The 110126-nt window shown below is 70.4% G+C and carries 128 protein-coding genes, 2 pseudogenes and 1 riboswitch (2 of these 131 cut by a window edge); of the genes and pseudogenes, 79 read left to right on the top strand and 51 right to left on the bottom strand.

Annotated elements, in window-relative coordinates; all coding sequences use genetic code 11:
- Positions 1-1261, top strand: the 3' portion of a protein-coding gene (locus JYK18_RS21395; RefSeq protein WP_206804394.1) for an FtsX-like permease family protein. Its footprint begins 623 nt before the window's first position; 1261 of the gene's 1884 nt are visible here — the last part of the coding sequence; its start codon lies off the left edge, out of view; its stop codon occupies positions 1259-1261.
- Positions 1262-1270: 9 nt separating this feature from the next.
- On the opposite strand, the gene JYK18_RS21400 is transcribed toward JYK18_RS21395, so the two are convergent.
- Together JYK18_RS21400 and JYK18_RS21405 are read right to left on the bottom strand one after the other, a co-directional pair.
- A complete protein-coding gene (locus JYK18_RS21400) occupies positions 1271-2545 on the bottom strand; it encodes an MFS transporter (protein WP_206803700.1) in 1275 nt (424 codons plus the stop codon).
- A gap of 86 nt (positions 2546-2631) precedes the next feature.
- Positions 2632-4758, bottom strand: coding sequence for a RecQ family ATP-dependent DNA helicase (locus JYK18_RS21405; protein WP_206803701.1), 2127 nt, complete (start codon positions 4756-4758; stop codon positions 2632-2634).
- Between the two features lie 262 nt (positions 4759-5020).
- Between JYK18_RS21405 and nadD the strand changes: the two genes are divergently transcribed.
- The 8 genes from nadD to JYK18_RS21445 all read left to right on the top strand — a co-directional run bounded on the left by nadD (position 5021) and on the right by JYK18_RS21445 (position 10727).
- Positions 5021-5614 (top strand): nicotinate-nucleotide adenylyltransferase, encoded by a 594-nt coding sequence (gene nadD, locus JYK18_RS21410; protein ID WP_206803702.1) that lies wholly within the window; start codon positions 5021-5023, stop codon positions 5612-5614.
- A gap of 5 nt (positions 5615-5619) precedes the next feature.
- Positions 5620-6228 (top strand): serine/threonine-protein kinase, encoded by a 609-nt coding sequence (locus tag JYK18_RS21415; protein WP_206803703.1) that lies wholly within the window; start codon positions 5620-5622, stop codon positions 6226-6228.
- Complete coding sequence (locus JYK18_RS21420) at positions 6186-7481, top strand: hypothetical protein (RefSeq protein WP_206803704.1); 1296 nt, start codon at positions 6186-6188, stop codon at positions 7479-7481. The genes JYK18_RS21415 and JYK18_RS21420 overlap by 43 nt, the downstream gene beginning before the upstream one ends.
- Positions 7482-7565: 84 nt before the next feature.
- The gene (rsfS, locus tag JYK18_RS21425; RefSeq protein ID WP_206803705.1) at positions 7566-7967 is read left to right on the top strand and encodes a ribosome silencing factor; all 402 of its coding nucleotides are present in this window, start codon (positions 7566-7568) and stop codon (positions 7965-7967) included.
- A complete protein-coding gene (locus JYK18_RS21430) occupies positions 7964-8569 on the top strand; it encodes a histidine phosphatase family protein (protein WP_206803706.1) in 606 nt (201 codons plus the stop codon). The genes rsfS and JYK18_RS21430 overlap by 4 nt, the downstream gene beginning before the upstream one ends.
- Complete coding sequence (gene octT / locus JYK18_RS21435) at positions 8566-9303, top strand: diglucosylglycerate octanoyltransferase (RefSeq protein WP_206803707.1); 738 nt, start codon at positions 8566-8568, stop codon at positions 9301-9303. Before JYK18_RS21430 ends, octT begins: the two co-directional genes overlap by 4 nt.
- A gap of 9 nt (positions 9304-9312) precedes the next feature.
- Entirely contained in the window at positions 9313-10155 is an 843-nt protein-coding gene (locus JYK18_RS21440) for a DegV family protein (protein ID WP_206803708.1), read from the top strand.
- Positions 10156-10334: 179 nt separating this feature from the next.
- Positions 10335-10727: a DUF6221 family protein gene (locus JYK18_RS21445; RefSeq protein WP_206803709.1), complete on the top strand. Its 393-nt coding sequence runs from the start codon at positions 10335-10337 to the stop codon at positions 10725-10727.
- A gap of 304 nt (positions 10728-11031) precedes the next feature.
- On the opposite strand, the gene JYK18_RS21450 is transcribed toward JYK18_RS21445, so the two are convergent.
- The 3 genes and pseudogenes from JYK18_RS21450 to JYK18_RS21460 form a co-directional block, all read right to left on the bottom strand.
- Positions 11032-11442 (bottom strand): SRPBCC domain-containing protein, encoded by a 411-nt coding sequence (locus JYK18_RS21450; protein ID WP_206803710.1) that lies wholly within the window; start codon positions 11440-11442, stop codon positions 11032-11034.
- On the bottom strand, positions 11439-11750 hold the full coding sequence (locus JYK18_RS21455; protein ID WP_307795982.1) for a metalloregulator ArsR/SmtB family transcription factor: 312 nt from the start codon (positions 11748-11750) through the stop codon (positions 11439-11441). Before JYK18_RS21455 ends, JYK18_RS21450 begins: the two co-directional genes overlap by 4 nt.
- A 221-nt stretch (positions 11751-11971) precedes the next feature.
- Positions 11972-13558, bottom strand: a pseudogene (locus tag JYK18_RS21460) (ComEC/Rec2 family competence protein); the annotation flags it as partial.
- Positions 13559-13579: 21 nt separating this feature from the next.
- Between JYK18_RS21460 and JYK18_RS21465 the strand changes: the two are divergent.
- The 8 genes from JYK18_RS21465 (at position 13580) to JYK18_RS21500 (ending at position 18271) form a co-directional block, all read left to right on the top strand.
- Positions 13580-15070: a recombinase family protein gene (locus JYK18_RS21465; RefSeq protein ID WP_242579314.1), complete on the top strand. Its 1491-nt coding sequence runs from the start codon at positions 13580-13582 to the stop codon at positions 15068-15070.
- Between the two features lie 239 nt (positions 15071-15309).
- Positions 15310-15585, top strand: coding sequence for a hypothetical protein (locus JYK18_RS21470; protein WP_206803713.1), 276 nt, complete (start codon positions 15310-15312; stop codon positions 15583-15585).
- 176 nt (positions 15586-15761) lie between these two features.
- Positions 15762-16286, top strand: coding sequence for an NUMOD4 motif-containing HNH endonuclease (locus JYK18_RS21475; protein WP_206803714.1), 525 nt, complete (start codon positions 15762-15764; stop codon positions 16284-16286).
- A complete protein-coding gene (locus JYK18_RS21480) occupies positions 16279-17331 on the top strand; it encodes a hypothetical protein (RefSeq protein WP_206803715.1) in 1053 nt (350 codons plus the stop codon). Before JYK18_RS21475 ends, JYK18_RS21480 begins: the two co-directional genes overlap by 8 nt.
- The gene (locus JYK18_RS21485) at positions 17328-17492 is read left to right on the top strand and encodes a hypothetical protein (RefSeq protein ID WP_206803716.1); all 165 of its coding nucleotides are present in this window, start codon (positions 17328-17330) and stop codon (positions 17490-17492) included. Before JYK18_RS21480 ends, JYK18_RS21485 begins: the two co-directional genes overlap by 4 nt.
- A complete protein-coding gene (locus tag JYK18_RS21490) occupies positions 17482-17625 on the top strand; it encodes a hypothetical protein (RefSeq protein WP_206803717.1) in 144 nt (47 codons plus the stop codon). The genes JYK18_RS21485 and JYK18_RS21490 overlap by 11 nt, the downstream gene beginning before the upstream one ends.
- Entirely contained in the window at positions 17622-17849 is a 228-nt protein-coding gene (locus JYK18_RS21495; protein WP_206803718.1) for a hypothetical protein, read from the top strand. Before JYK18_RS21490 ends, JYK18_RS21495 begins: the two co-directional genes overlap by 4 nt.
- On the top strand, positions 17846-18271 hold the full coding sequence (locus JYK18_RS21500; protein ID WP_206803719.1) for a hypothetical protein: 426 nt from the start codon (positions 17846-17848) through the stop codon (positions 18269-18271). Before JYK18_RS21495 ends, JYK18_RS21500 begins: the two co-directional genes overlap by 4 nt.
- Here the strand turns inward: JYK18_RS21500 and JYK18_RS21505 are convergent.
- The 4 genes from JYK18_RS21505 to JYK18_RS21520 form a co-directional block, all read right to left on the bottom strand.
- Positions 18248-18730: a hypothetical protein gene (locus JYK18_RS21505; protein ID WP_206803720.1), complete on the bottom strand. Its 483-nt coding sequence runs from the start codon at positions 18728-18730 to the stop codon at positions 18248-18250. The two genes, JYK18_RS21500 and JYK18_RS21505, sit on opposite strands and share 24 nt — an antisense overlap.
- Positions 18731-18765: 35 nt before the next feature.
- The gene (locus JYK18_RS21510) at positions 18766-18966 is read right to left on the bottom strand and encodes a hypothetical protein (protein ID WP_206803721.1); all 201 of its coding nucleotides are present in this window, start codon (positions 18964-18966) and stop codon (positions 18766-18768) included.
- Positions 18967-18972: 6 nt separating this feature from the next.
- Positions 18973-19164, bottom strand: a complete 192-nt coding sequence (locus JYK18_RS21515) for a hypothetical protein (RefSeq protein WP_206803722.1) — start codon at positions 19162-19164, stop codon at positions 18973-18975.
- A 100-nt stretch (positions 19165-19264) separates the two neighbouring features.
- Complete coding sequence (locus JYK18_RS21520) at positions 19265-20038, bottom strand: hypothetical protein (protein WP_206803723.1); 774 nt, start codon at positions 20036-20038, stop codon at positions 19265-19267.
- Between JYK18_RS21520 and JYK18_RS21525 the strand changes: the two genes are divergently transcribed.
- Positions 20025-20207 carry a hypothetical protein gene (locus JYK18_RS21525; RefSeq protein ID WP_206803724.1) on the top strand — a complete coding sequence of 61 codons (183 nt, stop codon included), beginning with the start codon at positions 20025-20027 and terminating at the stop codon, positions 20205-20207. The genes JYK18_RS21520 and JYK18_RS21525 overlap by 14 nt on opposite strands.
- Here JYK18_RS21525 and JYK18_RS21530 read toward each other — a convergent pair.
- Positions 20191-20634: a hypothetical protein gene (locus tag JYK18_RS21530; protein WP_206803725.1), complete on the bottom strand. Its 444-nt coding sequence runs from the start codon at positions 20632-20634 to the stop codon at positions 20191-20193. The genes JYK18_RS21525 and JYK18_RS21530 overlap by 17 nt on opposite strands.
- Before the next feature lie 173 nt (positions 20635-20807).
- Here JYK18_RS21530 and JYK18_RS21535 point away from each other — a divergent pair, with 173 nt between their 5' ends.
- The 24 genes from JYK18_RS21535 (at position 20808) to JYK18_RS21650 (ending at position 37172) form a co-directional block, all read left to right on the top strand.
- Positions 20808-21083 carry an HNH endonuclease gene (locus JYK18_RS21535; RefSeq protein WP_206803726.1) on the top strand — a complete coding sequence of 92 codons (276 nt, stop codon included), beginning with the start codon at positions 20808-20810 and terminating at the stop codon, positions 21081-21083.
- Between the two features lie 151 nt (positions 21084-21234).
- On the top strand, positions 21235-21588 hold the full coding sequence (locus JYK18_RS21540; protein ID WP_206803727.1) for a hypothetical protein: 354 nt from the start codon (positions 21235-21237) through the stop codon (positions 21586-21588).
- On the top strand, positions 21494-23014 hold the full coding sequence (locus JYK18_RS21545) for a terminase large subunit (RefSeq protein ID WP_206803728.1): 1521 nt from the start codon (positions 21494-21496) through the stop codon (positions 23012-23014). Before JYK18_RS21540 ends, JYK18_RS21545 begins: the two co-directional genes overlap by 95 nt.
- 12 nt (positions 23015-23026) lie before the next feature.
- Positions 23027-23224, top strand: a complete 198-nt coding sequence (locus tag JYK18_RS21550; RefSeq protein ID WP_206803729.1) for a hypothetical protein — start codon at positions 23027-23029, stop codon at positions 23222-23224.
- On the top strand, positions 23225-24490 hold the full coding sequence (locus tag JYK18_RS21555; RefSeq protein WP_206803730.1) for a phage portal protein: 1266 nt from the start codon (positions 23225-23227) through the stop codon (positions 24488-24490).
- The gene (locus JYK18_RS21560; protein WP_206803731.1) at positions 24487-24693 is read left to right on the top strand and encodes a hypothetical protein; all 207 of its coding nucleotides are present in this window, start codon (positions 24487-24489) and stop codon (positions 24691-24693) included. The genes JYK18_RS21555 and JYK18_RS21560 overlap by 4 nt, the downstream gene beginning before the upstream one ends.
- On the top strand, positions 24686-25492 hold the full coding sequence (locus tag JYK18_RS21565) for an HK97 family phage prohead protease (protein ID WP_206803732.1): 807 nt from the start codon (positions 24686-24688) through the stop codon (positions 25490-25492). Before JYK18_RS21560 ends, JYK18_RS21565 begins: the two co-directional genes overlap by 8 nt.
- 128 nt (positions 25493-25620) lie before the next feature.
- Entirely contained in the window at positions 25621-26946 is a 1326-nt protein-coding gene (locus JYK18_RS21570; protein ID WP_206803733.1) for a phage major capsid protein, read from the top strand.
- 2 nt (positions 26947-26948) lie between these two features.
- Positions 26949-27302: a hypothetical protein gene (locus tag JYK18_RS21575; protein ID WP_206803734.1), complete on the top strand. Its 354-nt coding sequence runs from the start codon at positions 26949-26951 to the stop codon at positions 27300-27302.
- The gene (locus JYK18_RS21580; protein ID WP_206803735.1) at positions 27299-27670 is read left to right on the top strand and encodes a hypothetical protein; all 372 of its coding nucleotides are present in this window, start codon (positions 27299-27301) and stop codon (positions 27668-27670) included. Before JYK18_RS21575 ends, JYK18_RS21580 begins: the two co-directional genes overlap by 4 nt.
- Before the next feature lie 3 nt (positions 27671-27673).
- Positions 27674-28087 carry a hypothetical protein gene (locus JYK18_RS21585; RefSeq protein WP_206803736.1) on the top strand — a complete coding sequence of 138 codons (414 nt, stop codon included), beginning with the start codon at positions 27674-27676 and terminating at the stop codon, positions 28085-28087.
- A 1-nt stretch (position 28088) separates the two neighbouring features.
- Entirely contained in the window at positions 28089-28433 is a 345-nt protein-coding gene (locus JYK18_RS21590; protein ID WP_206803737.1) for a hypothetical protein, read from the top strand.
- Complete coding sequence (locus tag JYK18_RS21595; RefSeq protein WP_206803738.1) at positions 28430-28699, top strand: hypothetical protein; 270 nt, start codon at positions 28430-28432, stop codon at positions 28697-28699. The genes JYK18_RS21590 and JYK18_RS21595 overlap by 4 nt, the downstream gene beginning before the upstream one ends.
- A 41-nt stretch (positions 28700-28740) precedes the next feature.
- The gene (locus JYK18_RS21600) at positions 28741-28881 is read left to right on the top strand and encodes a hypothetical protein (protein ID WP_206803739.1); all 141 of its coding nucleotides are present in this window, start codon (positions 28741-28743) and stop codon (positions 28879-28881) included.
- Positions 28882-28908: 27 nt separating this feature from the next.
- Positions 28909-29364, top strand: a complete 456-nt coding sequence (locus JYK18_RS21605) for a hypothetical protein (protein ID WP_206803740.1) — start codon at positions 28909-28911, stop codon at positions 29362-29364.
- Between the two features lies 1 nt (position 29365).
- Positions 29366-31459: a hypothetical protein gene (locus tag JYK18_RS21610; RefSeq protein ID WP_206803741.1), complete on the top strand. Its 2094-nt coding sequence runs from the start codon at positions 29366-29368 to the stop codon at positions 31457-31459.
- Positions 31456-32862, top strand: a complete 1407-nt coding sequence (locus tag JYK18_RS21615) for a hypothetical protein (RefSeq protein ID WP_206803742.1) — start codon at positions 31456-31458, stop codon at positions 32860-32862. Before JYK18_RS21610 ends, JYK18_RS21615 begins: the two co-directional genes overlap by 4 nt.
- A 92-nt stretch (positions 32863-32954) precedes the next feature.
- Positions 32955-33974: a DUF5047 domain-containing protein gene (locus tag JYK18_RS21620; RefSeq protein WP_206803743.1), complete on the top strand. Its 1020-nt coding sequence runs from the start codon at positions 32955-32957 to the stop codon at positions 33972-33974.
- Entirely contained in the window at positions 33971-34687 is a 717-nt protein-coding gene (locus tag JYK18_RS21625; RefSeq protein ID WP_206803744.1) for a hypothetical protein, read from the top strand. Before JYK18_RS21620 ends, JYK18_RS21625 begins: the two co-directional genes overlap by 4 nt.
- A gap of 13 nt (positions 34688-34700) precedes the next feature.
- On the top strand, positions 34701-35219 hold the full coding sequence (locus tag JYK18_RS21630) for a hypothetical protein (protein ID WP_206803745.1): 519 nt from the start codon (positions 34701-34703) through the stop codon (positions 35217-35219).
- A 21-nt stretch (positions 35220-35240) separates the two neighbouring features.
- Positions 35241-35687 (top strand): hypothetical protein, encoded by a 447-nt coding sequence (locus tag JYK18_RS21635; RefSeq protein WP_206803746.1) that lies wholly within the window; start codon positions 35241-35243, stop codon positions 35685-35687.
- Complete coding sequence (locus JYK18_RS21640) at positions 35687-36025, top strand: hypothetical protein (RefSeq protein WP_206803747.1); 339 nt, start codon at positions 35687-35689, stop codon at positions 36023-36025. Before JYK18_RS21635 ends, JYK18_RS21640 begins: the two co-directional genes overlap by 1 nt.
- Positions 36025-36981, top strand: a complete 957-nt coding sequence (locus tag JYK18_RS21645) for a glycoside hydrolase family 25 protein (RefSeq protein ID WP_206803748.1) — start codon at positions 36025-36027, stop codon at positions 36979-36981. The genes JYK18_RS21640 and JYK18_RS21645 overlap by 1 nt, the downstream gene beginning before the upstream one ends.
- A complete protein-coding gene (locus JYK18_RS21650) occupies positions 36978-37172 on the top strand; it encodes a hypothetical protein (protein ID WP_206803749.1) in 195 nt (64 codons plus the stop codon). Before JYK18_RS21645 ends, JYK18_RS21650 begins: the two co-directional genes overlap by 4 nt.
- Positions 37173-37269: 97 nt before the next feature.
- On the opposite strand, the gene JYK18_RS47555 is transcribed toward JYK18_RS21650, so the two are convergent.
- The 10 genes from JYK18_RS47555 to thrC all read right to left on the bottom strand — a co-directional run bounded on the left by JYK18_RS47555 (position 37270) and on the right by thrC (position 46623).
- Positions 37270-37392 (bottom strand): hypothetical protein, encoded by a 123-nt coding sequence (locus tag JYK18_RS47555; RefSeq protein WP_277992178.1) that lies wholly within the window; start codon positions 37390-37392, stop codon positions 37270-37272.
- Between the two features lie 268 nt (positions 37393-37660).
- On the bottom strand, positions 37661-38086 hold the full coding sequence (locus tag JYK18_RS21655) for a helix-turn-helix transcriptional regulator (protein WP_206803750.1): 426 nt from the start codon (positions 38084-38086) through the stop codon (positions 37661-37663).
- Positions 38083-38373, bottom strand: a complete 291-nt coding sequence (locus JYK18_RS21660) for a hypothetical protein (protein WP_206803751.1) — start codon at positions 38371-38373, stop codon at positions 38083-38085. Before JYK18_RS21660 ends, JYK18_RS21655 begins: the two co-directional genes overlap by 4 nt.
- A complete protein-coding gene (locus tag JYK18_RS21665) occupies positions 38370-38621 on the bottom strand; it encodes a hypothetical protein (protein ID WP_206803752.1) in 252 nt (83 codons plus the stop codon). Before JYK18_RS21665 ends, JYK18_RS21660 begins: the two co-directional genes overlap by 4 nt.
- 84 nt (positions 38622-38705) lie before the next feature.
- The gene (locus JYK18_RS21670) at positions 38706-39914 is read right to left on the bottom strand and encodes a helix-turn-helix domain-containing protein (protein WP_206803753.1); all 1209 of its coding nucleotides are present in this window, start codon (positions 39912-39914) and stop codon (positions 38706-38708) included.
- Positions 39915-40004: 90 nt separating this feature from the next.
- Positions 40005-40268 carry a hypothetical protein gene (locus JYK18_RS21675; RefSeq protein ID WP_206803754.1) on the bottom strand — a complete coding sequence of 88 codons (264 nt, stop codon included), beginning with the start codon at positions 40266-40268 and terminating at the stop codon, positions 40005-40007.
- Positions 40269-40501: 233 nt separating this feature from the next.
- The gene (locus JYK18_RS48035) at positions 40502-42421 is read right to left on the bottom strand and encodes a winged helix-turn-helix domain-containing protein (protein WP_206803755.1); all 1920 of its coding nucleotides are present in this window, start codon (positions 42419-42421) and stop codon (positions 40502-40504) included.
- Entirely contained in the window at positions 42414-43166 is a 753-nt protein-coding gene (locus tag JYK18_RS21685; RefSeq protein WP_206803756.1) for a DUF2637 domain-containing protein, read from the bottom strand. The genes JYK18_RS48035 and JYK18_RS21685 overlap by 8 nt, the downstream gene beginning before the upstream one ends.
- Positions 43167-44389: 1223 nt before the next feature.
- On the bottom strand, positions 44390-45127 hold the full coding sequence (locus tag JYK18_RS21690) for a ComEA family DNA-binding protein (RefSeq protein ID WP_206803757.1): 738 nt from the start codon (positions 45125-45127) through the stop codon (positions 44390-44392).
- A 236-nt stretch (positions 45128-45363) separates the two neighbouring features.
- Positions 45364-46623 (bottom strand): threonine synthase, encoded by a 1260-nt coding sequence (gene thrC, locus JYK18_RS21695; protein ID WP_206803758.1) that lies wholly within the window; start codon positions 46621-46623, stop codon positions 45364-45366.
- An 11-nt stretch (positions 46624-46634) separates the two neighbouring features.
- A riboswitch (SAM riboswitch) is annotated at positions 46635-46768 on the bottom strand.
- Positions 46769-46891: 123 nt separating this feature from the next.
- On the opposite strand from thrC, the gene holA reads away from it, so the two are divergent.
- Positions 46892-47860: a DNA polymerase III subunit delta gene (gene holA, locus JYK18_RS21700; protein WP_206803759.1), complete on the top strand. Its 969-nt coding sequence runs from the start codon at positions 46892-46894 to the stop codon at positions 47858-47860.
- Between the two features lie 447 nt (positions 47861-48307).
- On the opposite strand, the gene sthA is transcribed toward holA, so the two are convergent.
- Both sthA and rpsT read right to left on the bottom strand, forming a co-directional pair.
- A complete protein-coding gene (gene sthA / locus JYK18_RS21705; RefSeq protein ID WP_206803760.1) occupies positions 48308-49723 on the bottom strand; it encodes a Si-specific NAD(P)(+) transhydrogenase in 1416 nt (471 codons plus the stop codon).
- An 80-nt stretch (positions 49724-49803) separates the two neighbouring features.
- Positions 49804-50064, bottom strand: coding sequence for a 30S ribosomal protein S20 (gene rpsT / locus JYK18_RS21710; protein WP_206803761.1), 261 nt, complete (start codon positions 50062-50064; stop codon positions 49804-49806).
- 158 nt (positions 50065-50222) lie between these two features.
- On the opposite strand from rpsT, the gene JYK18_RS21715 reads away from it, so the two are divergent.
- Genes JYK18_RS21715 through JYK18_RS21740 form a run of 6 tightly spaced genes read left to right on the top strand, consistent with a single transcriptional unit; the run spans position 50223 to position 54426 of the window.
- The gene (locus JYK18_RS21715; RefSeq protein WP_206803762.1) at positions 50223-51083 is read left to right on the top strand and encodes an EamA family transporter; all 861 of its coding nucleotides are present in this window, start codon (positions 50223-50225) and stop codon (positions 51081-51083) included.
- A 22-nt stretch (positions 51084-51105) separates the two neighbouring features.
- On the top strand, positions 51106-51495 hold the full coding sequence (locus JYK18_RS21720) for a VOC family protein (protein WP_206803763.1): 390 nt from the start codon (positions 51106-51108) through the stop codon (positions 51493-51495).
- Positions 51496-51509: 14 nt separating this feature from the next.
- Positions 51510-52595 carry a DUF6346 domain-containing protein gene (locus JYK18_RS21725; protein WP_206803764.1) on the top strand — a complete coding sequence of 362 codons (1086 nt, stop codon included), beginning with the start codon at positions 51510-51512 and terminating at the stop codon, positions 52593-52595.
- A 21-nt stretch (positions 52596-52616) separates the two neighbouring features.
- Positions 52617-53096, top strand: coding sequence for a YbaB/EbfC family nucleoid-associated protein (locus tag JYK18_RS21730; RefSeq protein ID WP_307795983.1), 480 nt, complete (start codon positions 52617-52619; stop codon positions 53094-53096).
- Positions 53096-53410, top strand: coding sequence for a hypothetical protein (locus tag JYK18_RS21735; RefSeq protein WP_206803765.1), 315 nt, complete (start codon positions 53096-53098; stop codon positions 53408-53410). The genes JYK18_RS21730 and JYK18_RS21735 overlap by 1 nt, the downstream gene beginning before the upstream one ends.
- Positions 53410-54426 (top strand): WXG100 family type VII secretion target, encoded by a 1017-nt coding sequence (locus tag JYK18_RS21740; protein WP_206803766.1) that lies wholly within the window; start codon positions 53410-53412, stop codon positions 54424-54426. Before JYK18_RS21735 ends, JYK18_RS21740 begins: the two co-directional genes overlap by 1 nt.
- Positions 54427-54447: 21 nt before the next feature.
- On the opposite strand, the gene JYK18_RS21745 is transcribed toward JYK18_RS21740, so the two are convergent.
- Positions 54448-55038, bottom strand: a complete 591-nt coding sequence (locus JYK18_RS21745; protein WP_206803767.1) for a class I SAM-dependent methyltransferase — start codon at positions 55036-55038, stop codon at positions 54448-54450.
- Positions 55039-55131: 93 nt separating this feature from the next.
- Between JYK18_RS21745 and lepA the strand changes: the two genes are divergently transcribed.
- Both lepA and JYK18_RS21755 read left to right on the top strand, forming a co-directional pair.
- Entirely contained in the window at positions 55132-57021 is a 1890-nt protein-coding gene (lepA, locus tag JYK18_RS21750; protein ID WP_206803768.1) for a translation elongation factor 4, read from the top strand.
- A gap of 4 nt (positions 57022-57025) precedes the next feature.
- Complete coding sequence (locus JYK18_RS21755; protein WP_206803769.1) at positions 57026-58237, top strand: amidase; 1212 nt, start codon at positions 57026-57028, stop codon at positions 58235-58237.
- Positions 58238-58270: 33 nt separating this feature from the next.
- Here JYK18_RS21755 and JYK18_RS21760 read toward each other — a convergent pair whose 3' ends face one another.
- Positions 58271-60034 carry a family 20 glycosylhydrolase gene (locus JYK18_RS21760; protein ID WP_206803770.1) on the bottom strand — a complete coding sequence of 588 codons (1764 nt, stop codon included), beginning with the start codon at positions 60032-60034 and terminating at the stop codon, positions 58271-58273.
- 141 nt (positions 60035-60175) lie between these two features.
- On the opposite strand from JYK18_RS21760, the gene JYK18_RS21765 reads away from it, so the two are divergent.
- Genes JYK18_RS21765 through JYK18_RS21775 form a run of 3 tightly spaced genes read left to right on the top strand, consistent with a single transcriptional unit; the run spans position 60176 to position 62807 of the window.
- Complete coding sequence (locus JYK18_RS21765; RefSeq protein WP_206803771.1) at positions 60176-60781, top strand: TetR/AcrR family transcriptional regulator; 606 nt, start codon at positions 60176-60178, stop codon at positions 60779-60781.
- Entirely contained in the window at positions 60778-61746 is a 969-nt protein-coding gene (locus JYK18_RS21770; RefSeq protein ID WP_206803772.1) for an alpha/beta fold hydrolase, read from the top strand. The genes JYK18_RS21765 and JYK18_RS21770 overlap by 4 nt, the downstream gene beginning before the upstream one ends.
- Positions 61743-62807, top strand: a complete 1065-nt coding sequence (locus JYK18_RS21775; protein WP_206803773.1) for a nitronate monooxygenase family protein — start codon at positions 61743-61745, stop codon at positions 62805-62807. The genes JYK18_RS21770 and JYK18_RS21775 overlap by 4 nt, the downstream gene beginning before the upstream one ends.
- A gap of 1 nt (position 62808) precedes the next feature.
- Here JYK18_RS21775 and JYK18_RS21780 read toward each other — a convergent pair whose 3' ends face one another.
- From JYK18_RS21780 to JYK18_RS21790, 3 genes are all read right to left on the bottom strand, one after another.
- The gene (locus tag JYK18_RS21780) at positions 62809-64251 is read right to left on the bottom strand and encodes an amino acid permease (RefSeq protein WP_206803774.1); all 1443 of its coding nucleotides are present in this window, start codon (positions 64249-64251) and stop codon (positions 62809-62811) included.
- A gap of 196 nt (positions 64252-64447) precedes the next feature.
- Positions 64448-65458, bottom strand: coding sequence for an alpha/beta fold hydrolase (locus JYK18_RS21785; RefSeq protein ID WP_206803775.1), 1011 nt, complete (start codon positions 65456-65458; stop codon positions 64448-64450).
- A gap of 110 nt (positions 65459-65568) precedes the next feature.
- Complete coding sequence (locus JYK18_RS21790; RefSeq protein ID WP_206803776.1) at positions 65569-66534, bottom strand: zinc-binding dehydrogenase; 966 nt, start codon at positions 66532-66534, stop codon at positions 65569-65571.
- Between the two features lie 56 nt (positions 66535-66590).
- On the opposite strand from JYK18_RS21790, the gene JYK18_RS21795 reads away from it, so the two are divergent.
- Genes JYK18_RS21795 through JYK18_RS21805 form a run of 3 tightly spaced genes read left to right on the top strand, consistent with a single transcriptional unit; the run spans position 66591 to position 67580 of the window.
- The gene (locus JYK18_RS21795; protein ID WP_206803777.1) at positions 66591-66791 is read left to right on the top strand and encodes a hypothetical protein; all 201 of its coding nucleotides are present in this window, start codon (positions 66591-66593) and stop codon (positions 66789-66791) included.
- Positions 66792-66801: 10 nt separating this feature from the next.
- A complete protein-coding gene (locus JYK18_RS21800; protein ID WP_206803778.1) occupies positions 66802-67209 on the top strand; it encodes a ribonuclease domain-containing protein in 408 nt (135 codons plus the stop codon).
- On the top strand, positions 67206-67580 hold the full coding sequence (locus JYK18_RS21805; protein ID WP_206803779.1) for a barstar family protein: 375 nt from the start codon (positions 67206-67208) through the stop codon (positions 67578-67580). Before JYK18_RS21800 ends, JYK18_RS21805 begins: the two co-directional genes overlap by 4 nt.
- Positions 67581-67595: 15 nt before the next feature.
- On the opposite strand, the gene JYK18_RS21810 is transcribed toward JYK18_RS21805, so the two are convergent.
- The 9 genes from JYK18_RS21810 to JYK18_RS48305 form a co-directional block, all read right to left on the bottom strand.
- Complete coding sequence (locus JYK18_RS21810) at positions 67596-68369, bottom strand: enoyl-CoA hydratase family protein (RefSeq protein WP_206803780.1); 774 nt, start codon at positions 68367-68369, stop codon at positions 67596-67598.
- A gap of 55 nt (positions 68370-68424) precedes the next feature.
- A complete protein-coding gene (locus JYK18_RS21815) occupies positions 68425-69054 on the bottom strand; it encodes a cyclase (RefSeq protein WP_206803781.1) in 630 nt (209 codons plus the stop codon).
- Between the two features lie 162 nt (positions 69055-69216).
- Positions 69217-69948, bottom strand: a complete 732-nt coding sequence (locus tag JYK18_RS21820) for a sirohydrochlorin chelatase (RefSeq protein ID WP_206803782.1) — start codon at positions 69946-69948, stop codon at positions 69217-69219.
- Complete coding sequence (locus tag JYK18_RS21825) at positions 69945-71207, bottom strand: sulfate adenylyltransferase subunit 1 (RefSeq protein ID WP_206803783.1); 1263 nt, start codon at positions 71205-71207, stop codon at positions 69945-69947. Before JYK18_RS21825 ends, JYK18_RS21820 begins: the two co-directional genes overlap by 4 nt.
- Positions 71207-72127 (bottom strand): sulfate adenylyltransferase subunit CysD, encoded by a 921-nt coding sequence (gene cysD / locus JYK18_RS21830; RefSeq protein ID WP_206803784.1) that lies wholly within the window; start codon positions 72125-72127, stop codon positions 71207-71209. The genes JYK18_RS21825 and cysD overlap by 1 nt, the downstream gene beginning before the upstream one ends.
- An 11-nt stretch (positions 72128-72138) precedes the next feature.
- On the bottom strand, positions 72139-72834 hold the full coding sequence (locus JYK18_RS21835; RefSeq protein ID WP_206803785.1) for a phosphoadenylyl-sulfate reductase: 696 nt from the start codon (positions 72832-72834) through the stop codon (positions 72139-72141).
- Positions 72831-72983 (bottom strand): Insertion element protein, encoded by a 153-nt coding sequence (locus tag JYK18_RS46805; RefSeq protein WP_307795985.1) that lies wholly within the window; start codon positions 72981-72983, stop codon positions 72831-72833. The genes JYK18_RS21835 and JYK18_RS46805 overlap by 4 nt, the downstream gene beginning before the upstream one ends.
- Positions 72980-74668: a nitrite/sulfite reductase gene (locus JYK18_RS21840; protein ID WP_206803786.1), complete on the bottom strand. Its 1689-nt coding sequence runs from the start codon at positions 74666-74668 to the stop codon at positions 72980-72982. The genes JYK18_RS46805 and JYK18_RS21840 overlap by 4 nt, the downstream gene beginning before the upstream one ends.
- A gap of 118 nt (positions 74669-74786) precedes the next feature.
- Positions 74787-74945, bottom strand: a complete 159-nt coding sequence (locus JYK18_RS48305) for a putative leader peptide (RefSeq protein WP_374195039.1) — start codon at positions 74943-74945, stop codon at positions 74787-74789.
- Between the two features lie 26 nt (positions 74946-74971).
- Here JYK18_RS48305 and hemW point away from each other — a divergent pair, with 26 nt between their 5' ends.
- On the top strand, positions 74972-76183 hold the full coding sequence (hemW, locus tag JYK18_RS21845; RefSeq protein ID WP_206803787.1) for a radical SAM family heme chaperone HemW: 1212 nt from the start codon (positions 74972-74974) through the stop codon (positions 76181-76183).
- 39 nt (positions 76184-76222) lie between these two features.
- Here hemW and JYK18_RS21850 read toward each other — a convergent pair whose 3' ends face one another.
- The 6 genes from JYK18_RS21850 to JYK18_RS21875 form a co-directional block, all read right to left on the bottom strand.
- Complete coding sequence (locus tag JYK18_RS21850; protein ID WP_206803788.1) at positions 76223-77305, bottom strand: IS110 family transposase; 1083 nt, start codon at positions 77303-77305, stop codon at positions 76223-76225.
- Positions 77306-77609: 304 nt separating this feature from the next.
- Positions 77610-78263 (bottom strand): response regulator transcription factor, encoded by a 654-nt coding sequence (locus JYK18_RS21855; RefSeq protein WP_206803789.1) that lies wholly within the window; start codon positions 78261-78263, stop codon positions 77610-77612.
- Entirely contained in the window at positions 78260-79396 is a 1137-nt protein-coding gene (locus tag JYK18_RS21860; RefSeq protein WP_206803790.1) for a sensor histidine kinase, read from the bottom strand. Before JYK18_RS21860 ends, JYK18_RS21855 begins: the two co-directional genes overlap by 4 nt.
- Entirely contained in the window at positions 79393-81411 is a 2019-nt protein-coding gene (locus JYK18_RS21865; protein ID WP_206803791.1) for an MMPL family transporter, read from the bottom strand. The genes JYK18_RS21860 and JYK18_RS21865 overlap by 4 nt, the downstream gene beginning before the upstream one ends.
- 100 nt (positions 81412-81511) lie before the next feature.
- Positions 81512-81697: a hypothetical protein gene (locus JYK18_RS21870; protein ID WP_206803792.1), complete on the bottom strand. Its 186-nt coding sequence runs from the start codon at positions 81695-81697 to the stop codon at positions 81512-81514.
- Between the two features lie 83 nt (positions 81698-81780).
- Positions 81781-82179 (bottom strand): MerR family transcriptional regulator, encoded by a 399-nt coding sequence (locus JYK18_RS21875; protein ID WP_206803793.1) that lies wholly within the window; start codon positions 82177-82179, stop codon positions 81781-81783.
- Between the two features lie 56 nt (positions 82180-82235).
- On the opposite strand from JYK18_RS21875, the gene JYK18_RS21880 reads away from it, so the two are divergent.
- A complete protein-coding gene (locus tag JYK18_RS21880; protein ID WP_206803794.1) occupies positions 82236-82982 on the top strand; it encodes a methyltransferase domain-containing protein in 747 nt (248 codons plus the stop codon).
- Here the strand turns inward: JYK18_RS21880 and JYK18_RS21885 are convergent.
- Complete coding sequence (locus JYK18_RS21885; protein ID WP_206803795.1) at positions 82951-83508, bottom strand: SDR family oxidoreductase; 558 nt, start codon at positions 83506-83508, stop codon at positions 82951-82953. The genes JYK18_RS21880 and JYK18_RS21885 overlap by 32 nt on opposite strands.
- Before the next feature lie 66 nt (positions 83509-83574).
- Between JYK18_RS21885 and JYK18_RS21890 the strand changes: the two genes are divergently transcribed.
- Positions 83575-84378: a helix-turn-helix transcriptional regulator gene (locus tag JYK18_RS21890; protein WP_206803796.1), complete on the top strand. Its 804-nt coding sequence runs from the start codon at positions 83575-83577 to the stop codon at positions 84376-84378.
- On the opposite strand, the gene JYK18_RS21895 is transcribed toward JYK18_RS21890, so the two are convergent.
- Entirely contained in the window at positions 84309-84665 is a 357-nt protein-coding gene (locus tag JYK18_RS21895; protein WP_206803797.1) for a helix-turn-helix transcriptional regulator, read from the bottom strand. The genes JYK18_RS21890 and JYK18_RS21895 overlap by 70 nt on opposite strands.
- Positions 84666-84727: 62 nt before the next feature.
- A complete protein-coding gene (locus tag JYK18_RS21900) occupies positions 84728-85411 on the bottom strand; it encodes a TetR/AcrR family transcriptional regulator (protein WP_206803798.1) in 684 nt (227 codons plus the stop codon).
- Positions 85412-85494: 83 nt separating this feature from the next.
- Here JYK18_RS21900 and JYK18_RS21905 point away from each other — a divergent pair, with 83 nt between their 5' ends.
- The 5 genes from JYK18_RS21905 to JYK18_RS21925 all read left to right on the top strand — a co-directional run bounded on the left by JYK18_RS21905 (position 85495) and on the right by JYK18_RS21925 (position 87969).
- Entirely contained in the window at positions 85495-85875 is a 381-nt protein-coding gene (locus JYK18_RS21905) for an SgcJ/EcaC family oxidoreductase (protein WP_206803799.1), read from the top strand.
- Positions 85872-86210, top strand: a complete 339-nt coding sequence (locus JYK18_RS21910) for a hypothetical protein (protein ID WP_206803800.1) — start codon at positions 85872-85874, stop codon at positions 86208-86210. Before JYK18_RS21905 ends, JYK18_RS21910 begins: the two co-directional genes overlap by 4 nt.
- A 152-nt stretch (positions 86211-86362) precedes the next feature.
- On the top strand, positions 86363-87190 hold the full coding sequence (locus tag JYK18_RS21915; RefSeq protein WP_206803801.1) for a siderophore-interacting protein: 828 nt from the start codon (positions 86363-86365) through the stop codon (positions 87188-87190).
- 32 nt (positions 87191-87222) lie between these two features.
- Positions 87223-87504, top strand: a complete 282-nt coding sequence (locus JYK18_RS21920) for a hypothetical protein (protein WP_206803802.1) — start codon at positions 87223-87225, stop codon at positions 87502-87504.
- 42 nt (positions 87505-87546) lie between these two features.
- Complete coding sequence (locus JYK18_RS21925) at positions 87547-87969, top strand: PIN domain-containing protein (RefSeq protein WP_307796015.1); 423 nt, start codon at positions 87547-87549, stop codon at positions 87967-87969.
- A 1-nt stretch (position 87970) separates the two neighbouring features.
- Here JYK18_RS21925 and JYK18_RS21930 read toward each other — a convergent pair whose 3' ends face one another.
- From JYK18_RS21930 to JYK18_RS21955, 6 genes and pseudogenes are all read right to left on the bottom strand, one after another.
- Positions 87971-88969: a TIGR03842 family LLM class F420-dependent oxidoreductase gene (locus JYK18_RS21930; protein WP_206803804.1), complete on the bottom strand. Its 999-nt coding sequence runs from the start codon at positions 88967-88969 to the stop codon at positions 87971-87973.
- Positions 88970-88990: 21 nt separating this feature from the next.
- Positions 88991-90376, bottom strand: a complete 1386-nt coding sequence (gene hydA, locus JYK18_RS21935) for a dihydropyrimidinase (protein WP_206803805.1) — start codon at positions 90374-90376, stop codon at positions 88991-88993.
- 13 nt (positions 90377-90389) lie between these two features.
- Entirely contained in the window at positions 90390-91232 is an 843-nt protein-coding gene (locus JYK18_RS21940) for a nitrilase-related carbon-nitrogen hydrolase (protein WP_206803806.1), read from the bottom strand.
- A pseudogene (locus tag JYK18_RS21945) lies at positions 91186-92797 on the bottom strand (NCS1 family nucleobase:cation symporter-1); the annotation flags it as partial. The gene JYK18_RS21940 and the pseudogene JYK18_RS21945, both read right to left, overlap by 47 nt.
- Before the next feature lie 228 nt (positions 92798-93025).
- On the bottom strand, positions 93026-93400 hold the full coding sequence (locus tag JYK18_RS21950; RefSeq protein WP_206803808.1) for an SSI family serine proteinase inhibitor: 375 nt from the start codon (positions 93398-93400) through the stop codon (positions 93026-93028).
- 60 nt (positions 93401-93460) lie between these two features.
- A complete protein-coding gene (locus tag JYK18_RS21955) occupies positions 93461-95074 on the bottom strand; it encodes a PucR family transcriptional regulator (protein WP_206803809.1) in 1614 nt (537 codons plus the stop codon).
- Positions 95075-95156: 82 nt separating this feature from the next.
- Here JYK18_RS21955 and JYK18_RS21960 point away from each other — a divergent pair, with 82 nt between their 5' ends.
- The 14 genes from JYK18_RS21960 to JYK18_RS22025 form a co-directional block, all read left to right on the top strand.
- Positions 95157-96455: an aspartate aminotransferase family protein gene (locus JYK18_RS21960; protein ID WP_206803810.1), complete on the top strand. Its 1299-nt coding sequence runs from the start codon at positions 95157-95159 to the stop codon at positions 96453-96455.
- Positions 96452-97948 (top strand): CoA-acylating methylmalonate-semialdehyde dehydrogenase, encoded by a 1497-nt coding sequence (locus tag JYK18_RS21965; protein ID WP_206803811.1) that lies wholly within the window; start codon positions 96452-96454, stop codon positions 97946-97948. The genes JYK18_RS21960 and JYK18_RS21965 overlap by 4 nt, the downstream gene beginning before the upstream one ends.
- 64 nt (positions 97949-98012) lie before the next feature.
- The gene (hrcA, locus tag JYK18_RS21970) at positions 98013-99035 is read left to right on the top strand and encodes a heat-inducible transcriptional repressor HrcA (protein ID WP_206803812.1); all 1023 of its coding nucleotides are present in this window, start codon (positions 98013-98015) and stop codon (positions 99033-99035) included.
- 40 nt (positions 99036-99075) lie between these two features.
- Positions 99076-100239: a molecular chaperone DnaJ gene (dnaJ, locus tag JYK18_RS21975; protein ID WP_206803813.1), complete on the top strand. Its 1164-nt coding sequence runs from the start codon at positions 99076-99078 to the stop codon at positions 100237-100239.
- Complete coding sequence (locus tag JYK18_RS21980) at positions 100239-100979, top strand: 16S rRNA (uracil(1498)-N(3))-methyltransferase (RefSeq protein WP_206803814.1); 741 nt, start codon at positions 100239-100241, stop codon at positions 100977-100979. The genes dnaJ and JYK18_RS21980 overlap by 1 nt, the downstream gene beginning before the upstream one ends.
- A 657-nt stretch (positions 100980-101636) precedes the next feature.
- Positions 101637-101993: a histidine triad nucleotide-binding protein gene (locus tag JYK18_RS21985; RefSeq protein ID WP_206803815.1), complete on the top strand. Its 357-nt coding sequence runs from the start codon at positions 101637-101639 to the stop codon at positions 101991-101993.
- 106 nt (positions 101994-102099) lie between these two features.
- Positions 102100-103176: a PhoH family protein gene (locus JYK18_RS21990; protein ID WP_206803816.1), complete on the top strand. Its 1077-nt coding sequence runs from the start codon at positions 102100-102102 to the stop codon at positions 103174-103176.
- A complete protein-coding gene (gene ybeY, locus JYK18_RS21995; RefSeq protein ID WP_206803817.1) occupies positions 103173-103730 on the top strand; it encodes an rRNA maturation RNase YbeY in 558 nt (185 codons plus the stop codon). Before JYK18_RS21990 ends, ybeY begins: the two co-directional genes overlap by 4 nt.
- Positions 103731-103734: 4 nt before the next feature.
- Complete coding sequence (locus tag JYK18_RS22000) at positions 103735-105084, top strand: hemolysin family protein (protein ID WP_206803818.1); 1350 nt, start codon at positions 103735-103737, stop codon at positions 105082-105084.
- Positions 105077-105415, top strand: coding sequence for a cytidine deaminase (locus JYK18_RS22005; protein ID WP_206803819.1), 339 nt, complete (start codon positions 105077-105079; stop codon positions 105413-105415). Before JYK18_RS22000 ends, JYK18_RS22005 begins: the two co-directional genes overlap by 8 nt.
- Positions 105416-105467: 52 nt before the next feature.
- A complete protein-coding gene (locus JYK18_RS22010) occupies positions 105468-108467 on the top strand; it encodes an AfsR/SARP family transcriptional regulator (RefSeq protein ID WP_206803820.1) in 3000 nt (999 codons plus the stop codon).
- 21 nt (positions 108468-108488) lie between these two features.
- Complete coding sequence (gene era / locus JYK18_RS22015; protein ID WP_206803821.1) at positions 108489-109391, top strand: GTPase Era; 903 nt, start codon at positions 108489-108491, stop codon at positions 109389-109391.
- 28 nt (positions 109392-109419) lie between these two features.
- Positions 109420-109773: a CD225/dispanin family protein gene (locus JYK18_RS22020; protein WP_206803822.1), complete on the top strand. Its 354-nt coding sequence runs from the start codon at positions 109420-109422 to the stop codon at positions 109771-109773.
- On the top strand, positions 109770-110126 hold the 5' portion of the coding sequence (locus JYK18_RS22025) for a DUF2752 domain-containing protein (protein WP_374195040.1). The gene runs 114 nt beyond the window's last position; 357 of the gene's 471 nt are visible here — the first part of the coding sequence; the start codon lies at positions 109770-109772; its stop codon lies off the right edge, out of view. The genes JYK18_RS22020 and JYK18_RS22025 overlap by 4 nt, the downstream gene beginning before the upstream one ends.

Consider the following 110126-nt stretch of genomic DNA (forward strand, 5'->3'; position numbering starts at 1 on the left):
CCGCTGGTTCACCGGACTGTCCATGGTGGCCTTCTGCGCCGGGCTGGTGGTGCTGGCGCAGCGCGTCGAACTGGCCGGCGCGCTGGCGATGTCGATGATGGTGGCGATCGTCGGCGCGGCCGGGCTGAGCGTGCTGAGCCCGCTGGTGGTGCCGCTGGCCGGGCGGCTGCTCGGCTTGCTGCTGCGCCGGACCGTGGTGGGGGAGATCGCCGAGGCGAACCTGCGGGACGGCGTGCGCCGCAGCGCTTCCACGGCCGCGCCGCTGATCGTGCTCACCGGGCTGGTGCTCGGGCTGGCGGGGACCATGGCCTCGCTGGCCGAACTGAGCGAGCAGGAGCAGCGGCGCACCACGGTGGGCGATCTGGTGGTCGAGTCGACCGGCGCGGAGGCCGACCGGATCGCCTCGATCCCCGGTGTGGACGGGGTTTCGGTGGAGGTATCGGTGCCCATCCGCATCCAGGCCGACCTGCGGGAGGAGGGCTGGACGCGCACCGAGAACTACTACGACGGCCTGATCGTGATCGACCCGGCGGCCTACCAGGAAGCCCACCTGATCCGGCCGAAGGCGGGGGATTTGGCCGAACTGCGCGGGGACACCGTCGCGGTGGGTCCGGCGCTGGTCGGGGAGGGCATCCGGATCGGGGATTCGATGCGCGCGGTCTTCCCGGACGGCGAGCGGCAACTGCGAGTGGTGGCGGTGATGCCGGAGACCGTCGCCGAGGGCGCGACCTTCCTGCTGCCCAGGGATGCCGTGCCCGCTTCGGTCGTCGCCGAGGCACCCGCCGTCTCGTTGGTGCGACTGGCTCCCGGGGCCGCGCCGGTGAACGTCGGCACCGTGTCCACAATGGACGACTGGATCGCGGCCGACGTGGAGAAGCAGAACCAGGACAACACCGCGTTCCTCGCCGCGCTGATGGGCCTGTCCGGGTTGTACACGGCGGTCGCCGTGGTCAACGCGGTGGTGATGGCCGGGGCCGAGCGCGGCGTGGAGTTCGCCGCCGCGCGGGTCACCGGGCTGACCCGGCGGCAGGTGGTGTGGATGGCGCTGGTCGAGGCGTGGATGGTCACCGCGATCGGGCTGGGCCTCGGCTGCCTCACCCTGGCCGGGGTGCTGGTCGGCATGCCGGTGGTCGCGGTGCCGTGGCGGCTGCTGGGTTTCCTCGCCGCCGGTGCGTTCGCCGCGGTCGGCGTGACCAGCGTGTGGACCACGTGGCTGGCGACGCGGCCGTCCCCGGTCTCGCTGGTGGCCGCGCGCGAGTGACGTGCCCGGTCAGCGCAGTTCGCTGCCCTTCGTCTCCGGCAGCTTCAGGATCACCAGGAAGGCGACCGCGGCGCCGACGGCGACGTAGATGAAGAACAGGTTCGGCTGGCCGATCGTGGCCAGCCAGCTGATCAGCAGCGGTGCCGTGCCGCCGAAGACCGCGACGGTCAGGTTGTACCAGGCACCGATGCCCAGCGCGCGCAGCTCGGTCGGGAACAGCTCCGACATGATCGCCGGCGCGATCGAGGTCATCGCGGTGTACAGGCCGAGCCCGACGCAGAACACCACCAGCAGGTTGCCGAACCCGGGTTTCACCAGCGAGGACAACGGGATGATCAGGATCGCGGTGGCTGCCGACCACACCATCAGCTGCGGTTTGCGGCCGTACCGGTCGGCCAGCACGCCCATCGGGTACTGCAGCGCGACGAACAACGCGGTGGCGATCGACAGCGCCAGGAACACCTCGGTGTCGTCGGCCTTGCGCGTCTTCACCGCGAACGGGGTCAGCGCGCTGAAGAAGGTGTAGTAGCAGAGCGTGGACAGCATGGTGAAGCCGATCAGCCTGCCGACCGACTTCGGGTGCTCGCGCAGCGTGGTCAGCAGCGGCCGCTCCACCCGGCGCGCGGTGCCCTTGTTCTCCTCGAACTGCTCGGTCTCGGCCAGGCTGCGCCGCAGCCACAGCCCGATCAGCCCCATCACGCCACCGAGCAGAAACGGGATGCGCCAGCCCCAGGAGTTGAGGTCCTCCTTGGTCAGCGTTTCGGCGAGCACGTACCCGAGCACCGACGCGATCAGCACCGCGGTGCCGGTGGAGATGTAGAAGAACGAGGAGTACCGGCCACGGCGCGGGGCCGGGGCGATCTCGCCGAGGTAGGCCGAGGCGTTCGACACCTCGCCGCCGAGCGAGAGGCCCTGCGCGATCCTCGCCACCAGCAGCAGGATCGGCGCCAGCCAGCCCACCTGCTCGTAGGTGGGCAGCACGCCGATCATCACCGAGCCGCCCGCCATCAGCACGATGGTCAGGATCATCGCCGGTTTGCGGCCGCGGAGGTCGGCGAACCGGCCGAGCAGGTAACCGCCGAGCGGGCGGAAGAAGAACGCCAGCGCGTAGGTGGCGAAGGTGTTCACCTGGGACAGTTCGCCGGGGAAGAAGGCGGCGGCGAAGTAGATGCTGAAGGTCGCGTAGATGGTCCAGTCGAACCACTCCAGCGCGTTGCCGACGCTGGCCGCGAACAGCTTCTTGACCGGCAGGCGGTGCTGTACCTGAGGACTCGACTCGACCATGGCTGATCCTCCGTGCTCGGTCCGGTTGACGTGGGACCCTGCCACACGAATGGGTGAGTTGGAAGATCCCCGTTCCAGTCCGCGGCTCAGGAAGTGCTGGCGAGCGCGAACGGCAGCACCGCCGGTGCCCCCGCCTGGCGCAGCAGCCGGGCGGCGATGGCCATCGTCCAGCCGGTGTCGGCCACGTCGTCGATCAGCAGCACCGGGCCGTTGAGTTCCGCCACGGCCTCGGCCAGTTCCGGCGGCAGGGACAGCCGGTTCCACAGGTCGGCCACGCGTTGCGCGCTGTTCGCCCGGCGCGGCCGTTCGCCGTCGGCGGCGAGCGAGCCGAGGTAGTCCAGCCTGCCGATCTCGGCGATCCGCTGGGCGAAGTCGCGCACCAGGGTGGGGCGCGTGCTCGACGGCAGCGAGACCACCGCGACCGGGCGTTCGGCCCAGTCCCACGCGGCGAGCACCTGCACGCACGCCTGGAACACCGCGTCGGGCACCGCACCGTCGGCCGCCGAGTCTCCGACCAGCTCGCGCAAACGATTGCCCCAGCCGATGTCGGTCAACCGGCCGAGCGCGCGGCCGGGTTCGGTCTGCTCGCCGGCGGCGATCTTGCCCGAGGCCTTAATGCCCAATCCGGCCATGCCGGTCGGCCACTGCCGCCGCGAGGCCAGTTCGACGCCCGGCCGGCGCAGATCCTGGGCCGTTTTGTCGACAATGGACTCGGAGACCGCGGCCGAGAGGTGGTTGCCGGTGCAGTTGTCGCAACGGCCGCACGGTGCGGCGTGCGGGTCGTCGAGCTGGGTGAGCAGGAACTGCATGCGGCAGCCGGTGGTGTTCTGGTAGTCGAGCATGGCCTGCTGCTCGGCGTTGCGCGCCTCGCTGACCCGTTCGTAGCGCCGCGCGTCGTACTCCCACGGCTGCCCGGTGCTCTCCCAGCCCCCGCGCACCCGGCGCACGGCACCGTCCACATCGAGCACCTTGAGCACCATTTCCAGGCGGGTGCGCGAAAGCTCCACCTTCGGCTCCAGCGCGGCCGTCGACAGTGGACGGTCGGCCACGGCCAGCGCGTCCAGCAGCTGGTCGACCACCCGCTTGCCGGGGAAGGCCAGCGAGCCGAAGTAGCGCCAGATCTCCACGTCCTCGTGACCGGGCAGCAGCACCACTTCGGCGCGGTGCACACCACGCCCGGCGCGGCCGACCTGCTGGTAGTAGGCGATCGGCGAGGACGGCGCGCCGACGTGCACCACAAAACCGAGGTCCGGCTTGTCGAAGCCCATGCCCAGCGCGGAGGTGGCGACCAGCGCCTTGACCCGGTTGGCCAGCAGGTCGTCCTCGGCGGCCTGGCGGTCGGCGGGTTCGGTCTTGCCGGTGTAGGCGGTGACCGGGTAACCGTGCTCGTTGAGCAGCCTGGCCACGTCGTAGGCGCCGGCGACGGTGAGCGTGTAGATGATCCCGGAGCCGGGCAGCTCGCCGAGCCGTTCGGCCAGCCAGGCCAGCCGGGCCTCGGCGGTCGGCACCCGGACCACCTGGAGGTGCAGGCTCTCGCGGTCGAGCGGTCCGCGCAGCACCAGCGCGTCGCCGGAACTGTGCGCGCCGACGCCCAGCTGCTCGGCCACGTCGGTGACCACCCGGTTGTTCGCCGTCGCCGTGGTCGCCAGCACGGGTACGCCGTCGGGGAGTTCACCCAGAAGGGTGCGCAGGCGCCGGTAGTCGGGGCGGAAGTCGTGGCCCCAGTCGGAGATGCAGTGCGCCTCGTCGACCACCAGCAGCCCGGCGGTGGCGGTCAGCTTCGGCAGCACGTTGTCGCGGAAGTCCGGGTTGTTCAGCCGTTCGGGGCTGACCAGCAGCACGTCGGTGCGCCCGGCGGCGATGTCGGCCTGCACCTCGTCCCAGTCCTGCTGGTTGGCGGAGTTCATCGTGGCCGCGTGGATCCCGGCCCGCGCCGCCGCGGCGATCTGGTTGCGCATCAGCGCCAGCAGCGGCGAGATGATCACCGTCGGGCCCGCGCCCTGCTCCCGCAGCAACGCGGTGGCCAGGAAGTACACCGCCGACTTGCCCCAGCCGGTGCGCTGCACGACCAGCGCGCGCCGCCGGTGGGCGACCAGCGCCTCGATCGCGGTCCACTGGTCCTCGCGCAGGACGGCGGCGTCCCCGGCGAGGGCGCGGAGCAGTTCGTCGGAGCGCTGGCGGAGCCCCGTGGTGTCTGCGGTGTCGGTGTGCACGCCACCACCTCTACCCCATGGGTCCGACAGGTTCGCGCGCAGTGTATGTGACGCAGGTCACTGGCCCGATGGCGCCCCGGCCGTCATTCCGCTCCGGCGCCCGCCTCTGTCATGGGTGTACCGCCTCCGCTCCGCGGGGACGCCGGTACCCGGCGGTTCCCCCAGGCCGCCGGTGCGCGGTGCGCGGGTGTCCGGTGCGGACAGACCCGCGCACCGCGCCCTCTTCGTTCCGGTCCGGGGACGCCACGTACGCTGCTTGTTCATGCCAGAACGGCGTCGAATCGGGGTCATGGGCGGAACCTTCGATCCCGTCCACCACGGGCACCTCGTCGCGGCCAGCGAGGTGCAGTCGCGCTTCGCCCTCGACGAGGTCATCTTCGTGCCGACGGGCCAGCCGTGGCAGAAGTCGGACCGGGTGGTCACCCGCGCCGAGGACCGGTACCTGATGACGGTGATCGCCACCGCCTCCAACCCGGTGTTCTCGGTCAGCCGGGTGGACATCGAGCGCGGCGGGCAGACCTACACCGTGGACACGCTGCGTGATCTCCGCGCCGAGTACCCGGACACCGAACTGCACTTCATCACCGGCGCCGACGCCCTCGAGCAGATCCTCACCTGGCGCAACGCCGACGAGCTGTTCGACCTGGCCCACTTCATCGGCGTGACCCGGCCCGGGTACCACCTCAACGACCACCACCTGCCCAGCGGCAAGGTGAGCCTGGTCGAGGTGACCGCGATGGCGATCTCCTCCACCGGCTGCCGCGAACGCGTCGAGCGCGGTGAGCCGGTCTGGTACCTGGTGCCCGACGGCGTGGTCCGGTACATCGACAAACGCGGGCTGTACCGGCAAGACTGAGCCCCGTGCGCGAGGGGGAGCTGGTCGCGGGCCGGTACCGGTTGCCGGAGCGGGTCGGGGCCGACCAGGAGTTCGCGACCGGTCTGCGGCACCCGAACGTGGTCGCCCAGTACGAGTCGGTCACCGAGCACGGGGACCGCTGGCTGGTGATGGAGTACGTGCCGTCGCGCAACCTCGCCGAGGTGCTGCGGGAGGACGGCCCGCTCCCGCCACGCGACGCCGCGCGCATCGGCGCCCACCTCACCGACGCGCTGGACGCCGTGCACCGCGCCGGCGTGGTCCACCGCGATGTCACGCCGGGCAACACCCTCATCGCGGACGACGGCACGGTGAAGCTGACCGACTTCGGCATCTCCCGTCCACTGTGGAACGAAGTCACCATGACCCAGGGTTCGCTGGTCCCCGGTACCCGGGTTATCTCGCGCCGGAGGTCGCCAACGGTGCCGACCCGACGCGGGCTTCGGACCTGTTTTCCTTGGGGGTGTTGCTTTTCCGCGCGGTGGAAGGGCGTTCGGCGTTCGGTGACGCCGAACACCCGCTGGTCCTCCTCCGCCGCTCGGCGGCCGGGGAGGTGGGACGGCCGGAACACGCCGGTGCGCTCACGCCGGTGCTGACCGCGCTGCTGGCCGTCGACCCCTCCGCCCGGCCCGACGCCTCGCGGGCCAAGGCGCTGCTGGAACTGGTGTCGTCGGGCGCGGACGAGAAAACGATCCGCGCCGCAGTCGGCCGTCGCCGTCCGTTCCGGACTGCGGTCGGCCGCCGCCGCTCGATGCGCTCCGCGGTCGGCCGCGGCGCTGCAGTCGGTCGCCTTCGGGCTGGAGTTGGCCACCGCGACCCGCTCGGGTCTGCGGTTGGCCACCGCGATCAGCTCGAATCCGCGGTTGGCTTCCGCGGTCGGCTCGGGGCTGCGGCCGGTCGCCGCGCTCGGCTTCGGTTGGCGGGTCGCCGTCGTGGCTGGCGGATCGCGGTCGCTTCCGCGGTCGTGGTCGCCGCAGCGGCGGCCGTGCTGGTGACCGTCCTGCCCGAGGACGCGCCACCACCCGCCGCCGCACCGCCGTTCGACGCGCGTTCGGCGGACCTCTGCGCGCTGCTGATCCCACCGGCGCTGGCCGAGTTCGGCGAGGTCGTCCCGGAGCCGGATCGCGGTGAGTTCAGCCAATGTGGCCTGCTGGTCCGCACGCCTTCCGGCGCGAGCGTCGACGTGACCGCGGAGCTGGAACCGCTGTCGATCACCGGCGCCCCGGGCGAGGACCGGCCAGGCGGATTCCAGCTCACCCGATTCGCCGGCGAAGAGACCGGGTGTGAGCGCCATCTCCTCCCAGCGACGCACGAGTACACCGTGGCCATCTCGGTCACCCGGCGGGACGGCGTCGGCGGCCCGGTGGAGTTCTGCGCGATCGCCGACGTCGCCACGGACGGCGCGCTGGCCGTGCTCGCCTCCGGCCGCCTACCCCGCCGCTCCGTTGCGCCCGATCCCGCGTCGCTCGCCTGGCAGAACGCCTGCAGCCTGCTCGCCGAGGCCGCGCCCGGCCGCGATCCCGTCGAACTGGACCACGGCGTCGGCGACTGGTCGTGCGCCCACGACAGCCCGATCGGACCGGACACCGTCCAGATCCGCTTCACCCGTGACGCGCCGCCGTCCGCCGGGCAGAAGCTGGTCTTCGGCGGCCGGGAGACTTGGCTGGAAGCCAGCACGGCCGATCCGGACAGCTGCGTGGCCCGCATCGGCTACCGCACATATCCCGGTCCGCTTGGGCAGCCTGTCGCCGAGCTGATCGAGGTCCTCGCCGACGGGGTGGCCGACGACGGCGCGTGCTCGGTCGTCGTCGGCACCGCGCAGCCGCTGGCCTACGCGCTCGCCGACTGACCCCCTGGACGGACACCGTCACCGGCTCCCGTGATTGATCCGGGTACCCTCATCGGGCGCATCCGTTTACCCGAAGGAGCCCTGTTGACCGCCACGTCCGAAGCCCGGGAACTGGCCGTCACCGCCGCACACGCGGCGGCGGACAAGAAGGCGTCGAACGTGGTCGTGCTGGACGTCTCCGACCAGCTCGTGATCACCGACGCCTTCGTGATCGCCTCGGCCCCCAACGAACGGCAGGTCGGCGCCATCGTCGACAACGTCGAGGAGAAGCTCCGCGAAGCCGGGCACAAGCCGGTCCGCCGCGAGGGCGCGCGCGAAGGCCGCTGGGTGCTGCTCGACTTCGTCGACGTCGTGGTGCACGTCCAGCACGACGAGGAGCGCTCGTTCTACGGCCTCGAACGGCTGTGGAAGGACTGCCCGCGCATCGAGGTCGACGGCCTGGCCGTGGGTGCCGACGAGGAGGAACCAGCCGAGGAGCGCCCGTGACGCAGCGGCTGGTGCTGTGGCGGCACGGTGAGACCGACTACAATGCCGCCGGCCGCATGCAGGGGCACCTCGACTCCGCGCTGACGCAGGTGGGCTGGAACCAGGCGCGGTTCGCCGCGCCCGCGCTCGCCCGCTTCTCGCCGGAGCTGGTGATCGCCTCCGACCTCCACCGCGCCACCGACACCGCCACCGTGCTCACCGAGGCCATCGGCGTGCCGCTGCGCATCGACAAGCGCCTGCGCGAGACGCACCTCGGCGAGTGGCAGGGCCTGACCGGCGCCGAGGTCGACGCCAAGTACCCCGGCGAGCGGGACCTCTGGCGCACCGACGCCACCTGGGCCCCGCCCGGCGGTGAGTCACGCGTGGACGTGGCCGATCGCGCGTACGAGGTGGTCGCGGACCTGATGGCCGCCGACGCCGGGCACACCGTGCTGCTGGCCGCGCACGGCGGGCTGATCACCGCGCTGACCGCGCGCCTGCTCGGCCTGCCGGTCGAGACCTGGCCCACGCTCGGGGGCATCGCCAACTGCCACTGGGTCGAGCTGGGGCGCCGCAACGAGATGTGGCGGTTGATCGCGTACAACGCGGGCATCACCGGGTGAGCCCGCGGCTGCTGGTTTTCGGGGACTCGCTGAGCTTCCACGGCCCCGATCACGAGTACGCGGCCGACGAACCCCGGCTCTGGCCGAACCTCACCGCCGACGCGCTCGGCGGCACCGCCGACTTGGTCGCCGGCTTCGGCTGGAACGCGCGCGACCTGTGGTGGTCGCTGACCGGCGACCCGCGCGTGTGGGCCGAACTGCACCGGGCCGACGTGGTGCTGCTCGCCATCGGCAGCATGGACACGCTGCCGTCGCCGCTGCCGACGTACCTGCGCACCGGGCTGCGCTACCTGCGCCCGGACGGCCTGCGCCGGGTCGCCCGGCGCGCCTACCTCGCCGCCCAGCCGCGGCTGGCGGTGGCCCTGCGCGGGCGGCCCGCCGTGCTGCCCGCCGCGTTGACCGTGCGGTACCTGGACATGTCGGTCGAGGCGCTGCGGACGCTGCGCCCGGACCTGCCGATCGTCGGCATGCTGCCGTCGGTGCACCGCGCCGCGTCCTACGGCGGCGTGCACACCGCCCGCCCCGGCGCGGCGGCGGCGATGGCCGACTGGGCCCGGCGGCGCGACGTGCCGATGCTCGACCTCGCCGAGGTCGTCGGCCCGCACGTGCTCGGTGGCCACGGCAATCCCGACGGCATGCACTGGGGCTGGGCGGGACACGCCGCGGTGGGCGCCGAAATGGCAAAACTAGTCGCCCCGTTGCTGTTCACCGAAGAACCACGCGAGGCACCGTAGGCTGGGGCGGTGCCGGTAGCCGTAGTCACGGATTCGACCGCCCACCTGCCGGAGGGCTTCGCCGACCGGCATGCGATCCGGGTGGTGCCCCTGCACGTGCTCATCGACGGGGTGTCCGCACTGGACGGCACCGATGTGGGGCCCGCCGCGCTCGCCGAAGCACTCGGCCAGCGCCGCATCGTCACCACCTCCCGGCCGACGCCCTCGGAGTTCGCCACGCAGTTCCGCGCCGCACTGGCCGACGGCGCGGAGGCGGTGGTCTCGGTGCACCTGTCCCGTGAGCTGTCGGGCACCTGGGAGGCGGCGGTGCTGGCCGCGCAGGAGGTCGGCCCGGACAAGGTCCGCATCGTCGACTCGCGCACCACCGCGATGGGGCTCGGCTTCGCCGCGCTGCACGCGTCGTCCGCCGCCGCCTCGGGCGCCTCACCCGCCGAGGTGGAGAAGGCCGCCGTGGAGGCGGCTCGCCGCTCGGAGACGCTGTTCGTGGTGGAGACCCTGGAACACCTCCGCCGCGGCGGCCGGATCGGCTCGGCCGCCGCGCTGCTGGGGACCGCGCTGGCGGTGAAACCGGTGCTGCACATGGCCGAAGGCCGCATCCTGCCGCTGGAGAAGGTGCGCACGATGAACCGCGCCATGGCGCGCATGGTGGATTTGGCGGTCCGCGCCGCCGGGGACGACCCGGTGGAGCTCGCCGTGCACCACCTGGCCTCGCCGGAGCGCGCGGTCGAGCTGGCGAACCGGCTGGAGGACCAGCTGCCGCACTCGTCGGGCTGCGTGGTGTCCGAACTCGGCGCGGTGATCGGCGCGCACACCGGCCCCGGCGTGCTCGGGGTCGTGGTCCAGCGCCCCTGAGCGTCGCAGCCTGTGCACGCTCGGTGAGCATCGAGCAGGTAGTGACCTCCTTGTTATGTCTGATTCGTAACGCTCGGTGAGATACTTCCGACGAGCAATTAAGCGCGGTGGGCCCCGTACGCGGGCCTGATCCGGGGATCGCGCGGGGTTTCGGCTGGCCCGAGAAAGGACGATCCCCGTTGACCGACCTGGTGGCGTTCCTGACCGCGAGGGTGAACGAACGCCAGAGCCTGATCATGCGGACGGTGCAGAAGGGCAAGGCGGGCGATCAGCTCGATCGTGCCGACCTCGCCACCCAGACCGAGATGCGCATCCGCGGCCTCGGCACGGTGGAGCTCGAATCGATCAACCGGATGATCCGCGAGGTCGAGGCGACCCGGTTGATCGTCGAGGCCCACGAGACCACGGTGACCGACCGCGTCGCCGGCTTCCCCCTGTACGGCGGGGACTATTGGTGCGAGATCTGCCACGTCCCCGGCGGGGAGCCGGGGCAGACTTGGTGCCGGACGCTGCGCCTGCTCGCGCTGCCCTACGCCGACCATCCTGACTACCGCCGCGAATGGCGCCCTTGACAACTGGCCGCCGAACGGGCGAACTAGGTACGAGAAGGCTCTTGTTCCGCCCGGTGGCTCAGCCCTGGACGCGGCCTCACCGGTAGCAGCCCGTGAGGCCGCGTCCACGGCGTTCCGGCTCCGCTCGCGATGGTCGGCGTCCCGCTGTTCGCGGGCAGTGTCTGGCTGTCCGCAGTGCTCACCTCCCGCCCATCCAGCGGTTCGTGACCGCCCTGTGCGGCTGTTTGTGGTGGTCACCGCAGGCTACGAGCTGCTCGCAGTGGTCGGCTGCCGCCTGCCGCGCCCGCCCGGTGGCTCGCGGCGGTCAGCCCAGGTCCGGCAGGAGTTTCGCCAATCGCGGCAGCACCTCGTCTCGCCAGCCGGGGCCCATGCGCTCGCAGGCGTCGCGCTGCCGCTTGTCGTCGAGGTCGAACCCGGAGTGCGTGAGCAGGAGCCGGGTGCCGTGACCCTCTTCGACGAGGTCCCAGGTCAGCGTCCAGTCGCCGTTGAAGGTGTAGACGAGCCGCCGCGGCGGGTCGGCTTCGATGATCTTGCACGGGATCTCCCCGAAGCCCGGCATCCGCAGGTGGAACTCGTGGCCGGGCTGGTCGCTGATGTCGCCGGGCGCCCACCACTTCGCGTGCACTTCGGGATCGGTGAGCGCCCGCCACACCTTCGCGGCCGGTGCGTTCATGAACTGATCGACGTGGATGACGCCGGTACGGGAGTAGGTCATTCGTCCTCGTTTTCCAGGAGTTCCGCCATGGTGCGCAAACGCTCGCGCCAGAACCGCTCGAACGGGTGCAGCCAGTCGCCGACCTGTTCCAGTGGTGCGGGCTCGAGGTGGTAGAACCGCTGCCTCCCCACCGGTTCGTCGCGGACGAGCGCCGCGTTGCGCAGGATCTTCAGGTGTTCCGCCACCGACGGCCGGCTCATGTCGAACTGCGCCGCCAGGTCGCCCGCCGTCCAGGGCCCGTCCGCCAGCAGCTCCAACAGTCGCCGCCGGGCCGGACTGGCCAACGCCACAAACACTTCGTCGGACATGCGAGGCAGCTTATGTAGGCAATCGCCTACATGTCAACTCCTCCCTACGCTTCCGCGTCGATCCCCGATCCCGCCCGAGGCGCCCACCCGCCCTGGCCGGAAGTCAAACCCGCTAGCGGAAGCTGGAATCTGGCTGCCCATAGGGAATCTCGGCGCGTGAAGTGGCGGCCGCTCGCGTATCAGGCGGCGACCGAGCGTTGGCGACCGTCGACGAGATGAGGTCACCGGCCTCGGCGAAGGATCGCAAGGGTGTCATCCCGAAGCAGGATGGCCGTGTCGCCATCGGTGTCGGTTCGAGTCAGCAGGGCGCCTCCGGTGGTCAAGGTGTCTATTGTGGACGGGTGTGGGTGGCCGTAGGAGTTACCGGCGCCCACACTGATCATCGCGATTCGCGGGCCGACCGCGGCCAGGAAGGCGGGCAGCGAGTATCGCGAGCCGTGGTGCGGCACCTTCAGTATTTCGGCGTGCAGGTCCTCCTTCGTCGCCAGCAAATCGGCTTGTGCGGCCAGTTCGACGTCCCCGGTGAGCAATATCCGTCCCGCGCTGGTGTGGCCCCTGAGCACCAGCGAACTGTTGTTGATCAGCGTGCCGTCCTTCTCCGCCGTGGCGCGGGTCGTGACGTACCGCGGCCCCAGCACGTCGAGGCCGAGCCCCGGCCAGTCGAGCCGTTGCCCGACCGGCATCTCCACCACCGGCACCCCATGCGCCCCGGCCACCTCGGTGACCTTGTCCCAGGCCCACCGCGGCGCCCGGCCCGCGCCCACCGCCACCGCGCCCACCGCCCGGCCTTCGAACACCGACTCCAGCCCGCCGACGTGATCCGCGTGCAGATGGCTCAGCACCAGCAACGGCACCCGGTCCACGCCCAGCCGGTCGAGGCAGCGATCCACCGGCCCTGGCTCCGGGCCGGTGTCCACCACCACAGCTCGTCCCGGTTCGGCCGTGGCCAGCACGAGGGCGTCGCCCTGACCGACGTCGCAGGCCACCACCGCCCACCCCGGCGGCGGCCAAGGCGGCGCGATCACCCGCACCGGTACCGTCACCAGCAGGCCGAGCACCAGCAGCGCCGCGATCATCAGCCGTACCCGGCCGAACCGAAACGCCACCACGAGCGAACCGGCCACCATTGCCGCCAGCAGCCCACCCCACCAGCCCGACGGCCAGTCCAGCACCGCGCCCGGTACCGCCGAAGCCTCCCGGGCCACCAGGATCAGCCAGCTCGCCTCCGGCCCGGCCAACTGCACCAGGAACTCCGCCCCGGCCTGCCACACCGTGCCGAGCACGGTCGCCAGCACGCCGAGAATGGTCGCGGGCGCGACCACCGGTGCGGCCAGCAGGTTCGCGGCCACCGCCACCAAACTCAGCTCACCCGCCATGCCCGCCACGATCGGCACGGTCACGACGAACGCCGCGAGCGGCACCGCGAGCCATTCCGCCAACCCAGCCGGCACACCTCGCCGGGTGAGCGCCGCAGCCCAGCGCGGGGCGAGCAGCACCAGCCCTGCCGTCGCCACCACGGACAGCGCGAAGCCGAAGCTGGCCGCCATCGCCGGGTCGTACAGCACCAGGCCCGCCACGGCCGCCGCCAGCGCCGGAAGCGCGCTACCGCGGCGTCCCAACGCCAACGCGAGCAATCCGACGGCTCCCATCACTCCCGCCCGCAACACGCTGGGTTCCGGTCCGGTGATGATCAGATAGCCCGCGAGCGCCACGCCCGCTCCCATCGCCGATGTCACCGGCCCGAGCCGCAGAAGCCGGAACAAGAGCAGTACCGCGCCACACACGATCGTCACGTTGGTGCCGGACAATGTTCGTGCTACACAGTTTCTATGTCAAGCGCTCTGTTGCCGCCGGTAGTGCGAGCTGGCTCGTACGGCCGCGCCAGTGCTTTGAACGAGCGGTCGGTGGACGACCAGCTCGCGGAGAACGACGCCTGGGTCGAGCGCGAGCCGACATGGACCATGATCTTCGTGCGGCGCGACGATGGCATTAGCGCCAGCAAGTACGCCAAGAAAAAGAAGCGCCCCGATTGGGAACTGGTGATGGCCTCGATCGAGGCGGGCGAAATCGACATCCTTCTGATCTGGGAGCTTTCCCGGGCATCGCGCGACCGCATGGTGTTCGCGGCCCTGTTCGCCGCCTGTGAAGAGAACGACGTAAAAATCGGTATCGGCGGCCGGGTTTATGATCTTGCCAACGAGGAGGATGCCTTCCTTTTGGATCTTCTGGCCGCGCTCGCGGTGCGCGAGAGCGGCTTGACCGCCAAGAGGATTCGGCGGAGCACCCGCTCGGGTCTCGCCAGCGGCCGTCCCCACGGCAAGGCGCCCTTTGGGTACGCCAGGGAGTACGACCCGACGACCGGGAAAATGGTCCGCCAGATCGAGGACCCGGACAATGGGCCGATCGTCCGCGAGATGGCCCGCCGAGTCCTCGCAGGGGAACCGCTGAACGCGATTGCCGTCGACCTGAACGCGCGCGGCATCTTCACCAAGCCGACGAAGAAGCACCCCGAGGGCGCGCCGTGGTCTCTAGTCTCGGTCCGTCGCACGGTCATGAATCCGACCTATGTCGGCAAGCGGGTACACCACGGCAAGATCGTTGATGGCCCAGCGGAGTGGCCGCCGATCCTCGACGAGGACGAGCACGCCCAGGTGGTGGCGAGGTTGTCGGACCCCGGTCGCAAGACGTGGGTGGACGGCGGCGTCAAGCACCTCCTCGTGGGTATCGGGCTCTGCGGCAAGGTGATCACCGACGAGGACGGCACTGAGCGGATGTGCGGGGCCAAGGTTCGGCTGATCAACAACCGAGGGACCCCGAGCTACGCCTGCTCGCGCAAGTTCTGCGTTGCCCGCACGAAGTGGCTGGTCGACGAGTTCGTCACCGACGTGGTCATCGGCCGCCTGGAGCGCCCGGACGCGGCCGAACTCCTGGCGCAGCCGGAGGACAAGTCTGAGGTCGAGGAACTTCGGCAGAAGGCGGCCGGACTACGCGCACGGCTGGCCGGTTTCGTGGACGCGGCGGCCGAGGGCGAGGTGTCCCCGGTCGCCCTCGCGAAGATCGAGGCGAAGCTGCTGCCGCAGATCGAGGAGGCCGACCGCCGCGTTCAGGCCCTCGTCGCCGCGCACAGTCCGCTGGTGGCCGAACTCGTCGGCGATCAGGCTAGGGCGCGGTGGGAGGCGCTGACGATCCCTCAGCAGCGCGAAGTGATCCGCGCGTTGGGCGCGCCGATCATCTGGCCCACGGGCCGGGGAAGGTGGCGGGACCCGAACGCGCTGGGCTTCTGGTGGCATGGCACCGAGGCTCCCGTGGCGCCGAGCTGATTGAGACCTAGCCGTTACCGAGAAGCCCCAGGTTGCCCCTGACCTGGGGCTTTCTTCGTGTGCGAATTCGATTTAAAGGGTCGGAATTCCGATACGGAGCGCTCCATTCCTTACCTAAATAGGTAGGTTGCCCGGCTACTGGTCTTTGCGTCATTGTCGCCACGCGCATATCTTTGTGACAAGCGAACGCGTCCGCACCGGAGGATTCGAAAGCGCGTTCCACGTGAAATGGAGGAAGCGTGGAGAACACGGTGCGGGTGCTGGCGGACGTCCTTGTCGGCACGAAGTTGAGCGGGGCCGCCCTGCGGCTGGTCCTTCTCGGTCTGGCGGCGAACAGGCCGATGCTGGCCACCGAGATGGCCGCCGAGTTGGATGTGAACGCGATGACTGTCCGGAACCTGTGTCGGCAGCTTCAGGCCGAAGGCTTGGCATTCCAGGATTTCCGCCGCGACGAGCGGACCGGCCGCGCGGCGAGCATCTGGACGTTCAAGGTCCCCGAGCGGGTGGCCTCGTGACCACCCCTGAGGTCACCCGGGCGGAGGCAGTCCGGCGCATCGTCGCCTGCGCACCCCCGTTGACGGCCGAACAGCGTGATCGCCTGGCGCGCCTTCTGCGTCCGGCCCCCGAAAAGAAAACCGCCCCGGCGCGCTAACGCCGAGGCGATCGAAAACCTACCCGAAAAGGGAACCAAATGAATTCTATCAATGGGCGAGTTCTGCCTGAAACCTGGCGGTCGGTCCCCGGCTTCGAGGGCCGATACAGCGTCAGCGACTGGGGCCGCGTGCTTTCGCATCTGCCCCGGCACAAGAACGGGTCCGGCCTGCTCCGGCCCTCTCGGGACCGCAAGGGCTACTTGCGCGTCGGGCTCTTCAAGGACGGCCGGAACCACACGGTCACCGTGCACAAGCTCGTGCTGACCGCGTTCGTGGGGCCGAGGCCGGAAGGGCTCGAAGCTCGGCACCTCGACGGGAACCCGGCCCACAACGCGCTGGTCAACCTCTGCTGGGGGTCCTCGAAGGAGAACGCCCAGGACACGGTCCGCCTGGGGCGGCACGCTTCCTCGCGGCGCACGGCCTGTCCGAGCGGCCACCGGTACGCCGAGGAGGGCTACGTAGATCGTGGCCGCAAGCGCCGGTGCCGTTCCTGCGAGGCCACCCGGCGGCGGGCGCGTACCGAGGCTGAGCGTGCCCAGCGGGAAGGTGCCCGCCGTGGCTGACTTCGACGAGATCCAGAGTGAGGACCTGACGGCTCTGCACTGGGCGCACCGACTTCCGCCCATCCGCGACCGTCGCGGAGCACGTGACCGTGCGGCGCATGAGCTGCTGCACGTCCTGGCCACCTTCGCCAACCTCGATGACGGCCGAGGCGCGTTCCCCTCGATCCAGTCGATGGCTGAGGCGATCGGCTCGGACCGCGTGTTCGTCCGCCGCAAGCTCTCGCTGCTGGAAGAACTGGGGCTCATCAGGCGGATGGAGACCGAGGAGATCGCCGAGCTGCTGGAGGAGCGCAAGGTCGCGCGGGGCAAGGCCGTGGTGACCGACTGGGCGGGCATGGCCGGGGGCACGCGGGCGTACTACGAAGCGCGGTTCAACTCCGAGGAGGGTGGCCAGACGGCGTGGGCGCTCGCGGTGGACGACGAGGCGTTGTGGGAGTCCCTGGAGAAGATCGAGCGCGAGCGCCAGCAGATCGCCCGGGACAAGACCCTGACCCGGCACCGGCGGCACAACTCCAAGCGGTACAACACCCCGTTCCCCGAGGAGGATTGCGACGGTCCAAACACCGTCGCAAAGGGACGGAGCGTTGCGACGGTCCGATCTCCGTCGCACGACGGTGCGAACGGCGCCGTGCGACGGTCTGATCACCGTCGTGCGACGGTCGATTCCGCGTCGCACGACGGTCAGAAAGGCGTCGTACGACGCCGAGCAGACCCCCTACCACCATTAGACCCCCAGGTGACCGCCAAGGTGACCGCCCAGGACCGCCCAGGGACCACTCCATCACCGGCTGCGCCGGATGATGGTCGGTTGTGCTCCGCCACGGGGGAGGTGGCCAGGGTGCACGCCGACGGCCGTCCGCTCTGCTGCCTGGCTGATCAGCTCGGATGGCTCACCGAACGGAGCACCCTGGCCCAGGTGGACCAGCTCATCCCGGACGAGGTCGCCGCACTGATGCCCGCGCCGAAGCCGCTGGCCTATCGCCCCCACTTCAACCGGGGCGCCGCACACCTTCCGGCCGACGACGAATCGGAGACAGTCGCATGAGCGCCCCTGAGTCCTGGTCCGACACCACCCGCCACCAACTGCCGGACGGCCGCGAGCTGATCGAGACCGTCACCGTCACGCCGCTGGAGTTCCCCGAGGCACCAGACACCGTGGCCGAACTGCTCGGCCTGATCAAGGGAGACAAGACCGATGTGGACTGAAACCTTCTGGGCCGCCGCGCTCGGCGGCGCACTCGGCGCGGGCTGGGTCTACCTGATGATCTGGCTGCGCGGGGTGCTCCGGCGCCAGCGCCGCCGTACGCGGGTCATCGGCTGGACGGGGGTGCGGCGATGAACCCGGAGCTGGAGGAGCTGCTGCACCGGGTCGAGGCCAACCCGCTTGGCCGCGTGTGGCCGGAGAGCCCCCGGGAGGCGTTGGAACGGCGGATCACCTGGCTGGGTGCCATCTTCCCGGGATCGACCCGCAGCGAGCGCCTGGGGGCCGCGCTCGATGACCTCACCGACGAGCAGCGCGCCGAGCTGGCAGAGGGCATCACCGGCGAGGAGGCGGACGAGTGAACCCGTTGGGGCCGCAGGCCAAGGAGCTGGAGGCCATGGCCGCCCGTGCGGCGAAGCTGACGGCCGAGGAGGTCGCGGTGCTGCGCGACACCTCCAAGAGCCTGTGGTTGTGCGACGAGAGCGGGTTCGGCCATGCGATGGAGTCCGTGGGCAACGCCCTGGCGGTGAAGAGCTGCCAGGGCATACGGGAGGCCGTTCTCGCGCTGCTGGCGGAAGCGAACCAGAGTGCCCTCTGGGCGACCATCGAGCCGGCCAAGGCGCTCGCCGCCCGGCACCGCATCGGCAAGCAGTTCACGACCGAGCACTACCGCCTCCTCACGCACCCGTGGCGCGCGCTGGTCGGGCCGCTCCACCCGGCTGACGCGGTGGTGTCCGGGTTGGCTAGCGCGCCGACCTGGTCAACGTCCACGCCGAAGTCGTAGGAGCTGCCGCCGGAGTCGAGCGATCTCCTTGTCCGTCTCCCGATGGTGTATCAGCGCCTTCTCGTCGTAGAGCGGCTTGCCTTTCTTGTTGGCCTGGTAGCCGACGAACACGAGCTGCCCGAACGCCTTGGATGGGTCGGTGATCGGGTGGAGTTCGGCGGCCTCGGTCATCGACCGTCCGAAGATCTTGCGGCACCGCAGACGGATGGCTTTCCGGCGCAGCCACGGGAGCGGTTCCGAAGCCTCGATCACCCGCGAGATGACCGCCATGTCCACCACGTTCACGGTCGGACCGTCGTTCATGCCGAAGTTGACCCCTTGGCGTTCCTTGTCGAACGCCATGGGCACGTAGTCGGAGACCGTCTTCTGGATGAGCTTCCGGGCGGCGTACGCCTGCTTGCCGCGTTCCTGTCTCCCGGCTACGGCCGACGCTGTGCCGAACGAGATGGCGGCGGACACCACAGCGGAGACCAGCAGCGTTACTGGGTCCACGACTACGACGTCTCCACGATCGCGAGAGATGCTCCTTGCGAGATCAAAAGCGTGGCGGAGTAACGCTCGCCCTCTTGGATCGGCTCCACCGGTAGCCAGAACGGGCCGGTCTTCAGCTTCTCGATCACGTGCGTCCGCAGGATCTCAGCGCTGTGGAAGCTGGGTGCACGGTAGGTCTGCCCGTCGTAGATCAGCATGTACATGCGCCCTCACTCCTGGCTGCGGTCGGTGTCCAGGGACATGCCCTCGTCGGCGATCAACTGCTTGATCTCCTCGGGCGACAGGTCCCCGTCGATCCTGATCTGCCCGCCGTTCTCCGGGTTCGCGCGGAGGGCGGTGCCATCGGGTCGCAGGTGCAGTTCCGAGTAGTCGCCCTGGCCGTTGATCCAGACCTGTGTCATGTCCGGGGAGTCGTGTTGCGCTGTTGATCCGTTCGCCTGCTGAGGGCACGAACCAGTGACGATCAAGTCAAGGCGCTGAGACCTGGCTGTCGGCGGGGGGCTACTGCTTGCCCTGGGGAGTCTCCTTGGTCCGCTTGCGATCGCGGCGCTTCTCGCGCTTGGACTTCTGGGCGAGGGTGGTGGCGAGGTCTCCGGCCTTCTCCAGTTGAGTCAGCGTGCCGTCGTGGCTCCGGTGCCAGTGGAGGCCGTTTCCGTCGGTGAAGAACAGACCTATCCGCGACTGCCTGGACAGGTATTCCATTCCTGATTTGATGTCACCCTGGATCAGCCTGCGAAGGTTTCTCATTTCGATGGTCAATTCGTCTTTGCTGGCGAACCGGTACCTTTCTCGAAAAGCTACTACTTCGTAGACCATGGCCTTGTTTAGTCGGTCGTTATCGTCAAGCTGTGACCTTGTTGGTGTCGGAGCGATAGTGGCGAAGCTCCAACGGAGGCGTTCCTGGCGGGTAGTGGGGTGAATTAGGTGGGGTAGATCGCAGTAGACAACGAGGTTGTAGATCGGCAGGAACCCGCTATTTTGAAACTCAAAGTAGAATTGGGTGGACGAGCCAACGTGGTCTCCGCTGTCCGGCTCGTATTCTTCTGCTGGTTTGCTGGAAATCCATACGCCGAACTTTGATGCCAGTTCGCTGGCCTGAGTCGCCTCCAGGCGTCGAAGCTGCTCCGACTGGTTCCGGTTGGTCCGGATGGTCGCCCATGCGGCCACGGACGCGATGAGAAGTGCTGCTGCCGCGACGGCGAAACTGCCGATGTCGGTCCACTTCGGGGTCTCGGTCGAGAGGGTGATCAGGTCTGCTCCGGTGCGCACGATCAAGCAGTCGTCGCCCGACGCGACCTCGTTACCGCGAGAGGAGGTCGCGACCGTGGCTGATGACGTCCTGGTGACCACGCTTCTGCTCGCCGTGCCGATGTGGGTCGAGAGGCTGTACGGGTGCATCCCGGAGCAGCGGCAGGCCGAGGTTGACCTCAGTGGGGAATCGTGACGATCTGGCCCCTCGGCGGGTCGGAGCAGTCCGACGTCATGTGCCAGGTGATCTCGATCGTGTCGCCGGTGGTTTGGTCCATCCGCATCACTACGAAGGACTTCGCATCCCCTCGTACGATCTTCGCGTAGGGGGATTCGTTTCCGGCCAGAGCCAGCGAACTCGAAAACTCGACGCCGTAAGCGGATTCGGTGCCCTCGTTGATCAGCAGCCACGCGGAACCTCGCTGATGCTGGGCGCGCCACCGGACACGGTTGGCGTCGGCCTCAGCCTCCGCGCGCCGATCCGCGTTGGCAGCAGCGTTCGCGCTGATCGCCGAGTTGTCCGCCGACCTGCGAGCAGCGTTCGACGAGCGCACCGAGGCGTAGGCCGAGACCCCGGCAACTATGAGGGCCAGGATCGAGATGATCAGCGCTGTGACAGCCATCACGAGACCCTACCTCGCGTAGGCCGCAAATCAGGCCGCGTGCCTGGTCGACGGCTGCCTACCCGCCCGCTTCCCCGACATCTCTGATTGTCAGAACTGATCGATACTCGTTGCTTCGATAGGCGTCTACTATCGAGGCAACGACAGAACTAACCGGACACAGGGGGTATCAGGTGAGCAAGGCATGGGCAGGAGGATCGACGCGCCGCTGGCGCAAGACTCGCCTGCACGTGCTCAATCGCGACCGGTGGACCTGCCAGCTCTGCGGCCAGGTGATCAGCCCAGGCCTGCGCCCACCACACCCGCGTAGCGCCAGCGTGCACCACACCCGGGGCAAGCGGTATGGCGATGACCCGCGCTACCTGCAAGCAGCGCACCGCCAGTGCAACCAGCAGGTCGGCGACCCCACCCGGCACGACCCCGAGCCCAAGGCGATGACCGCATGGTGACCCGCGCGCGCTCGAACCCGTCGGTGAGCACCGACACGCACGGCCTGTTCAGGGCCTCGGTGCCGTTTTTTCCTGACCGAGGTGTAGATGGACATCCCGTCCCCTGTGTCCTCTCTCTCCCTGGGCTCTCAGGACCACGAGGTGGTGCCCGATGAATGAGGAGCAGGAGCCCGAGGACACCCGCTCGACGCCGGTCGCGGACGCGGTGGGCGTGACGCTGGACGTGCTCGATCTCGCCGACGAGGACCAGGCCGCCGCCGCGCTGGCGCGGAACCTCGCAGAACGGCTCGATACGGAGAAGTCGGCGCGGACAGCCGCAGAACTCGCCGGAAAGCTGCTCGCGGTGCTGGAGAGCCTGGGAGCCACGCCCGCCGCCCGCAAGGCGATCTTGCCGAAGGGGGGTGAGGTCGGTGACAGCCCTGCTCGAACCGCCCGCGACGAGCTACGCGCCCGCCGCGCTGCTCGGGCGTACGGAGCCCCGGATCTGGACTCCGCCCCTTCGTGAGCTGACCTCGGACACCTCGTACGGCTACGACGTCTGCACCTTCGCCCGCGACGTGATGGCCCGGCCGCTGGACCCGTGGCAGGAGTTCGCGGTGATCCACGGTGGCGAGCTGTTGCCGGACGGCCGCCCGCGCTTCCGCACCGTGCTGATGCTCGTTGCCCGGCAGAACGGCAAGACCGACCTGCTGGTGACGTTGTCGTTGTTCTGGCTGTACGTCGAGCAGGTGCGCCTTGTGCTGGGCATGTCGACCAATTTGGACTACGCCAAGGAGAGTTGGGAAAAGGCCGTCGACCTGGCCGAGTCCATTCCGGAACTGGCCGAGGAGATACAGCAGATTCGCCGGGCCAACGGCGAGCAGTTCCTCCGCACCGTCCACAAGAGCAGGTACAAGATCGCCGCGAGCAACCGGAAGGGCGGCCGGTCGCTGACCATCAACCGGTTGATCGCCGACGAACTGCGTGAACATCACGACTGGTCGGCCTACAACGCGGCCATGCCCGCCATGAACGCCGTGGCGGACGCACAAGCCTGGCTGATCTCGAACCAGGGCGATGACCGCGCGGTGGTGCTGGACTCGCTGCGCAAGGCCGCCTTGCAAGCGATCGCGGATGGCACCGTGGACTCCTCGGAGGAACGCCTCGGCCTGTTCGAGTGGTCCGCCCCGGACGGCTCCCGGGCCACCGACGTGGACGCGCTCGCGCAGGCGAATCCCAACCTCGGCCGCCGGATCGACCTCGCCGGACTGCTCGGCGACGCCCGGCGGGCGGAAGGAGCCGGCGGGGAGGAGCTGGCCGGATTCAAGACCGAGATTTTGTGCATGCGGGTGCCGATGCTCGATCCGGCCATCGACAGCGAGAAGTGGGCCGCTTGCCTGGACCCCGGCGCCATGCCGGAGCCACGCTCGCAGGTGGCGCTGTGCTTCGACGTGTCCATCGACGGCCGTCACGCCACGCTGGCCGCCGCCGCTGTCCTCCCGGATGGCCGCGTGCGGGTCGAGATCGTGGCCGCCTGGACGGACATGGGCGAGATGCGCCGGGACCTGCGGGGCTGGGTGCGCCGGGTCGGTCCCGGTGTGATCGGCTGGTTCCCGTCCGGCCCGGCCGCTGCTTACGCCGCCGTGCTCACCGAGGACGAGCGTGGCGACTGGCCGCCCAAGGACGTGGTGATCGAGGGCATCCGGGCCGACGTGCCTGCTGTTTGCATGGGTTTTGCCGACTTGGTGTCCAACGGCGGCATTGCGCAGTCCGGTGACCCCCTGCTGGACGCGCAGGCGGCGGGCACGGAGAAGCTTCGCCAGGGCGACACCTGGCGGTTCACCCGGCGCGGTGCCGGGCATTGCGACGCCACGTACTCCGTGGCCGGTGCGACGCACCTTGCTCGCACGCTGCCCGAGGACAAGCCTGCCGCCTGGTTCGGCGTGGTGTGAATGGAGCCTGACGTGAACGAAACGCTGAAGCGGATGTGGGCGCTGTGGCCACCGGCCGCACAGATCGCCGGGGTGCTCATGATCCTGGCAGGTCTGGTGCTGTTGGTGGCGTTGCTGGCCGGACCGGTGTACGGCGCGGTGGCCGCGCTGGTGCTCGGCGGTGTGGTGCTGGTCGCGCTCGGCGTGCTGCGTGAAGCCGGGAGGCTGTAAATGGGACTCGGGAAGACGTTCATGCGGGCGGACACCGCAGCGCAACACCTGCGGATGATCGTTTCGGACGGGTGGCGCATCGCGCCCGCCGCCGACTTGGTCGGCGACCAGGGGTGGGGCCACTACGGCCTGGTGCGTGCGCTCGGGGTGCCTGGTGTGGGTCGGGCGGTGACGCTGATCTCGGACCTGATCGGCGGGCTGCCGTGGGACGCCTACACGACACACGGCCGGGAGATTCCCGAGAAGATCAGCCCGCGTCCGATGCTGTTGGAGCAGCCGAACCCCGAAGAGATCCGCATGGTGACCTTCGCGGCCTGGGCGGTGGACTACCTGTTGCACGGCAACGCCATCGGGGTGATCGCCGAGCGAAATGCGCTCGGCGTGCCGACCGCTGTGGTGCCCGTGCCCGCCTGCCGGGTTGGTGTGCGTCGAGCTGGTGGCCAGACATATGCCGTGCTGCCCGAGGGGGCGATCGAGTACTCCATCGGCTCGCGCACTTTCTCGTCCCATGAGGTGATCCACGTGAAGGCACTGGCTGAACCGGGTGCGCTGCGCGGTGTCGGCGTGCTGGAGGCTCACCTCAACGGCGCCGGTGCGCTGGACCTTGCCGGCGAGTTGGCCCGGCAGGCACGCAACATCGACGGCAACGGTGTCCCGACCGGTGTGCTGAAGGCGATGAGCCCGGACGTGACCGAGGACCAGCTGCGCGCGGCCAAGCTCGCGTGGATGACCTCGCAGCGGGACCGCACGGTGGCCGCGCTCGGTCCCGGCACCGAATTCGAGGCGCTGGCGTGGAATCCCGAGGAGCTGCAACTCATCGAGGCGCGGAAGTTCAGCTTGCTGGAGGTGGCCAACATCTTCGGCCTGCCGCCGCGATACCTCGGTGCGTCATCCGGCGACTCGATGACCTACTCGACCTCCGAGACCGAGGCCATCGAGCTGCTCAAGCTCAGCATCGGCGGCCACCTGACGCGGTTCGAGCAGACACTGTCCCTCGCCTTCCCGCGTGGCACGCAGGTTCGGGCGGATCTCAGCGTTCTGCTGCGCTCGGACACGACCGCCCGCTACAACGCCTACAAAACCGGGATCGACGCTGGGTTCCTGCTTCCGTCGGAGGCTCGCGCCAAGGAAGACGACCTCCCGCCAGTCGAAGGCATCGACCATCGCCCGCGTCCGCAGCAGTCGCCACCTGAGCAGCCGCCGGGCGCCGTCGTACCGCTGTCGAAGAGCAAGACCACCCCGGCCAGCAAGGAGATCGCCTCATGACCGCGCGCAAGAACAGCCCCCGCAAGCCCGCCGTGAAGCCGACCCCGGACTCCACTCCGGAACCGGCTCGGTGCCGCGTCGGCCGAGACCTTGAACCCGACGCCCCGGAGTGCCCGCGCTCGGAGTTCGAGTCCGGCACCGGCTTGTGCAACCTGCACTTCGTGACCCGCCTGGACCTGCGAGAGGTGGCCCGCCATGACTGAAGTGATGACCCGGCAGTGGATGCCGGAGCTGGAGGTCCGGTCTGCCGGGGACGGCCGCACCATCTGCGGGATCGCCGTCCCGTACGGGCGCCCGCAGCCGATCGACTCGCGGCTGACCGAGCAGTTTGCCCGGGGCGCGTTCAACGCCCAGCTTCGGGCCGCGCACCGGGTGCCGTTCATGCGCGACCACGGTCCGCACGGCGGGAAGCTCATCGGTGTGGCAACCGAACTGCGCGACGACGCCGCCGGGCTGTATGGGGAGTGGCGGGTGTCCAGGACCGAAGTCGGTGACGAGACGCTGGAACTGGTCAAGGACGGCGCCCTCTCGGAGCTGAGCATCGGGTTCCGGGAGGGGCAGAATCGAACGCTGCCCGGCGGGGTGATCGAGCGCGCCACCGCGACGCTGACCGAAGTCGCCATCGTCATGGCGGGCGCCTACGGACAATCTGCGGCTGTTGCGTCGGTGCGAGCCCAGTCCATAGTGGACCGCCGCACGGAGCTGGCGCAGATCGTGGCCGGGCTGCCCGTGCTCTCCGCGCAAGCCGAGGAGCTGACCCGCTCGGCGGGCGGCTCCAATCTCAAGCACGGGCCGGGGTCGCCGCTGTGGACGTACTGGACCGGTCCGGAAGGTCTGGCCCGCTACGCCAATGCCGTACACCCCTGGACGACGCTGCGCAACGCGTTGCTGTCCGAGGGCATTCCGGCGTCGATGGCCGACGGACTGGCCACGAACATCATGCAGGCCACCCCGGCCGGGCGGGCGCTGTTCGCGGCGCATCACGGCTCGAAGGCGAACTAACCACTGTAGTCCGATGATCGGTTACACTGAAGTCTGACGCGGACGCCGACACCTCAGCCCCTCACCGAAGCTGACACCCCGGCCTCTCGGGCGGAACCCATTCGTTCCGACACCGGGAGGACGGCGTCATGCCGAACCCGTACCTGGTCCGGTTGCGTGAGCAGCATGACGCGCTGCGGTCCTCGATTGAGGGCTTGCAGACGCGCGCCGCCGAGGGCAACCGCGACCTGTCCGAAGAGGAGCTTCGCTCGGTCACCGAGCAGGCCACCCAGCTCAAGGCCCTGACCGATCAGATCGAGTCGCTGACCGAGGTCGAAACCCGCTCGCGCCGCGTCGGCGAACTCGCCGCCTCGCTGAACGAGGACAGCGACGAGGACAAGAACGTCCCGCTGAGCCTCGGCGGTGAGCAGAGCAGGTCCCGCACCACCACCCGCGACCGCGACCCCGGCCACTACCGTTCGGTGGCCGCTGGTGGCCAGCACTCGTTCTTCGGGGACCACTTCCGCGCCGTCAAGCACGGCGACGTCGAGGCCAAGAAGCGTCTCGACGAGCACATGCGCGCGGTTACGCAGGCTTCGGGCGGAGTGGGCATCGTTCCGCCGAAATGGCTGCTCGACGAGCATCAGACGCTCGCGCGGCAGAACCGCGTCGTGGCGGATCTGGTTCGTCACATCGATCTCGGGCAGGACCCGCGCCCGCTGGTGCTGTCGAAGCAGACCGGCGGCACGGACGCCAACATCACCACGCAGAGCGCCGAGGGCGCCAACAACGCCGGGTGGGGCACCGACCGCTACACCAGTGACGTCGACACCCTCACGCCGGTGTTCAAGGCCGCGTGGCAGGACGTGTCCCGCCAACTGCTGGACGCGTCCACCCCTGCCGTCGATGCCCTGATCTTCGGTGACCTGCGCTCGGCGTGGGATGCCGTGGTCGAGGGGCTGACCTGTGCGGCCATCCTCGGCGCCTCCGGCACCGCCGCAGGGACCACCTTTGCCACCGAGGCCGCGTTCAAGGCCAGCGCCGCCGCGATCGACGCAGTGGTGGATGCCCAGACTGCGGTGGCCGGTGACCAGCGTGGCCCGGCAGATCTCGCGGTGATGAACTTCCGTCGCTTCGGCGCGTTCCGCAAGCTCAAGGACAACAACAACCGGCCCCTCATGCCGGTCTCGCGCTACGGTCCGCAGAACGCCAACGGCGCGCTGGACAACCGCCTCATCGGTGACATCGAGGGTGTGGACGCGGTGGCCAGCGCCGGTGTCCCGACCGCCTACGCCGAGAAGTACGCCGTGCTGCGCCGCAACGCGGTGCTCCTGGCGGAGTCCGGTGTGCAGGACTTCACCTACGAGCAGGCCGGTGGCCCGGCGTTCGTGCGGATGGGCCTGTGGGGCTACGTCGGGACGCTGGTCCGCAACCCGGGCAGCATCTCGATCCAGACCGTGACCGCCGCGAGCTGACGATGAGCACCTGGCCGCCCACGCTGGCGCAGTACAAGGCCGATCAGAAGGTCGGCGAGTCCGACACGCGCGACGACGAGCGGTACCGGTCCAACTTGGACGCGGCGGTGGCGTTCGTCGAGCGTGTGCGGCCAGGGTTCAACTACACCGACCACCCGGGCAGCGAGCTTCCCGCGCCGACGGCCGATCTGGCGCTGGGCACCATCCGGCTTGCCGCGCGCTGGGTGGCACGGGCGAAGTCCCCGGACGCCATGGTGAACATGGGCGAGATGGGAACGGGCAGGGTGTCCTCGTTCGACGCGGACATCGATCGCCTGCTCGGGATCGGGCGGCACCAGGGGCCGGTGTTCGCATGAGCGCCATCCGTGCCGCCGCCGACGAGCTGACTACCGCGCTGTCCACGGTGGACGGTGTGCGACTGCACGAGCTGGGCGAGGCCATCGACCCGCCCGGCTTGGTGCTCGGCGCTCCCCGGCTGGCGTGGCAGGCGTACTCGACCGGCCTGCCCACCTCGGCGACGTTCCCGGTGTTCCTGGTCGTCGGGTTCTCCGATCGGGCGCTGACCGAGTTGTGGGACCTGATTCCCGTTGTGGCCGAGGTGATCGAGAACGAGACCGACGGCACGATCTCGGGCGCGAACCCGGGCACTTACGTCGGCTCGAACACCGAATTGCCTTGCTACACGTTCGACGTCGATTTCCCGCTGACACAAGAAAGGCCCTGAGCGATGGGCATTCACCAGAAGCGGTTGAAGGTCATCGAGTTCACCATCGACGGCACCTCGTTCGAGTGCCAGGTGAACACGTGGAACCTCGACCCCGGCATCGAAGACGGTGACCGGCTCTACAGTTTCTGCCCGGACGGGGAAGCGGTGGAGGAGACCGACCCGGAGCCCACGCTGGAGATCAAGTTCTTCTCCGACTGGCGGAGTAACGGGATCTCGGCCTACCTGTGGGAGCACAACGGCGAGACCGCCGAGTTCGAGCTGAACCACCACCCGAACGTCCCCGGCGAGCACGTGAAGTGGACCGGCGAGTTGATCATCAAGCCCGGCCCCGCCGGTGGCGAGGTGCGGGAAACCGAGTTCACCGAGGTCACGTTCCAGTGCGTCGGCCTCCCCGTCTTCGAGAGGGTGTCCTGACATGGCGCGCTTGTCTCCGGCCACGCAGGCGATCGTCCGAACCGGACTCGCCCCGGCGCTGACCGCCCCCAACGGGGACGGCGACATCATCGACACCGGCAGGGTCTTCCTCGAAGTCGCCAACGGTGGCGGCTCACCGATCACCGTGACCGTGGTGTCCACCGCCGAGGTGGACGGCCTGCCGGTCGAGGACCTGGAGGTCTCGGTTCCCGCCGCCGGGCGGCGCCTCATCGGCCCGTTCGCCAAGACCACGTTCGGCCAGCCCGCCGGCGACGCCAACGTGGGCAAGGCGTTCGTCAACTACTCCGGCACCACGAGTGTCACGAGGGGAGTGTTCGCGCTGTGATCACGTTCAAGCTCAAGGACGACAGCGGCGAGGTCGAGGAGGTCACCGCGACCACGCGGGACATCCTGAACTGGGAGCGCACGTCGAAGAACAAGAGCTTCGGCGGCCTGGTGGACAACCAGGAGATCGGCGACTTCTACAAGATTGCGTTCTTCGCCGCCAAGCGCACGGTCGGTTTCGTGGGTACGCAGCAGGACTTCGAGCAGAGGTACGACCTGGAGTTCGAAGTGGACGACGAGGTGGACCCTACGAACGCGGCTCCCTGAGTCGCCAGATCATCGCCCTGGCCCTCTCGACGTCCATCCCGATGGATTACTGGGCCGAGCAAGACGAGAAGACCCTGAACACCGCGTGGGCACTGCTCAAGGAGCAGGAAGGCCACGCCGAGAAACCCGCCGCCCGGGGGAAACGGGCGCCCGGGGCCGGTGGCCCGCAGTACAGCGGATGACCGACTGGACCCGGGGAGGTGGGCACGGTGGCGAAGGACTCGCTCACCATCCGCGTGAACGTGGACGGCCTGCGCCCCACGCTGCGCGCCCTGGCCAAGCTGCCCAAGGACGCCAGCAACGAACTGCGTGACGCCTCCCTGCGCCTGTCCCAGGTGCTCGCCGCGCGCGCGAAGGCCGACGGCATGGGCGACCCGGCGCCGCAGTCCCCGCTCGTGGCCAGCACGGTGAAGGCGCAGCGGGACCGGGTCCCGGTGATCTCCGCCGGGGGAACCCGGCGCCTGGGCCGGAACAAGGCTCCGGCCTACAAGTTGCTCTTCGGCTCGGTGTTCGGGTCCAACTCCTACGCCCAGTTCCACCGACCGCACGGCGGCAACTCCGCCTACTGGTTCTTCCCGGTGGTCGAGGAGTCGGCCGCCGAGATCTCCGCCGCCTGGAACCGGGCCGCCGACGCGGTGATCCGCAAGTTCAGCGAGGGCGGCTGAGATGGCCTCCGGTGAGCGCACGGTCCGCATCAAGTTCGACGGGAACTCCTTCGGGCTGACCAAGGCCGTGCTCAAGACCCGCGCCGACCTGGAGGCGCTGGAGAAGAAGATCGAGGCCAACCGCAGCGAGTGGTCCAAGGTGACCGCCGCCGCGTCGAAGCTCCGCGCCGAGCTGAAGGCCCAGGAGGCGCAGGTAGCCCGCAACAAGCAGGGCCTGGTGACCTTCGCGGGCAGCATCATGGGCACGGCCGCGCGCCTCGGCCAGTTCGCCGGCATGCTCGGCACGCTCGGGTCCGGGGTTGGCGTGATCATGGCGGTGGTCGCCGCGCTCGGCGCGATGTCGGGCGCGGCCGGGCTCGCTGTGCCGGTCATGTTCGGCCTCGTCGGCGTGATGGCCGCGATCAAGCTCGGCGGCGAGGGAGCGAAGAAGGCGTTCGACGGGCTCAAGCCCACGCTGGACACGCTCAAGTCGCAGGTCTCCTCCAGCTTCGAGCAGTCGCTGACCCCGGCGGTGAACAACCTCAAGGCCGTGCTGCCGCAGCTCACCACCGGGCTGAAGTCCATCGCCACCGCGATGGGCGGCGTGGCCACGAAGTTCACCGCCATGCTCGCCAACACCAACGCGGCGAGTCAGCTCAACACGATCTTCGTCCAGTTCTCGAAGGTGATCCAGAACATCGGCGCCTTCCTCGCACCGGTCGGCCAGGCGTTCATCACCATCGGCGCGGTGGCCGCCCCGATGCTGGCCCAGCTCACGGCCGGGCTCGGCGGAGTCGGGGAACGGTTCAACGCCTTCATCCAGCAGGCCGCCGCCGACGGCTCGCTGACCGCGTGGATCCAGCGCGGGATCGATGCCTTCTCCGGGCTGTTCACCTTCCTCGGTCAGCTCGGGTCCATCATCAGCTCCGTCTTCACCGCAGCCTCGGCGGCCGGGCTCGGGTTCGGCGGCACAATCGGCACGCTGATTGGCACGGTCGCGCAGTTCCTCGCCTCGTTCGAGGGACAGCAGGCGCTGACGGCCTTCTTCACGGCGGTGCAACAGGTCGGCACCGCCGTGAGCGGAGTGCTCGCCGCCGCGCTGGTGGCCATCGCCCCGGTCGTCCCGCCCCTGGCCGCAGCCTTCGGGCAACTCGCCGGCCAAGTGGCCGCCGTGCTGATCCCCGCGATCAACCTGCTGGCGCCGATCCTCCAGGGGCTGGCGACGTTCTTCGCGGCCAACATGGTGTGGATCGGCCCGCTGGCGATCGCCATCGGCGGCATCGCCCTGGCAATCCAGGCCGTCACCCTCGCGGTGAACCTGTGGAAGGCCGCCGTGATGGCCTACACGATCGCGCAGTGGGCGCTGAACGTGGCGATGTCGGCGAACCCCATCGGTCTGGTCATCGCCGCGATCGTCGCCCTGATCGCGATCATCGTGCTGATCGTGTCCAACCTGGACTTCTTCCGGGGCATCTGGGACTCGGTCTGGAAGTGGTGCTCGGACCGGATCACCGACGTGGTGAACTTCTTCCGGTCCATCTGGCAGGGCGCGTTCTCCTGGATTCAGGGCGCGGTCTCGGCCGTTGGCAACTTCTTCGGCAACGTGTGGCAGGGCGCCCAGAACATCGTCTCGGGCATCGTGAACTGGTTCCGCAACGCCTGGTCCTCCGCCGTCGACGCCGTCTCCGGCTTCTTCTCCGGGCTGGCAGGCAAGGTGCAAGGCGCGTTCTCCAGCGTGGCGGGCGCGGTGAAGTCCGCCATCAACGGTGTGATCGGCTTCGTCAACGGCGCGATCCGGGGCATCAACAACGTCACCGGCGTGGTCGGTATCCCGGCCATCCCGCAGATCCCGATGCTGGCCAAGGGCGGCACCGCCCGCTCCGGCCGCACCTACCTCGTGGGCGAACAGGGACCGGAGCTGTTCACCCCGGGGCGCACCGGTCGCGTCACGAACGCGGGCACCACCGCTGAAGCGATGGGCACCAGCTCGGCCCCGCCGATCGTCCACGTCTACATCGGAGACACCGAGCTGACCGACATCGTGGACGTGCGCATCGAGGAGAACACCCGGGAAGCGGCGCGCAGCATCCGCGCCGGAGCGGGAGGCTTCCGATGAGCATCAGCGCGACCTACCTCGGCGACCTCGGGCGCGTCCGCATCGAGCTGGCCAGCGCTCCGGCCGTGGCGGATCACGTGGTGGTGGAGCGGTCCACCGACGGCGTCACCTGGACACCGGTTCGTGGTGGGCTGACGGTCGGTCTGTCCGGCGGTGCCGGGGTGGTCGACGACTACGAGTACGAGCCCGGCGTGGTCAACGAGTACCGCGCGTCCTACGTGGACGGCGCGCAGATCTCCTACGGCGGCACCGGTGCGGCCGTGCACGCCGACAACGCGGCGGTGACCCCTACGATCGCCCCGGGGCTTCAGGTCGAGGGAATGCTGCTCAACCTCGTGGTGGCCTGCCGCAACACCGCGCAGACCGTAGCCACTCCGGCGGGCTGGACCAAGGCCATCGAGTTCGGCACCGTGCGGGTCTTCCAGAAGCGCTGGGTTGCGGGCACCACGAACCCGACGGTCACGCCGTCCGGCGGCGCGGCCGGGGACACCGTGTCCGCCTACGTCTGCGGGTTCCAGAACGCCGAGCCGGGCTACACCACCCTCAACACGCAGCTCAACGCTTCTGCCCAGAACGTCGCCGTCCCGGCCCTCACGGTGCCTCACCCGTTCTCGGCCGTGGCGATGGTGGCGCACAAGCTCGCCGAGGTCACCACCGCGTCGATGCTGAACCTGTTCGACGTCGCCAGCGCGGCGGTCAACTCGACAGCCGTCGGCCTGGACCAGGCGACCCCGTGGCAGCGCGCATCCGCCGCCGCGAACCTGGCCAGCATCGCCGCACAGACCCTGACCATCACCGGGGGAGTCGCGGCCGTGTCCCGCTCGGTGATCTGGGCGATGCGCCAGGCCCCATGGATCCGCCAGGAGACCACCAGCATCACCCCGATCAACACCGGGTTCTGGGTGAAGAACCTGCGGCGCCCCAACAACAACGTCCAGGTGACCGTCACCGGGTACTCGGACATCACCCGCGACGCACGCACCGGCGTCTTCGACGTGGTGGGCCGCACCCTGCCGGTCGCCGTGACCGACGTGCACTCCGGTCGCAAGCTCGCCCTGACCGTCACGACCGAAACGCCGGCTGTTGCGGCGGACCTGGACACGCGGTTCTCCGCCGGTGAGGTCTTCCTGTTCCAGTCGCTCGGCGAGGGCTGCCCGATTCCGAGCTTGTACGCCGTGATCGGCACGGTCACGCAGTCCCGCCGGTCTCAGCGCGCGCAACGGCGGCACATCACCTTGCCGCTGACCGAGGTCGCAGCCCCCGACCCGTCGGTCTTCTCCACCACGGTCACCTACGCCGACCTGCTGACCCTGTTCACCACCTACGCCGACATCCCGGCCGCCGAGCCCACCTACTCCGATGTGCTCGACATCGTGGCCGAGTCCGATGTGGTGGTGCCCTGATGCGCCCGGTCAGTCAGCGGTTTCTCAGCACCGTGCGGGGCTCGCACAAGATGATTGCCCGCGTTCGGGCGGTTGACCCCGGCCAGAACGGGGTGAGCCCCGTCGGTACCGAGCTGGCGCTGGTGGCCGGTGACGTGAAGCTGGACTCCACCGCCGCTGTGCGGGGCACCACGTCGTTGACGGTGCTCGGCGACTTCCCGGCCACGCCGAGCGGTCTGCTCACCCCGTACGGTCGTGAGGTCTACGTGGAACGGGGCATCGACTACGGCGACGGAACCCGCGAGTTCGTGGGACAGGGGTACTTCCGGCTGACCGAGGTGGACCAGGCCGACGCTCCGCGCGGGGAGATCCGGCTGAGCGGGGCGGACCGGATGTCCGCCGTGGTCGAGGCCGATGTGCTCGCGCCCTTTCAGTTCGGCACCGGCGCGAGCGTGGGCGCGGTCTTCGATCTGCTCGTGGGCGAGGTGCTGCCCGGCGTGCTGATCGACTACGACTTTCCCGCCGCCACCACGTTCTTCAACGCCCCGCACGTCGTGGAGAAGTCGCGCTTCGACTTCTTGCAGGACATCTGCGACAGCCTGGGCAAGGTCATGTACTTCGACTACCGGGGACGCCTTCAGGTACGGACCGCGCCCGACCCGGCCGAGCCGGTGTTCCTGGTCAACCACGGCGAGCGCGGGGTGCTTACCTCGTTGTCCCGCAGGCTGTCCCGTACCGGCGTCTACAACGCCGTGGTGGCCACGGGCGAGCAGGCCGGGGAGATGCCGCCGGTGCGCGGCGTCGCGGTCGACGAGAACCCGTTCAGCCCCACCTACTGGAACGGCCCGTTCGGGAAGGTCCCGAGGTTCTACAGCAGCTCGTTCCTGACCACCACCGAACAGTGCACCAGCGCGGCCAAGGCGATGCTCGAACGCGCGTCGGGCCTGCCGTACAACGTGGACTTCTCGATGGTGCCCAACCCGGCCTTGGAGCCGCTGGACCCGGTGCAGGTCACCCACGCCGACACCGACAACGCCGAGCTGCACGTGCTCGAAACCCTGACCATCCCGCTGACCGCTGGTGGAGCGATGACCGCGACCACCCGGGAGAAGCTGATCGGAGCACCCGCATGAAGGCGGACATCCTCGCTGACCTCGTTGCGGCGCAACAGCAGGCACCGCAGCACTCGTCCGAACTCGGCTTCCACCAAGGCATCGTGCTCACCTGGGACAACCTGTCCGGCGCCAACACCGTGAACGTCCAGGGCTCGACCTTCACCAATCTGAAGGTGCTCACCTCGGGCTCCGGCGTGCTGTTCACCCCCGGCGACACCGTGGCGCTACTGCGGTTCCAGACCACCTACTTCATCCTCGGCCGTGTCGCCGCCCCCGGCGCTGGGGCCACGCTCGCCACCCGCACCGGCTTCGCCGCCAACACGGGCACCTTGAGCGCTGGAGGCGACAACGTGTGGCGCGACCTGGCCACCGGCGAGACGACCGGGCCGGTGCTGCCGAGCGTCTACATCAGCAACGCCAAGCGTGCGCTGGTGATCCTGAGCGCCTACATCGAAGTGTCCGGCGACACCGGCGGGATGATGAGCTTCGAGATCAGCGGAGCGTCAACGATTCCCGCCAATTTCTACCGTGCGATCCACCTGCACCACTTCACGTTCGATCCCGACTACGACAACACCATCGGTGCGTCGGTGTCCTCCACGTTTGTGCTCGATTCGAGCATCGTGCCGCTGAACGCCGGAATGCACACGTTCACCGCCAAGTACACCCGCCATTACGGCAGCGGTGACATCACCTTCAGCCGTCGGCACATCACCGTCATTCCCTACTGAGAAAGGAGCCGTGATGCCCAGCACCCCGACCTACAGTTTCCCGTACCCGGCGCTGTCCGACGCGCCCAACGTTCCCGCCGGTCTCAAGGCTCTGGCCGAGGCGGTGGAGGCGGTCCTGCCCACCCTGGGCAAGAAGCCCATCGTCTACACGGGAACCGCCGCAGGATGGACCGGAAACGTGGCCGTACAGCAGAACATCCTCTCCGTGGCGATCCCGGACCCGGGCTGGGCCTACAAGCTCACCTGCTGGGCCAGCATCGGCCTGCTCGTCGGCCCCTCGGTGAAGGTCGAGGTCAGCTTCCGCGACAACACCGCCGCCGGACCGCTGATCGGCCCGATCACCACGTGGGACCGCGCGGGCGCCGACACGCTCTCCACCTACTACTACAAGACCGTGATCGGCTCGACCGGTTCGCTCACGGGCGGGCGCACGGTCCACTTGACCGGCGGCAAGACCGGCCCAGGTGGCAACGGCACTGACTTGCTGGGGTCGGCCTACAGCGCCGCCATCGTCACGGTCAATCCGGTCTGAGCGTCCCGAAAGGACAGAATTATGACCCTCACGCTGCGCCGCTCGCGGTCGCCGTTCGAGGTCGGGGTACTGCTCGCACTCGGCGTGCTCTCGATCGTCTCGGCGGTGTTCTTCGACCAGGCGGCCACCTTCACCGCGCGCCAGCTTCCCGAGCCGCTGGGCCACATCATGTACGCCGGAACGGCGGTCGCCGCAGGCGTTGCGCTGACGGGCGTGTGGTGGCGGCACGACATCGCCGGGCTGCTCATCGAACGGATCGGCCTGATCTCGTTGGCCAGCTGGACGCTCGGCTACGGCCTGGCGGTGCTCGCCGTCTCCGGTGCACGCGGAATCCAGTTCGGCGGCTACATGGGCGCGGTGGCGGCCATGGCACTGGTACGGGCCTGGCAGATCGGCCGGGAAGCCCGGGAACTGTCGCTCGTTGCTGGCGCAGCGCAGCGGCTCAAGGACGAAAGCGAGGGCGCGTGATGCCCTGGTGGGTAACGATTCTGGTCGCCGTGCTGAGCGTCTTCGGCGGCGGCACGCTCGGCTCCCTGCTGTCCGTCCGGCGCGTCGGCCGGAAGATCGCGGCCGAGACCGAGCAGTCCCGCGCTGACGCCGTAACGGTGATCGCCGAGGCGGCCAAGGGGATGGTCGAGCCGCTGGCCAAGTCGCTGAAGGTCGCCGAGGAACGCGCGGACCGGCTGAACAACAAGCTGATGCTCGCGGAGGCTGAGGTCCAGGAGCTTCGGGGGCAGGTCGAGCGGCTGACCAAGGACGTGCAGGCCAAGCAGGCCGAACTCGACGAGCTGAAGGGCGCACGCTGATGGTGTTGTACGGGCTCGACATCAGCCACCACCAGGGCACCAACCCGGCGATGGGCGAGGCCGCCGCGCAGGGCGTGGCCTTCTGCATCGCCAAGGCGACGCAAGGCAAGTCGCACCAGGACACCCGGTTCGCATGGAACATCGGCCGCGCCAAGGCCGCCGGGCTGATCGTCGGCGCCTACCACTATCAGCAGGGGTCGCACTCCGCCGAGTCGCAGGTGGACAACGTGAAGCGCACGGTGCCCGCCGGGATGCCGGTCATCCCCGACGTGGAGAAGGACTCCGGCGGCGTGGGCCTGACCCGCGAGATCGTGGCGCGTCTGCGAGAGGCCGGCTACCCGGTGCCGCTGCTCTACCTCCCTCGCTGGTACCACCAGCAGCTCGGCTCGCCCTCGCTGAAGGGCCTGCCGCCGCTGTGGTCCAGCCGCTACCCGAACTACACGCCCGGCTCGCTGGCCGGGATCTACAGCACCATCCCGGCGTCCTACTGGACCGGCTACGGCGGCCTGGAGGTCGCCCTGCTCCAGTTCACCAGCTCGGCCCGCGTCGCGAACTACGGCCCGCTGGACGGCAACGCCTTCAAGGGCACCAGACAGGAGTTCGCCGCGCTGCTCGGCGGGCAGACCGCGCCCGGCCCCGTCCCATCACCCGACACCGAGGAGAACGACATGGAACTGGACCCGGGCATCGAGAAGTCGAAGACCCTGGTGGTTCGCGAAGGCGCCAAGAAGCTCGTGATCTCGCGCGGCTTCGAGGGGTTCCTGCTGCACCACGTCAAGTGGTTCGGCGAGACCAAGGACACCGGCGCGAACGAGGTGGGCAAGGCCCAGGGCGAACTCTGGATCGACCCCGCCCGCCCCTGGCAGGGCAGCGTCCCGTCCGACGCCGTCACCGCCGAGGTCTTCTACACGCTCGACGACGACACGCAGCACGCGGCCGTGGCGGCGTTCCGGTGAGCGCCCCGTGGTACCGCCGGTACGCCAAGGCCCTGCTGGGCGGACTGGCCAGCCTGACCCCGGGCGCCGTGGCCGGACTGCTCGCCCTGTTCGGCGTGGACATCGACGAAGCCACCGCGCTGGCGGTGTGCACCGTGCTCGGCGCACTGGCCGGTGGCGCGACCGTGGCCCGGGTGGAGAACGCGAAGTAGACGACACAGCAACGAAAAAGCCCCCGCACTGCCGGTTTTGCCGGGTCGGTGCGGGGGCTTTTTCATGTCCGGGTTCGGGCGGTGCCCGCCTCCCCGGTTACGCGCCGGATGTGTCCTGCGCGTCGTCTGTGGACTCGCCCTCGGCGTCGTCGGCCGTGTCGTCCGCGTCCTCCTCCGCGCTGCCCTGGCTCCGGTCGTTGGCCCATGGGTACCTGCCCACCTGGTGCTCCCTTCCTGTTGCTCCATCGGAAAACTGGCGCACCGGGGGCGGCCTGGAGCTGAAGCAGGCCGCCCCCGGCCGGTCCCCGGCCGCGCTGCGGGAAACATGCGCGTTCTCGGGGACCGCTGCCGGGGATGAACGACCCGGCAGGGGGCTGGTGCGGACCCAACCGGCGCCCCGGTCGAGGGGGGTGACAGAACACCGGCCGGTCCGCGAGTCCGGAACGCCCGCGCGAGGGGGTGCGCAGGCCCACCGGACCGTCTGGGGGTCAAAACCGCTGGAGCTTGAGGAGGCGCCGTTGCAACCAGTCGGGCGCCACATCGCACAGGACAGCCGCCGCTTCGATGGCGTCGGGGGTGAGCCGGATCAGCTCGTTGCCGTACGCCTCGGCCCACACCGCGAGCGGCCGTAGTCTCAGGTCTTTCACGCTGCGCAGGCGCGGCGCGTGGATCACCTGCACCCGTCCGCCCTCCATCGGCCACACCGACGCCACCGGCTGACCGACGACCCGGCAGTAGTCGAGCAGGCGGTCTATCGGGATCTGCCGGATCCCGGTCTCCCAGGTCCCGATCGCCTGCACGGTGACCTCGGCGAGCATCCGGGCGGCTACGTCCTCGCGGGTGAGGTTCAGCAGCGCGCGGGCGATGCGCAGGTTCCGGCCGAGTTCGACCTGGAAGGTCAGCTGGAAGGTCACCGTGGGCCTCGGCTCTCCCAATCGGCGCGCGCGGCCTGCCGGTTCTCCTCCGCAACACGCGCGTTCTGCCGCCTCGCCCACGCGGCCCGCTCGGTCGAGGTCGTCGAGCGCGGCCCGCGCCAGGTGCTGCTTGACTCGGCGGCCAGCAGCTCGTCCCGCAACACCCTGTTCGTGCGCTTCAAGCCCTCGATGTACTCATTCCACGACAAGTCGGAGGACGGCTTGTAGTTGGCGTCACCGGCGCCGGTGTTGCCGCCCCGGATGCCGAGATCCCAGTCCCGGCTCACGGGGTGCTGTCCTCGTCCTCGGTCGGCCAGTTCGGGTCGCAGTTGCACTGCCGCTGATGCATCAGCGCATCGAAGATCGACGCGCGCGGGGCAGAGCACCGACGGCACGACCGCCACCAGCGCAGCGCGTCGGCGGCGCTCTCGGGTTCTTCCCAGCGGGGCACCGGCAGCTCACCGACCGTCGGCAGCTCCCCGGACGCGGGCCGCAGCAGCGCCTCGACCTCGCCGAACTGCACTCTCGCGCTCACCGTCGCGCACCTCCCTGTGATCGGGAGGTGACGTTAAGAGCACTCAGAGCGAACTTGTGTCACCCAATGACACAAGACCCGGTTTCACCCAGTCGGTGCAACGCCCATCCGCCAGGCGAGGCCGCGCAGCTCTCGCCCGACGGCATCCCGCCGGGCGTTGTGGAGCAGACCGGCGACGGCTTCACGCGCGAACAGGTTGTTCCTGATCCGCTGCGGCGCCACCTCCTCGGCCTTGATCAAGGCCGCCACGCCCTCGTCACGAGTCCGGCGGTCCGCGATCAGTGCCCGGCCGACGTCCGCGAGGTACATCCCCTGCCTCGCTTTCGCGGGTACGGCATCCGGCCGAACCCCGCGCGACAGCTCGACCGCGCGGCCCGGCTCGCCCATCTCGACGCCGATGGACACCCGCCACATGCGCACGTTGTCGGCGCCGAAGTGCAGCATCGCGAACACCGGAGAGCCTTCCGGCAGGCGGGCAGCGAGGGCTTCGGCCTCGTCGAGGTGCGTGCTCGCCATGTCCGCGTCCCGCTTCGCCGCCGAGGCAAGGGCGGCGTTCAGGTGCAGCATTCCGGCAGCTTGAAGGACGTCCGGGCTGTCGAGCCCGCCCGCGATCTCGTCGACCGTACGCACGCTGAGCGCGTACTGCGCGGCGCGTCCGGTACTGCCGAGGGCATGGCCGCGCAGCCACGCCGCGAAGCCGATCCAGTCACTCTCGCCCAACTCGCCGGCCACGTGCTCGGCCGCTCGGGCGGCCATGACCGGGTAGCCCTTCGAGCCGAGGCCCTTCGTGATCACCGTGGCCGAGTGGAAGAGGTGCAGCAGACCGATGAGGATCGCGCGCCTGTGCTTCGGCTTCTGGACGTACGCCGCGTGCAGTTGCTCCAGCAGATCCGGCACGACCTTGCCCTGTTCCGCGTAGTCCGCTGCCGGTCGCAGCACGGTGTTGAGGTGGTCGATGCGGGCGGCCAGTTGCGGCCACGGCTGTGCCTGGACGCCAGGGTCCACACCGAGGTCATAGCTCGACAGGGCCACCTCGACATCCCGCAGCGCGGCGTGAGCTTCAGCCCCGACGGGATCGCTTGGCGCATAAGGGGCGCCGGTGATGTCGGTCGGCGCGACGCCGAGCGCACGGCACAGGTTTTCGAGCACGTGGCGACTGTTCAGGGGCTCTTCGCCGCGCTCGATCTTCCCCAGGTAGCCGTGGGTGATACCGGCAAGGGGACCAGCCTCTCGGAGGGTGAGCTGTCGCCATGAACGAATTTCACGGATGCGACGGCCGATGTCAGAGTCCATGAGGGCACTCCTTCGCAGGTGTGACCTCCTCGCATACCCCCGGCCCGTCGGCCGGGGGCGATACCTCCTGCGAAGAGGTGCACCACCAGGCTACCCAACGGTCACGCTGACGACGATGGCCACGGCCGCGAGGGCAGCGGAGATGATGGCGACCCACAAGGCCGTATGTGTGAGGGTCGTCTGCCTGCGCGACAGTTCGAGAGCTTGGGAAGCCGTCTTGTTCGCCTGCTCGGCCAGCCTGAGCGCTTCGCGCTCGCGTTCGACCTGCTCGGCTTCCTTCTTCTTCTGCTCGGCTTCTCGCCTCTGCCGCTCGATCTCGTGTTCGGTCCCTTCGCGATCACGCTTCTCGCTCATCTCGCGGTCCCAACCGATGTACCACGGCTCCTGGTACTGGGGCGGTTCGTGTGGACTCACCGTGGACGCGTCCTCTCGTCAGTACGTGCTCGGTAGTCGGATGATCCGTGCGCACCGTTACCTCACCCAACGTGACTGTTTAGAGAACGTCGGAACGCTCGCCGAGCGCTCAAACCTCGCGTACGCCTGCGCGTATGGGCGTGGGTGAGCGTTGAGCGCTCGGTGGAGCGGAGTCACACGGAGTGAACGTGATGCCGAGTCCACTTACCCCGGCCCTCGCGCTTGACCAGGCCGTCCTTCTCCAGTTCGGCGAGCACGCGGCGCAGCGTGGACTCCGCGATGTCGAGCTGCGCGCGGATCTGGGCCGGGCTCACCGGCTCGTCGCCGAGCAGGGCGAGCACCTGGCCGCGCCGGTCCTGCGTGCGCTGGTGCGGCACGGCCGGAGTCGGGTTCTGCCATCGTGGCGTTTCGCCATCGTGGGAAAACCCGACTTTGGGCGTGACCTGGGGTTCTTCCGCCACCTCGGCGACCTCGGCCAGCAGCAGGGCCTTGGTGCCCTCGTCGAGCGGGTGCGGCTCGGTGCGCGCGATGAAGGCGTTGCGCTCGGCGACCGAGGCGAAGTAGCCCTTGGTCTGCCTGGGGACCTGGTGCTCGGCGTCCTTGACGATGAACACGCCGGTGCCCAGGCCCTCCGAGCGCCAGCCCAGGTCCCGCGATCCGCCCCACATCGTCTTGGACTGCTGCTCGTCGAGGGCGAGGGAGATCTTGGTGAACTGCGCCCGCATCTCGGTGGAGCCCACGTCGGACTTGGTGGGGTTCTGCGTGGCCAAGATCAGCCGGACGCCCACCTTGCGGGCGCGCTTCGCTAGGCGGCCGGTCAGCTTCTTCACCCGCTCGCCGCCCGCCTCCACCAGGTCGGGGAACTCGTCGAAGATCGCCACCAACCACGGCATCTCCGGCGAGGGAGCGAAGGAGTCCGGCCCGCCCTCGGCCTTCTCGGCCGCCAGCTTCCGCTCCCGGTAGGAGACGATCTCCAGCAGGCGCTCCAGCAGGGTGATCGACTCGTCCTCGTCGGTGGCCAGGGGAGCGGCCAGCAGGGACTCCCACGGCCCGAGGGTGGCCCCGGCCGCCATGTCCGAGCCGACCACCGCCACGTCCCCGGCCTGGAACAGCCACAGCAGGATGGACTCCACCAGGACGCTCTTGCCGCCGCCGGTCTGGCCGACGATCAGCAGGTGCCGCAGGTCCACCAGGTTGGGCGTGCCGTCGTCGAGCAGGCCGAGATCCAGGCGGCAGCCCAGGTGCGCCAGGGACTGGCTGGTCTCCAGCCCGAGCACCGGGTGCGGGAGCTTCGCCTTCCACGGGTCCTTGGGCAGGATGCGGACCTTCACCCGGCGGCCGTTGGTGGGGTCCTCGGTGATCTGGACCGCGCCGGTGCGCAGGTTGAACAGCGAGACCAGGCGCCGGGCGGCGCCCGCCGCTTCGTAGATGGTCTCGGCGGGCTTGAGCGAGATGGTCAGCAACACCCCGGAGTTCTGGAGGCGTTCCGAGCGCACCACCTTGGAGCCCACCAGCCCGCGCATGCCGTGCTCGTCGTCGGCCACCCGCTTGGGCCAGGCCCGGGTGAACCGGTTGGCAGGTCCCTTGGAGCGGATGCGCCGATGCCAGGACCACGGGCCGCCGAAGACCGCCAGCGACGCCAGGCCGGTCCACCAGGTCGCCTGGTTCCAGCCCCACAGGCTGGTGGCCGACATCCACGCGCCAGCCACCACCAGGAGACCGAAGGCGTACACCCGCTCCACCGGGCGGTCCAGGACTCCGCGTTCGCCCGCGTCGGCATCGCCAGGCACCAGCTTGGTCACCAGCCACACCAGGGCGGTCGCCAGGCGCTCGTTCACCAGGGTGGCCACCAGGCTGGCGATCACCAGGACCGCCAGCGCACCAGGCAGTGCCCACCAGGTGGGCCACCAGGCGTGGATCACCAGGCTGGTGAAGCCCGCCAGGATGAACACCCAGACCGGCACCAGACCCCGCCGCCAGCGCCACGCCAGGCGCGCCAACCAGCCCGCCAGCACGAGGAAGCCGCCCAGCAGGAACGGCACGTCGAAGGCGTACCAGGACCGGCCGATGGTCAGGTGCCGCTTCCTACCCACCGTCGGCGCCCTTCACCAGCGCCAGCGGGGTCTTGCGCGCCTCGGCGAGGACCTGGCGGGCCTGGTGGTCGGAGATCCCCAACTCCTTCGCCAGACGCCCACGGCCCACCTGTTCGCCAGCCGCCTCGGCCTGGCGCACCAGCTCCCGGGCGCGCTCCACCAGGTCACCCGCCACCGGGCGCGGCTGGCGCTTGGCGGCAGGGGCGGGCTTCGGGCGCTTGGCGGGCGCGGGCTCGGGGTCCTCCACCGGGCTGGCGGGCGGGATCGTGGGCGCCTGGTCCTCGGTGGTGGCTCCCGAGGTCTGGTCCTGGTGGTTGGCGATCTCCTGGCGGTGCCGGGAGACCGCCAGCAGCCCGATCCCGGCGGCCGTCATCAGGCCGTCAATCACCAGGGGACCGACCGAGGCCGACAAGGTGGGGTAGTGCCAGTGCAGGAGCAGGTCCCGGATGTGCTGGTAGGAGATGACGGCGGAGAACAGGGCCACCGCCCCCACGCCGAGGTAGATGGCCACCTTCCAGGTCCAGCGGTCCGGCCACGGCACCCGCGACAGCACCTCGACCGAGATCAGCAGTGCGAGCGGCCACACGGCGGCGCCGATCTGCGCCGCGAGCGTCGGGCTCCAGCCGGCGTCTGCCCCCTCGGGCGGAATGCGGGTCGCCAAGACGTTGGCGGCCACGCTGACCACCGAGCCGAAGAGGAAGCCGCTCCAGGTCGAGAGGTGCCCCGGGGTTGTGTTCGCGCGCATCACGCGTCCTCCCCGGAGTTCCAGGCGTGCCACACCGGGTGGTGCTGCCACGTCGGGCAGTCGCGGAGGTTGCCAGGGCACACCGGGCTGTTCCCGGAGCCATCGCACCTCTGGATCCGAGGCATGGCGTTCGGGTCGTTGTGGCGGCGAAGGGTGCCGTCCTTCGTGAGCCCGTGCTGGTGCTTGCACTCGGGGCACAGCCCGCGCGCGGCCATCAGCCGAGCCCGATCAGCGGGGCGCCGATGCCGCGCACCCACGGCAGCACGATGACGAGGGCCGACACCACGGCCACCCGGTAGATCCACACACGCATGCGAGCGCTCCTCGGAGGTCAGGAGCGGGCGGGCCGTCTGCCTCCCGGCGATGGTGCCCACTGGACTCGCTCGTCCTAGCCGCATGTGTAGGACGAGCATTGTTCCCGCTGACCGCCGTCAGGTGTGACAGGCCCGCATCACGGAACTCGTCCTCCACCCGACGTGACATGCCGGTGGTGTCACCGACCGCCAGCCCCGGCACCAGCCCAGCGGGTTCCTCGCTGAGCACGCCGGATGCCTTCCGGAGTCCTGCTCGCATTGATGCGGCTGCCCGCTGCCACCACGGCGCCTCGGTGACCGCTAGAGGTGGCCCTCGTACTTGGAGGGCCGCCACGGTCAGCTCGGCCTGACGCCCCGGGGCCAGGGAACCCGAGGCCGTCACCTGCTGCCCTGGCAACAGATCCGACCAGCCTTCCAACGCGGCCAGCAACACCACTCGACCGTCGGAGACCACTGCCCGCCGGTCGACCGTGGCTTCGGCGACCTCAGCCGGGATCAGCACCGCACTCGTACCACCTGCCCTTCCCGCGTAGCCGGCCGAACGGATCGGCCGGGGCCGTTCGGTGACCGTCACCCGGAACACCGCGTGTACTCCTCGATCCGCCGCCGGACGGATCGGATCCTGTTGCGCGGCCTGCAACCGTGGCGTCACCACCACCGCGAGCAGCGCGCCGAAACCCAGTAGTGCCAACAGAAGCGCTCGAAACCGCTCGTCGCCCGCTGCGCGGCGGCGGGCGACGACCAGTCCGGCAACCGCCATCGCTGCGACACCCGCGCCGACCGCGAGAGCCACCCACCAGCCGAACAGCAGGCCGCCGAGCGTGCCGAGCCACACGGTGAGCGCGGCCGGTACCAGCCGCATGTCGTGCCCGGCCGGTTCCGGGGTGACCGCCGAATCGGCGGCCTGGGTCATTGCACGGTCACCTGATCACGCAAGCGCGTGAACCGGGTTTCGCCGATTCCTTCCACTTCACGGAGTTGCTCGACCGCGGTGAAACGGCCGTGTTGATTGCGCCAGTCGAGAATGCGTTGCGCGGTCACTTCTCCGACACCGGGTAAATCGTCGAGCTGAGCCAGGCTCGCGGTGTTGAGGTCGACCTTGACCTCGGGTCCGGCGCCGGGGGAAGTCGGCGCCGGACCTTGGGCCTGTGGTGGTGCTCCCACATCGAGTTGCTCCCCGTCGCTGAGACGGCGAGCCAGGTTCACGGTGGCAAGATCGGTGCCGGGTAAGGCGCCACCGGCCGCACGCACCGCGTCGGCGACCCGCGCTCCGGCGGGAAGCGTGACCAGGCCCGGCCGGATGACCTTGCCGATCACGCTCACCACCAACTCGGCGGACGCGCTCGGTGGTGGTGCGCTGGAAACCGGTGCCGCACGGGCGATCGGCAATGGCGGGGCGCGCTCCGGCTCCGGCCCGCCGCCGAACAGCAGCAGGGCCGTGAGCACGATCGAGAGCACACCGGCGATGGCGAACACGATCGCGGTGCGGCGTTTTACCGGACTGCCACGGGCTTTGGGGAGCCAACGCGTGACCAGCCTGCGCGTGCGGTCGCGTTCGACCCGGGCCGCCAGTTCGGCGAGATCCGGTTTCGGTTCCTCGGAGGATGGTGCTCCGGGATGGGCGAGTGATTGAAGACGTTCGAACACGCCTTCGACGCTATGGGGATGGGGCGGGGGAGGCCAGGGGGCGGGGCGGGGGCTGTGGATAAGTGGGTGGTTGTGGACAACTCAGCGGGCGGCGTGGACGAATTCGGCGTTCGGGTGTTTGATGGCCGAAGAGCCGTTGTTTCCCAGCGCCGAGTCCGTTGTTCTACCGCGAAAGACAAATGTGGCTCCCGGACGGGCCAGCGTCCGGAAGCCACATTCGTGTTCAGGAAAGGAGATTATTTGGCGAGAGCTTCGCGAACCGCGTCGGCGGAGGCGGGCACGGTGGCGCGCGGGCCGATCTTGCCCTCGACGGCATCGAGCGTCTTGAGGCCGTCACCGGTGATCAGGAGAACGGTTTCCTCGTCCGGGTTCAGCTTCCCGGCCTCGACGAGCTTCTTCGCGGTCGCCACGGTCACGCCGCCGGCGGTTTCGGTGAAGATGCCTTCGGTGCGCGCCAGGAGGCGGATGCCCTCGACCACCTCTTCGTCGCTGACGTCCTCGATCGAGCCGCCGGTGCGGTTGACCACGTCCAGCACGTAGGGGCCGTCCGCCGGGTTGCCGATGGCCAGCGAGCGGGCGATGGTGTCCGGCTTGACCGGCTGCACCACGTCGTGCCCGGCGCGGAAGGCGGCCGAGACCGGCGAGCAGCCGGTGGCCTGGGCGCCGAAGATCTTGTACGGCGACTGCTCGACGAGACCGAGTTCACCCAGCTCGCGGAAACCCTTGTCCACCTTGGTCAACTGAGAACCGGAGGCGATCGGCACGACAATCTGCTGCGGGCGGCGCCAGCCCAGCTGCTCGGCCACCTCGAAGGCCAGCGTCTTCGAGCCCTCGGAGTAGTACGGCCGCACGTTGACGTTGACGAACGCCCAGTTCTCGTTCTCCGCGGCGAGCTGGGTGGCCAGGCGGTTGACGTCGTCGTAGTTGCCGTCGACGGCGATGAGCGCGCCGTCGTAGACCGCGGTGGTGAGGATCTTGGCCCGCTCCAGGGTCTTCGGGATCAGCACCACGGATTCCCAGCCCGCGCGGGCCGCGGCCGCGGCCACGGCGTTGGCCAGGTTGCCGGTGGAGGGGCAGGCCAGCACCTCGAAGCCGAACTCGCGGGCGGCGGCCAGTGCCACCGCGACCACGCGGTCCTTGAACGAGTGGGTGGGGTTGCCGGTGTCGTCCTTGACCCAGACTCGCTTGAGCCCCAAGGCTTTCGCGAGCCGGTCGGCACGCACCAGCCGGGTACAGCCGGGCTCGGTGTTCGGGATCTCCTCGACGTTCGACGGCACCGGAAGGAGGCTCTTGTAGCGCCAGATGTTGCGCGGGCCCTTCTCGATGTCCTCGCGGCGCACGCGGCCGAAGTCGTAGGCGACCTCGAGCGGGGAGAAGTCCTCGGCGGAGACGAACTCGGGCGCCAGCGGCTGGCGGTGGCCCTCTTCCTTCGACACCAGCTCGACGGCCGGGCCGAGGTCCAGGGTGCGCTTGGTCGTGCGGAGGGTGGCAGTCATCGCGAGGTCCTTCCTCATCTGCCCCACGGGTGTGGGCCGGAATTGGCACCGTGATCGTCAGCTACCTCGCGGAATCGAGATGACAGGCTGACGCCGGTTGCCGGGGCTTCTTCGGGCCGTATCCCTCTGCCCCTCTGGATGAGCGGTATTCGGTTGTCGGGCCGCGCTGGGCGCGGCGCCTCGCCAACACCGTACGGCATCACGCCGTGCCCACGCGAGGACCTCACCGTGCCGGGCTAGCCGTAGCCGGGCGTGGCAGGATCGTGCCGTGACCGACGCAGCCGCGCTCCACCTCGTGCTCGGCGAGGAAGAACTGCTCATCGAGCGGGCGATTCGAGCCGCTCTCGAGGCCGCCCGTAGGGCCGATCCGGCGGCGGACCTCACCCGGATGAAGGTGTCCGAACTCACAGCCCCGGTGCTGGCCGAGCTGGTCAGTCCGTCACTGTTCAGCGAGGGCCGGGTGATCGCGATCGATGGGGCGCAGGACGCCTCGCAGGAGATCGGCGACGCGATCCTGGCCTACGTCAAGGACCCCGCCGATGGGGTGGTGCTCGTGATCGTGCACACCGGCGGCGGCCGGACGAAGGCGGGCAAGGCGCTGCCTGCTGCCCTGCGCAAGGCCGGGGCGGAGGTGGTCGAATGCCCGAAGATCACCAAGCCCGCCGAGCGGGAAGCCTTTGTGCGCAACGAGGTCCGGCAGGCGGGCGGCAAGATCGACGCCGCCGGGGTGATGGCGCTGATCGACTCGGTGGGGTCGGATCTGCGGGAGCTCTCGTCGGCCGCGACGCAGCTGGTGGCCGACTCCGGTGGGAAGGTCGACGAGCACGCCGTTCGGCAGTACCACCGGGGCCGGGCGGACGTGACCGGGTTCGCGGTGGCGGAGAAGGCGGTGTCCGGGGATCGGGCGGCGGCGCTGGAGTCGGTGCGCTGGGCGATGCAGATCGGTGTGCCGCACGTGCTGGTCGCCGACGCGCTGGCGGACGCGGTACGGACGATCGCAAGGGTGGCCGGGGCCGGGCGCGGGAACCCGAACGCGATGGCGGGGGAGCTGGGGATGCCGCCGTGGAAGATCCGGAAGGCGCAGGGGCAGGTGCGCGGGTGGGGGCCGGACGGGCTGGCGGACGCGATGCGCGTCGTGGCGAAGCTCAACGCGGACGTGAAGGGGGCGGCGGCGGATCCGGACTACGCCCTGGAGCGGGCGGTGCTGGCGATCGCGGCGGCTAAGGAACGGCGCTGAGGTCAGCAGCTTCGGGGGACTGGTTCGGGAACTGGCGTGTTGGCACGGAGCTGAGGCGCTGACACGCGGGGCGCTGGCGTGGGGCTGAGGCGCCGACGCGAACTGGCGCGCCGACGCGAACTGGGTGCCGACGCGAACTGGCGCGCCGACATGATCTGGGCGCCGACATGGAGCTGAGGTGCCCGCGCGAATCTGGGGCACCGGCACGGATGTGCGGCACTAGCACGGAGCTGGGGCACCGGCACGGATGTGCGGCACCAGCACGGAGCTGGGGCACCGGCATGGTGGTGTGGCACCAGCACGGAGCTGGGGCACCGTGACGGATGTGGGGTCGGCACGAGCCGCCAGCTGGGTACTGGCGGGTTTGGCGCGGGCCGGGTGGCTTCAGTCGCTGGCGCTGGATCGGGGCTTCGAGCGTCGCTGGGTGTTGGGCTGGGGTGGCAAAGCTCAGGTGGTGGTGAAGCGGGCCAGGGCGCGGATCTTGTTCGTGGCGTCCAGGGCGGCGACCTTGTAGGCCTCCGACAGGGTCGGGTAGTTGAAGACGGCGTCCACCAGGTAGTCGACGGTGCCGCCGCAGCCCATTACGGCTTGGCCGATGTGGACCAGGTCGGTGGCGCCGGTGCCGAAGACGTGGACGCCGAGCAGCTTCCTGTCCTCTGTGGACACCAACAGCTTCAGCATCCCGTACGAGTCGCCGGCTATTTGGCCTCGGGCTAGTTCGCGGTACCGGGCGGTGCCGGTTTCGTAGGGGATCGACGACGAAGTCAGCTCAGCCTCCGTCGCGCCGCAGTAGGAGATTTCCGGGATGGTGTAGATGCCGATCGGCTGGAGGGCGGCCAGTTCGTTCGCCGGCTCACCAAATGCGTGGTAGGCGGCCAGCCTGCCCTGGTCCATCGAGGTCGCGGCCAGCGCGGGGAAACCGATCACGTCACCGACGGCGTAGATGTGCGGCACCTCGGTGCGGTAGTGGCCGTCCACGCTGAGCCGTCCGCGCTTGTCGGCCGTCAAGCCCGCGTGCTCCAGGCCGAGCGCGTCGGTCATGCCCTGGCGCCCCGCCGAGTACATCACCGCTTCGGCCGGGATGCGCTTTCCGCTGGCCAGCGACGTCACCGTGGCGTGCTCGCCGACCGCCACGTCGACCACCTTCTCGCCGAACCGGAAGGTCACCGCCAGGTCCCGCAGGTGGAACTTCAGCGACTCGACGATCTCCGGGTCGCAGAACTCCAGCATCCGCTCGCGCTGCTCGACCACGGTCACCCGGCAGCCGAGCGCGGCGAACATCGACGCGTACTCGATGCCGATCACCCCGGCCCCCACCACGACCAGCGAGGACGGGATGCGGTCGAGGCTCAGGATCTCGTCCGAATCGAGCACCCGCGCCTCGTCGAAGTCGACCTCCGGGGGTCGCGCCGGCCGCGTGCCGGTGCCGATCACGACGAACTCGCCGGTCAGCGCCGTCCGCTCACCGCGCGGACCGCCTTCGACCGCGACCGTGTGCGGATCGGTGAACCGGCCGAGGCCGCTGACCAGGTGCACCCCGTTGCGCAGCAGCTGCGCGCGCACCACCTCGACCTCACGCCCGATCACGTGCTGCGTGCGCGCCATCAGATCCGAGATGGTGATGTCCTGCTTGACCCGGTAACTCGCCCCGTACAGCTCGCGCTGGCTCATCCCGGTCAGGTAGTGCACGGCCTCGCGCAGCGTCTTCGACGGAATGGTGCCGGTGTTGACGCACACCCCGCCGACCATGTCGTGGCGGTCGACCACCGCCACGCGCTTGCCGAGCTTGGCCGCGGCGATCGCGGCCTTCTGCCCGCCGGGGCCGGAGCCGATCACGATCAGGTCGTAGTCATAGGCGCTCACGCGCCATAGCCTGCCCTATCGAGACGCCGAACACACGAAAAAGCCCCCGGTTGATCACCGGGGGCCCTTCGGGAAGCGGCTCAGAGCGCGTTGACGCGCTTGGCCATCGCCGACTTCTTGTTCGCGGCCTGGTTGGCGTGCAGCACGCCCTTGGTGGCGGCCTTGTCCAGCTTGCGGGCGGCCTCCTGCTGGGCCTCGGTGGCCTTGGCCTTGTCGCCGGAGTCGGCGGCCTCGCGGAACTTGCGGATCGCGGTCTTCACCGAGGACCGGATCGCCTGGTTGCGCTGACGCGCCTTCTCGTTGGTCTTGATGCGCTTCATCTGCGACTTGATGTTGGCCATACCGGCGCTCCCTCTGGTTTCCTCGGGTGGTCGCCGCCGCGTCTGTCAAGTGGCCCCGCGACTGCGGGTTTCCTCCATGGCGGAATGCCACGCGGCAACGAGTGAAAAGCCTAACATCCTGCTCAGCGGCCTCGCGGGCGGGCGTAGGTTGATCTCCGGTGAACGTGACGGCCCTGCTCCTCGTGCTCGGTGCGGCCGTGGTGCACGCCGGGTGGAACCTCGCCGCGAAGCGGGTCGCCGGCGGCGGGGCGCGGTTCGTCTTCCTCTACTACACCGTGACCGCGGTGGTCTTCGCGCCGGTGGCGGCGATCTCCCTGCTGTTCGCCGACGAACGTCCACAGTGGACCTGGCTGCTGGCGGCGGCCGGGACCGCGGTGCTCCACGTCGCCTACGGGATCGTGCTGCAGCGCGGGTACGCGGTCGGCGACCTGTCCGTGGTCTACCCGCTGGCCAGGGGCAGCGGGCCGCTGCTGTCGGTGCTGGCCGCGGTGCTGGTCCTCGGCGAACGGCCGGGCTGGCTCGGCCTGCTGGGCGCCTTCCTGGTGGTCGCCGGTGTGCTGGTGATCGGCAGCGGAGGCGCGGGCACCGACCCGAAGCAACGCCGCGCGGGCATCTTCTACGGCCTGCTCACCGGCGCCGCGATCGCCGGGTACACGCTGTGGGACGCCCATTCGGTGACCAGCCTGGCCGTGCCGCCGCTGGTCTACTTCAGCCTCGGCGCGGTGCTGCAGAGCGCGCTGCTCGCGCCGTACGCCCTGCGTGGCGCGGCCACCGGCAGGCTGTGGCGCGAGTACCGCCGCGAGGTGCTGCTGGTCGGCGTGTTCTCCCCGGTGGCCTACCTGCTGGTGCTGTTCGCCATGCGGATGGCGCCGGTGAGCTTGGTCGCACCGGCGCGGGAGCTCAGCATCGTGCTCGGCGGCCTGGCCGGGTGGCTGGTACTGGGTGAAGCCGACCCGCTGCGCCGCGTGCTCGGTTCCTGTGTCGTGCTGGCCGGGATCACCGCCATTGCGGTGGCGTGAACGCGCCGGTAGGGAAGTAGGCATGGAAGTTCTGAACAGCCGAGTGCTGCTGATGCCGAAGGACCTGGAGGTCTCCACGGCCTTCTACCGGGACACCCTGGGCCTGGCGATCTACCGCGAGATCCCGGTCGGCACCATCTTCTTCCTCGGCGGCGGCTTCCTGGAACTCGTCGGCCGCGGGGAGACCGGGCCGACCCCGGACATCGCCTTCTGGCTGCAGGTCCGCGACCTGGAAGCCGCGCTGGCCGAACTGGCGGCCAAGGGCGTCGAGCCGGTGCGCGAGGCCCGCCGCGAACCGTGGGGCCTGGACGAGGCCTGGATCGCCGATCCCGACGGCACCCGGATCGTGCTGGTCGAGGTGCCCGCGGGCCACCCGCTGCGCACCGACGTCCGGGACCACTCGAAGAGCTGAGTTACCTTCGGCGCGTGACGAACCCCACGCGCCGACTGGTCAAGGCGCTCGCCTGGTGTCTCGCGCTGGTACTCGGCCTGCTGGCCTGGAGCACGGTCGCGCGGGTGACCTACGGCGGTGATCCGGTGGCCGACCGGCTCGGCGTGGCCACCGTCACCGGCTGCGCCGAGCACGGTCCGATCGGGCCGCACGGCTTCGGCACCAGCTACACCTGCCAGGCCGACGTCCGCTGGTCGGACGGCGAAACCGAGCACGCCGAGTTCCCGGCGGGCCAGCTCGAGCCGGGCGAGCGGGACGTGCCGGTCTACCTCGACACGTCCGAATCCGGCCGCGCCGACACCACGCTCGGCCGCAACGACACGGCGAAGTACTCGGCCGTGCGGTTACCGGCGGTGATCGGGTTCGGCTTCCTGGCCGTGGTGCTCGCGCTCGCCGCCGCGGTCTCGGTGTACCGGGTCTTCCGCCCGGAGGAGCGGGCCGAGGCCAAGGAGTGGCCGGTCACGCGGGCCGAGCGGAAGGCGATCCGGATCCCGCGGCTGCAGCTGCTCGTGGCCTGGCTGGTGGCCGCCGTGGCCTACACCGTGCTGGCCACCATCCCGCGATACGACGCGCCCCGGGGCGAGGGCAGCTTCACCTCGCCGTGGCCGCAGATCGAACAAACGCTGCTGGTGGACCCGCCCGCGACCGGCGTGGTGATCATCGGCCTCATCCTCGCCGTGCTGGTCTGGGTGATCTTCTCGTCCGTGCGCACCGACGCCGCGCGGGTGCGCCGGTACGGGGCCGAATTTCTGGCGCGTGACCAGCGGAAGAAGCCCGTTGCGGCCGAACGGCCCAAGCGCGGTGCGGCCGGACTGGTCATCGGGTTGCTCTTGCTGGCGGTCGCCGCGTGGGGCACCATCCGCGTCATCTCGACCGGGACGGCCGCGCCGTTCCCGGTCTGGCTGGCTTCGGCTCGGGACGCCGTGCTGTTCGCCTGCCTGGGCGCGCTCTGGCTGGCTACGGCCGAGACCTCGCACCAGCGGATCGCGCGCCTGCTCGCCGAGCACGCCGGACCGCGATCCGGATCGGGTGGAACCGGGGGCGGTACCGCTACGTCGTAGCCGCTGAATGGAAGGACAGCTGTGGCAACTGAGGGAATGGCCGGTGGCGAGCAGTGGCTCGCCGACTACACCCGGCGCGTCGGGGACATCCAGCGCAAGGCGCAGGAAACCCAGGACCAGATCAAGAACATGCGTGCGCGGGCGAGCAGCCCCGACGGCGCGGTGACCGTGGTCCTCGCGCCGGGAGGCAGACTCGAGAGCCTCACCCTCAGCCCCGCCTCGGTCCAGCTCGGGCACCAGCGGCTGGCCGCGTCCATCACGCAGACCATCCAGGCCGCGCACGCCGACGCCGCCGCGCAGACGCAGGCCGCGCTCCAGCCGCTGGTCGGCGAGTCCGACGCGATGGAGTTCCTGAAGGACCAGGTCGGCGCCGCGATCGCCGAGGACCCGGCCGCGCCGCAGGCCGAGGACCAGCCGCCGGCGCCGCAGCAGCCGCGCCGCGACACCGGTCCGGACGATGACGACGAAGACTTCGGCGGCTCGATCATGAGGAGGGTCTGATGCCCGACGGTGGGTTCAAGGCGAAGCCCGACGAACTGCTCACGCACGCCGGCACCGTGCTCAAGCTGGGTGACCGGCTCAACCGGGCCGGGTCGAAGGGCGCCGGGGTCGATCTCGGCATGGAGACCTACGGGATCATCGGCCAGGCCTTCAGCGGCGGCGTGCGCGACCAGATCTCCGAGACCGCGACCGCGCTGAACGAACTGGGTGAGGGCCTCACCGACTTCAGCGAGGGCATCAAGGAGGCCGGTGGCGCCTACGAGCGCTTCGAGAAGGAAGTCCAGGAGCTGCTCGAACTGTTCAAGGAGGACTGATGGGGGCCACCGACGGCGCGGGGATCGTCGACACCGTCTACCAGGCGGCGAACGATTTCAACAATCCCGAGGACTGGGCGATGGACGGGCTGGCGCTCGGCCTCGACGCTCTCGGCCTGATCGCCAACCCGCTGGGCGGCCTGCTCAGCGCCGGGATCGGCTGGCTGATCGAGCACCTGGACTTCCTCAAGGAACCGCTCGACGACCTGGCCGGCGACCCGGGCAAGATCAACGAGATCGCCGCGGTCTGGGGTGAGCAGATCCGCAAGGAGGTCGGCCAGATCGCCGACGACTACGGCAAGGCGATCGAGACCGAGACCGCGGGCTGGGAGGGCCAGGCCTCGGTCAAGTACCGCGAGACCGGCCAGCAGATCGTCGAGCAGATCAAGTCGCTCGACGCCGCTTCGGCCGCGGTGTCCGAGGGCCTGCGCGGCTCCGGGCAGCTGGTCGCCACCGTGCGCGGCATCATCCGCGACATCATCGCCGAGGTGGTCGCCGAGATCGTGCTGGCGGCCGCGGCCGCGCTGGCCACCAGCTGGTGCACGCTCGGTGGCTCGATCGCCGCGTTCACCGGCTGGGCCGTGGCGCGGGGTGCGGCCACCGCGGGCAAGATCGCGGGCAAGATCTCCAAGCTGCTGATGAAGCTGGCGAACATCCTCAGCAAGTTCAGCAAGCTCCGCGGCGCGGTGCAGGCGCTGGGCAAGCTGGCCAAGCGGTTCGGCGACACGGCCAAGACCCTCGGCAAGACCGCCGCGCGCAACGGCAAGTCCCTGCGCCAGGTCGAAGGCGCGGTGGACGGCTGGAAGGACGCGGTCACCAGCAAGCTGCCCGGCGGGCTCAAGCACGCCGCCGACAGCGTGGACGGGCTGATGGGCAAGCGGGTCCGCGACGGGTTCGCCGACACCATGAGCCCCGGCAACCTCGGCCGCGTCGGCCTGTACGAGGCCGCCAAGGAAGAGGCGAACGCGGACGAGAACTACGAGGAAGCCAAGCAGAACGTCGCGAAGGGCTCCTAGCCCGCTCTCGGCGGAGCGAGTTCAGTCCGAGCTGATTGCCCGCAGCTGCGCCGCTCGCGCGGCCATCGGGCCCGGCGGGTCCCAGACCCACGTCTGCAGGTCGGTGAAACCGGCTTCGGTCACTTCGGCGGCGAGTTCGTGCCTGCTCACGGGAAGCCACTTCTCGTGGGCGGACAGCACGAGCTTGCCGCCGGGCCGGAGCACCCGGCGCAGTTCGGCGAGCGCGGCCGCGCGATCGGGCCACAGCTGCACGTTGTTCACCGAGATCACCACGTCGGCCGAGTTGTCGTCCAACCCGGTCTCCGCGGCGGAGCCGAGGTGCAGTTCCACGTTCTCCGCGCCTTCACAGCGTTCGGCGCACAACTCCAGCATTTCGGCGGACGGGTCCACGCCGATCACCCGGCCGGCCCGGCCCGCCGCGGCGAGCACGCCGACGCCCGGTCCCGGCCCGACGACCAGCACGGTCTCACCCTGGGTGAGCCGGGCCACGTCGACCACGTGGCGTTCGGTGGCCGCGTTGCCCGCCGCCATCACCCAGCCGCCGAGGCGCCCGAGCAGCCCGCGCGGGTGGCCGAAGGCCCGGTCCAGCACTTGTTCGAGGGAAGTACTCATACCTTCGATGTCAACACGGAGCGCAGCCGGTCGCATCGGGGATCGCCCGGAGATGAGCACTGGTCAACCGGGTCGGTGACCCTTCATGGGACGATGGAGCTGCCGAATCCCGACTTTCGCCGAGGACCAGTCACTGTGACGTTCGCCGACACCACCTTCACGCCGCCGGAGTTGATCCGCAACTTCTGCATCATCGCGCACATCGACCACGGGAAGTCCACCCTGGCCGACCGGATGCTGCAGCTCACCGGGGTGGTCGAGGAGCGGGCGATGCGCGCGCAGTACCTCGACCGGATGGACATCGAGCGCGAGCGGGGGATCACCATCAAGGCGCAGAACGTGCGCCTGCCGTGGCAGGTCGACGGGCAGGACCACGTGCTGCACCTGATCGACACCCCCGGCCACGTGGACTTCACCTACGAGGTCTCGCGCGCGCTGGAGGCGTGTGAGGGCGCCATCCTGCTGGTCGACGCCGCGCAGGGGATCGAGGCGCAGACGCTGGCCAACCTGTACCTGGCGCTGGAGAAGAACCTCCACATCATCCCGGTGCTGAACAAGATCGACCTGCCCGCCGCCGAGCCGGACAAGTACGCCGCCGAGCTGGCGCACATCATCGGCTGCGAGCCGTCGGACGTGCTGCGGGTCTCGGCGAAGACCGGGCAGGGCGTGACCGAACTGCTCGACGAGGCGGTCCGGCAGGTGCCGCCGCCGGTCGGCGAGGCCGACGCCCCGCCGCGCGCGATGATCTTCGACTCGGTCTACGACACCTACCGCGGCGTGGTCACCTACATCCGCGTGGTCGACGGCAAGATCACCCCGCGCCAGAAGATCAAGATGATGTCCACCGGCGCCACCCACGAACTGCTCGAGGTCGGCATCATCTCGCCGGAGCCGAAGGCCAGCGCCGGGCTCGGCGTCGGCGAGGTGGGCTACCTGATCACCGGCGTGAAGGACGTCCGCCAGTCCAAGGTCGGGGACACCGTGACCTCGGAGCGCAAGGGCGCCGAGGAGCCGCTGGCCGGGTACCGCGAGCCGAAGCCGATGGTCTACTCCGGGCTGTACCCGGTGGACGGTTCGGACTACCCGGTGCTGCGCGAGGCGCTGGAGAAGCTCCAGCTCAACGACGCCGCGCTGACCTACGTGCCGGAGACCTCGGTGGCGCTGGGCTTCGGCTTCCGCTGCGGGTTCCTCGGCCTGCTGCACCTGGAGATCACCCGCGACCGGCTGGAGCGCGAGTTCGGCCTCGACCTGATCTCCACCGCGCCGAACGTGGTCTACCAGGTCTATCTGGAGGACGGCAGCGAGGTGACGGTGACCAACCCGTCGGACTGGCCGACCGGGATGAAGATCGCCGAGGTGCACGAGCCGCTGAGCAAGGTCACGGTGATCGCGCCGTCGGAGTTCATCGGCGCGATCATGGAGCTGTGCCAGGGCAAGCGCGGCCAGCTGCTGGGCATGGACTACCTGTCCGAGGAACGCGTGGAGCTGCGGTACAACCTGCCGCTGGCGGAGATCATCTTCGACTTCTTCGACTCGCTGAAGTCGCGCACCCGCGGCTACGCCTCGCTCGACTACGAGGAGGCCGGCGAGCAGGCGTCCGAGCTGGTCAAGGTCGACATCATGCTGCAGGGCGAGACGGTCGACGCGTTCTCCGCGATCGTGCACAAGGACGCCGCGTACTCCTACGGCAACCGGATGGCCACGCGGCTGCGCGAGCTGATCCCGCGCCAGCAGTTCGAGGTGCCGATCCAGGCGGCCATCGGCTCGCGGATCATCGCCCGCGAGACCATTCGCGCGATCCGCAAGGACGTGCTGGCCAAGTGCTACGGCGGGGACATCTCGCGGAAGCGGAAGCTGCTGGAGAAGCAGAAGGAAGGCAAGAAGCGGATGAAGACGGTCGGCCGGGTGGAGGTCCCGCAGGAGGCCTTCGTCGCCGCACTGTCCACTGAGGACGCTTCGGACAAGGGCAAGGGCAAGAAGTAGCGCTGTGCGCCTGGCGGCGGTGGCGCGGGCGGTCCGGGACGGCGAGTTGGATCCGGCCGAGCTGCTCGACGGCGCACTGGCGCGGGCGACGGATCAGGGTTCGCTGAACGCGGTCGTGCACCTCGACCGCTCGGCGGCGGTTCGCGCGGACGGTCCGCTCGCCGGGATCCCGGTGCTGGTCAAGGAGATCATCGAGGTCGAGGGGCTGCCGTTCCGCTGCGGCTCGGAGGTGTTCGCCGACCGGGTCGGGGCCGCGGACGCAGAGGTCGTGGCCAGGGTCCGGGCGGCGGGCGGGGTGGTCTTCGGGCTGACGCACAGCCACGAGTTCGCCTACGGCTGCACGGGCTCGGCCAACCGGGCCGGGCCGTGCCGGAATCCGCATGACCCTTCGCGCATCACGGGCGGTTCGAGCTCGGGCTCGGCGGCGGCGGTGGCCGCCGGGATCGCCGGGCTGGCGCTGGGTACGGACACGGCGGGCTCGGTGCGGGTCCCGGCCTCGTTGTGCGGCGTGGTCGGGGCGAAACCGAGTCGTGGCCTGCTGCCGGTGGACGGGGTGTTCCCGCTCTCGCGGTCGCTGGATCACGTCGGCGTGTTCACCGGTTCGGTGGCGGACGCGCGGTATGCCGTCGAGGTGCTGGGACGGATTTCGTTGCCCGCCTTGGATTCTCGGCCTCGGCTCGGGGTGGTCGACGTGGAAGCTTCGCCCGAGGTGGCGGCGGCCTTCGACGACAGCCTCCGTGCGCTGGAAGCCGCGGGGGCGCGGCTGACCCAGGTGGGCTTCGACTGGGACGAGCTGAACCGGACCGCGGTCGAGCTGCAAGGGCCGGAGGCCGCGGCGGTGCACGCGGAGTTGCTTTCCGAGGAGTACCAGCCGGATGTGCGAGACCGGCTACGGGCGGCGGCGGAAGTGCCGGGGTGGCGGTACGTCCTGGCGCGGGAGCGGGTTCAACCGCTGACCGCGGCGGTGGAGCGGGTGCTGTCCGAAGTGGACGCTGTGGTGCTGCCGACGGTGCCGATGCGGGCCACGCCGATCGGGGACGAGTCGGTGCGCGAACCCTTGCTGCGGCACAACCGGCTGGCGAACCTGACCGGGTTCCCGGCGCTGAGCGTGCCGATGCCGATCGCGGGACTGCCCGCCGGGATGCAGGTGCTGGCGCTGGACGACGCCCGTGCGTTCGGGGCGGCGGAGTGGGTGGAGGCCGCCCTGGTGCCGTGAATGTGACTTTCACGGCACCAGAACGGCTCGGCGTCAGCAGGGGCCGTCGTCGCGCCAGACGCCCCATTCGCCGGTGGTGCCGGGCTCCTCACCCTTCGTCCACCACTTGGCGGTCCACTTGGTGCCGTTGTGCGACACCACGTTCCCGCCGGTGTACACGGCCGCCGCGTCCCACGCGGGCTGGCTGCACACGCCCGGGTTGCCGCCGGTGTCCCACGGGATCTGCGAGGACTTGTAGAAGTTGATGCCCGCCGCCGTCCAGCGCGGGCCGTGGGCGCCGAGGCGGGTGCGGAACTGGTTCCAGTTGTGCGTGGCCCACGGCGACCAGCCGAGTTCGGCGTGCGCGGCCAGCCGCGGGAACGCCATGTACTCGATGTGCTGGCTGGTCACGATCGTCTCCGTCCACATCGGAGACTCCACGCCGAGCACTGCGGATTCCGGCACGCCGTTGAGGTAGGCACCGGGGTTCCACTCGTAGGCGGTCTGCACCTCGATGAACCCGGCCCAGCTGAGCCCGATCGGCGTGGACGAGTTGTACTTCATGTCCAGGTACGCCTTGTTCGCCGGGGACATCAGCACCTTGCTGCCGCGCGCCACCGCGTTCACCACGCCCTGGTCGGCGGTGGTGGTGCCCCAGAACTGCGGCACCGCGCTGCCGGGCAGCTGCACCTTCGCGATGTCGTGCCAGCCCTGCACGGTCTTGCCGTGCTGCGCCACCAGCGGCAGCACCTTGGTCATGAAGGTCTGGTAGTCCGCGTCCGAGGTCGCGTGGGCCTCGTCGCCGCCGATGTGGAAGTACGGGCCCGGGGTCAGCGCGGAGATCTCGCGGATCACGTCGGACACGAACTGGTAGGTGATGTCCTTCGAGATGCACAGCGAGCTGTAGCCGACCTCGATGTCGGTCCGCAGCGGCGGCGCGACGCCGTTGCAGTTCAGTTCGGCGTAGGAGGCCAGCGCCGCGTTGGTGTGGCCGGGCATGTCGATCTCGGGCACCACGGTGATGAACCGCGAAGCCGCGTAGGCGACGATCTCGCTGTACTGCGCCTTCGTGTAGTACCCGCCGGGACCGCCGCCGACCTGCGTGCTGCCGCCGTAGGTGGCCAGCTTGGGCCAGCTGTCGATCATGATCCGCCAGCCCTGGTCGTCGGCCAGGTGCAGGTGGAAGTAGTTGATCTTGTACTGGGCCAGCTGGTCGATGTACTTCTTCACCGCGTCGACCGGGTGGAAGTGCCTGGCCACGTCCAGCATCGCGCTGCGGTAGGCGAAGCGCGGGTGGTCGGTGATGGTGGCACCGGGCAGGGTCCACGGGCCGGGCTGCGTGGTGGGGCTCTCGATCGCGGCCGGGAACAGCTGGCGCAGCGTCTGCACCCCGCTGAACAAACCGGCCGCGGTGTTCGCCCGCAGCACCACGTTCTGCGCGGACACGGTCAGCTGGTAACCCTGGTCGCCGACACTGCTCGGCGCGCCGGACAGCAGCAGCGAGATGCCGTCGGCGGGCGGGGTCGACGGCGCGGACTGCACGGGCAGCGCGTAGCCGGTCGACTTGCGCAGCACGCCGGCCAGGTAGTCGCCGACCGGGGCCGAGGCGGCGTAGATCTTGGTGCTCTCCGCCAGCGTGTGGGTCACACCGGCGGCGGGCTGCACCGAGACCGGGACGGGAACCAGGCTGTTCAGCGGTTCGGCCGCGACGGCCGTGGCGGGCTGCAGCGCGGCGAACGAGCCGCCGGCGATGGTCAGTGCGGCGAGCGCGCGGGCCAGCCGCGTCCGCACGCGGGATCTTCCACCGGTTTTCACCATGGGCCTCCTGTACTCGGATTCTCCCACCGGATCGGGATAGAGGTCTAGACCAATACGGGCTAAATCGGGCCGGTGTTACCGCCGAACGGGTGCGTCGTGTTTCAATATGGCCATACGGTTATCGGCGGGAGGGGACGGCACGTGCCACGGGTGGCCGACCACGAGCAGCGGCGCAGGCAGGTGGCCGGTGCCGCGATGCGGGTGGTCGCGGCGGCCGGGATGGAGCGGGTCAGGGTGGCCGACGTGGCTGCCGAGGCGGGGGTCTCGGTCGGCCTGGTCCAGCACTACTTCCGCAGCAAGGACGACCTGCTGCTGTTCGCCTTCGAGCACCTCTGCGAGCAGTTGACCGAACGCGCCTTCGCCACCGGCGGACCGGCGGGCACCCGGCAGGGCCTGTTCGACTGGGTCTCCGGGTTCCTGGCGATCGGGCCGGTGCACACCCAGGAGTTGAAGGTCTACCTGGCTTTCTGCGGGCGGGCGCCGGACAGCGAGCGGATGCGGGTGGCGCAGGCCGAGGCGTACGAGCGGATGCGGCTGGCGCTGGTGCAGGAGATCGAACTGGCGCAGGGGAACGGGCTGGTCCCGGCCTGGCGGGACGCGAAGGTGGAGGCCATTCGGTTGTGGGCGCTGGTGGACGGCCTCGGCCTGCACGGACTGGCCGATCCGGACCGGCTGCCCGCCGAGACGCAACTGGCTGTGCTCGACGCCCATCTGGCGGAGCTTTTCGGTGGGGGAGAACCACGATGACGATGGTGGAACCAGGCCTGCGGCGGCTGGCCGTGCGGGTGCCCGGTGGCTCGATCGCGGTGCTGCTGCGGGAAAACCGGGAAGACCGGGAAGACACGGCGGAGCGGTCACGGGTGCCAGGACGGGAAGATGCGGCGGATCGGTCGCGGGAGCCGTTGGGGGAGGACGCGGCGGATCGGTCGCGGGAGGGCGCGGCGGTGCGGGACGGGGCCGCGGATCCGTCGGCGGCGGGCGGTGACGACCGGGTGCCGGTGTTGCTGGTGCACGGGGTGACCGGCTCGGCCGCGCTGTGGGCGCGGGTGACCGACCACATCGGACCGGGGCGGGCGGTGGCGGCGGTGGACCTGCGCGGGCACGGTGAGTCCACAGTGCACGGTTCGTTCGGTGCCGCGCGGCACGTGGCCGATCTGAACGCGGTGCTCGGCCACCTCGGCTGGGCGCGCTGCCACCTGGTCGGCGTGGGCTTCGGCGGCGGACTCGTGTTGCGGCTGGCGGCCACCGGCTCGCGGGCGGAATCGGTGACGCTGATCGGCACCGGGCTCACCGGCACCCCCGACCGCGTGCGGCCCGCGTTGCGCGCGCTGTGGCAGCTCGGCCCGGCCACCTACTTCGCGCCGGATAGTCCACATTGGAACTTCGGCCCGGGGGTGTGCCCCGAGGTGGTGGCCGAAACCGTGCGCGCGGCCGAGGCGATCCCGTTCCCGGTGCTGACCAGGATGCTGGAAGCCACCTGCGTGGAGGACTTCTCGCGGTACCGCCCGTCCGGCTGCCCGGTGCAGGTGGTCCGCGGCGAGCGGGACGGCTGCTTCACCGCGGAACTGGCCGCGGACACCGCGCGGGCCATGGACGCCCGGCTCCGCGTGGTACCGGGCTCGGGGCCGATGATCATGCTGGAGTCACCGGCGGAAACGGTCACCCTGCTCGAAGACTTCTGGGCGGCGCACTGGGTACGCTCGGACGCATGATCGCCGAACTCCGAGTGCCCGTGCTGGTCGCGCCGATGGCGGGTGGACCGTCGACGCCGGAACTGGTCGCCGCCGCGAACCGGGCCGGGGCGTCCGGCTTTCTCGCCGGTGGTTACCTCACCGCCGAAGCGCTGGGCACGCAGATCGCCCGCACCCGGGAGCTGACCGGCGATCCGTTCGGCGTCAACCTGTTCGTGCCGGGCGCACGCGGTGGCCACGACCTCGCGAACTACCAGCTGCGCCTGCTCGCCGAGGCCCAGCGGTACGGCGTCGAACCGGGTGTGCCGGACTGGAACGACGACCACTACCCGGCGAAGCTGGACCTCGTGGTGGCCGAGCGGATCCCGCTGGTTTCGTTCACCTTCGGCAGGCCGTCGGCCGCCGACGTCGAACGGCTGCACGCGGTGGGCAGCCGGGTGGTGGTCACGGTGACCACCCCCGCCGAGGCCCGGCTGGCCGCCGAGGTCGGCGCGGATGCCTTGTGCGTTCAGGGTTTCGAGGCAGGCGGACACCGCGCGCTGTTCACCGACGAGGAAACCGAGGCCGCGGGCGGCGAGACCTATGGCCTGCTCACCGCGCTGCGGCTCGCCGCGGCCGAAGTGGACTTGCCGCTGATCGCCACCGGCGGCCTGGCGCACGGTGCGGACGTCGCCGCCGTGCTCACCGCGGGCGCGGTGGCGGCCCAACTCGGCACGGCCTTCCTGCGGGCCGACGAGGCGGGTACCAACCAGACCTACCGGCAGGCGCTGGCCGAAGGCGGCCGCCGGACCGCGATCACCCGCGCGTTCAGCGGACGTCCCGCGCGCGGGCTGGTCAACCGCTTCCTGCTGGAGCACTCCGGCCCGGCCCCAGCGGCCTACCCGGAGGTCAACGGCCTGACCAAGCCGATCCGCGCGGCGGCGGCCAAGGCAGGCGATCCCGAGGCGCTTTCGCTGTGGTCGGGGCAGACCTACTCGCTGAGCAGGTCCGCCCCGGCCGCCGAGATCATCGAAACCCTGGACGCCGAACTGCGGGCCGCCGCCGGCCGGGCGCAGCGGTGGATGTTCCGCAGGAAGGACTGACCTACTTCTCGGCGTTCTCCTTGCCCAGCACCGAGTTGCGCCGGCTGTAGAGGAAGTAGATCGCCAGCCCGACGGCGAACCAGATGGCGAAGCGCAGCCAGGTCTCCGGCTGCAGGAAGGTGATCAGCCAGAGCGAGAAGACCACGCCGATGATCGGCACCACCGGCATGCCCGGGGTCTTGAACCCGCGCGGCAGGTCGGGGCGCTTGTACCGCAGCACGATCACCGCGATGCAGACCACCACGAACGCCAGCAGGATGCCGATGTTGGTCAGCTCGGCCGCCTCGGCGATCGGCAGGAACCCGGCGATCAGCGCCGAGGCCGCGCCCAGCACCCAGGTGATCCGGCTCGGCACCTTCTTCACCGGGTGCGTCTTGGCGAACCACTTGGGCAGCAGGCCGTCCCGGCTCATCGAGAAGCCGACGCGCGCCGCGCCCATCATGAAGGTGAACAACACGGTCAGGATGCCGAGAATGGCGCCGGCGGCGATGATCGCGCCGAGCCACTTCAGCCCGATCCCGGCGAACGCGCTGGAGAACGCGGCCTCGCTGTCGATGTCCTTGAAGTTCACCATGCCGGTCAGCACCAGGCACGCCAGCACGTAGAGCACCATCGAGATGGCCAGCGAGTACAGGATCGCCTTGGGCATGTGCTTCTGGGAGTCCTTCGACTCCTCGGCCGCGGTCGACATCGCGTCGTAGCCGAACACCGCGAAGAACACCGTGGCCGCGCCGGTGAACGCGCCCGCCCAGCCGAACGGGGCGAACGGGTTGTAGTTGTCGGTGTTGATGTGGAACGCGCCGACCACGATCACCAGCAGCACCACGCCGACCTTGAGGTAGACCAGCAGCGTCTCGAACCGGGCGGCGTTCTTCATGCCCTGGTTGAGGATGAACGCGATCAGCAGGCACAGCAGCACGGCGAACAGGTTCACCTTGTACGTGCCCGAAGCCACGCTGTCGGGTTCGGTGCCGGGCGCACCCAGCATCCACTCCGGCAGGGAGACGTTCAGGAAGCCCAGCAGGTCGTTGAAGTAGCCGCTGATGCCGATCGCCACCACCGCCACGATCGCGGTGTACTCCAGCAGCAGGTCCCAGCCGATGAACCAGCCGGTGATCTCACCGAGCACCGCGTAGCCGTAGGTGTAGGCCGAACCGGCCCGCGGGATGAGCCCGGCGAACTCGGCGTAGGAGAACGCCGCGGCCGCGCTGGCGATGCCCGCGATCAGGAAGGAGATCAGCACGGCCGGGCCCGCTGTCTCGTTCGCCACCGCGCCGGCCAGTGAGAAGATGCCCGCGCCGATGATGCCGCCGACCCCGATCGCGGTCAGCTGCCGCAGGCCGAGGGTGCGTTGCAGCCCCTCGCTCTCGGCCACCGGTTCGATCTGGTCGATGGGCTTGCGCCGGAAGATTCCGTTGCCGGAACCGCTCTGGCCGACGGTCATGGTCCGCTCCCGTGGTCGTGCTTGCGCGAAGGCCCGGATCGCGGGCCAAGCGGCACCGTACCCGGTGGGGGAAGCGGTAGGCACCTTCGCGCGGCGAGTCTGGGAAGGGGACTCGATTCAGTCCGGTGTCGCTGTCCGATACGCCGGATATGCGAGTTTTTCGCAGCTGGGCGGTAAAGACCGCGAGCCTTCGCGGTCAGGCGCTGGCCTCGGTGCCGACCTCGCCGGCGAGGGGCGCGACCGCGCGGCGCTGCTTGGTGTGCGTGGCGCTCGCGGCGAAGTAGGTGATCAGCTCGGCGATCGCGGGCGGGTCGTCCAGCTGCGGGCAGTGGCCCCAGTCGTCGCGGACCAGCAGCCTGCTGTGCGGCACCAGGCTGTGCAGCTGCTTGCCCGACGCGGCGCTGACCAGCTTGTCCTTGCCGCAGGCGACCACCAGCAGCGGAGCGCGCACGGTGTCGAGCTGGTACGCCGTGGCCAGCTCCTCCACCAGCTGCCTGGCCTGTTCGAGGCGGCCGGTGGTGGCCCGGTAGTCGGGGAACAGGTCGGTGAACCGGCGGACCTGCGTGGCGTCGGCCAGCGCGGAGTCGGCGTAGAGCAGCCGCGGCACCACCTGTTCGGCGATGGCGCGGACGACAAAACCGGGTACCGGCAACGGGAGTGCGGAGTACAGCCGCAGCGGCACCGGGAACCGGGACACCGTGCGGATCAGCCACGAGTCGACAAAACCGGGCGCGGCGATGGACACCACGCCGGCCACCGGCAGGCGGGTGCTCTGCGCGGCCCGCAGGCTGATCGTGCCGCCGAGCGAGTTCCCGGCCAGCACCACCGGGCCGAGCACCGACTGCTCCTTGACCAGCGCGGCGAGAAAGGTGTCCAGCTGCGGCAGCATCGCGCCGGGGCGCAGCGCGTCGGCGTCGCCGAAACCCGGTAGATCCACCGCGACCGCGGAATGTCCCGCGGCCGCAAGCTCTTCGAGTACCGGGCGCCAGGTGTCGGCGCTGTCGCAGTAGCCGTGCAGCAACACCAGTCTCGGCGTGGCCGGGCGGGCGGACCGCCGTGCCGAGCGGCGCCGCGGAGTGTCGGCGTCGGGCTGGGGACCGACCTCCAGCACGCGCGTGCGCGCACCGGCATAACGGCGGTGGGCGACCCGGATCCCCGAGTCGGCCGGCACCGTCGCCGGTGGTGCCTCCCGCTGCTGTGCGGTCATGTACTCCAGGGTAAGCACTGGATCGGGGTTTTCGCTCGCTTTGCTGCGATCACAGTCCGATGTCAGGGGTTCCCCTACCGCTGGGCGGCTGGTCTCGACCACTGGGCCGATCAGGCGACGAAAACGGTCTTCCCCGCGGTCTCGCCGTCGAGCATCTGCTGGAAGCCGGTGACCGCGTCCGCGAACGGCAGTTCCGCGCCGACCTGCGGCCGGATTCCGGAAAGCCGCACGTAGTCCAGCAGATCGGTGAGCTCGTCGCGGGTGCCCATGGTCGAACCGGCGATCCGCAGTTGCAGGAAGAACACCCGCTGCAGTTCCGCGTGCGCGTCCGGGCCGCTGGTCGACCCGGAGACCACGATGATGCCGCCGGGCTTCAGCGACTTCACCGAGTGTGACCAGGTGGCCTTGCCGACGGTCTCGAACACCGCATCCACCCGCTCCGGCAGTCGCGCTCCGGATTCGAAGGACTGGTGCGCGCCGAGCTGCTCGGCGAGCGCGCGCTTCTCCTCGGTGCGGCCGGTGACCCACACCCGGTACCCGGCCGCGCGGCCGAGCTGGACCAGCGCGGTGGACACGCCACCGGAGGCGCCCTGCACCAGCATGGTCTGGCCGGGGCGCAGGCCGGACTTGACGAAGAGCATGCGGTACGCGGTCAGCCAGGCGGTCCCCATCGTGGCGGCCTCGGTGAAGGACAGCTCCGCCGGCTTCGGCACGGCGTTGCGCGCGGGCACGATCACGTAGTCGGCGAAGGTGCCCTGGTGCTTCTCGGTGAGCAGGGTGCGCTTCGGGTCGAGCGTGTCGTCGCCCTGCCACCCGGGGGCGTTCACCACCGAGTGCAGCACCACCTCGGTGCCGTCGTCGAGCACGCCGGCGCCGTCGCAGCCGAGGATCATCGGGAACTGCTCGGGCTTGATGCCCACGCCGCGCAGGGTCCAGAGGTCGTGCATGTTCAGGCTGGCGGCCTTCACCGCCACCCGCACCCAGCCCTCGGGCACCTCGGGTTCGGGACGCTCGCCGACCACCAGCGAGTCCAGCGGGTTTTCCGGGTTCGGGGCCTTGGCGTATACGGCGAACATGGGCCGAACCTACCGGCGGGACCACGCCGGAGCCATCGGGGAGTAGTGTTCGACACGTGCTGGACGGAGTGTCGGACTGGTGGGACTCGGCGGAGCTGTGGCTGGCCCAGCTCTGGTTCCCGGTGCAGTTCATCCTGGTCATGGCCGTGCTGCTGCCGTTGTGCGCCGGCCTGGCCTGGCTGATCGACCGCACGGTGGACCGGCTGTCCCGCTGGTTGTCCTCGGCCCGGCGCGAGGACCCGGCGGGCCGGTCGTAGTCTTCGGGGCATGTTCAACCGGAGGCGGATCACCGCCGCGTTGATCGGCCTGATCGTGCTGGTGGTCGGCGGCTGGCTGGTCCAGGACCTCGTCGCGGACGACCCGGGCCCGGTGCCGGGCAGCGAGTCCGGCCTGCGGGTGGAGTCGCTTTCCGCGCTGCCGCCCGAAGCGGGCGAGACGTGGAAGCTGATCGGCTCGAACGGCCCGTTCCCGTACCCCCGCAACGACGGGGTCGAATTCCAGAACCGCGAGAAACGGCTGCCCGCGCGTGACTCCGGTTACTACCGGGAGTACACGGTGAAAACGCCGGGGAGCGGGGACCGCGGGGCGCGGCGGCTGGTCACCGGCGCGGCGCACGAGCTGTACTACACCGGGGACCATTACGCTTCGTTCGTCATCGTGGACCCGAGCAGGTGAGCGCCGTGGAACAACCGGATGCGCGAGCACTGGCGGAGCGCGCCCGCGCCCGTGGTGCCTACGCCCATGTACTGCCCGGCCCCGCGCCGGTGACCAAGGACGCGGCGATGGACGCGATCGCCGCCGCGCTGGAGTTCCCCGACTGGTTCGGCCGGAACCTCGACGCGCTCTACGACTGCCTGACCGACCTGTCCTGGCTGCCCGCCGGTGAGCACGTGCTGATCTGGGCGGGTTCGGAGGCGTTCAAGACCGCGGACCCGAAGGCCTACCTGGCCATCCGGAGCGTGCTCTCGGACGCGCAGCGGGCACTGGCCCCGAACGGGGCCCGGTCGGACTCGCGGCACCTGACGCTGCAGCTGCCGGAGTCCTGAACCGGTACAGGGACCTCAGGACCCCGGAACCCAGGACGGCGGCCGCTTCTGGGCGAACGCGGTGATGCCCTCCTGGCCCTCTTCGCTGGCGAAGAAGCCCGTCGACAGCTCCGTCATCTCGGCGAACCCGTCGGCCGGGGTGGCCGGGCGCGGGCGGCTGAGCAGTTCCTTGGTGGCCGCCAGCGCCCGCGGGCCGCCCATGGCCAAAGCCTTGACGTACCGCGAAACCTCGGCGTCCAAATCGGACGCGTCCACAGCGGAGTTCAGCAGGCCGATGGAAACCGCCCGCTCGGCGTCGAACTTGTCGCCGGTGAGGAACAGCTCGTGCGCGGCCCGCGCGTTCAGCCGCGGCAGCACGGTGAGCGAGATCACCGCGGGCACCACGCCGATGCGCACCTCGCTGAAGGCGAAGGTCGCTTCCTTGACCGCCACCGCGATGTCCGCCGCGGCCACCATGCCGATCCCGCCCGCCCTGGCCGGACCGGCCAGCTTGGCGACCACCGGCTTGGGGCTGGTCCACAGCTGTTCGAGGATCCGCGGGAACTCGTTGACGCCCTGGTCGCCCGCCCCGGCGCCCTTGGCCTCCTTGAGGTCCATCCCCGCGCAGAACACCGGCCCGGTGTGGTCGAGCACGATCACGCGCACCGCGTCGTCCTCGCGCGCCCTGCTCAGCCCCGCGCTCAGCTCCGAGCGCAGCTGCGCGGACAGCGCGTTGCGGTTGTGCGGGGAGTCCAGGGTGATCGTCGCGGTCCCGCCCGCCACCGCGTAGTGCACCAGTTCTTCAGCCATGGCCCCACCTTCGCACACGGCTGCCGGAAGATCCCGGCAGCCGCGTGCACCGGGCTCAGCCGATGGTCGTGGTGGTGAACACCGGGCTCGGGTTCGGGAAGCAGGCCGTCGGCGCGGTGATGTCGAAGAGCTGCGTGACCACCGTGTCGAAGGTCAGGCCCGGGTCGGCGTAGCTGGTGCCGCCGAGCTTGGTCTCGATCGTGCCGGACTGCCCGGCGGTCAGGTTCACCGTGATCGTGGGCAGTTCGAACGTCGCGCCACCGGCGAGCGGGCCGGGGAAGCTGAGCGTGCCCACCCCGTTCGCCACCTCGATCTTGGGCGGGGTCGAGCCGAGCCCGGAACCACCGGACAGCGTCGCGTTCACGAAGGTGGAGTTCGCCGGGATCGGGATCTCCAGCGCGAAGTTCTTGATGTGCTTGATCTTGTAGCCGCTGACGTCGGCGGGCACCTCGTTCGGCGCCGGGTCGACCACCACGGTCAGCGCGCCGCCGGGGGCCACCGTGGCCGGCGCGGTCACGTCCGCGGTCTGGTTCAGCGTGGCCTGCTGCGGCCCGACGATCGGGGCGTTGGCCTGGCAGTCGAGGACCACGTCGTGGGAGGCCGCCGAGGCCGGGGTGGCCATCGCGCACAACGGCACGACGGACAGCGCGGCGGTGGCCAGGGTTTTGCGCAGGGCAGACTTCATCGTCTCCACCTCTGGGGGTGTGTGGGATCGGGGAGGAGCTGCGCAGCGTTTAGATAGTTACCGGCAAGTTAAATAGCGCGTCAAGAAGCCACCGTTCCCATAAGCGGGTGGTGACCGGAACTGGGAACGGAACCAGCCGTAAAGAGCAGCGAACTCGGCCGATCAGGCCGGGATGACCTGCGAAGACCGCGTTTCCGCGTACCGGGCGAGCACCAGCTCGGCCACCCGCCGGTCGGTGCCCAGCGGGGCGGCCATCGGCACGTCCGGGCCGGCGAGACCGGCGATCCGGTCCGGCAGCAGGCCCGGTGCGAGGAACCACGACGCCACGGCGAGCCGTCGCGCCCCGTGCGCGCGCAGCTTCGCCATCGCGGCGGGCACGTCCGGCTTGGTGGCGCTGGCGAAGGCCGGGGCGACCAGCAGCCCGTGCCGCTGGTGCCAGCGCTCGGCCAGCGCGGTGACCGCGGCGTTCGCGGCCGCGTTCGAGGAACCGACGGCCGCCAGCACGACGCCCAGCTCCGGGTCGGCCAGGTCGGCGCCGGTTTCGCGCAGCCGGTCCAGCGCGACGGCTTCCAGTGCGGGAGCCACCCCGAGCACGTCCGCGATCCGCACGTCCAGCCGCGGCATCCGGCTGGTCACCTCGTGGACGAGCGCGGGCAGGTCGACCCGCGCGTGGTACGCGCTGCCCAGCAACAGCGGCGCGACCACGACCTCGCGGTGTCCCTCGTGGTGCAGCCGGAGCAGCACCTCGGGCACCGGCGGGTCGGACAGGTCCAGGAAGGCGACCCGCACGGTCAGCTCCGGGGCCAGCGCACGCACGCGCTCGACGAGGGCGCGCACGGTGGCCGCGGACCGCGGGTCCCGGCTGCCGTGCGCGACGACGACCAGCGGCCTCACGCGAACCGCTCGCCGATCAGCCCGGCGGCGAGCGTGTCGCCGTCCTTGGGGTCGATCACCAGGAACGCACCGGTGCGCGGGCTCTCGGCGTAGTCGTCCACCGGCAGGTCCTCCGCCAGGCGCAGGGAAACCGTGCCGATGTCGTTGAGCGACAACGAGTCCGGACTGTCCACAGTGGTCAGCGTCTGCTCGTCGAAGCGCGAGCCGATCTCGTCGACCAGCGCCTGCACGGTCCGCGCGCCGTGCTTGACCAGCACCCGCGCGCCCGGCGACAGCGGCTTGTTCGACAGCCAGCACAGCGCCGCGGTCAGCTCGTCGGTCACCCGCGGCGGCCGGTCCGCGATGGCGATCAGGTCACCCCGGGAGATGTCCAGATCGTCCTCCAGCAGCAGGGTCACCGAGGTGCCCGCGCCCGCCTCCGCCAGCTGGCCGTCCGCGGTGTCGATGGCCGCGACGCGGCTGCGCAACCCGTGCGGCAGCACCACGATCTCGTCACCCGGGCGCACGCTGCCCGCCGCGATCTGCCCGGCGTAACCCCGGTAGTCGGGGTGCTCCGGGGTGCGCGGCCGGATCACGTACTGCACCGGGAAGCGGAACGCCGCGTCGTGCGGGTCCGGCGCCACCGGCACCTCTTCCAGGTGCTCGAGCAGTGTCGGCCCGGCGTACCAGGGGGTGCGCTCGGACTTGACCGCCACGTTGTCGCCCCGCAGCGCCGAAACCGGGATGGAGAGCACGTCGCCCTCGGCGTACCCGAGCGAGGTGGCGTGCGCGGCGAACTCGTTGGCGATCACCGCGAAGGTGGCCTCGTCGTAGTCCACCAGGTCGATCTTGTTCACCGCGAGCACCAGGCGCGGCACGCCGAGCAGGGCCAGCACCGCGGCGTGGCGGCGGGTCTGCTCGACCACGCCGTTGCGGGCGTCGACCAGCAGCACGGCCAGCTGCGCGGTGGACGCGCCGGTCACCGTGTTCCGGGTGTACTGCACGTGGCCCGGGGTGTCGGCGAGCACGAAGCTGCGCCGCGGGGTGGCGAAGTAGCGGTAGGCCACGTCGATGGTGATGCCCTGCTCGCGCTCGGAGCGCAGCCCGTCCACCAGCAGCGAAAGGTCCGGAGTGGACAGTCCGCGGTCGACGCTGGCCCTGGTCACCGCGTCGAGCTGGTCGGCCAGCACCGACTTGGTGTCGTAGAGCAGGCGCCCGACCAGCGTGGACTTCCCGTCGTCCACGCTGCCCGCGGTGGCCAGCCTCAGCAGACTCGACATCAGAAGTAACCCTCTCGCTTGCGGTCTTCCATCGCCGCCTCGGACAGCCGGTCGTCGGCCCTGGTGGCGCCGCGCTCGGTCAGCCTGCTGGCCAGCACCTCGGCGATCACCTCGTCCACAGTGGACGCGGTGGACTCGATCGCGCCGGTGCACGAGCCGTCGCCGACGGTCCGGTAGCGCACGCTCAGCTCACGCACGTCCTCACCGGCGCGCGGGCCACCCCACGGGCCCTCGGTGAGCAGCATGCCGTCGCGCTCGTAGACCTTGCGCTGGTGCGTGAAGTAGATCGACGGCAGTTCGACGCCCTCGCGGTTGATGTAGTGCCACACGTCCGCCTCGGTCCAGTTGGACAGCGGGAAGACGCGCACCTGCTCACCGGGGCGGTGCCTGCCGTTGTAGAGGTTCCACAGCTCGGGGCGCTGCCGTCGCGGCTCCCACTGGCCGAAGGCGTTGCGGAGGCTGAAGATCCGTTCCTTGGCGCGGGCGCGTTCCTCGTCGCGCCGCCCGCCGCCGAAGACCGCGTCGAACTTGTGCTCGGCGATGGTGTCCAGCAGCGGCTGGGTCTGCAGCGGGTTCCGGGTGCCGTCCGGGCGCTCGGCCAGCCTGCCGTCGTCGATCCAGTCCTGCACGTTCGCCACGATCAGCCGCAGGCCGTGCCGCCGGACCACCTCGTCGCGGAAGGCGATCACCTCGTCGAAGTTGTGCCCGGTGTCCACGTGCAGCAACGGGAAGGGCACCGGCGCCGGCCAGAACGCCTTGATCGCCAGGTGCAGCAGCAGGGTGGAGTCCTTGCCACCGGAGAACAGGATCACCGGCCGGTCGAACTCACCGGCGACCTCGCGGAAGATGTGGATGGCTTCGGATTCCAGCGCGGCCAGGTTGTCCTGTGCCGCGTCGGTAGCGGGCTCGAGCGTCGTCACCTTGGTCCCTTTCAGCCGTGCAAGCCGCACTCGGTCTTGGCCTGGCCCGCCCAGCGGCCGCTGCGGGGGTCGGCGCCGGGCGCCACCTTCGCCGTGCAGGGCGCGCAGCCGATCGACGGGTAACCCGCCTCCACCAACGGGTTCTGCAGGATGCCGTGGTCGCGGATGTAGTCGTTGAACTCGTCGTCGGTCCACGCCGCGAGCGGGTTGACCTTGACCAGCCCGTTGCGCTCGTCCCAGCCGACGATCGGGGTGTTCGCCCGGGTCGGCGCGTCGACGCGGCGCACGCCGGTGACCCACGCCGAGTACTTCGCCAGCGTGGTGCGCAGCGGGACCACCTTGCGCAGGTGGCAGCACTGGCCGGGGTCGCGCTCGTGCAGCCGGGGGCCGTACTCGGCGTCCTGCTCGGCCACGCTCTGCTCGGCCTGCGCGTTGACCACCCGCACGTGCGGGTAGACCGCCTCGACCGCGTCCCTGGTGCCGATGGTCTCGGCGAAGTGGTAACCGGTCTGCAGGAAGAGAATGTCCACATCGGACTTGGCCTGGGTGGCCAGTTCGATCAGCACGGCGTCCTGCATGTTGGACGCCACGATGAAGTCGTCGCCGAAGGTGCGCACGGTCCAGTCCAGCGCTTCTTCGGCGGTGGCCTCGGCCAGTTCGGCCGAAGCCCGTTCGGCGAGGGTGCGGTAATCGGCTGTCGCGGTCATTTCTTCGCCACCTCCGGAAGGGACAATCCGAGGAACTTCACCGAGAAGACCCGTCGGCAACTCGAACAGAGCCAGGCCCCGTTCTCTTCCGGCCGGAGATCTTCGTCACCGCAGTAGGGGCAGTGGAACGGTGTCGCGCGCTCGGTCACTGCAGATCGCTTTCCTCGGCGCGGGCCACCCACTGCGCGAACCGCTCGCCCGTTTCGCGCTTTTCCGCGAAATTGCGCACGACGCGTTCCACGTAATCGGTCAGCTCGGTGCTGGTCACCTTGTGCCCGCGCAGTTTCCGGCCGAATCCGGCGTCCAGGCCGAGCCCGCCGCCGAGGTGCACCTGGAAGCCTTCGACCTGGTTGCCGTCGTTGTCGGTGACGATCTGGCCCTTGAGCCCGATGTCGGCGGTCTGGATGCGGGCGCACGAGTTCGGGCAGCCGTTGAGGTGCACGCTCAGCGCCTCGTCCAGGCCGATGTCGGACAGCCGCTTCTCCAGGTCGCCGACCAGGTCGTGCGCGCGGGCCTTGGTCTCGACGATGGCCAGCTTGCAGAACTCCAGCCCGGTGCAGGCCATCACGCCGCGCCGCCACGGCGACGGCTCGCTGTCCAGGCCCAGCTTCGACAGCGAGACCTGGAGCTCGGTGACCTTCTCCTCGGGCACGTCGAGCACCACGAGCTTCTGCTGCGGGGTGAGCCGGACGCGGTCGGAACCGGCCCGCTCCACCGCGTCCGCGGCGGCCAGCAGCGTGGTGCCGGAGACGCGGCCGGCGATCGGCGCGAAACCGACGTAGCGCTTGCCGTCGACCTGCCGGTGCACGCCGACGTGGTCGATCGGGCGGTCGGGCACCTCGGGCGCCGGGCCGTCGACCAGCTCGCGCTTGAGGTACTCGTCCTGCAGCACCTGGCGGAACTTCTCCGCGCCCCAGTCCTTGACCAGGAACTTGATCCGCGCCCGCGAGCGCAGGCGGCGGTAGCCGTAGTCGCGGAAGACGCTGATCACGCCCTCCCAGACCTCGGGCACCTCGTCGAGCGGCACCCAGGCGCCCAGGCGCTGGCCGATCATCGGGTTGGTGGACAGCCCGCCGCCGACCCACAGGTCGAAGCCGGGGCCGTGCTCGGGGTGGTGCACCCCGACGAAGGCCACGTCGTGGATCTCGTGCGCCACGTCGGCCTGGCCGGAGATCGCGGTCTTGAACTTGCGCGGCAGGTTCGAGTAACGCGGGTCACCGATGAACCGGCGCTTGATCTCGTCGATCGCGGGCGTGCCGTCGATGACCTCCTCGGCGGCGATGCCGGCCACCGGGGAGCCGAGGATGACGCGCGGGCTGTCGCCGCAGGCCTCCATCGTGGTCATCCCGGCGTCTTCCAGCTTCCGCCAGATCGCCGGCATGTCCTCGACCTGGATCCAGTGGTACTGGATGTTCTGCCGGTCGGTGATGTCGGCGGTGTCGCGCGCGTAGCGCTGCGAGATCTCGCCGAGCACGCGCAGCTGGGCCAGCGTCAGCGCGCCGCCGTCGAGGCGGACCCGCAGCATGAAGTAGCGGTCGTCCAGCTCCTCGGGCTCCAGGGTGGCCGTGCGGCCGCCGTCGATGCCCGGCTTGCGCTGGGTGTAGAGGCCGAACCAGCGGAACCGGCCGCGCAGGTCGGCGGGGTCGATCGAGTCGAAGCCGCCGTGCGCGTAGAGGTTCTCGATCCTGGCCCGGACGTTGAGCGGGTTGTCGTCCTTCTTGGAGCGCTCGTTCGGGTTGAGCGGTTCGCGGTAGCCGAGCGCCCACTGCCCCTCCCCGCGCCGCTGCTTGGCGCGTGCGGGGCGGGACGTGCTCGGGCGAGCAGGCGAGGCCATCGGTCCTCCGGAGTGGTTCTGGCGCCTGCGCACCGTGAACGCCCTGGTCTGGCCGTGGTGGGAGCGATCGCGGCTTGGCTCGGCGCCGACATGGCTTGGTCAGGCGGGCGGAGCGGGATTACGCACGGCAGAGGGCGCTGGCGACACGCCGGAGGTCGACGTGGCGGCGGGCCACGAGGAGGACACCGGCGTAAGTCACGGTCCCAGGGTGCCACGCGTCCACAATGTGGTCGAGCGTTGCCCGAATGGTGGGAGCGAGGTCACCGGCCCTGGTCACGGCGGCGGATTTGGGATAGTGGAGGCGTGCAACTGCTCACCGATCCCACGCCGCCCGTCGAGCTGGCCCTCCCCGAATCCGCGCTGGCGGGCCTGGGCACCCGGCCGTTCGGGGTCTACGTGCACGTGCCGTTCTGCGCCACGCGCTGCGGCTACTGCGACTTCAACACTTATACCGCCGGCGAGCTCGGCACGTCCTCCTCTCCCACCAGCTGGCTGGACGGGCTGCGCCGCGAACTGGACCTGGCCGCGGCGATGCTGGGCCGGGCCCCCGCGGTGGACACGGTGTTCGTCGGCGGTGGCACGCCCTCGCTGCTCGGCGGGGACGGCCTCGCCGCCGTGCTGGACGCCGTGCGCTCGTCGTTCGGCCTGGCCAAGGGCGCCGAGGTGACCACCGAGTCCAACCCGGAGTCGACCTCGCCCGCGTTCTTCGCCGACATCCGTGACGCCGGTTACAACCGCGTGTCGCTGGGCATGCAGTCCGCCGCGCAGCACGTGCTGAAGGTGCTGGACCGGGTGCACACGCCGGGGCGGCCGATCCTGGCCGCGATCGAGGCCCGCTCGGCCGGGTTCGAGCACGTCAACCTCGACCTGATCTACGGCACGCCGGGGGAGCGGGTCGAGGACCTGCGCGCGTCGCTGGACGCGGTGCTCACGGCCGGGGTGGACCACGTCTCGGCGTACGCGCTGATCGTCGAGGAGGGCACCGCGCTGGCCAGGCGGGTGCGCCGCGGCGAGCTGCCGATGCCGGACGACGACGTGCTCGCGGCCTACTACGAGCTGATCGACGAGGTGCTCGGCACGGCAGGGCTGCGCTGGTACGAGGTGTCGAACTGGGCGTCGTCGGACGCCGCGCGCTGCCACCACAACCTGGGCTACTGGCGCGGTGGTGACTGGTGGGGCGCCGGGCCGGGGGCGCACAGCCACGTCGGCGGGGTGCGCTGGTGGAACGTGAAGCACCCGGCGAAGTACGCGGACCTGCTGGCCGCGGGGCACGTACCGGCGGGTGGGCAGGAGGTGCTCACCCCGTCCGAACGGCACGTCGAACGGGTGATGCTGGAACTGCGCCTCGCCGAGGGGCTGCCGCTGGACGCCCTGGACGGCGCGGGCGCGTCCGAAGCCAGGGCGGCGGCTCGGGAGGGGCTGCTGGTCGAGTCCGCTTTGGACGCGGGGCGGGCGGTGCTGACGGACAAGGGCCGCCTGCTCGCCGACGGCGTCGTGCGCCGCCTGGTGCCCTAGGGACGCGGCGGAGTGCTGTGAATGATGCTCCTATTGAGGTCAAGGGGTTGTTGTGAGGTTGGCTATGTCTGTGGTGATGGTTCGGTGGATTTCGCGTGCGACGTAGCGTTTGAGGCAGCGGATGATGTGTCGTTTGGGGAGGCCTTCGCGGGTGCGTCGTTCGAGGTAGGCGCGGGTGCGGGGGCAGTGGCGCAGGCGGACGATCACTATTCGGTGGAGGGCGGCGTTGGCGTGGCGGTCGCCGCCGCGGTTGAGGCGGTGGCGGTTGTTGCGGCCGCTGCTGGCGTCGATCGGGGCGGTGCCGCAGAGGTGGGCGAACTGGGCTTCGGTGGTGATGCGGTCGGGGTTGTCTCCGGCGGTGGCCAGGAGCTGGGCGGCGGTGTCGGGGCCGACGCCGAACACGGCGGTGGTGGCGGGCAGGACCTGGCGGGTCAGGGTGTTCAGGTCGGTTTTGGCGTCGGTGATCTCGGTGGTGAGGTCGGTGATGCGCCGGGCGAGGCGGCGGAGCGCGGTTTTCGTGGCGTTGACGGGGCTGGTGAGGTCGGTGCCGGGGCGCAGCCGGGCGCAGGCCCTGGTCAGGGCTGTGCCGGTCAGGCCGGACAAGGATTCGCGTAGCGGGGCGGGGGCGGTGACGATCAGGGCGTGGAGTTGGTTGAGCGCGGCGGTGCGGGATTTGACCGCGCTGGTCAGCGCGGTGCGCAGGGCGGTGATCGCGGCGGCGGGCCCGGTGCCGGCTTTGGGGGTGGCCTCAGCGTGGCCGGCCAGGACGGCGCGGGCGGTGTTGATCGCGTCCTGGGTGTCGGTCTTTCCCTTGCGGCGGCGGGCATGCCGGTCGGGCTGGTTGACCTCCACCACCGTGACACCCTCGCCGGCCAGGTAGCGGGCCAGGCCCGCGCCGTAGGAACCGGTGCCCTCCACCCCGGCCGCGGACACCGTGCCGAACCCGGCCAGCCAGGTGCCCAGCGCGGTGTAGCCGGCGGTGGTGGCCGGGAAGGTGTGCGTGCCCAGTACCCGGCCGACAGGATCGAGCGCGGCGGCGGTGTGGGTGTCTTTATGGGTATCGACCCCGGCGATCACCGCGGTGTGCTGGGCAGTGTCGACGCCGGTGTGCTGATCAGTCATCCTGGTCTCTGCCGTCCCGTGGTGTTCAGTGGTCAGGGAGGGCACGTACCGGGCCAGCAGGGGTGGACAGCACAGTGATGGGTGTCCTGGTGGCACAGGCTCCTATCAAGTCACATCCCCTGGCCTGGTGACGTGCACGAACGGAGACCACCCCGGAACCGGCAGATCATTCGCAAGACAACCCCGGCCAGGGCGTCAGTGGCTTTCCGGGCCAAGCCCCGGGGCAGCCCCCGTCCATACACACCATCATCACTGTGGCTTTCACTGCGGAATCCGCAGTGAAAGCCACATTCACAGCATCGCGTCAGCGGCGTGGGTGGATGAGGCCGGATTCGTAGGCGGCGATCACCAGCTGCGCCCGGTCCCGCGCGTCGAGCTTGGTGAGCAGGCGGCTGACGTAGGTCTTCGCGGTCAGCGGGCTGATCACCAGCTCCTCGGCCAGTTCCGCGTTGCTCAGCCCCCGCCCGATCAGCGTCAGCACCTGCCGCTCCCGCGCGGTGAGCACCGCCAGCACGTCGCCCGGCGGGTCCGGGTGGGCCAGCACCCGGGTGATCAGCGCCCGCGTCGCACCCGGTGACAGCAGCGCGTCCCCGTCGGCGACGGTCCGGATGGCGTCCAGCAGCGCGGCCGGTTTGGCGTCCTTGACCAGGAACCCGCTGGCCCCGGCCCGCAGCGCGCCGAGCACGTTGTCGTCCGACTCGAAGGTGGTCAGGATCAGCACCCGCACCCCGGCCAGGTCGGGGTCCTCGGCGATCCGCGCGGTGGCCGCGATGCCGTCGGTGCCGGGCATGCGGATGTCCATCACCACCACGTCGGCGCGCTCGGCCCGGGCCATCGCCACCGCCTGCGCGCCGTCGGCCGCCTCGCCCACCACGTCCATGTCCCCGGCCGACGAGATCAGCAGGGCGAACGCGCTGCGGACCAGCGCCTGGTCGTCGGCCAGCAGGACCCGGATCACGGGCGCTCCTTCGCGGGCAGGTCGGCGGTGACGGTGAAGCCGCCGTGGCCGCCGGTACCGGCGGTGAGCCGTCCGCCGAGCACGGTGGCGCGTTCGGTCATGCCGATGATGCCGTACCCGGCGGACCGGCGGCCGTTCCCGCCGCGGCCGTCGTCGGTGATCTCCAGCCGCACGCGCTCGTCCTGGTAGTCGAGCCGGACCGTCGCCCGCGTGGCCCCGGCGTGCTTGACCACGTTCGTCAGCGCCTCCTGGGTGATCCGGTACAGGGTGATTTCCACCGCCTGGCCCAGTTCCCGGCGCTCGCCGTGCTCCTCGACGGTGACCGCGACCCCGGCGGACCGGGTCGCGTCGGCGAGTTCCGGCAGCCGGTCGAGACCGGGCGTCGGCTGGCGGTCGGAGTCGGTTTCGTTGCCGCGCAACACGTCCAGCGTGGTGCGGAGTTCCGCGAGCGCCTTGCTGCTGGCCTCGGCGACGGTCCGCAGCGGGTCGGCGATCCGCGCCAGCGCCGGGTTCTCGCGGTCCTCGTCGAGCAGGTGCGCGGCCACGCCGGCGTGCGCGTTGATCACCACGATGTTGTGCGCCAGCACGTCGTGCAGGTCGCGGGCGATCCGCAGCCGCTCCTCGGCCACCCCGCGCGCGGCACGCTCGTGGAGGCCGTCGATGTACTGGCGGTGTTGCCGGACGGCCTCGCCGAACACCGTCGCCACGGTCAGCCAGCCCAGCGGCGCGGCGATCTCCACCCCCGGCGGGCCGTCCTGGGTCAGCCCGATGGTCAGCGCGATGGCCAGGAAGATCGGCAGCAGGGTGGCGATCGTGCGCTTCCGTGTGCCGGTGACCACCGCGGTGTAGAGCAGCACCATGATCGGCGGCAGCGCGACCTCGTGCGGGTAGTCCACCGCGTGGTACGGCACCGCCGCGGCGCAGCCCACCAGCAACGCGGGCAGCGGCCAGCGGCGGCGGACGAGCACCGGCAGCGCCTGTGCCACGAGGAGTGCCGCGCCGAGGAGGTTGAGCGCGCGCCCTTCGAACCAGTGCGCGGGCAGCAACCACGCGGTCAGCACGGTGACCGCGGTCAAGGCGGCGGTCAGCGCCGCGTCGGCGAGACCGACGCGGCGCCCGGGTTCCCTCGTCACCGCTCCATCTTCCCCGGCAGCGCCACCAGCAGGGGCGCGACCAGCAGCGGTTGCACCACCAGCGTCTGCAGCAGCACCCCGGCGGCGACCGCGAAGCCCAGTTCGACCATCGGCACGAACGGCAGCGAGGCCAGCACCGCGAAGGTGGCCGCGAGCACCAGGCCCGCCGACGCGATCACCCCACCGGTCGAGGTCACCGCCCGGCGCGTGGCCTCCTTCGTGCCCAGCCGCGGCGCGTCGTCGCGGATGCGCGCCACCAGGAAGATCGAATAGTCCACCCCCAGCGCGACGCCGAAGACGAAGCACAAGGCGGGCAGGTTCGCCGCCGTTCCGGCGAAGCCGAAGAGCAGGTCGAAGGCGACCGCGCCGATGCCGAGCGCGGCGGCGAAGCAGAGCAGCACCGTGCCCACCACCACGAGCGAGGCCAGCACCTTGCGCAACAGCAGGACCAGCACGAGCAGGACCACGGCGAGCACCAACGGCAGCACGCGCCAGTTGTCCGACGTGGTGGCCTCGCGCGTGTCCAGTTCCTCCGCCGCCGGACCGCCGACGAGCGCGTCCGGCCCGACGGCCGCGCGCAGCCTGCTCACCGTGTCGAACTCCTCCTGGCTGTCCGGCGTGGCGGCCGGGTGGACCTCGATCACGGTCAGCCCGTCGCCCTGCTGAGCCGGTTCGGCGTCGGCGACCCCGGGCACGGCCGTGGCCCGCGCGGTCACGTCGGCGGCTCGGGAGCTGTCGGTGACCACGGTGAGCGGGCGGCCGCTCTGCTCGGGGAACGCCTGCCCGAGCGTGGCGTACCCGGCGACCGACTCCGGGGTGTCGGTGAACTGGCCGGTCTCGCCGAGGTCGCCGCCGAGCTGGGTGAGGCCGAGGGCGAACACGCCGAGCACGGCGGCGCCCGCCGCGGCGGTGCGCACCGGTTTGCCGACGGCGTGCTGGGCGACCCCGGCCCAGATCCCGCGGTTCGCCGTGGCCGGAGCGCCGTAGCGCGGCACCTTCGGCCAGAACACCCGCCTGCCGGTGAGCACCAGCAACGCCGGGAACAAGGTGAGCATGGTGAGCAGCGTGCAGGCGATGCCGACGGCACCGGCCAGGCCGAGCCCGGACAGGTCGTTCATCCGCGCGGCGAGCAGGCAGAGCAGGCCGAGCGTGACCGTGCCCGCCGACGCGAGCACCGCCGGGCCGGCTCCCCGCAGCGCGGCGCCCATCGCCTGGTGCACGTCGTGCACGCGGCGGAGTTCCTCCCGGTACCGGGCGACCAGCAGCATCGCGTAGTCGGTGCCCGCGCCGAAAACGAGCACGATCATGATCGAGAAGCTCTGCGTGGAAACGGTGATCCCGGCGGCCGACGCGATCCCGTACAGCGCCGCCATGGCGACCACCGCCGACCCGCCGACCGCGGCGAGCGGCAGCAGCCACAGGAACGGGCTGCGGTAGGTGATGATCAACAGCAGCGCCACCACCGCGGTGGTCACCATCATCAGTGTTTCGTCGATGCCCTCGAACACCGCGTCGATGTCGGCGCCGATCGCGCTGGGACCGGTCACCTGCACGGTGAGCCCCGGCGGCGGTTGCGCCACGGCGAGGCGGACCTCCTCGACGAAGGCGGCCGTGCGTTCCTCGTCCTCGCCGGGGTTCTCGCGCTCGACCTGGTACAGCAACGTCCGGCCGTCGTCGGAGGTGACCGGCGGCATGCCGCTCGCGCCGAGCGCGTCGCGGCGCCCGGTCGCCCACGTGCGGTCCGCTTCGGTGATGCCGCCGTCGCGCTGCTGCACGACGAGCACCTGATCGCCCTCGCCGCCGGGGATCCGCTCCACGAGTTCGGTGACCCTGGTGGATTCCGCGTCGGCGGGCAGCCGGTCGCGGGCGTCGTCGCTCTGCACCGAGCCGATGTTCAGCCCCACCGGTACGGCGAGCGCGAGCAGCAGCAACCACAACCCGATGACCACCCGCTTGGCCGTCCGCCCGGCGGGCAGCGCGAAGATCCCGCGTGCCTGTTCCGCTTTTTCCAGCACCGTTTCGCCCCTTTCCGTTCAGGGCGAAACGGTGCCGGTTCAGCGGTGGTGCGCGCGTCCGGCCGGAGTGGACAGCCGGGGTACTCCCGTGGTGGACACCTCAGCGGCGGCTGCGCCGCCAGCCGCCGGTGCGGACGTTCGCGCCGACCCCGGCCAGGTGCAGTGCCATGCACAGCAGGCCAGCGGTGAGCAGGGTCCCGCCGTTGATGACCTCCCCGATCGAGGCGTCGGTCAGGTCGAGGATCAGCGCCAGGCCGAAGATGACCGCGGCAACGATGGCTAACACAGCAGTCCTCCTTTCGATCCCCCGATACCGCGTCGGATACCCGGACCGCGGCGCGGTGATTCCTCGCATTCGGAGCAATCCGCTCAACCGGGCGGCATGCGCTCGGCGAGCTGCTTGCGGAAGTGACCGCAGTCGAGGAAGTCCTCGCTGGTGCAGGCGATCGCGTGGGTCAACGCGGCGCGGGCGGCTTCGGCCTCTTCGATCCGCCTGGTCAGGGCGGCGTGGTGTTCGCGCAGGGCCGCGCGCCGGTCGGCCGGGTCGTCGGTGGTGAGCACGCGCCGGATTTCGGCGAGGCTGAAGCCGAGTTCCTTGCCCTGGAGGATGAGCACCACCTTGACCACGTCGGCCCGCCGGTACCGGCGCTGCCCGCCCGCGGTGCGCACCGGCGTGAGCAAGCCTTCGGTCTCCCAGTGCCGGAGCACGTTCGTCAGCAGCCCGAACCGGCCGGCCAGCTCGCCGACGGTGTACTCGCTTGACTTCATGTCGACATGAAGTCACAGGCTGGGGGAGCACGGCAACCCCGACCGGAGGACTTCCGATGATCGAACGCTTTGTCGCCATGATGGATGGTTTCGAACGCGAGCCCGCGGCCGCGGCCGCCCGGCACCGCTCGCACGAACTGCTGCGGATCGCACCGGGCCAGCGGGTGGTGGATGTGGGGTGTGGAACCGGGACCTCGGTGGGTGAACTGACCGCGGCCGGGGCGCTGGTGTCCGGAGTGGACGTCAACCCCGAAGTGCTGGTGGTGGCCAAGGAACGGCACCCCGCCGGGGATTTCACCACCGGCAGCGCGGAGTCGATCCCCTTTCCGGACGGGCATTTCGCCGGTTACCGCGCGGAACGCGTCTACCACGCGGTCGCCGATCCGGCGGCCGCGCTGGCCGAGGCCGCCCGGGTACTGGCGCCGGGCGGCCGGATCGTCCTCATTGGACCGGACTGGACGATGCTCGGCCTCGACAGCACCGACGAGGAGACCGAGCGGGCCGTGCTGGCCGCCCAGGTCGCCTCGATGCCCTCGCCCCGGTGTGCGCTGCGGTTCCGGAACCTGTTGCTGGACGGCGGTTTCACCGACGTGGCGGTCGAGGTGCACACCGCGGTGCTGACCGGCGCTTCGGGCCTGCCGATGCTGGAGTCGGCGGCCTCGGTGGCCGTGGGAACGGGTGCGGTCAGCCCGTCGAGGGCGGAGAGCTGGCTCGCGGAGCAGCGGCAGCGGGTCGAGCGAGGCCGGTTCCTGCTGGCCGCTCCGCAGTTCGTCACGTCGGGCGTCCGAGGGTCTGGCCGTTGAGCGTGGGGTCTTCGACGGCACGGACGTAGGCCGCGGCGACGACGTCGGCCGGGGTGGCGTCGTCACCGACCCAGCCCGGGCTGATCACGTTGGCTCGCAGGCCTCGCGGGAGTTCGGCGGCGGCGACCCGGACGAAGGCCTCCAGGCCCTGGTTGGTGAGCGCGCCGAACGCGCTGCCCGGCGTCGGCGCCGCGAAGGTGCCCGCGGTCAGGGTGATCGAACCGCCGTCGGGAAGGTGCTCGACGGCCCGCCGCAGCAGGCGCACCTGGCCGAGCAGCTTGGTTTCCAGGCCGGTGAGGAACTCCTCGTCGGTGCCCGCGTCGATGGGCACCAGTGCGCCGCTCGCGGCGCAGCAGACCACCGCGTCGAGGTTCGGGACCGTCGAGAAGAGACGGTCGGGATGGGCGATGTCGAGCTGGATCTCGCTGGTCCGCGACACGGGCACCACGTGGTGCCCCCGCTCGCGCAGGGCCGCGGTCACCGCGGTGCCGATGGTTCCGGTCGCTCCGATCACTACTACGTTCACCCTTCCGATCCTGCGCGGCGGCACGGGATCGTGCCTGCCCCTGCCAGGTGCAGGCATCCTGGGGGCATGCTCGGTGAATTCCTCCGCGCCCGCCGCGGCCGGCTGCGGCCCGCCGACGTCGGCCTGTCCGACTACGGCGAGTTCCGGCGCGTGCCGGGGTTGCGGCGGGAGGAGCTGGCGCGGTTGGCCGGGGTCAGTCCCGGTTACTACACGCGGCTCGAACAGGGGCAGCGCGGGAACGTGTCGGAAGCGGTGCTCGACGCGCTCGCGAAGGCGCTGCGCCTCGACGAGGACGAACGCGCCCACCTGCACGCGCTGGCGAACGCGAAGGCGGTCGACGCCGGTCCGGAGCGGTTGCTGCCGAGGCACCGGCTCCTGCTGGACGCGGTGGCGGTGCCGGCGCTGGTCCTCGGCAGGCACACCGACGTGCTGGCGTGGAACCGCCTCGGCCACGCCCTGCTGGCGCCGCACCTCGATTTCGAGTCCCGGCCGAACTGGGCGCGGCTGTTCTTCCTGGACGCGCAGGTGCGCGAGTTGTTCGGGGAAGCGGGGGACAAGGCGCGCGACACCGTCGCCGATCTGCGCCACATCGCCGGCCGGCGGCCGGGTGACGCCGTGCTGACCGCGCTGATCGAGGAACTGCGGCGCGCGAGCCCCGAATTCGACGAGCTGTGGGCCGCGCACCCGGTGCGCGGCTGTGCCCACCACACCCGCGTGTACCGCCACGCCGTCGGCCCGCTCACCCTGACCGACGAACTCCTGCCCCTGCCGGACAGCGACGGGCAGCGCCTCGTGCTCTTCTACGCGGAACCGGGATCGCCGTCGGCTGCCGGTTTGAGCGAGTTGAGCAGGGCGTCCAGCTTGCGGTAGCGGCTTTCCGCGGCCAGCCGGTACGTGTCGATCCACCCGGTCAGCGCTTCGAGCGCGGCGGGCGCGAGGTGGCACGGGCGGCGCTGGCCGTCCCGGGTGCGGGTGATCAGGCCCGCCGTCTCCAGCACCTGGATGTGCCGCGAGACGGCCTGCTTGGTGATGGCGAACGGCTCCGCCAGCTCGTTCACCGTGGCTTCCCCGCGTGAGAGCCGCGCGATCATCGCGCGGCGCACGGGATCGCCGAGGGCGGCGAACGCCCGGTCCAGCCACTCGTCATCGACCGTCATCAAAGGCAACCTAGCGCTTTATCAACAAGTCCGTTGACTATAGGTGCTGCTGAGGGACGGCGTCAACCGCGCCGAAGGCCGCCGAGCAGCATGTCGAGTCCGAACCGGAAGCGCTCGGCCGAGGTCTCCGCCGAGAAGTACGGCCCGAGGGTGAGCATGTTCGGGAACCGGCCGGGCATCGAGCTGAGGTACTCGTGCATCTGCCGCCCGCGGGCGGCGGCTTCCTCCTGGTCGAACTCGCCCGAGGCCCAGCCGCTGCCCTCGTAGGCGAAAGCCTTGGTGTACAAGGTGAGCGCGTCGGAGGCGTAGGCGGCGTCCCGTTCGGACAGTCCGCCGGCACGCAGCAGGGCGAGCACGGTTTCCCCGTGCTGCAAGGCGTTGGGGCCGACCGGCACCTGGGTCGCCCAGGCGACCTTGGCGATGCCGGGGTGCGCCAGCATCGCGGAAAGCTGCCCCTGCAGTACTTCCCGGAGTTGCTCGGCCCACCGCGCGGGATCCGGCTCCGGCAGTTCGACCTCGCTCAGCACCTGGTCGAACATCAGCTCGTGCAGTTCGTCCTTGTTGGACACGTGGGCGTAGAGCGAGGCCGCGCCGGTGTCCAGCGCCTGGGCCACCCGCCGCATGCTCACCGCGTCGATGCCCTCGGCGTCGAGCAGGTCGAGTGCGGTGCGCACGATCAGCTCCGCGGACAGCGGCGGCTTCACCGCGCGCCCGGAGCGCCGCCACGGCGGGGCTGGAACGTTCATGACGAACACTGTACTTGACACGAACAGTGTTCGTAAGTACGAATGGCGTTCGTCAAACGAACACCGTTCGAAGGAGTGGGACCATGACCGTGCTCGACACGCTGAACGAGCTGACCGAGGCGTGGAACGCGGGTGACGCGACGGCGTACGCCCGGCTGTTCCTCGAAGATGCGGACTACGTGAACTTCATGGGGCAGAACAGCCGCGGCCGGGCGGCCATCGAGGAGAGTCACCGCTTCCTCTTCGACGGCCCGCTCAAGGGCTCGAAGATGACCTGCGGCACCACGCCGCCGGCCGTCCGGTTCGTGCGCCCGGACGTGGCGATCGTGGTCCTCGGCGGCGGCACCACGCTCGACGGCGAGCCCGAGGACCCGAGTCGGGCGTCGACGGTCACCTTCGTGCTGGTGGAGGAGCCGGCGGGCTGGCGCATCGCGTCGTTCCAGAACACCCGGCGCACGGCGTGAAGCTGCTGGTCGAGGTGGCCGGGGTGGTCGAGGCGCCGCCGGAGCGGGTGCTCGGCGCGGTCGTCCGGGCGACCGGGTGGCGGGTCGATGGCGACCTGGTTTGGGCGCAGGGCGGCTGGTGGTACCGCGGTGAGTACCTGGTCGAGCCGGTGGCTGGTGGTTCGCGGGTGGTCCACCGGGTGTTCACCGTGGCGCGGAGTCCGGTGTGGACGGTCGCGCTGGCGAACCGCCTGTTCCTCGGGTTCGGCGAGCGGACGCGGGCCGGGGTGGCGGAGCTGCTGGCGCGGATCGGCGACGAGCTGGACTGCGTGGCCCGGCTGGCGGAAGTGACGTAGGTCTCATTCCGGCGGTCGGGCCTGCTCGCGCAGCCCCGGGACGATCTTCGAGCGGGACTGGAGCCGCGCTGATCTGTGCAGGCGCGAAGCTTCCCGTTAGGCTAGCCTTAGCTTGCACGTGATTTCCGGTGACACACAGTTAAGGGGTACTCATGGCGGAGCGTCCGGCGAGGCGGCCCCGGCCGCTGATCCGCCTGCGGGTCCTGCGCACCGAGCGGCTCACCCCGCACATGGTGCGGGTGGTCGCCGGGGGCGAGAACCTGGGGCAGTTCACGGACAACGGCTTCACCGACGCCTACGTGAAGCTGGCCTTCCCGGTACCCGGCGTGACCTATCCGGAGCCGATGGACCTCCAGCAGATCCGCGCCGAGATGCCGCGCGAGCACTGGCCGCGTACGCGGACGTACACCGTGCGTTACTACGACGAGAAGGCCGGCGAGCTGGCCATCGACTTCGTGGTGCATGGGGACGAGGGGCTCGCCGGACCGTGGGCGCTCAACGTCCAGCCCGGTGACGACCTGCTCTTCGCCGGGCCGGGTGGCGCCTACGCGCCCGGTGAGGAGGCCGACTGGCACCTGCTCGTCGGCGACGAGAGCGCGTTGCCGGCGATCTCCGCGTCGCTGGAGCGGATGCCCTCGGGGGCGCGGGTGCAGGCGTTCATCCTGGTCGGGGGGCCGGACGAGGAACTGCCGCTGGCGACCAAGGCCGACGCGGAGATCACCTGGCTGCACCGCTCCGCCGGGGGCGACCTGGTCCGGTCGGTCCGCGACCTCGACTTCGGCGACGGTGTGGTGCAGGCCTTCGTGCACGGCGAAGCCGACTTCGTCCGCGAACTGCGGCGGCACCTGCTCAACGAGCGCGGCGTCCGCAAGGACCTGCTGTCCATCTCGGGCTACTGGCGCCGGGGCAAGGACGAAGACGGCTGGCAGGCGGAAAAGGCCGAGGAACGCGCCAAGGAAGCCGCCGCGGCCGCTTCCTGACGCGGGCGCTCGCGAGAGGTCCGGCATGTAGCATGGACGATGTGAACAACAGGCAGCTGAACCGCGACGTACCGGCCGGGGCCACCGGCCGGGTGCGTTCTGCTGCGAGTGGTTTGCACAAGCCTGCCGGCATGACGGTGCGAAGGTCTGCCGTTGGCCGGTTCGTTGGCGCCCGTAAGCCGAGTCCGGCGATCGAGGAGAAGCCTTCGACTCCGGAACCGTACTCGCCGCCGTCCTTCCTGGGGATGTTCGAGCTGCCGGCCGACTCGTCCGAGCGGGTCAAGTCCGTCGTGCGCGGCCAGGACGACGACTGAAGCTCACGACGAGATCGTAGAACCTCCGTGGCACGTCCGATCGTGGTTGACACCGGTCCCCTCATTGCCATGATCAGTAGAAAAGACGCTCATCACCGGGCCGTCGTCGCGTGGCTGGAGACGGCCGCTACTCGTGATCTGCTAGTGCCATCCCTGGTTCTCACCGAAGTGTGCCAATTCATCGAGAAGCATCTCGGCGGCGAAGCCGAGGCAGCGTACATCGAGGAACTCATGCGGTCACCGCAGTTCCGGATCTATCACCCGATGGACGATGACTTCCGCCGGATGGCGGTGTTGATGCGCCAGTATTCCGATTGGCCGCTCGGCTTGGCGGACGCGGCAGTGGTGGCCACCGCGGAACGGTTGAAGACCGTCGAGGTGGCCACCGTGGATCGGCGGCATTTCGAACACATCAAGCCCGTGCACGTCTCGTACTTCAGGATCTACCCCGAAGTCGGTCAGTAGGTCAGCTGGACAGCTTGCCGATCACCTGGGAGCCGTAAGCGGCCAGCGTCTGCTCCCGCTCGTCGTGCATCAGGTAGAGCGAGAACTGGTCCACGCCCAGCTCGGCCAGTTCCTGCAGGCGTTCCACGTGCGCGCCCGCCGGCCCGGTCAGGCAGAAGCGGTCGACGATCTCGTCCGGCACGAACTCGGTGGACGGGTTCCCCGCCTTCCCGTGGTGCGAGTAGTCGTACCCCTCGCGTTCCCTGATGTACTCGGTCAGCTCACGCGGCACGTCCCCGGCTTCGCCGTAGCGGGCGACCAGGTCGGCCACGTGGTTGCCCACCATGCCGCCGAACCAGCGCAGCTGCTCGCGCTGGTGCACCAGGTTGTCGCCGACGTAGGCCGGGGCCGCGACGCAGATGGTGATGCCCTCCGGATCACGACCGGCGGCCCTGGCCGCCTCCCGCACCGAGCCGATGGTCCAGCGCGCGATCGCCGGGTCCGCGCACTGCAGGATGAACCCGTCGGCGTGCTCACCGACCAGCTTCAGCGCCCGCGGCCCGTACCCGGCCATCCACATCTCCAGCCGCCCGTCGCGGACCCACGGGATGCGCACCGGCTTGTCCCGCAGCAGCACCTCCCGGCCCTCGGCCAGTTCCTTGGTGACGTGCATGCAGTCCCGCAGGGTGGCCAGGGTGGACGGTTTGAGGCCGACCACCCGGTGCGCGGAGTCCCCGCGCCCGATGCCGCACACCGTTCGGTTGCCGTACATGTCGTTCAGCGTGGCGAACAACGACGCCAGCACCGACCAGTCCCGCGTGCCCGGACTGGTCACCATCGGCCCGACCACCATCGACGAGGTGGCCGCGAGGATCTGCGAGTAGATGACGAACGGCTCCTGCCACAGCACGCACGAGTCGAAGGTCCAGCCGTAGCGGAAGCCCTCGCCCTCGGCCGCGGTCATCAGCCGCACCAGCTCACCCGCCGGCGGGTCCGTCTGGAGCACAACACCGAAATCCACAGTGGACACCCCTCGATCGGCTCAGCTGAGGTACTGGTTCAGGTCGCGCTTGAGGAACCGGCCGTGCGTGGTGGAACCGGTGAACCCGGCCGCCGAGACGACCACCGATCCCCGTGACAGCACGGTTTCCACCCGGCCGGTCAGCTCGAAGCCCTCGTACGCCGAGTAGTCCACGTTCATGTGGTGCGTCTCGGCCGAGAGCGTCTGCTTGGCCTTCGGGTCGTAGATCACGATGTCGGCGTCCGAACCGGCGGCGATCACGCCCTTGCGCGGGTACAGCCCGAACATCCGCGCCGGCGTGGTCGCGCAGGTCTCCACCCAGCGCTCCAGGGTGATCTCCCCGGCCACCACGCCCTGGTGCAGCAGGTCCATCCGGTGCTCCACGCCCGGCATGCCGTTCGGGATGGCCCGGAAGTCGCTGGTGCCCAGCACCTTCTGGTCCTCGAAGCAGAACGGGCAGTGGTCGGTGGAGACCACGGACAGGTCGTTGGTGCGCAGCCCACGCCACAGGTCCGCCTGGTGCTTCTTCTCCCGCAACGGCGGGGAGGCCACGTACTTCGCGCCCTCGAAACCCGGCTTCGCCATGTCCTCGATGGACAGGTAGAGGTACTGCGGGCACGTCTCGGCGAACACGTTCTGCCCGTCGTTGCGTGCTTCCGCCACGGCCGCCAGCGCCTGCGCGGCCGAGAGGTGCACGATGTAGAGCGGGGAACCGGTCACCTTGGCCAGCTGGATCGCCCGCGAGGTCGCCTCGCCTTCCAGCTCCGGCGGCCGGGTCAGCCCGTGCTGCACCGGCTCGGTCTTCCCGGCGGCGAAGGCCTGCGCGGCCAGCTGGTCGATCGCGATGCCGTTCTCCGCGTGCATCATGATCGTCGACCCGGTTTCGCGGGCCTTCTGCATGGCCAGCAGGATCTCGCCGTCGGTGGAGTAGAAGACGCCGGGGTAGGCCATGAACATCTTGAAGCTGGTCACCCCGTCCCCGATGCACGACTCCATCTCCTTGAGCGTGGTGTCGTTGACGTCGGAGACGATCATGTGGAACCCGTAGTCGATGGCGCAGTTGCCGTCGGCCTTCTCGTGCCACTTGTCCAGTGTGGACTGCAGGGTGGTGCCCTTGGCCTGCACCGCGAAGTCGATGATCGTGGTGGTGCCGCCCCAGGCCGCCGCGGTGGTGCCGGTGCCGAAGGTGTCGTGCGAGAAGGTGCCGCCGAAGGGCATCTCCATGTGCGTGTGGGCGTCGATCCCGCCGGGCAGCACGTACTTCCCGGTCGCGTCGATCACCTCGTCCGCTTCACCGAACACGCCCGGCGCGGCCACCGCGGCGATCTTCTCGTCCTCCACCAGCACGTCGGCCACGCTGGTGCCGGTCGCGCTGATCACCGTGCCGCCCTTGATCAGGGTGCGCATCGTGCGTTCCTCCTCAGGCTTCGGTCAGCGGTCCGTAGCTGTCGGGGCGGCGGTCGCGGTAGAACGCCCACAGGTCGCGGACCTCGTTGAGCAGGCCCATGTCCAGGTCCCGCACCACGATCTCCTCCTCGGTGTCCGATGCGGCCTCACCGATCAGCTGCCCGCGCGGGTCGGCGAAGTAGGTCTGGCCGTAGAAGTCGTTGTCGCCCAGCGGTTCCACGCCGACGCGGTTGATCGTGCCGACGAAGTACTCGTTGGCGACGGCCGCGGCGGGCTGCTCCAGGCGCCACAGGTACTCCGAGAGGCCGCGGCTGGTCGCCGACGGGTTGAACACGATCTTCGCCCCGGCCAGGCCGAGCGCGCGCCAGCCTTCGGGGAAGTGCCGCTCGTAGCAGATGTACACGCCGATCCGGCCGACCGCGGTGTCGAACACCGGGTAGCCCATGTTGCCCGGCCGGAAGTAGAACTTCTCCCAGAAGCCCTTCACCTGGGGGATGTGGTTCTTGCGGTGCTTGCCGAGATAGGTGCCGTCGGCGTCGATCACCGCGGCGGTGTTGTAGTAGACACCCGGCTGCTCGGCCTCGTACATCGGCACCACCAGCACCACGCCGTGGCGCTCGGCGACCTCCTGCATCAGCTTGGTGGTCGGCCCGTCCGGGATGCCCTCGGTGTAGGAGTAGTAGTCGGCGTCCTGGACCTGGCAGAAGTACGGGCCGTAGAACAACTCCTGCAGGCAGATCACCTGCGCGCCCTGGGACGCGGCCTTCCCGATGGCGTCCACCGCGTTGCGGATCATCGACTCCTTGTCGCCCGTCCAGCGCTGCTGGATCAGGCCGGCGCGTACCAGGTCGCTCACTGGTCTCCTCCTTGTGGGGCGGCGTGCTTGCCGCTGGTGGACTTCTTCCAAGAGAGAGCGAGGTGGACCACGAAGGCGACGATCAGCCCGGCCACCCAGTTGTAGTCGTAGAACGGCTTGAGGAACGGGATCAGGCCGTCGGCGGGGAAGGGCCCCTGCTCGCCCGCGGCGGTGTAGGCCCCGCCGACCGCGACCACCGCACCGGCCACCGTGGCCACGACGGCCCGCCAGTTCCAGCCGCCGCGGAACCAGTACCGGCCGCCTTCGCGGTAGAGGTCGGCCAGGTGCAGTTCGGTCCGGTTGACCACCCAGTACCCGGCGACCAGCACCCCGGCCACCGCGCCGAGCACGCCGCCGTAGAAACCGAGCCAGGCGAAGATGTAGATGCTCGGGTCGGAGTACAGCTTCCACGGCTGGATGCCGATGCCGATCACGCCGGTGATCAGCCCGCCGACGGCGAAGGTGATTCGCTTCGGGAAGGCGTTCGAGAAGTCGTAGGCCGGGCTGACCACGTTGGCCGCCAGGTTCGCCGAAATGGTGGCCAGCACCAGCGCGATCAGCGCCAGCACCACCAGCACCGGGCTGGAGAACCGGTCCGCCAGCTTCGCCGGGTCCCAGATCTCCTCGCCGTAGAGCACCTTCCCGCCCGAGGTGGTCAGGATGGCCACGATCGCGATGAAGGTCATCGTGGTCGGCAGGCCGAGGATCTGCCCGCGCATCTGCTTGCGCTGGCTGCCGCCGAAGCGGGTGAAGTCCGGCATGTTCAGCGAAAGCGTCGACCAGAAGGCGATCATCGCCATCAGCATCGGCGCGAACACCTTCCAGAAGTCCGGTCCCCAGCCGAGGCGGCCCGGGTCGGACAGGATCGGGCCGAAGCCGCCCGCCTTCACCAGCACGTAGCCGAGCAGGATCAGGAAGCCGACCGAGACCAGCGGCGCGGTCCAGTTCTCGAAGTGCCGCACGGCTTCCATGCCGCGCCAGATGATCAGCATCTGCACCAGCCAGAAAACCGCGAAGGACAACCACAGCGTCCACGGCTGCCCGGCGATCTCGGCCGCGTTGCGCCAGCCGTCGCCGACCAGCTTGCCGGTGAGGATGTAGATGGCCTCACCACCGACCCAGGTCTGGATGCCGAACCAGCCGCAGGCGATGAACGCGCGCAGCAGCGCGGCGAAGTTGGCGCCGCGGATGCCGTAGAAGGCGCGGGCGAAGACCGGGAACGGGATGCCGTACTTGGTGCCGGCGTGGCTGTTCAGCAGCATCGGGCCGAGCACGATGATGTTGCCCAGCACGATGGTGAATAACGCCTGCACCCAGCTCATGCCCAGCGCGATCAGCGAGGCGGCGAGCGCGTAGCTGGGGATGTTGTGCGCCATCCCCATCCACAGCGCGAAGTAGTTGTAGGTGGTCCAGGTGCGCTTGCCGACCGGGACCGGCGCCAGTTCGGGGTTGAGGAAGCGGCTGCCCGTGAGCACGCCGGGATCGGCCAGGTCGATCCGGCCGTCGGGGTGCACGATCTCGTCACCGGACGGGGAGGCGCCGGCCTGCGATCGGGTGTGCGTCATTGCGGAATCCTGCGACCGGCGCGGGACCGGGTGGCAGTGGCAGAGTGTTCACCGATGCCTGTGTCCTGGAACACAGTGTCGATTGCGCATAGATCTTCATGGTGCATGGGGACCCGGCGTAACCGCAGCTCAACAGCCCCGAAACCGGGCCTCAATGCTATGAGTGGGGCATTACTTGCAATCAACGCAAGTAATGCCCCACTCATAGCAATGGGCTGCCGGGTCGGGTCAGAAGCCGAACACGCCACCGGAGTGGGCGTCGGCGGCGCAGCGGTTCGGGTAGGTGGTGCGGAAGTCCACCTGCTCGCCCTTCCAGGTGCCGAAGGCGCGGGCTTCGACCGGCGCGTACTCCAGCGTGCAGGCCACGTCCTTGGGGGTGACGCGGCTGAGGTCGCCCTCGGCGCCGGTCAGCGCGTCGCAGGCGGACTTCGCGTGGGGGTGGGTGCCGCCCGCCGGGTCGCACTGCAGCACCACGGCGCCGGAGCGGCCGCCCGCGTCCAGGGTGGACAGGGCGATCGAAGCGTCGGCGGGGTGGGCCGGGCCCCCGATGCAGGCCAGGGTCAGCGCGCAAGCGGTGAGCGGTTCGAAGGGAAAAATAGCCATGATCGGTTCATCGGCGCCGTCAGCTGATCACTGAGCTACTCGACGGGGTGAAAATCGCCCTCACGGTCGGGTGGTATGAATGTCGTGGGCCAGTAGTGCCACGTACAGCGAGAGCATCGATTCCGGGTCCTCCAGCGGCACGCCCAACACCTGTTCCAGCCGCGCCAGCTGCTGGTAGTAGGCGGTCCTGGACATGTGCGCGGCCGCCGCGGCGGCGGATTTGTTGCCCCCGTGGGCGCAGTAGAACCGCAGTGCCTGCAGCAGCCGGTTGCCGGTGGTGGCGTCCTTGGCCAGCAGCGCGCCCAGTTCCCGCGAGGCGAAGGCGGTCACCCGCTCGTCGTTCGCGAGCAGGTGCAGCAGCCCGCGCAGGCGCACGTCTTCGAGGCGGTGGAAGCCGGTGGCCGACTCCGGCGTGGCGGGCACGGCGTCGGCCACGTGCCCGGCTTCGGTGAGGCTGCGGCGGGCCTCGGCGGCACCGTCCACAGTGGTCCCGACCGCCACGATCGACGGGGCCACGCCGCGTGCCTGGTGCACCTCGGCCGCCAGCCGCTTCAGCACGGCCTCCGGTTTCGCTTGCGGGGAAAGGGAAAGCAGGGCGCCGACACTGGTGTCACCGACCACCGCGACGAGGGCTGAAACGCGGGCGCGCCGGGTCGCCACCGCGGCCGCCTCGGCCAGCTCCCGCAACACCGTGGCCAGGTTCAGCGCCGGTTCGGTGCCGGTGAGCACCGGCCGGATGGCCGTGCCGATCAGCTGCCTGCCGGTCAGCGGCACGGCCAGCGCGGCGGCGCGCACCACCAGCTCGGCCGCCGGGACCGGGGTGCTGAGCAGTTCGGTGAGCACCGCGCGGTGGGCCTGCCGCTCCAGGCTGTCGGTGTCCTTGGCGACCAGCCGGTGCAGCGCGAGCGCGGACGCGGCGCGTTCGGCGACCACCACGTGACGGTCGCGCGGCGGTTCGGCGCAGACGATGACCAGGCGGCCCCAGTCGTGCCCGCGCGCGCCGACCACGGTGACCAGCCAGCCCGCGCCCGCGTGGTAGCCGGTGCGCTCGCCGAGCTGGACCTGCGCGGACCGCCGCGGCCAGGCCGCCAGCAGCTCGGCGGGGTCGCTGCCGGCGGTGTCGTAGGCGAGCACCTCGTGCGACAGGGTCTCCAGCACCACCGGCTGGTCGGTGATCCGGGCGACCTCGCGCAGCACGACGTCGGGCTCGGCCCCGGAGACGGTCAGCGCGGTGAAGGTCTGGTGCACGCGTTCGGCCTCGCGCAGCTCGTCCACCTGCGCGTCCACGATCAGCCCGTTCACCGTCTCGGTGACCGCCACGAACCGGGTTTCGCGCGAGAGCGTGACCAGCGGCAGGCCGCAGCGGTCGGCGGCCTCGGTCATCCCGGCGGGCAGCGCGTCGCTCCAGTGCCGGACCAGCTCCACCACCAGCCCGGCCACCCCGACCGAGGCCAGCGAGTCGAGGTACTTCGCCAGCTCCGCCTCGTCGTCGGGCAGCGCCACGCCGGTGGTCAGCACCAGCTCACCGCCCTTGAGCAGGTGCGCGATGTCGATCACCTCGGCCACGTGCACCCAGCGCACCCGGCGGTCCAGCCCGGCCGCGCCGGCCACCACGTGCGGCCGCCCGTGCCGGAGCACCGGCAGGGCGAGCACCTCGGCGACCGTGGGGTACATGGGCAGACTGTACGGGCGCGGGGCCGAGTCCGTACAGGTTGCTCGTGGCGTTCCCGGCGCGCCGGTCCGCACACTCGGTCGCATGACCGAATCGGAGCTGCTCTCCCGGCATCGCGCCGTCCTCCCGAACTGGCTGGCGCTCTACTACGACGAGCCGATCGAGATCGTGCGGGCCCAGGGGCGCCGGGTCACCGACGCGAACGGGAACACCTACCTCGACTTCTTCGCGGGCATCCTGACCAACGCGATCGGCTACGACGTCGCGGAGATCTCCGACGCGATCCGCCGCCAGCTCGACACCGGCGTGCTGCACACCTCGACGCTGTACCTGATCCGCAAGCAGGTCGAGCTGGCCGAGCAGATCGCCGAGCTGTCCGGCATCGAGGGCGCGAAGGTGTTCTTCACCAACTCGGGCACCGAGGCCAACGAGACCGCGCTGATGCTGGCCACCCAGTACCGCCGCAGCAACCAGATCCTGGCGCTGCGCAACTCCTACCACGGGCGCGCCTTCGCCACCGTCGGCATCACCGGCAACCGCGGCTGGTCGGCCAGCTCGCTCTCCCCGGTCAAGGTCAGCTACGTGCACGGCGGCTACCGCTACCGCAGCCCGTTCTCCTCGCTGTCCGACGCCGACTTCATCGCCGCCTGCACCGAGGACCTGCGTGACGTGCTGCAGACCAGCACCGCCGGGGACGTGGCCGCGATGATCGCCGAGCCGATCCAGGGCGTCGGCGGCTTCAACGTGCCGCCGGACGGGTTCTTCGGCTCGTTCAAGGAGGTGCTCGACGAGCACGGCATCCTGCTCATCTCCGACGAGGTGCAGACCGGCTGGGGCCGCACCGGCGAGCACTTCTGGGGCATGCAGGCGCACGGCGTCACCCCGGACATGATGACCTTCGCCAAGGGCCTCGGGAACGGACTGGCCATCGGCGGGGTGATCGCGCGCGGTGAGGTGATGGACTGCCTGACCGCGAACTCGATCTCCACCTTCGGCGGGAACCCGGTCTCCACCGCGGGCGCGAAGGCCACTTTGGACTACCTGCTGGACAACGACCTCCAGGGCAACGCGGCCAAGCAGGGCGACACGCTCTTCGGCGGGCTGCGGGACATCGCGGAGCGCTACGACGTACTCGGCGACGTCCGCGGCAAGGGCCTGATGATCGGGCTGGAGATGGTCGAGGCGGATCGCTCGGCGAGCCCGCCCGCCGCCGGTGTGGTACTGGAGGAGGCGAAGAAGCGCGGGCTGCTGGTCGGCAAGGGCGGACTGCACGGCAACGTGATCCGGCTGGCCCCGCCGATGACCCTCACCGACGCCGAAACCGGTGAGGCGCTGGAAATTCTCGAAGGTTCGATCGCGGCGGCGCAGGAGGCACGCAAGTGACGGCAAGGATCAGCCACTGGATCGACGGCAAGCCCTTCTCCGGGGTGGCCGAGCGGGCCGGGGACGTGTTCGACCCGGCCACCGGGCAGGTGGCCGCCAAGGTCGACTTCGCCGGCCCGGCCGAGGTGGAGGCAGCCGTCACCGCGGCCAAGAACGCCTTCCCCGGCTGGAAGAACACCTCGCTGGCGGCCCGCAGCCGGGTGCTGTTCGCCTTCCGGCAGCTGCTCTCGGAGCGCAAGGACGAGCTGGCGAAGATCGTCACCAGCGAGCACGGCAAGGTCGAGTCGGACGCCGCCGGTGAGATCGCGCGGGCCATCGAGAACGTCGAATACGCCTGCGGGGCCGCGCAGCTGCTCAAGGGCGGGTTCAGCGAGAACGCGTCCACCGGGGTCGACGTGTACTCGATCGCGCAGCCGCTCGGGGTGGTCGGCGTGATCTCGCCGTTCAACTTCCCGGCCATGGTGCCGCTGTGGTTCGTGCCGAACGCGATCGCCTGCGGCAACACCGTGGTGCTCAAGCCGAGCGAGAAGGACCCGTCGGCGGCCAACTTCATCGCCGAGCTGTTCGCCGAGGCCGGGCTCCCGGCCGGGGTGCTGAACGTGCTGCACGGCGACAAGGTCGCGGTCGACGGGCTGCTGGAGAACCCGGTGGTGAAGGCGATCTCGTTCGTCGGGTCCACGCCGATCGCGCGCTACGTCTACGAAACCGGGACGCGGCACGGCAAGCGCGTGCAGGCGCTCGGTGGCGCGAAGAACCACATGGTGGTGCTGCCCGACGCCGACCTCGACCTGGCCGCCGACGCGGCGGTCTCGGCGGGCTTCGGCTCGGCGGGGGAGCGCTGCATGGCGGTGTCCGTGGTGGTCGCGGTGGACCCGGTCGGCGACGAGCTGGTCGCCAAGATCGCCGAGCGCATCCGGAAGCTGCGGGTCGGCGACGGCCGCAGGCCGGACTCCGAGATGGGCCCGCTGGTCACCGCCGCGCACCACGCCAAGGTGGAGTCCTATGTGGAGGCGGGCGTCGCGGCGGGCGCCGAGCTGGTGGTGGACGGGCGCGGCATCGAGGTCGACGGTGAGGACGGCGGGTACTGGCTCGGCCCGACGCTGTTCGACAAGGTGTCGCCGGAGATGTCGGTCTACCGGGACGAGATCTTCGGGCCGGTGCTCTCGGTGGTCCGCGCCGAGGGGTACGAACCGGCGGTCGAGCTGATCAACGACAACCCGTACGGCAACGGCACGGCGATCTTCACCACCGACGGCGGCGCCGCGCGGCGGTTCCAGAACGAGATCGAGGTCGGCATGGTCGGGGTGAACGTGCCGATCCCGGTGCCGGTCGGCTACTACTCGTTCGGCGGCTGGAAGGACTCGCTGTTCGGCGACAGCCACGCCTACGGGCCGGAGGGCTTCCACTTCTTCACCCGCACCAAGGTGGTCACCTCGCGCTGGCCCGACCCCTCGCACGGCGGGGTCAACCTCGGCTTCCCGCGCAACACCTGAGCGGCGGGCCGCCTGCTTTCCGTAAACTTGACCCGAAGCAGGCGGCCCGACAGGTGAGGTGGACGTGGCGAACGCGGATGAACGCCGGTTCGAGGTGCTGCGTGCCATCGTCGCGGACTACGTGGCGAACCAGGAGCCGGTGGGTTCGAAGGCCATCGTGGACCGGCACAACCTCGGTGTGTCCAGCGCCACGGTCCGCAACGACATGGCGGCGCTGGAGGAGGAGGGCTACATCGCCCAGCCGCACACCAGCGCCGGGCGCATCCCCACGGACAAGGGCTACCGGCTCTTCGTCGACCGGCTCTCCGAGATCAAGCCGCTGTCCGCGGCCGAGCGCCGGGCGATCACCTCGTTCCTCGACGGCGCGGTGGACATGGAGGACGTGCTCCGCCGGTCCGTCCGGCTGCTCGCGCAGCTGACCAGGCAGGTCGCCGTGGTCCAGTACCCGATGATGACCAACTCCACCGTGCGCCACCTCGAGGTGGTGCCGCTGACCGCGGCCCGGCTGATGCTGGTGCTGATCACCGACACCGGCCGCGTCGACCAGCGCACGGTGGACATCGGGGACGTGATCACCGAGGAGGCCGTGGCCCGGCTCCGGACCTCGCTGAACGCCGCGCTGGCCGGGCGCAGGCTGACCGAGGCGGCGGCCAGGGTGGCCGAGCTGCCCGAGCAGGCCCCCTCCGACCTGCGGGACGCCACCACCCGGGTGTGTACCGTGCTGGTCGAGTCGCTGGTGGAGCACCCCGAGGAACGGCTGGTGCTCGGTGGCACCGCGAACCTGACCCGCAACGTGGCGGACTTCCCGGGTTCGCTGCGCCAGGTGCTGGAGGCACTGGAGGAGCAGGTCGTCGTGCTGAAGCTGCTCGCGGCGGCACGCAACCCCGGTGCGGTCACGGTGCGCATCGGCGAGGAAAATGAGGACGAGCAGATGCGGAGCACCTCGGTCGTGTCGGTCGGTTACGGCATGGACACGCTGCTCGGCGGCATGGGGATCGTCGGGCCGACGAGGATGGACTACCCGACCACCATCGCCGCGGTGCGGGCGGTGGCCAACTACGTCGGGCAGATGCTCTCGGGCAAGTGAGCCCGCGCAAGGGTTTTTTCGGCAGGAGGACGGCAAGACGGTGGCCAGGGACTATTACGGCACGCTCGGTGTCGCGAAGAACGCGACCGATCAGGAGATCAAGCGCGCGTACCGCAAGCTCGCCCGCGAGCTCCACCCGGACGTCAACCCGTCCGAGGACGCCAAGCACCGCTTCGGCGAGGTGACCACGGCCTACGAGGTGCTGTCCGACCCGCAGAAGCGCAAGATCGTCGACCTCGGCGGCGACCCGATGGACGGCGGTGCCGGCCGCGCTGGTGGCGGCGGCGACCCGTTCGGCGGTTTCGGCGGGCTCGGCGACATCATGGACGCCTTCTTCGGCGGCGCGGCCGGTGGCGGGGGCCGCGGTCGCGGTCCGCGCAGCCGCGTGCAGCCGGGTTCGGACGCGCTCATCCGCATCGGCCTGACGCTGGAGGAGTGCGCCACCGGCGTCGACAAGGAGATCACCGTCGACACGGCGATCCTGTGCGACCTGTGCCGCGGCGCGGGTACCGCGGCCGGTGCCACCACGAAGACCTGCGACACCTGCGGCGGGCAGGGCGAGATCCAGTCCGTGCAGCGGTCGTTCCTCGGCCAGGTGGTCACCGCGCGTGCCTGCCCGGTGTGCCGCGGGTTCGGCGAGGTCATCACCGACCCGTGCCGCCAGTGCGGTGGCGACGGGCGCGTGCGCTCGCGCCGCACGGTGACCGCGAAGGCGCCGCCGGGCGTCGGTGACGGCATGCGGATCCGGTTGTCCGGCCAGGGCGAGGTCGGCCCCGGTGGCGGGCCGGCCGGTGACCTGTACGTGGAGATCGACGAGGCCCCGCACGAGGTGTTCATCCGCCAGGGCAACGACCTGCACTGCAAGCTGAGCGTGCCGATGACCACCGCCGCGCTGGGCGCGAAGGTGCCGATGGAGACGCTGATCGACGGTGAGCACGAGCTGGAGATCGAGCCGGGTACCCAGCCGAACACCGAGCTGGTGCTGACCGGCAAGGGCATGCCGAGGCTGCGCTCCTCCGGGCGCGTGGACGGCCGTGGTGACCTGCACGTGCACGTCGAGGTCGTGGTCCCGACCAAGCTGGACGAGTCGCAGCGCGAGTTGCTGCGCGAGCTGGCCCAGTCGCGCGGCGAGGACACCCCGACGCTGGCGGGCAACGGCAAGCACGGCGGGCTGTTCTCGAAGTTGCGGACCAAGAGCCGGTAGTGGATCCGGTTTTCCTGGTCGAGGCGCTGCCCGCCGGTGATCGCGCGGTGCTCGACGGGGAAGAGGCACGGCACGCCGCGACCGTGCGCCGCCTCCGCGTCGGTGAGCGCCTGGTGCTCACCGACGGCCGCGGCGGCGCCGCGCGGTGCGTGACCGAGTCGGTGCAGGGGGGTCGCGACGCGCTGTTGTCGTTGCGCGTCGAGGAATCCTGGTTCGAGCCGGAGCCCGGGTTGCGCGTGGTCGTCGCGCAGGCACTGGCCAAGGGCGATCGCGGGGAACTGGCGGTGGAACTGGCCACCGAAGCCGGGGTCGACGAGATCGTGCCGTGGCGCGCCGCCCGCAGCGTGGCGAAGTGGGAAGACGGCCCGCGCGGTGACAAGGCACTGGCGCGCTGGCGGTCCACGGCCCGCGCGGCCGCGAAACAGGCCCGGCGCACGTGGCTGCCGCCGGTGACCGAGCCGATGTCCACGAAACAGCTCGCCGCACTGGCCGGCGAAGTCGATCTCGCCCTGGTGCTGGAAGCGGAAGCGGGCGTCCGGCTGCCGGACGTGGCCCTTCCGGCAGCCGGAAGACTCCTGCTGGTGATTGGACCGGAGGGCGGAATCGGCGCCGACGAGCTGGCCGCCCTCTCGGACGCGGGTGCACGTCCGGTCAGACTAGGCCAGACCGTACTGCGGACCTCCACCGCGGCGGCGGTGGCACTAGGCGCACTTGGAGCGCTCACGCCACGCTGGCCCTGACCACCTGGTGGATCGAGGTACCGGGGGTATTCGAAACCCGGGAAATTTCTCGGCGTAATTTTACGCTCCGATCTGGCGCACCAACAGCACTACCCGTTACTCTGGTCATTCGGAACAGCACACACGGTTTCCGGACACAGCGGCTTCGAGCCCGTGCACCGGAGTCCCCGCCGGACACCTCCCCCCTCGGTCCGGCGGAGCCGCGGCGGCGGTGGAGCGACCCCCAGGTTCCACCGCCCCGCGGCGTTCCTTCTTTCCTTCGCCCTGCTCGGGCTGCGCCCTTCGCTCGGGCGAAGGAACGTGTGTTTCCTGGGGGTCGAACCCCCAGACCCCCGCCAGGGGGCAAGCCCCCTGGACCCCCCGCGCGGCCGCCGCTGTGCTTGCTCTGGGTGCCGCGCCTTGGTTGCTTCGGCGGGCTGCGGCTCGCTTCGCATTGCCTCGCCGCGCCTACGCCGCTTTTTACCGCTGGGACAGGAAGCCGGGGCTGGGAGCGGGGTACCAGCCAGACTCCCCCTTCCCCATCCCGGTCCTAAGCCAAAAACACGGCGGAGCTGGGCTTGTCAAGGCATCTTTCCCGCCTTGACATGCCCAACTCCGCCGTAGTCACAATCGGGCGCCGGGTTGGGAACCCGCCCCATTCCACTAGGCTCCGCAAGCATGAGTGACGCGGACACGCTGTTCGAGAAGATCATCGCCAGGGAGATCCCGGCCGAGATCGTGCACGAGACCGAGAACACGCTCGCCTTCCGGGACATCCAGCCCCAGGCCAGGGTTCACGTGCTCGTGGTGCCGAAGAAGCGGTACCGCAACCTCGCCGAGTTCGCCGCCGCCGATGCCGCCGGGCTGGCCGAGGTGGTCGCCACCGCGGCCAAGGTGGCCGAGCTCGAGGGCATCACCGACAGCGGCTACCGCGTCGTGTTCAACACCGAGGGTGACGCCGGGCAGACCGTCTTCCACGTCCACGCCCACGTGCTCGGCGGCGAACAGCTCGGCCACTTCGGCACGCCGCGCTAGCCACGGGGTAACCACCTGCGCCACCGGGCCGCCTACCGCTAGCATCGTGGGTGACCAAACTACTCACGACCAGCAGCGCAAGCGCAGAAAGCAGGCCCGAGGCCCAGTGGCCGGTACCGCACCGGGTGGAGCCGCCCGATCCGAAGTCCCGCGCGAAGACGACCAGCAGGTCGAGGCGGCCACCGCGCAGGACGCGAAGTCCCGATTCCCCATTCCCGACGCCGCCGCGCTGACCCTGCTCGGGTCGCGGGACGAGAACCTGCGGGTCGCCGAGGAACTGCTCACCGCCGACGTGCACGTTCGCGGCAACGAGGTCACCCTCACCGGCGCCCCGGCCGACGTGGCGTTCGCCGAGCGCGTGTTCGCCGAGCTGGTCACCCTGGCCGGCCGCGGCCAGCAGGTCGACCCGGCGACCGTGCGGCGCACGGTGTCCATGCTCTCCTCCGGCGGCGCCGAATCGCCCGCCGACGTGCTCAGCATGGACATCCTGTCCCGCCGGGGCCGCACCATCCGGCCGAAGACGCTGAACCAGAAGCGCTACGTCGACGCCATCGACAAGCACACGATCGTGTTCGGCGTCGGCCCGGCCGGTACCGGCAAGACCTACCTGGCGATGGCGAAGGCCGTGCAGGCGCTGCAGGCCAAGCAGGTCACCCGGATCGTGCTGACCCGCCCGGCGGTCGAGGCCGGTGAGCGGCTGGGTTACCTGCCCGGCACGCTCAACGAGAAGATCGACCCGTACCTGCGCCCGCTCTACGACGCGCTGCACGACATGGTCGACCCCGAGTCGATCCCGCGCCTGATGCAGGCGGGCACGATCGAGATCGCGCCGCTGGCCTACATGCGCGGCCGCACCCTCAACGACGCGTTCATCATCCTGGACGAGGCGCAGAACACCACGCCCGAGCAGATGAAGATGTTCCTCACCCGCCTCGGCTTCGGCTCGAAGATCGTGGTCACCGGGGACGTCACCCAGGTCGACCTGCCCAGCGGGCAGCGCAGCGGCCTGCGCGTGGTGCGCGAGATCCTCGAGGGCGTGGACGACCTGCACTTCGCCACGCTGACCAGCCAGGACGTGGTCCGCCACCGCCTGGTCGGCGACATCGTGGACGCCTACGAGAAGTGGCAGGCCGTGCAGGACGCGACCGAGACCGCCAACGGCTGGAAGGGCCAGCGCCGGTGAGCATCGAGATCGCCAACGAGTCCGGGGTCGGCGTGGACGAGGCCTCCATCGTCTCGGCGGCCCGGTTCGCGCTGGACAAGATGGAGGTCAGCCCGCTGGCCGAGCTGTCGGTGCTGCTGGTCACCCTCGACGTGATGGAGGACCTGCACGAGCGGTGGATGGACCTGCCCGGTCCGACCGACGTGATGGCCTTCCCGATGGACGAGCTGGACTCCACCCGCCGTCCCGACGCCGCGGACGCCTCGCCCGCGCTGCTCGGCGACATCGTGCTCTGCCCCGCGTTCGCGAAGGACCAGGCGCACACCGCCGGCCACTCGCTGACCGAGGAACTGCACCTGCTCACCGTGCACGGCGTGCTGCACCTGCTCGGCTACGACCACGCGGAACCGGCCGAGGAGAAGGAGATGTTCGGGCTGCAGAAGCGCATCCTGAACGAGTTCCGCGCGGCCACCGCCGCGGTCCGCAGGCAGGACGCGCAGCGCTCCGCCGACGACCGGCTGCTCGGCACCGCGGGACTGGACCGGGTGGCCGAACCACCCGGCGAAGCCGGCTGAGCCGATGACCAGCTCGACCTCCCTGCTGATCATCGCCGTCGCCCTGGTCCTGCTGGGCGGGGTGTTCGCCGCGGCCGACGCGGCGGTCAGCACGGTGTCGCAGGCCAGGGCCGAGGGCATGGTGCGGCTCGGCCGCGCCGGGGCCCGCCAGCTGGTCGCGGTGATCGCCGAGCGGCGGCGCCACATCAACCTGCTGCTCCTGCTCCGGCTGGGCTGCGAGCTGACCTCCACGGTGCTGGTCACCGTGGTCTTCCTGCGCTGGATCGAGCCGGTCTCGCTGGCCGTGGTGGTCGCGGGCGTGGTGATGGTGGTGGTCAGCTACGTGCTGATCGGGGTCGGCCCGCGCACCATCGGCCGCCAGCACCCGTACCGCGTCGGCCTGGTGGTGGCCGGGCTGGTGCGGGCGCTGGGCACCGTGCTCGGCCCGCTGAGCAGGCTGCTGATCCTGCTGGGCAACGCGATCACCCCGGGCAAGGGCTTCCGCGAGGGCCCGTTCACCTCCGAGGTCGAGCTGCGCGAGCTGGTCGACCTCGCCCAGGAACGCGGGGTGGTGGAGGACTCCGAGCGCGAGATGATCCACTCGGTGTTCGAGCTGGGCGACACGGTGGCCCGCGAGGTGATGGTCCCGCGCACCGAGATCGTCTGGATCGAGCAGGGCAAGACGGTGCGCCAGGCGCTGGCGCTGTCCCTGCGCTCCGGGTTCACCCGGCTGCCGGTGATCGGCGAGTCGGTGGACGACATCGTCGGCGTGGTCAACATCAAGGACCTGGTCCGGGCGTCGATGGCCGACGGCGGTGCCGCGCGCGAGGTGCACGAGCTGATGAGCCAGGCCAGCTTCGTGCCGGACTCGAAACGGCTCGACGACCTCCTCAAGGAGATGCAGGTCTCGCGCCACCACCTGGCCATCGCGATCGACGAGTACGGCGGCACGGCCGGCCTGCTCACCATCGAGGACATCCTCGAGGAGATCGTCGGCGAGATCACCGACGAGTCCGACGCCGACGAGCGGCCGCCGATCGAGGCGCTCGACGAGTCCTCGGTCCGGGTCTCGGCCAGGCTCGGCGTGGACGACCTCGGCGAGCTGTTCGGCATCGAACTGGACGACCACGACGTGGAGACCGTCGGCGGGCTGCTGGCACAGCGCCTCGGCCGGGTGCCGCTGCCGGGCGCGGAGGCCGAGATCGCCGGGCTGCGGCTGCACGCCGAGGGCGGCAAGGACCGGCGCGGCCGGATGCGGATCACCACCGTGGTGGTGCGCGCGAACGACGACCGGATCGCCGGGCGGCGGGTGCGGGTGCCGCGCGAGGAACGGGACGAGCAGGACGAACGGGATCGGAGCGTGGAGCATGCCTGAGGAGCTCGGGGCCGAGGACGAGAAGATCGTCATTCTCGCCCGCTCGGCCAGGGCGCGGACCGGCGCGGCCGAAGGGGCCGCCGTCCGGGACACCGACGGCCGCACCTACTCGGCGACCAACGTCGAGCTGCCCTCGTTCAAGCTGACCGCGATGCAGGCCGCGATCGCCGCCGCGGTGTCCAGCGGCGCGGAGGGCCTGGAGGCGGCCGCACTGGTCTCCGCGGAACCGGCCTTCCCGGAGCAGTCCGTCCACGCGGTCCGCGATCTTGCTCCGGATGCCCCTATTTTTCGCGCGGACCCTTCCGGATCGGTGCAGGAAGTGTTGCGCTAGGCGGTGACCTGACCACCCGCCGACCTCGGGAGACCGTGTGGACTTCGGGATCTTGGGACCACTCGAGATCACCGGTATGCCCTCGGGCGCGATCAGCGCGGGCAGGCAGCGGTGCCTGCTGGCCATGCTCCTGCTCGAACCGGGGCAGGTGGTGCCGCTGGAACGGATCGCCGACGCGCTGTGGGGCGAGCAGTGGCCGGACACCGTGCGCAACGCCGTGCAGGTGGTGGTCTCGCGGCTGCGGCGGTCCTTCACCGGGCACCCGGTGCAGGTGCTGGCCAGGGCCAACGGGTACCTCATCGACGTCGCGCCGAACCGGGTCGACCTGCACCGCTTCCGCGCGTCCGTGGCCAAGGCGCGCGAGCTGGCCTGGCACGACGACGCGGCCGCGGCGGAGCTGTTCCAGCGCGCGCTGTGCCTGTGGCGCGGGGCGCCGCTGGCCGGGATCGAATCCGAGCTGATCTCCGAGCGGATCGCGCCCGCGCTCGAACACGAGCGGGTGGGCGCGCTGCTCGACTACCACGACGCGGTGCTCCGGCTGGACCGCGCGGCCGAACTGGTGCCCGCGCTGCTCGCGCTCACCCACGAGCACCCGTTCGAACAGCGGCTCTGGGCGCAGCTGATGATCGCGCTGCACCGGACCGGCCGCACCCGCGACGCGCTCGCCGCCTACCGCAGGCTGCACCGGCGGCTCAGCCGGGAACTCGGGCTGGAGCCGATGGCCGAACTGCGCGCGCTCGAACAGGCCGTGCTGCGCGGGGAAACCCTGCGGCACCAGCCGCAGCCGCGCGTCCGGCCGCGTGAGGCCTTCGACGGCCCGGCGCAGCTGCCGCCGACGGTGGGCGACTTCACCGGCCGCACCACCGAACTCGACGAACTCGTGCGCACGCTCACCGCGGCCGGTGAAGCGGTGCCGGTGGTGACGCTGGCGGGACAGGGCGGGGTCGGCAAGACCACGCTCGCCGTGCGCGCGGCCCACCTGGTCGCCGACCAGTTCCCCGACGGCCAGCTCTACGTCGACCTGTGCGGTACGCAGGACGAGGTGCGGGATCCGGCGCGCGTGCTGGCCAACTTCCTGCTCTCGCTCGGCGTGGACGGTGGCGCCATCCCGGACGAGCTGCCCGACCGGTCGGCGTTGTTCCGCAGCAAGCTCGCCGGGCGGCGGGTGCTGGTGCTGCTGGACAACGCGGCCGGCGAGGACCAGGTCCGGCCGCTGCTGCCCGGTTCGGCGGGGTGCGCGGTGGTGGTCACCAGCCGCGCCAGGCTCAGCGGGCTGGAGGGCGGGCGCGCGCTCGACGTCGAGGTGTTCACCCCGGAGCAGGCGTGGGCCTTTCTCGCCGGGGTGGTCGGCCAGGAGCGGATCGAGGCCGAACCCGGTGCGGTCGCCGAGATCGCCCGGCTGTGCGGGTACCTGCCGCTGGCGGTCCGGGTGGCCGCGGCGAAGCTGGTCGCGCGGTCGCGCCTGGGCATCGGGCAGCTCGCGGCCCGCCTCGCCGACGAATGCGGCAGGCTCGACGAACTGGTGGCCGGTGATCTCGCGGTCCGGGCGAGCCTGGCGCTCAGCTACACCGGGTTGCGACCCGCCGAGCAGCGCGCGCTGCGGTTGCTCGGGCTGCTCGACGTCACCGACTTCGCCTCCTGGGTCTGCGCGGCCCTGCTCGACGTGCCGCCGTCCCGTGCCGAAGCCACCCTGGACGCGCTGGTCGACGTGCACCTGGTGGAGGACGTCGGCGTGGACGTGTGCGGGCAGACCCGGTACCGCCTGCACGACCTGACCCGTCTCTTCGCCAGGGAACGCGCGACCGAGAGCGAGTCACCCGAGGAGATCGAGGCGGCGCTGGAACGGGCGCGCACGGCGTGGCTCGCGCTCGCCGAAGCCGCCGACGACCTGCTGGACAACCGCACCCTGGAACGGATCTCGAACTGCCCGGACCGGGAACGGCTGGCCGCCGAGGAACCGGAGATCCTGGGCGGCAACGCGGCGGGCTGGTTCGACGTCGAGGCCCGCAACCTCCAGGCGATCGTCACCGGCGGCGCGCGCATGCCGGTGGCCTGGCAGATCGCCGAGGCGCTGGTCGGGTACTTCGAATACCGCGTGCTCGGGCAGGACTGGGAGCGCACGCACCTGGCCGCGCTGGAGAAGTGCGACGGCGACCGGCTCGGCGAGGCGGTGCTGCTGCGCGGGCTCGCGGACCGCGCGTGGGGCCGCGGCAGCGCGGACTGCCTGCGGTACGCGCGCCAGGCCGAGCGGTTGTTCGCCGAACTCGGCCACGACACCGGCCGCGCGCAGGCCCTTTCCCTGCTCGGGCTGGGCCTGCGGCTCGAAGGCGCCTACGACGAGTCGATGGCCGCCTACGCGGAGAGCCGCCGGCTCAGCGGTGAGCAGGGCAGGCACCGCACCACGATCCTGTCGCTGATCAACGAGTCGATCATCCACCGCGTGCGCGGGGAGGCCGACCAGGCGCTGCGGTGCGTGCTGGAGGTCCGCCGCCTGGCCGGGGCGATCGGCTTCGCCAGGGCGGAGGCCGAGGCGTGGATGCGGCTGGGCAACCTCCGCCAGGACCGGCGCCAGTGGGACGAGGCGGTGGACGCCTACCGGACGGCCGCGGCCGGGTTCCGGCGGCTCGACCACGCCGGCTTCCACACGCTGACCCTGACCCACCTCGGTGACCTGCACCTGCGCACCGGCGACCTGTCCGCCGCCGAGGACACGCTCGAGCAGGCGGTCGAGGTGGCGGCGACCTACCGGCACCACTCGAGCAGCTTCCTGCCGATGGAACTGCTCGCCGAGGTGCACCTCGAACAGCGCCGGTACGACCTCGCCGCGGCCGAGCTGACCGGGTACGTGGCCGAGTACCGCGAGCGCAGGCTGGTCGCGCGGCTGCCGGGCGCGCTGGCGAAACTCGGCCGGGCGCTGCACGGAACCGGGAGGGTGGCCGAGGCCGTCGAAGCCTGGACCGAGGGCCGCGCGCTGCACCTGGAGCTGGGCAACGGCGCCGGCGCCGCCGAGCTGGACGAGCTGCTCGGGGGGATCACCGAGTCGACGGCGTGAGGCGTCAGGGAGGATGGGCGGATGAGCACCACCACCCACCGCTCCGGTTTCGCCTGCTTCGTCGGCCGCCCGAACGCGGGCAAGTCCACGCTGACCAACGCGCTGGTCGGCAGCAAGGTCGCGATCACCTCCAGCAAGCCGCAGACCACCCGGCACGCGATCCGGGGCGTGGTGCACCGCGAGGACGCCCAGCTGGTCATCGTGGACACGCCGGGCCTGCACCGGCCGCGCACGCTGCTCGGCGAGCGGCTCAACGACATCGTGCACTCGACCTGGTCCGAGGTGGACGTGGTCGGGTTCTGCGTGCCCGCGGACGAGAAGGTGGGGCCCGGTGACCGGTTCATCGCGGCGGAGCTGGCCAAGATCGCCCGCCGCACGCCGGTGATCGGCGTGGTGACCAAGACGGATCTGGTGCCGAAGGAGCGGGTGGCCGAGCAGCTGCTCGCGCTGCAGAAGGTGATGGAGTTCGCCGAGCTGGTGCCGGTGTCCGCGGTCGACGGATTCCAGGTGCGGACGCTGGCCGATCTGCTGGTTTCGCGCCTGCCGGAGGGGCCGCAGCTGTACCCGGACGGCGATCTGACCGACGAGCCGGAGCAGACGCTGGTCGCCGAGCTGATCCGGGAGGCCGCGCTCGAAGGCGTGCACGACGAGCTGCCGCACTCGATCGCGGTGACCGTCGAGGAGATGCTGCCGCGCGAGGGACGTAACGATCTGATCGACGTTCACGCGTTCCTGTATGTGGAGCGCCCCAGCCAGAAGGGCATAATCCTGGGGCACAAGGGGGAGCGGCTGCGGGAGGTCGGGGCGCGGGCGCGGCGGCAGATCGAGGCGCTGCTCGGCAGCAAGGTCTACCTGGATCTGCACATCAAGGTGGCGAAGGAATGGCAGCGGGACCCGAAGCAACTGCGACGGCTGGGTTTCTAGGCGTTTTCGAGGAGCGAGGAGGGGGCGGATGACCGGTCCGTTTCAGCAACCGCCGGGTGGTTACGGTCCCGGTTACGGGTATGGGCCGCCGAACTACGGACCGCCGAACTACGGGCCGCCGCCGGAGAACCACCTGGTGTGGGCGATCCTGACCACGATCATGTGCTGCCTGCCGCTGGGGGTGGTGGCGATCGTGAAGTCCAACCAGGTCAACACGTTGTGGCTGTCCGGGCACTTCGAGGCCGCGCACAAGGCGGCCGACGAGGCGAAGAAGTGGGCCATGTGGTCGGCGCTGAGCATGGTCATCCTGTTCGCGCTCTACATCCTGATCTTCGTGGTGTTCCTCGGGATCGGGCTGTTCGGGATCGGGGCCGTGGTGTGAGCCAGGTGGCGGGCGAGTACACCGGGATCTACAACGGGATCCCGGCGCGCACCTTCGCCGAGCGGGCGCGGGCGCTGGGCCCGCCCGCGGCGGTGGTCGCGGCCGGGGCGGCGGGGTGCGTCGCGGTGCTGCTCGGCGACCCGACCACGCCCGGCGGTTTCCTGCCGGTGTGCCCGACGCACTCGCTGCTGGGCATCGCCTGCCCCGGCTGCGGCGGGCTGCGGATGATGTACAGCCTGCTGCACGGGGATCTGCTGGGGGCGTTGCACTACAACGCGTTGTCGTTGGTGGTGGTGCTGTTGTCGGTGTGGAGCATCGTCGCGTGGGCGATCGGCCGGTGGCGCGGGCGGTGG

The organism is Amycolatopsis sp. 195334CR (genome assembly GCF_017309385.1).
Lineage (GTDB): Bacteria > Actinomycetota > Actinomycetes > Mycobacteriales > Pseudonocardiaceae > Amycolatopsis.

Excerpts from the sequence above, each read along its gene's own strand:
- JYK18_RS21625 (WP_206803744.1), top strand. The coding sequence starts at position 33,971 with ATGAAGGCGGACATCCTCGCTGACCTCGTTGCGGCGCAACAGCAGGCA.
- JYK18_RS21475 (WP_206803714.1), top strand. The coding sequence starts at position 15,762 with ATGAATTCTATCAATGGGCGAGTTCTGCCTGAAACCTGGCGGTCGGTC.
- JYK18_RS21770 (WP_206803772.1), top strand. The coding sequence starts at position 60,778 with ATGACGATGGTGGAACCAGGCCTGCGGCGGCTGGCCGTGCGGGTGCCC.
- JYK18_RS21630 (WP_206803745.1), top strand. The coding sequence starts at position 34,701 with ATGCCCAGCACCCCGACCTACAGTTTCCCGTACCCGGCGCTGTCCGAC.
- JYK18_RS21560 (WP_206803731.1), top strand. The coding sequence starts at position 24,487 with ATGACCGCGCGCAAGAACAGCCCCCGCAAGCCCGCCGTGAAGCCGACC.
- JYK18_RS21950 (WP_206803808.1), bottom strand. The coding sequence starts at position 93,400 with ATGGCTATTTTTCCCTTCGAACCGCTCACCGCTTGCGCGCTGACCCTG.
- JYK18_RS22000 (WP_206803818.1), top strand. The coding sequence starts at position 103,735 with ATGACCAGCTCGACCTCCCTGCTGATCATCGCCGTCGCCCTGGTCCTG.
- JYK18_RS21590 (WP_206803737.1), top strand. The coding sequence starts at position 28,089 with ATGGCGCGCTTGTCTCCGGCCACGCAGGCGATCGTCCGAACCGGACTC.
- JYK18_RS21670 (WP_206803753.1), bottom strand. The coding sequence starts at position 39,914 with ATGGACTCTGACATCGGCCGTCGCATCCGTGAAATTCGTTCATGGCGA.
- JYK18_RS21905 (WP_206803799.1), top strand. The coding sequence starts at position 85,495 with ATGACCGTGCTCGACACGCTGAACGAGCTGACCGAGGCGTGGAACGCG.
- JYK18_RS21540 (WP_206803727.1), top strand. The coding sequence starts at position 21,235 with ATGAATGAGGAGCAGGAGCCCGAGGACACCCGCTCGACGCCGGTCGCG.
- JYK18_RS21955 (WP_206803809.1), bottom strand. The coding sequence starts at position 95,074 with ATGTACCCCACGGTCGCCGAGGTGCTCGCCCTGCCGGTGCTCCGGCAC.
- JYK18_RS21810 (WP_206803780.1), bottom strand. The coding sequence starts at position 68,369 with ATGGCTGAAGAACTGGTGCACTACGCGGTGGCGGGCGGGACCGCGACG.
- JYK18_RS21890 (WP_206803796.1), top strand. The coding sequence starts at position 83,575 with ATGCTCGGTGAATTCCTCCGCGCCCGCCGCGGCCGGCTGCGGCCCGCC.
- JYK18_RS21675 (WP_206803754.1), bottom strand. The coding sequence starts at position 40,268 with ATGAGCGAGAAGCGTGATCGCGAAGGGACCGAACACGAGATCGAGCGG.
- JYK18_RS21840 (WP_206803786.1), bottom strand. The coding sequence starts at position 74,668 with ATGGCCTCGCCTGCTCGCCCGAGCACGTCCCGCCCCGCACGCGCCAAG.
- JYK18_RS21780 (WP_206803774.1), bottom strand. The coding sequence starts at position 64,251 with ATGACCGTCGGCCAGAGCGGTTCCGGCAACGGAATCTTCCGGCGCAAG.
- JYK18_RS21455 (WP_307795982.1), bottom strand. The coding sequence starts at position 11,750 with ATGTCCGACGAAGTGTTTGTGGCGTTGGCCAGTCCGGCCCGGCGGCGA.
- JYK18_RS21515 (WP_206803722.1), bottom strand. The coding sequence starts at position 19,164 with ATGACACAGGTCTGGATCAACGGCCAGGGCGACTACTCGGAACTGCAC.
- hydA (WP_206803805.1), bottom strand. The coding sequence starts at position 90,376 with ATGCGCACCCTGATCAAGGGCGGCACGGTGATCAGCGCGACCGGCACC.
- JYK18_RS21720 (WP_206803763.1), top strand. The coding sequence starts at position 51,106 with ATGGAAGTTCTGAACAGCCGAGTGCTGCTGATGCCGAAGGACCTGGAG.
- JYK18_RS21915 (WP_206803801.1), top strand. The coding sequence starts at position 86,363 with ATGGCGGAGCGTCCGGCGAGGCGGCCCCGGCCGCTGATCCGCCTGCGG.
- JYK18_RS21635 (WP_206803746.1), top strand. The coding sequence starts at position 35,241 with ATGACCCTCACGCTGCGCCGCTCGCGGTCGCCGTTCGAGGTCGGGGTA.
- JYK18_RS21585 (WP_206803736.1), top strand. The coding sequence starts at position 27,674 with ATGGGCATTCACCAGAAGCGGTTGAAGGTCATCGAGTTCACCATCGAC.
- JYK18_RS21555 (WP_206803730.1), top strand. The coding sequence starts at position 23,225 with ATGGGACTCGGGAAGACGTTCATGCGGGCGGACACCGCAGCGCAACAC.
- JYK18_RS21645 (WP_206803748.1), top strand. The coding sequence starts at position 36,025 with ATGGTGTTGTACGGGCTCGACATCAGCCACCACCAGGGCACCAACCCG.
- JYK18_RS21745 (WP_206803767.1), bottom strand. The coding sequence starts at position 55,038 with ATGAGTACTTCCCTCGAACAAGTGCTGGACCGGGCCTTCGGCCACCCG.
- nadD (WP_206803702.1), top strand. The coding sequence starts at position 5,021 with ATGCCAGAACGGCGTCGAATCGGGGTCATGGGCGGAACCTTCGATCCC.
- JYK18_RS21785 (WP_206803775.1), bottom strand. The coding sequence starts at position 65,458 with ATGACCGCACAGCAGCGGGAGGCACCACCGGCGACGGTGCCGGCCGAC.
- JYK18_RS21735 (WP_206803765.1), top strand. The coding sequence starts at position 53,096 with ATGCCCGACGGTGGGTTCAAGGCGAAGCCCGACGAACTGCTCACGCAC.
- JYK18_RS21985 (WP_206803815.1), top strand. The coding sequence starts at position 101,637 with ATGAGTGACGCGGACACGCTGTTCGAGAAGATCATCGCCAGGGAGATC.
- JYK18_RS21815 (WP_206803781.1), bottom strand. The coding sequence starts at position 69,054 with ATGAAGTCTGCCCTGCGCAAAACCCTGGCCACCGCCGCGCTGTCCGTC.
- JYK18_RS21570 (WP_206803733.1), top strand. The coding sequence starts at position 25,621 with ATGCCGAACCCGTACCTGGTCCGGTTGCGTGAGCAGCATGACGCGCTG.
- JYK18_RS21615 (WP_206803742.1), top strand. The coding sequence starts at position 31,456 with ATGAGCATCAGCGCGACCTACCTCGGCGACCTCGGGCGCGTCCGCATC.
- JYK18_RS22020 (WP_206803822.1), top strand. The coding sequence starts at position 109,420 with ATGACCGGTCCGTTTCAGCAACCGCCGGGTGGTTACGGTCCCGGTTAC.
- era (WP_206803821.1), top strand. The coding sequence starts at position 108,489 with ATGAGCACCACCACCCACCGCTCCGGTTTCGCCTGCTTCGTCGGCCGC.
- JYK18_RS21495 (WP_206803718.1), top strand. The coding sequence starts at position 17,622 with ATGAACCCGGAGCTGGAGGAGCTGCTGCACCGGGTCGAGGCCAACCCG.
- JYK18_RS21530 (WP_206803725.1), bottom strand. The coding sequence starts at position 20,634 with ATGGCTGTCACAGCGCTGATCATCTCGATCCTGGCCCTCATAGTTGCC.
- JYK18_RS21895 (WP_206803797.1), bottom strand. The coding sequence starts at position 84,665 with ATGACGGTCGATGACGAGTGGCTGGACCGGGCGTTCGCCGCCCTCGGC.
- JYK18_RS21880 (WP_206803794.1), top strand. The coding sequence starts at position 82,236 with ATGATCGAACGCTTTGTCGCCATGATGGATGGTTTCGAACGCGAGCCC.
- JYK18_RS21575 (WP_206803734.1), top strand. The coding sequence starts at position 26,949 with ATGAGCACCTGGCCGCCCACGCTGGCGCAGTACAAGGCCGATCAGAAG.
- JYK18_RS21775 (WP_206803773.1), top strand. The coding sequence starts at position 61,743 with ATGATCGCCGAACTCCGAGTGCCCGTGCTGGTCGCGCCGATGGCGGGT.
- JYK18_RS21790 (WP_206803776.1), bottom strand. The coding sequence starts at position 66,534 with ATGTTCGCCGTATACGCCAAGGCCCCGAACCCGGAAAACCCGCTGGAC.
- JYK18_RS21900 (WP_206803798.1), bottom strand. The coding sequence starts at position 85,411 with ATGAACGTTCCAGCCCCGCCGTGGCGGCGCTCCGGGCGCGCGGTGAAG.
- JYK18_RS21875 (WP_206803793.1), bottom strand. The coding sequence starts at position 82,179 with ATGAAGTCAAGCGAGTACACCGTCGGCGAGCTGGCCGGCCGGTTCGGG.
- JYK18_RS21835 (WP_206803785.1), bottom strand. The coding sequence starts at position 72,834 with ATGACCGCGACAGCCGATTACCGCACCCTCGCCGAACGGGCTTCGGCC.
- JYK18_RS21565 (WP_206803732.1), top strand. The coding sequence starts at position 24,686 with ATGACTGAAGTGATGACCCGGCAGTGGATGCCGGAGCTGGAGGTCCGG.
- lepA (WP_206803768.1), top strand. The coding sequence starts at position 55,132 with ATGGAGCTGCCGAATCCCGACTTTCGCCGAGGACCAGTCACTGTGACG.
- JYK18_RS21740 (WP_206803766.1), top strand. The coding sequence starts at position 53,410 with ATGGGGGCCACCGACGGCGCGGGGATCGTCGACACCGTCTACCAGGCG.
- JYK18_RS21600 (WP_206803739.1), top strand. The coding sequence starts at position 28,741 with ATGGATTACTGGGCCGAGCAAGACGAGAAGACCCTGAACACCGCGTGG.
- JYK18_RS21580 (WP_206803735.1), top strand. The coding sequence starts at position 27,299 with ATGAGCGCCATCCGTGCCGCCGCCGACGAGCTGACTACCGCGCTGTCC.
- JYK18_RS21400 (WP_206803700.1), bottom strand. The coding sequence starts at position 2,545 with ATGGTCGAGTCGAGTCCTCAGGTACAGCACCGCCTGCCGGTCAAGAAG.
- thrC (WP_206803758.1), bottom strand. The coding sequence starts at position 46,623 with ATGACTGCCACCCTCCGCACGACCAAGCGCACCCTGGACCTCGGCCCG.
- JYK18_RS21485 (WP_206803716.1), top strand. The coding sequence starts at position 17,328 with ATGAGCGCCCCTGAGTCCTGGTCCGACACCACCCGCCACCAACTGCCG.
- JYK18_RS21490 (WP_206803717.1), top strand. The coding sequence starts at position 17,482 with ATGTGGACTGAAACCTTCTGGGCCGCCGCGCTCGGCGGCGCACTCGGC.
- JYK18_RS21960 (WP_206803810.1), top strand. The coding sequence starts at position 95,157 with ATGACCGAATCGGAGCTGCTCTCCCGGCATCGCGCCGTCCTCCCGAAC.
- JYK18_RS21920 (WP_206803802.1), top strand. The coding sequence starts at position 87,223 with ATGGACGATGTGAACAACAGGCAGCTGAACCGCGACGTACCGGCCGGG.
- JYK18_RS21760 (WP_206803770.1), bottom strand. The coding sequence starts at position 60,034 with ATGGTGAAAACCGGTGGAAGATCCCGCGTGCGGACGCGGCTGGCCCGC.
- JYK18_RS21450 (WP_206803710.1), bottom strand. The coding sequence starts at position 11,442 with ATGACCTACTCCCGTACCGGCGTCATCCACGTCGATCAGTTCATGAAC.
- JYK18_RS21685 (WP_206803756.1), bottom strand. The coding sequence starts at position 43,166 with ATGCGCGCGAACACAACCCCGGGGCACCTCTCGACCTGGAGCGGCTTC.
- JYK18_RS21510 (WP_206803721.1), bottom strand. The coding sequence starts at position 18,966 with ATGTACATGCTGATCTACGACGGGCAGACCTACCGTGCACCCAGCTTC.
- JYK18_RS21465 (WP_242579314.1), top strand. The coding sequence starts at position 13,580 with ATGTCAAGCGCTCTGTTGCCGCCGGTAGTGCGAGCTGGCTCGTACGGC.
- JYK18_RS21825 (WP_206803783.1), bottom strand. The coding sequence starts at position 71,207 with ATGTCGAGTCTGCTGAGGCTGGCCACCGCGGGCAGCGTGGACGACGGG.
- JYK18_RS22005 (WP_206803819.1), top strand. The coding sequence starts at position 105,077 with ATGCCTGAGGAGCTCGGGGCCGAGGACGAGAAGATCGTCATTCTCGCC.
- JYK18_RS21850 (WP_206803788.1), bottom strand. The coding sequence starts at position 77,305 with ATGACTGATCAGCACACCGGCGTCGACACTGCCCAGCACACCGCGGTG.
- JYK18_RS21800 (WP_206803778.1), top strand. The coding sequence starts at position 66,802 with ATGTTCAACCGGAGGCGGATCACCGCCGCGTTGATCGGCCTGATCGTG.
- JYK18_RS21640 (WP_206803747.1), top strand. The coding sequence starts at position 35,687 with ATGCCCTGGTGGGTAACGATTCTGGTCGCCGTGCTGAGCGTCTTCGGC.
- rpsT (WP_206803761.1), bottom strand. The coding sequence starts at position 50,064 with ATGGCCAACATCAAGTCGCAGATGAAGCGCATCAAGACCAACGAGAAG.
- JYK18_RS21610 (WP_206803741.1), top strand. The coding sequence starts at position 29,366 with ATGGCCTCCGGTGAGCGCACGGTCCGCATCAAGTTCGACGGGAACTCC.